The organism is Aquitalea magnusonii (genome assembly GCF_002217795.2).
Taxonomy (GTDB): Bacteria; Pseudomonadota; Gammaproteobacteria; order Burkholderiales; family Chromobacteriaceae; genus Aquitalea; species Aquitalea magnusonii_B.
In genome coordinates this window covers 228,874-342,344 of record NZ_AP018823.1, presented here as the reverse complement: position 1 = coordinate 342,344, position 113,471 = coordinate 228,874, and the positions used below count along the sequence as shown (strand labels likewise).

Sequence of the window (113,471 nt, the reverse complement as noted above, 5' to 3'; positions counted from 1 at the left end):
GTTTCCAGTGCGACCATCCGTGCGCCCCACCGGCTGGACAACCTAAAGCAGCTACATCGCTACCTGCGCCAACCATTGTCCATCGAACTCCTGCAGTTGCTGCGGCAGCTGAAGACTCAGTTTGGCTGCCAACAGCCAATTCCCCTACATCAGCTAAAGGCCGCCGCCGGTTCGTCTGAACCAGTTCTTCGGCTTCTGGCACATGGACAGGTGAGCTGCGGCCTCGACCGGCTCATTACCGCAGATGCGTTGATCACGCTGACTAAGCAGGAGATAAATTATGTCTTCGTCGATTCGCTTTAACAAAGGCAGCACCTTCATCCTGGATGGGCGCGAAGTCAGCGTTATCCTCGTGGTCAACGGCTCTCTCGTCAGGCTGGAAGATGTGGCTTCCCTTGAGATATCTCAGTACACGAAAGAGCAACTGCTTGAGCTATGGACGGCTGGACGGCTTGTTCCAAAACCCACCGCAAACCTACCCATCGAGGTCCGTCCCTCGACCCTAGCTACGCTTAGCAGCTACCCCAAGAAGCTAATTGATGCGGCTATGCGCCGACAAGCGTACGTGAACCTGCTCCTAGCCGAAGGAGAAAAGATCGTTTCTACCCCGGCAAGGTTAAGGCCACTGCTTGAACAAATCGCCAAACAACTCGGAGACGCCAAAGTACCAGGGCCATCAACCGTCTACAACTGGCTCCGGAAGATCAGGTATCACGACAACCACCCTCTAGCATTGCTGGAAAAAGCAAATGCGCGCGGATGGTTTGGCTGTCGTTTCCCGGCCGAAGTCCAAGATGCCCTTATCAAGCTGATCGAGGAGCGCTACTTGGAACCCCCTGGATGCAACATCGCCGATATCCATGATGCCCTGCGCGCCAAGCTTCATGAGCTGAATCTGCTGCGTGCTACCGATAAGGCTTTGCAGCTGCCGAGCTACGCTACCGTGCACCGCGCGGTTCTAGCTTACCCAGCCTACGAGCGAGCAGTCGCTAGATTTGGTAAGCGCGAAGCCTCTATCCGCTTCCGCACCAGTAAGGCAGCCCCCAAAGCCAAGTTCATTTTGGAGGCGGCGGAGATCGACCACACCCCGGTGGATCTTTTTGTCGTCGACGAGCGCACCGGGATGCCACTTGGCCGACCTTGGCTCACGGTGATCATCGACCGCATGAGCCGCATGATCTTGGGTATCTACGTGTCCTTTGGCGGGCCAAGCACCGAAGCCGTGTTTGGTTGTCTGCGGAACGCAATCCTGCCCAAGACCTACATTCGTGAGTGCTACCCACGTGTTGAAGGCGAGTGGCCATGTTATGGGCTCATGCAAACGCTGGTCTGCGACAATGGCCTGGAATTCCACAGCCGTGCACTTGAACAGGCCTGCTTTGATCTTGGGATCATCCTGCAATTTTGTCCGACGCGGAAACCGTACTTTAAAGGGATGGTAGAACGTGCCTTTGGCTCGATCTCCCGCAACTTCCTACACGCCCAGAAGGGTACAAGCCTAGCGAACTGGATGGATCGGCACGGCTACGACCCACTGATAACCGCTGTAGCTACCTTCGACGAGCTGATGCACGCACTGCACATCTGGATCGCCGATGTGTACTCCGTCCACTACCACCGTACCCTTAAGCGGCCACCCTTGGCCGTTTGGAAAGATGGTCTCCACGACAATCCACCGTCTCTACCCGACCTGACGGTGTTGGATATTGCCCTCACCGAGAACGAAGAACGAGTGCTTTGGCACTATGGTATCGAGCTGTTCAGCCTCCGCTACAATAGCCGAGATGTTTACCCGATCCGCTACCAGTACGGGGAAAAGGTCACGGTGCGGGTTCGCTACAACCGCGCCAATCTTGGCCATATCTACGTTGTCCACCCAGGCACCGGCGAAGCTATCAAGGTACCTGCTGTCGAGTTCGATTACGCCTCAGGCTTGCGGCTTGAAGTCCACCAGCTCATTTGCCAAGAGCTACGCGAAGCCGGCCTATCCGAAACCGATCCCCTGAAACGCGCGCAAGCCAAAGAACGGATTCGTCAGGTAATTGGCGAGCAGCTTGCCAGCAAGAAGCTCAAAAAACGGAAACAGTCGGCTAGGCTATCGGGCATTAACTCTCAGCAAACTCCTACAGCAAATCTAGATGCAAAGCCTGCATCTCCTACAGCCCTTCAGCAGGCCCAGTCACCCGTGATCCCACGGCAATTCAAGACGAGCACTCACCCTTTGGGAAAAGGAGGTCAGCCATGACCCCTCTCGCAACAGACATGATCACAGGCACTGCAGATGTATATGACGTGATCAAAGCCATCGAAAAGCAGCGCCTGCTCTTCCCTGCTTTTGAGGAAGCGTACCGTCGCATCATCAGGATTCACAAAATGGCACTCGCCGGCAATCGTCCTCGCCATTTGATGATCCTTGGTCCCTCTGGGGCCGGTAAAAGCTCAGTGCTAGAAGAGTACGTCCGCTACTTCCCAGTGATCGAGGAGACTGAGTTCCGGCGAACTCCTGTACTACGTGTCGAGATCAAATCCTCACCGACCGTGCGTAGCGTTGCCGAGGACATCCTAAAAGCCATGGGCATCCCGATGGCCTACCGCGGCACCGTCAACGAGAAGACGGATCGGGTAATTTCTTCGCTGCAGAAGCTCAAGGTCGAACTGTTAATGCTAGATGAGGTGCAGCACTTGCTCGGTTCTTCTAAACGCAGCTTCGGCTCGAATAACGAGACCGAATGGCTCAAAACGCTGCTCAACCAAATCGAGATTCCAGTCGTACTCGCTGGGCTACCGTACGCGCAGGCGTTGTTGAGCACAAACGAGCAGTTGCGAAGACGATTGGATGGGGTATGCAATCTCACGCCGTTCTCAGTTGAGGGTGAAGACGCCGCCGCTGATTTTGCCGGGGTCATCAGTTGGTTCGATAGTGAGATCCATGATGGACAACCTATCGGCCTACACGAGGGCGACATGCTGTACCGGTTGTTCTACGCCACCAACGGTCTGATCGGCTACCTAAGCAAGCTGCTGATCGGTGCGATGGAGATCCGGCTGGAGCATGGACAAAGAAGGATTGAACCCTGGATGCTCGAGCAGTCGTTTAGCCAGAACCTGTGGGCCGAGGGTGTGGGTACATTAAACCCGTTCCATAAGAAATTTGTTCAACGCCAGTTGAACAAGACGAACGAGCTCTTTGCCCCGACAGCCTTCTCTGCCATGGCCGCCTCCTCAACCTAACTACTAGAGCCCCCGCCGTTACAGGCGGGGGTATTTGTCATGACACCGCTTCTTCCTATTCACCCCTCGCCGCTTCCGCTTGAGAGTGAAATCGGCTATCTGCTGCGCCTTGGCGCGGCCAACGATTTCCACTCGCTAACCTGGCAGCAGAACTACCGCCGACACATGGGCCTGCCACCAACAAATTTCGATGACTTCGTAGAACTCACTACTGGGCATGGCCCTGATGTTCTCCGGAACCTCTGGGGACCGTCCTGCTCCGACCTGCCAATTCAGTCGTTCAAGAAGCTTGGCATCAAAACTACCTACTGGAGCCTGGATCACCGACGCTGGTGCCCAGACTGCCTTCGAGAACAAAGCTACTGGAAAGCAGAGTGGCTGATCACCCTGCAAGTGGCCTGCCCGCATCACCGACGACTGCTACAAGAATTGTGCCCAGCTTGCGGTCAACTTGTCGGTTGGTACAGCGGCGGTCTGACGCACTGTCGCTGCGGGCAAGACCTTACGGCGGCAGCACATATCCCAGCTTCAGCGAATTTGCTGCAGATTAGCCAGCGGATATGCGACAAGCTGTCCGAAGCTACCGAGATCAGTGTGCCTCCCAATAAGCTGCTTACGATCAACCATGGACTAACTCGCTTACTAGCAGCCGTACAATTGCCGCGACTGCTCGACCTCATCTGGGCACTAGGTTGCTATGGCCACTTTGGCTCGCTCAAAAAATCGCTTAAGGTACATGGCCATCATCGAATGGATGTCGCGTTACCGATACTCGAAAGCGCAGCCGAAATGCTGGTGCAGTGGCCTGATGCGTTTCACTCGTTTATGCAACAGGCCTCAGATCAATCACAGGCACACGCGCTACACCTACACCTATTCGCAGGCCCACATCTCCTAGCCTTAAATCGAGCGCTAAATCACCCTGAACTACACTTTGTACGGCACGAATTTGAACGCTTTGTTTCGGCTCATTGGAAAGGTGTCATCGCGGCTCGCCATCGGTTTGCCGCCGACACTTCGACCGAGCATTCCACCATTCTTGCCAAAGAAGCCATGGCAATGCTTGGCATCTCGCGTAGGAAGCTGGCAACGCTCATTAACGAGGGACACATACGCGGCTGGTATCAGCAGTCAAAGGGGAGTCTGCGCTTCTTTGTCGTCGATCGGGCATCGGTAAGACAGTTCCAGCAAAATTGTGCAGGCAAGCTGTTCACGCTTGCAGAAACTGCAGAATACCTAGCGACCACCATTCCGCGTGTCCGGCTTCTCGTCCAGGCAGAGCTCCTCAAGGCTGCTCACCGGCCAAATGGACACAACTTGCGGCGCAATCACTGGGTATTCGAAAAGTCTCAACTCGACATGCTGCTTGGCGGTCTGACGCTTGAAATCCACCCCACGCCAGAGTGCGATAGTGTGATGTCCCTAGAGAAAATCTGCCGAGCAAGAAGCCGGGACGGAGCGGATTTCGTCACCATCCTGCAGGCTATCCAAGCGGGCGAGCTCAAATGTATCGCCCGCGACCCGAGCCATCATGGCATAAGGGGACTATTACTCGACAGGCAGCAGTTCGAGGATTGGTTTACTGAGCGCTTACGCTTCAAAGAATTCTTCACAATGAGACCGGCAGCTCACTATCTTGGACTCAAAGAGCATGTACTGTATTGGTTACGAGATCGCCGGCTATTGTCTGGCTTCACATACCCCAACGAGGCAAGCCACCTGTCGCTTCCCAAGACTGCCCTTGATCAGCTCAAAGCACGCTATGCCTGGGGAAAATCGCTTGAGGAAATGACTGGGTACGGAAGAAAGTCAGCTTCACGAGCATTGATTAATCGTGGCATTGTCCCGGTCACAGGGCCGACAGTGGATGGCGGCACCACCTACCTCTTTTTACGGGAAGACATTCAACGCTTCATGGCAAGCCAGCATTCGGCGACAGAACACACGACACAGGGGGTCGAGCATGGGCAAAAGTGAAATCGAGAACCGTTACGCCTGGCAGTTCCGCGGTGGCCGAGGCATCGATAACTGTGTTCCACAGGAGTGGCTACCTGTCGTAGAGAATCTGTGCCAAGCGATCGACAAGATCACCCCACAGATGGAGAGGCCTGGTTTTTACTGGCGGGATATCAAGGAGAAAAGAGGGGGTCTTGCAGCTGACTACGTGGCTCCTACAGCTCTGGACGATGCCATCGAGAATCTTGTGGATGCAGCCACCGCCGAGGTAGCTCGCATGGCTGAGAGAGGAGACTCGTCGGTTTAAGCGCTCTGACCATTCTCTAGACTGCCGGGCTGAGATGCCATTTCCTGCTCGGCAGCTTCGATCAATTGGCTTGGGCGTATCTCAAGAGCCTTCGCCAGCTTGAAGATCACATTAACGCTGGCACTGTTCCTGCCAAGTTCCAAGAGCGAAACGTAATTACGCTCAACATCAGCCTCAAAGGCCAGCGCTTCTTGCGACATCTCCCTGTTTTTGCGCAGTTTTCTTAACGCTCTTCCGAACGCGACTTCCGGTTCCACTTGGCTCTCCTATAGGAGAGCAAAGCGTCATACCTAGCCACGCTGGAGTCTTCACAATATATTGGGCAAAATCGTCATGCATCATTTCCTCGCACGGCTTACGTAGACATTTAGGGCGAATCATGAGCATTCAAGACAAACTGCCAGAACATCTCTCCACCCTCCGCCTGAAAGGCAAAACACTCCAGTTCGTTGTATACCGGGGTACCGCGCTGGAAGATAAGACATGGTCCGAGACCCACGTCAACTCAACACGTAACGGTTACGGGCAGGTATCAAGCGTCCAAAGCCATAACATACTGAAGCGGGAATGCTGGGTCCGCCTGGAGAACGGCAAGGAGAGAGTGATCGCACTGCCAGACGACAGCTCATTTGCAGTCCGGGCCGGCCAGGCGATTACGCTGATCGGCGTGCATAGCAAGCACCTTGAAAAAGATACCGTCTACTACATCGCTTTAGCCAATCATGCATCAGAGAAGTGGGCACCGCTGAACCAGGTTGCCATGATCAGGCGCCTAGCAGGAACCAACAGTGCTGCAGCCCAGGGCTTGGCAAATCTGTTCGTACTGGCCACGTTAGGTATTGGTGCAATCGTGCTGATGCTCTTCAACAGGTCCTTGCATAGCAACTACGTCGTGCCGCTCAACCAGCGGGCGCAAGAGATCGCACAATGGGGTTTTCAACAATCCTAAGCACCTGTACCAGATCGTAAAGCGCAGTAAGATAAACCAGACCTTCATCAGCGATCTGCGCTTGGGATTCTCGACGCTAGAATTGGATTTTTCCGGCGTCGATGTTGGTTCCCGCATTGGTGACTATACAGAGGGTAAAATAGAAAACAGCCTAGTGACAAACTAGGCTGCTTCGAACTGTAAAATCTTAGCTAAACCAAAATATAGTCACTCACGAAGCCAACTTTTCAACGGAAGAAATTACACACAATTCATTTTCCAAAGCAGTAACAATTTTTTCGAATTGAGCCTTCACCGAATTGCGTCGGAGTTCCCTAGAAGAACGGGCTTCTACTGAATAGAAACGTTCAGCGAATCTAGCCTGAGCTTGGTCATCCCCTGCCACTAGCTGAAACCAGTCTCCATCGTAGAAAGGCATCGGCTCATGTTCACCCTCAATGTATGCACAAGCTTTTAAAGGATAAAGGTCTATTATCTCAACCAGCCTTTTATCAAACGTAAGCAATGCAGGAAAGAAGTAGCGTGCCTGCCGCGAAGGTTTCAATGTCATGGTCTCTTCTAATTGGCGAACATGCCACAAATCCCATGCCATACCGTCCAGGGTCTTGAACAAATCTGGCTTCTTTTTCTGCACCTTCCCAAAGAAGGTCAAGTTATGCCCAAGCTCGAAGTAGGCACGCGCAAGGGCTGTCTCCCGCCCACTGATAGTGGCAAGATCACAATCACAGAACTCAACAAATCGTTCGATCTTCTCAATAACGGATGCTTGCGGTGTTTGTAGCTGAATTGATGCCATTTTTAGCAAATGGCAATACATAAACTGCTGCCTGAAGTTCAAAGCGCGCATAAAGCCTTCATTGGCCCGGTCCATATACATGCGAGCTATAAGCTCTTGCGCACGCTTATCTAATTCTGACTCAGTAAGCGTCGAGCAAGCCTTTCCGGTAGTTTTTAGCCATTGAGAATCGAGAGTCCGCAATGTCTCGTATGCCTTGAGCTTCCCAAATACCCGGTCGGCGGCTTTCCTATCGTCCAAGTTGTGAAGGTTTTCGCAAAGATATGGAGTCGGGTCAACAAACACGTCATCCCTTGCGATGAAATCAAACACCTCTTTGAAGTCTTTCGGGATGCCAGATGAACGACCAGCCAAATATGGCTCTAGATAACTTAGCGCTTGTGTGTCGAGTGAGATGGAGTAATCTATTGGGTAAGTAGCCCCTCCGCTTTCCATCTCTTTCACGGTGTCTCTATCCAGAACAAGAACTTTATCAGTCTTGAACAATGACCTGACTACAGCTCCGGAAGAAAATTTGTGATTGACAGCAAAGCCAGGAGCCGCGCCATTTTCTGCTGCAAATACGAACTTACAGTTCGGCAACAATGGGGCTGCTAACCTATAAAGGTCGAAGGCCTCGCCCAATGAGTCGGATGTGCAGATTCTGGCCATGATGGCACGGGTAGGCATATCTTTATTCATATCATGTGTTTCCTATCAACAATTATTCGATGATTTCAATCACACCAGACAACCCGGCCATTTTTAAGCCAAAAATGTGAACAGCACTCCTTTTTCAACCATATTGATGGAGATAAGGTCGGTATTCCCCTCGCATCCACCTTAACATCCCAGCGAGGCTTTGCCTCGGGTATCACCAGCAGCTCGATTCTGCGACCGCAGCCACAAGGGCAATTCATCCCAACACACCAATCCTCACCATCCTCACGAGCGAGAATTAAATCTCGGCGCGGCAAATGCTGCGGCAAGCTATCCCCTTCGATAACATGAAGCCTGCGAATGGGTGCGATTTTTTCCCATGTATTCCGCCACCAGCGTTTTAAGCTCATTGCGCCACCTCATGCACCAATGCTTTTAAAGCAGGAAGGCCCAACAAAGGTTCCTTGGAGCCACGCCCCAGAACTGGGTTAGGCATTTTTGCGAAAACATCTTCCGCAATATATTCTTCCTCGCAAGCGGCAAGGCTGAACTGAGTTCGCGCATAAAACCGGTTAGCTTCTAGCCGAAATGGATAGGCACGGGCAATGAACTCCATCACGCAAGCAGACGCTGCACGCATGTTGAGGGCAATTACAGCCGGAGCTTCATCAACCATCCCCTGAAGATAGCCAGCCTTTTGTTCCTCGCGATGCGCCTCAGGCGCTGCGTTGCGCAGATACTCAGCCCGCAGTGAAACAGGCGAATAGACCCCACGGTCTTGCAATGTCGAACCTCCGGGCTGTACATAGTCGATACGCCCACAGACATCCCCAATTGCCCGTGTCATTCCAGCACTACGCGTTGGAATGACAACACCTACGTCAAACAACGGAAGCAAAAAAGCTGAACAAATAAGGTCAGCAATATGGCGAGCCTCCAAGGTGTCTACGCAGCAGAACAAAACGTCACATTGGCTTGCTGCTAGGACGGCCTCCCTTGTTACCACCGAAGCTGGAACTGCATAGGCCACACCCTCACCACGATAACTTGCTATCGCAGCGGCAAATGCGTTTACCTTCAATTGTTTGCGGTTTGCCCCTTCGATGGTCGAATTCAAGATGCGATTCAGATTCTTATGCTCTAAATGATCGAAATCAATCAGCGTCACATTCGCAAAACCAAGCCGGGCTAGCTGCTCTGCAACTATTGAACCTGTCCCTGACACCCCAATCACTCCCGCTGTCAGCCGGCCGACTTCGGCGGTCATATCGCTGGTAAAAGCGACAGGACGACGGCTGGGAGTCACGGACGTGAGATCACTCCACCAATATTGGATGTCATCCCCCGCGACCGACACCAAATCGACTAGCTGATTATCCATGCTGGGCGTATAAAGACGGGCTCGGATGGCCCCGCCGGGCACCATAATTGCAGAGCCGTGCAGTTCGCCGAATGCATGAAATAAGCTTGGTAATACTGCAGCGTCACTGGCATCGTCAGCATCGGAAAAATCAAACAGTCCACCAGGGTGCGAATGGATCAGGATAATCGCTAATCCATCCATTTCTGCTTGATCGATAGCATGTTCAACGAACTCACCAGGCCACGTGATAGCGTCTGGAGCTCTGTGTGAACAAGCATCATGCGGGACAAAAATGGCTTCCCTTGCAAGCAAACGAAGGCGCGGCCCAGGGACTCGAGAACAAAGCAGAATCGCAGCCGCCTCAAGCCCATCGCCCGGAAACAAGTGGTCCCGGACTTTGGCATACAATGAAGCTGGCAGTGTCAGCGTCGAAGTAGGTTTCACTCTCCAACCTCCTTTGCCAGCGCCGATTCGACAAGAGCGAGATGCGTAATGACATTATCGGTCGAGGGATTCCAAGGAGATTGAGCCCCCCGATGCCGGGACCATCCGTGATACTCAATACCAAAGATGGTGGCCCGAACTTGCGTGCAGTCAATTGGACGACCAGACTCCAAGGCAAGAGGCGGATTGGTATAAAACATATCAATCTGCGCCCCCGGATAGGACGGGGGGATTTCGAGTGCCAGGAGGGTCTGGCCCGCTGTGTAGCCTTGCGGGACAGTATAGGAGTGAATGAGCAGCCAACGTCTGCCCTCATCAACCACTGTTTCCCAACGCAAAGCAAGCTGCCCGAGGTGGGCTTCATCTACATCAAGAAGCGCGAAATCCCGGCGCGACGTCGGAGCCGCTTCACCATTGTTCACTTCTCGAGGTGTAAGCCTCAGCTTCTCAATGCCAGGTGTACGCAGATCAACTACTGTCGTCAACTCGACCGCTTGTTTTGGCTGCCCTGCAATCTTCAAGAAAATTTGCCAACCTTGATTAGGGTCAAAACCGGCACGGGTCAGAGCATCTCTGACGAGGATTGTGGGGGTTTCGACCTCAAGCAACACTCCTTGAACATTGAAAGACCACACAAGCTTTCGGCTATAGAAAGCTTCAACACCTAGCGCATCCAAGTCGATCAGATCGGAATCATTCACCAGGCGGTCTGCCTCGTCCTTGCGCTCGAAGTAGAGCCCCATTTCTACCGGCACTTTGCCCTGCTTGCGGAGAAGCTCGCCGGAAACCATTCGGCAGGGCCAGTCAAAACGCACACCGTCGATAGTAAAACGATACAAGCGATCGCTTTCTACGATGATGAAACGGCCATGCCCGCCGTGCAGATCAATGTTTTCATCCGGGCGGATATCCTCCAACTCACCATTAGGAAGGACATGCAGGACCGTTGGATTCTGAGTTGGCTTGAAGCCCGCTGCAGCAGCAAGTTGCTGGCCAGTTGGGGTTAAATCATTAATACGGATCGCGCGGTAGGTCAGACTCTCATCTGCTACCTCGATCAGATGATGATCTTTATGAAGGTTTACTACAGTCTCGGTCATGATGACGGTCTCCGTGACAGATTCAGGTGCTGTTGCACCCGGTTTCAGTTGATTGCCCATTGGAATTTCTCCTGTAAAAATGAGCACGACTAAAAACGGGGACGACCTCCAGCACAGACCTTTCTTGACGAAAGGCTCTGTCATCGCAGATACTCGCTGCTGTCTAACGGCAACGGTCTCTTCGGAGATCGTTTTCGCATGGGCAGTTGGCGCTGCCCATGCGACCCCCCTCTTATCTAGACCTACCCTTGGTAGATCCAGAACTTCCTTATAGGTCAAGTTTACTGACCTACTGAACTACCTCAAAACAACTGCTTTTGCCCATCCTTTGTTGTGAGTGCACCCAAGCATGCACCGCTATCATTAACTCTTTCCGTCGATCATACATGATCATTTTGATGATGTAAATAGCGCTTTTTTGTATTGTATGCTGCTCATTATGCATCTAAAATGGAGTTGTAATGTATCTACCTGTTCAAAGGAAAACGAATGAGCCAGGAGGCACGATTGGAGTCTTTAAGCCAAAGCCAGAAGGAACGCTTGGCTTACATAGAGTTCAAGCTGTACTTCATGGGGGAGGTCAAAAGAGCAGATCTGACTAACCGCTTCCAGACTGCGGGGGCAGCTGCGACACGTGATTTAGGGCTTTACAGAGACTTGGCGCCAGAGAACAGCATATTTGACGGGAGTAGCAAGAGCTACCGCATTAGCAACAAGTTTAAACCATTGTTTGAGCACTCCCTTGAACGGGTTATTTCAGCATTAACACAGGGATTTGGCGAAGGATTAGGAGGGCCGATGAAGTCGCTTCTCCCATGCGAAGTACCCTCTGTCTTAAACCGCCCCAACTTGGAAGTACTGGCGGCCATCACCCGAGCCATCAACCTGAACCGCCCTCTTTCATTAGAGTACCAATCTCTGAGCAGCGGAGTAACAGTTCGTGAGCTTGTACCGTTTGCCTTGGTAGACAGCGGACTGCGGTGGCATGTTCGAGCATATGACCGCAAAAGAAAAAGCTTCGGGGATTTTGTCTTGACACGCATGAAAAACCCCATCGTCCTTGAGACGGAGGTACCTCATGAGTATGAGACCGCTCAGCACGACATACAGTGGAACCGCATCGTAGAATTGGAGTTGGTCCCACATCCTAGCAAGGATCACCCGGAGATTATTGCCATGGATTTTGGCATGACTGACAACATACTCAGGGTTAAGGCTAGAGCGGCTGTTGTGGGCTATTTATTGCGTCGGTGGTTTGTAGATTGCTCCCAAACGCATGAAATCGACGATATCGCGTGTTATCTATGGCTAAAAGATCCTCTCGCACTATATGGGGTTGAAAGTGCAAAGTTGGCTCCGGGCTACACAAAACCAGGACAAGAGTAACGCAATACTGAAAAGTCAGGCTTCACGGACAAACCAGGCTAGTGCGCATCGCTGGCTATCTGGGCATACTGACTCCATCCGTGACCTGCAGTCCCTGACAATCCTATATCAACTATGACTAGGTCCTTAGCGTACGAGCGCGATAACGCGCTCAATGCCATCTGCCCTTACTTCACGATGTTCCCGCTGGAATACCCCCTGCGAGTGCTTGAGCATCACAAGAATGATGCACCGGTCGTGATGGACCCGTTTTGTGGCCGTGGAACCACCCTCTTTGCTGCCCGTAAGCTAGGTCTGGTCGCACGAGGTATCGACGCCTCACCCATCGCCGTTGCAATTGCACGGGCCAAACTGGCACTCGTCGACACCGAGGCGGTGCTCGAACTTGCGAAGACCTACATCGTCAGGCACCAGTCGGCCGAGACACCAAACTCCGAGTTCTTTCAGTACGCCTTCACCCCGAAGGTGCTTCAGCAAATCTGCGCTATCCGCAAGGGACTGATGGCTGTAAAAAGGGACAGCGACACCACCGTATTGCTCCGCGCCGCGATGCTTGGCTGCTTGCACGGCCCTTTGAATAAGAGCCCTGAGCGCCGATCCTACTTTTCTAATCAGATGCCGCGAACCTTCTCGGCTAAGCCAGCCTACTCTGTGCGCTACTGGAGGGAGCATGGGATTGAGCCACCGGAAGTCGATGTGCTTGCGGTCCTTCACCGCAAGCTAACGCGCCTGCACGACGACAAACTTCCGGCAGCTGGGACCATTGCAAACGCTCGCCATGGAGACTCGAGGCTGGCCAAGTCGCTGCCCACTGACGCTCGCGACTTCTCCGTTGTCGTGACCTCTCCACCGTATTACGGAATGCGCACCTACGTTCAAGACCAGTGGCTGCGTAACTGGTTCTTAGGCGGGCCTGACCACGTCGAATATGCCAATGATTTCCAACTTGAGCACACTGGCACGGCCGTATTTGCCAAGTCGCTTGGACAAGTTTGGAAAAATATGGCGCGCACCAATGCGGATGACTTGGACATGTACATCCGCTTTGGAATCATTCCGTCGGCCAAGGTCGATGCAAAGGCGGTGCTCCGTGCTTCTCTGGAAGAGTCCGGAGTGTTATGGCGGGAAGTCTCGGTGAGCGCGGCTGACACCGCGTCCTCGGGCAAGCGCCAGGCTGACCACATGGCTGCTGGCTCATCAGCCGCGATTGAGTACGACTTTCACATAAAGAGAATATAGGGGGCATTCATGGCAACAGCACCGGCGGCCATATCGCTAAAGGTATCGAAGAGCACGCTGTCGATGTTCCTGCGCACTAGGTGCGACAAGGAGCTGTTCCTGTCACTACATGACAAGACAACGATGGCAGCGGCAGGACTGCCGGAGCCCATCAAGCGCCCCGGGATCGGTCTTCTAGCGGTCGAAGGCAAAGAATTTGAGGTCGACCGCAACGACATGCTGGTTCGGCTTTTTCCCACCGTGGTGAAGTTCTCGAAACCAGGGGCTACCTACAATGATGTTGACTTGCATGCTGAACTAACCCGGCTGGCAGGTGCGCCGTCGCTCATCCTGCAAGGTCGTTTCTCGGTGGGTACCCAGCGAGCAACTGTACTTGCCAACATTGGGCTTTTGCCCTCCGACGCGGCGGTCGTACCCCCACTGGCGGATTTCATCCCCGACGTGGTTTATGTGCGCTCTCCGGTCGAAGGTGAAATGGAGGTTCGACCGGATGGCACGCGTGTGGCCATCAACCAACTAGCTGAAGATCGGCTTGCACTGAGCATCCTGGACATCAAGCACACAGCTGAGGCCAACCCAAGTTACTGCTCGGAAATCGCCATGTATGCGCTGATGCTAGCCAACTGGCTCGCGCTGCATCCAGAGCTCGCCCAACGCTACTACGTCAGCTCGCACGCATACCTTTGGACCCGGTACAAGCAGGGCGAAAGCGAACTCGAAGCACTTGAGCAGGCAGGAGGCGCGACGACTGCGCAGCTGCTCGACGCGCTCATGCTCGACTCGGAAGACGCGCAGTTGCGCTACTACCTGGCAGCCATTCGCGGATTCTTCGAGAACGTGGTTCGCGTCGTTCGTGTGGGCCAGGCCCGCCCGGACGGTTGGCAGGACCTCGACTGGCATGTGACCAACTCCTGTGGAAGCTGCGACTGGCTGGGCGACAAGCGTCACATGGGCCAGAACCAACGTGACATCGTCGATGCCAACCAAGGGCACTACTGCATGCCATTGGCCTCGGCCAGCGGACATCTTTGTCTGGTGCCTGGCGTCACGCGCGGCGCCAAGAAGGTTCTGCACCTGAACACCGTACCAGACACGCCTGCGCTGGCCGGTGCGGCAGGACACCCTGCATTGCAGCAGCACACGCTTCTCAAGCGGGAAGCCAAGACGCTTCCCGCGCGTTCGACGGCCATTACGACCGGAACCCTGTCGACTGACCCTGATGCGGTCATCGCCTCACTAGTTCCCAGCGCGAACTTGCTGCTGTATGCCAGCATCAACTTCGACTCCAGTTCCGGTCTGCTGACCGGCTTAGCTCTTTCCGGAACAGCTACAAACTTCACTGCGGGGCAAGCACCTCGCCGATTCCAGCCAGTGCCTTTCGTGGTCGACCAAAAGACGCTGGATGCAGAATGGGTCGCGCTGGAGGGCTTCCTCACCCAAATTGCCAACTGCATTGACGTGGCAGAGGGCATGGTCCCCGGCTCTGTGACTGCTCAGATTCACTTCTGGGAGCAACGTCAGTTCCTGGAGCTATGCAACGCCATGGGGCGACACCTCCCTCGCGTTATGGCTTTAACCGTTCGCAAAGCCAAGGCGCTGGCGTGGGTATTCCCTCCTGACGAGATGATTGCCCGGCCTGATTCTTTGGAGGCAGCCACGGTAGTCGCAGTGGACGAAATTGTTCGACGGATGGTGTTTGCACCGACAAGACATGTCATTACCTTGTTCGACACCGTTGAGCACTACCGCCTGGGGGCGTCGCCGGCCGTGCACGACTCGTACTACCGTGAGTACCTAAGTAATGGTATTCCTCGAGAGCGCATCTACGAAATCTGGTCGAACGCCCCCCAGGTCAAGCGGGGTGCAGGCAATCGTGTGCCTCGAAACACCATCATCTCGCAGTACTCGGATGCCCTGATTCGACAGTCACGAGCCCTGGAGACCGTGTGCGAGAAGCTCCGACAGGACTACCGAGGACAATTCCGCGCGAAGGCAACCCACATTCCGACCTCTATTCCTCGAGGTGCATCCAATGTCGCCTTCGATGGCAAGCTGTGGCTATGGTGGGACCACCTCGAGTTCAACGCCTCCCAGCTCGAAGCACACATCCGCCTGTCCATGGATGGTGAGAGGCTGGAGGCGAGCTATGAAGCCATTGTGTTGAAGAACGGCGTGCACGTGGGAGGCGACGTCTATGATTTCGACGTCGGCCCCGGATCCGCGGAGGCGAAGTTCAAAGAAGATTCGATGCTTACGCTCGGCAAGATCGGGCACCCAGGCATGCCGCTGCAGCATGCTGGGAGGCTGCTGCGGCCCGGATCTCCTGCATATACAGGCAATCCCGACCTGTTGACACGTCCACTGTGGTCGGTCCTGGAGGCGCGACTGCTGGACTTCGACCGTGTGCACCACCGTGCCCGCGTCCAGTTGCGCGTTAGGAACGATCCACTGTTCGTTCCTAACCTGATTGCCAACGCTGCGTTCCCAATTCTGGACGACGTTTTCCTGGTCGAGGGTAAGAAGCCAAAGCTATTCAACTGGGCCGAACACAGCGCGCCAATTCTGGAAGCCATCGCCAATCCACGGATTGCTGTGCCCGACAATAACGCTGCCGTGGCGATGGGCATCGCGCCTGCAGCCCGGCGCGGGGGCGCGTCGGCTGAGACGCCCGCAGCACGCGTACTGTGGAATCCGCCGGCGCTCGAGCAGAACGTCATCGTTCCCACAACGACGGCACAACCGCTTGCACGCTATGTGCGGGCTCTAGACGGCTTGAACGATTCCCAGGAAATCGCTGTGGCTCATGCTCTCGAGCGAGGACTCACGCTCATTTGGGGACCGCCAGGGACAGGTAAGACCAAGACACTCGCCGCTATGTTGCATGCGATGACGACGCATGCAGTAAGCGCCGGCCAACCGCTGCGAGTGCTTGTAACCGGGCCGACCTACAAAGCGGTAGAGGAGGTGATGCAACGCGCCGCTAAGGCCATGAGCGCTGACGCGACTGCTACCGGAACACTGTACATGGGCTACTCGCAAGGCCGTACCGTCGGAGCGGTCCCATCTGGCTTGGCAGCACATGTCAGCTATCAGACCATGGTATTCGACCGGTCAGACCCTGACATGCAAAACTGCCTAGACGCACTGACCAACGGCACAGGGATCACTATCGTGGGGTGCCAAGTTCGCCAGGGTCGGCAGTTTCCGAAATACATCGCAAGCAGCCCTCTACACCCTGTCTTCGATGTGGTGGTCATCGACGAGAGCTCCCAGGTGCCAGTACCGCATGCAGTGTCGGCCTTCTCCGGCTTGCGAGACGACTCGCGTCTCATCATTGCCGGTGACCACTTGCAGATGCCACCCATCTCCTCCATAGAAGCCCCAGCGGATGCCGCCTACTTAGTTGGTAGCATTCAGACCTACCTGACAAAGCGCTCGTTCAGGACTCCAGTACCGCGCTGCGTGCTCGAACGTAACTACCGGTCGGCCGAAGACATCGTGGCCTTCGCTCGAAGCATCGGTTATCCGTCGTCCTTGCAAGCGGAGTATGGGAATGCGCGGCTGCACCACATACAGCCTCTACCTAATCAGGTAGCTTATCCCTCCCACCTGCCTTGGTGCGCAGCGTTTGATGTACTGCTGCGACACGAGTCGGTGGTGGCTACGCTCTTACATGAGGACGACGTGTCCTCCCAGGGCAACCTATTCGAAGCCAAGGTGGTTGCCGGCATGGTGTGGATGCTGCGCCAATCGGTCAGTGCGGAACTGGATGGCTGGGGGCCAAATCCGCCCACCCATCGAGTGCCAACTGCTCAAGAGTTTTGGTCCGACTGCATTGGTATCGTAACACCGCACCGTGCCCAGCGAGCGCTGGTGGTACGCGAACTCGAACACCTATTCTCGGGTGAGGGTGACCTCATTGCCGACGCAGTCGACACTGTCGAACGCTTCCAAGGGGGCGAGCGCCACACCATCATCGTGACTTTTGGAGTGGCCGATGTTGATGTGATTGGCGGTGAAGAGGCGTTCCTTATGCAGCTAGAGCGTACAAACGTAGCGGTTTCTCGAGCGATGGCTAAATGCATCGTTGTGATGCCGGACGCTTTAGCCGCACACATTCCTGAGGACAAACGGGCGCTCCAGACTGCGTACGCGCTGAAGGGCTATGTCGAGGAGTTTTGTAACAGTCGCCTAGACACGGTGATCACTGAGGCCGGTGTGGTTCGTCAGGCTCAAGTGCGATACAGGGTGTAGGGTATATCGCGCATGGTGACTCACGAGGTAGTTCACGCCTGAAAACCAAACAATTGATTCAGCTTCAAAGGCTCGGCCCACTTGGTTGAGCTTTTTTTTGTCAGAGTACGCGCTGTCTTTATTGAGTGCAGCGAGAACAGCTTGAATCGCCCCGGCTTCTCTAGACACTCTTGAGCCGTTGGAAATATTGCTTCTCAAACTCTACCGGCGATAGCCCGTTTGCGGAACCATGCCGGCGTTTCGGGTTGTAGAACATTTCGATGTAATCGAAGATATCCCGCCGGGCCTCCTCCCTGTCGTGATAGGTTTTGCGCTTGATGCGCTCCCGCTTCAGCAACTGGAAGAAACTCTCTGCCACGGCATTGTCGTGGCAGTTCCCACGCCGACTCATGCTGGGTACCAAGCGATGAGCCTTCAAGAAGTCCTGCCAGTCGTAACTACTGAACTGGCTCCCCTGGTCGGAATGCACCAGCACTTCCTGCTTGGGCTGACGTCGCCATACCGCCATCAACAGGGCATTCAGCACCAGCTCTCTATCGATACGTGACTGCATCGACCAGCCAATCACCTGCCGCGAGAACAGGTCCAGCACCACCGCCAGGTACAACCACCCCTCATGCGTGCGGATATAAGTGATGTCGGTCACCCAGGTTGTATTCGGCTCATTCACGGAGAACTGGCGTTGTAGGTGGTTAGGTGCCACCACGGCCGGGCGGCCACTGTAATGCCCAGGACGCCGGTGGTAACCCGTCTGCGAACGTAAGCCCTCCTGCTTCATCAGCCGAGCCACACGATGTTTGCCACAGCGCTCTCCCTGAGCCTGCAAGTCGTCATGCACCTTGCGATAGCCATAGACACCGCCACTTTCGAGCCACGCCTGCTTGATGTGCTCCAGCAAGCGCTGGTCTTCACGCGCTCGTGGTGAATGCGGGGATGCTTTCCAGGCGTAGTAGCCACTGGGATGCACCGACATAACACGACACAGACGTCGAATAGGGAACTGCTGTGCATGGGCCCGGATGAAGGCATACCTTACCCGGACTCCTTGGCAAAGTATGCGGCGGCCTTTTTTAGGATGTCGCGCTCCTCGGTGACCCGTTTGAGCTCTGCCTTGAGACGTCGGATTTCGGCTTGCTGGTCTGCGGGTTCGGCCGGTTGGGCGCGCTTGGGGTCGAAGCGTTTCAGCCATTGATACAGGCTGTGGGCAGATACGCCGAGACGGCTGGCGACTTCGGCCACTGGGTAACCACGCTCGGTTACCTGTTTGACTGCTTCAATCTTGAACGCTTCGGGGAAACGCGGCTTGCTCATGACACCTCCTTGTGGGGCCTAGTGTGAGGCTCGCGAAGTGTCTAGGAAAGGAGGGGCGATTCAGGTAGCACCGCGGGCTCGCGCTTTATGCACCTATGGTCCAACTCTTTTAGAAGCCATAACGTGAAAGCAAACTCTCGGCCTCGCCAAAATCACGTTCAAGATTTTGGCTTTGGCCGGAGCCAATCCGATCCTCAAGATCTCGTGCAAGCCGTTGGTCATGACCAACGTTGTGCTGGGCTTCAAGATGGTTGTGTAACCTCATCAGACGATCAGCCATTTGCTTTGTCCTGGCCCCTTGCTGTTCAGACCTGCTCATTCTCGTCCTCTTCTCCCTCATTGACGCCCAATTCTTCATATATGTCGGTCATAACATCAGCATCTCCATCAATTACACGATGTAACTCATCAGCAACCGATGCCACCATCAAGACAGGGGCTCCATCCAGTGCGCTGGCGGCAACCATAGCTATCCCTCCGGATTCCGTTTCAAACATGATGATGCCTAAGTCATCTAGACAAAGACGCACCTGCTCTCGGAACGCTCCTCGGATATGCTTTCGCCCGGCTACTTTTAGGAACTTACCTTTCGAAACACGGCCCCGAGTCTTGCCGGAGCGGTGAAGCATGAGAGCCAGTAAGGCGGCTGTTTGTTCTTCGCTGTGACGCATATAAAAATCTCCATTCTGTTCCAATAAATCTTTATACAGATTTTTTTAGCAAATGTAAATTTTTTGCACCCCATGTGTCAAGTGCTTCTGGTACCCCACAAAGCTGAGGTTTCGAACCAAGCCCTTGCGACTGATCCGGAATTGGCATCCGGTTCAGTAAACATCCGTTTACTGGATGGTATCCTGTGACCAATCTGAACAACTGAGAGCAGCAATGGGCGAACTAGACGAGAGCGGGCAGAGGCTGTTAGCAATCCTGGTAGAGCACATGCCAAAGGTAAAACCAGGAGAACCCCAAACGTATATCACTTACAAGGGGGTCCACGACCGCCTTGAACTCCATCAAAACGGTGAGACCTGGGGAGAGAGCCTGCAAGCGCAAGGTCTAAACTCCCTCGCCGACTGGACAAAGAGAATGGGGTTTCCGGGGATTACCGGGATTATCACCAACGGGGGCAACGTCGAAGACAGGCCGTGGCAACCGGGTGTTGGCTATTTCGACCTCTTCAAGAGGCCGCGGGACGACTTCCGATGGTGGAGGGAGGAAGTTGACCGGGCCAAAGCGTTCGATTGGTTACGCTATCTTTCTCCCGCCGCAATTGACACTCCGCCAACCGCCAACATCGTACTGGCCGCCGTAGGACAGCGGATGCCATTGCCACCATCCCCTACGGAAAAGCATCCGGTGCGCGAGCTCGTAGCGCTGGCAGGAATTGATGTCAGCGACTGGGCCTACACCCAAGACGGTAAGCCAATCGGTAATCCAAACGACAACATTGGTCGCAACACCATGTGGTCGTTTGTTGGTCGGCCACCGGAGCCCATTGCGCTGTGTGTATGGTTCGAGCATGTGGACTGGAAAAGCGAACCGCCCACCTATCGTGGTAATGAATATCCATACCAACGAAGGCTCTCCGACATCGCGAACACTCGCAAAGGGAAAGACGGGCTAAGTCGCCTGAAATCCAAGCTGCGGCGCTCGCGTGCATTCCATGACGCAGTGTTCGTCGCATATCGTGACTCGCGGCCCATCCGAATGATCCTGGTTAATGGTGAGGAGATACCCATTGAGGAAGCTGCAGACGATGCCTCAAAGGTGACGGCGCGTGAGATCGATCCCGAGCGCTGGTATGTGCACTCGTTCGACGGCATCACTGGCGAGTATGTAATCGTCCGTGGCGTTGAGTGCCCCAAGAGCGTGGCCGAACCTCCGACGACGCAATATGACCCGCTCGATGACCCCGTTTTTAGCAGCTACCTTGCATCTATTGAGGACACAGAGCGCGATGCAGCTGTAAAAATACGAGTCTGCCAAGGAATATTCCGCGACGCGCTGATACAGCGCTGGGGCGGTTGCTCGGTTACAAAGTGCGGCTTGAAGGAAGTGCTCGTCGCAAGTCATATCAGACCGTGGAGTCGCTGCGAGACGGCAGAGCAGCGGCTCAGCCCGGCAAACGGGCTGTTGCTGACCCCAAACCTCGATAAGCTATTCGATACCGGACTTATCAGCTTTGATGACCGCTTCCGAATCGTTTTTAGTCCACTACTCAAAGAAGGTTGGGCCCTGATGCTTGGGATCAGGCGAGACATGCACCTGTCCAACCACGCTCGTGCAGACCTCCTGCCATACCTTCGGTGGCATCGTGAACACATTCTCAAGTGCTAGATAGCGCGTGTGACCATTAGATCATTTTCAACCCTTTGATTTTGCTGATCTTGCGACTTAATTTTCACAAAGAGCGCAAATTCTGTAGGAATTTTTCACGTAGTCTGCAAGTTGGTAGGCTCCCCGCATGTACACGTAAGTGAAAAATTCCTTACAAATCAAGTGTCACGTTTTTCACGAACTCTGCAAACCTACAAAACCGCAAGACCTTGGTCTTGCGGTTTTTTATTGCCCAGCCTGCCGGGCTGGTAATACTGCACAGGGCTTACTCACCCGGCAGCAGCGTTCCCTTGGCCAGCAAGCCGGCAAACTCCTCCGGCGGCATCGGTTTGGCCAGCAGATAACCCTGGATCAGGTCACAACCTTCCTGTTTCAGGAAGTGCCACTGATCTATGGTTTCCACCCCTTCCGCCACCACCTGCATGTTCAGGTTCTTGGCCATATTGATGATGGCACGGGCAATGGCTGAGTCGTCCAGATCATTCGGAATGTCGCGCACGAAGGAGCGGTCGATCTTCAGCTTGTCGGCCTTGAAACGCTTGAGGTAGGACAGGCTGGAATAGCCAGTACCAAAGTCGTCAATTGACAACTGCAGCCCCATCCCCTTGATGGTGTCGATGGCCTGCAAGGTGCTGGTAACGTCCTCCATGATCACGCTTTCGGTCACTTCCACATCCAGCATGTCAGCCGACAGGCCATGACTGCTGAGGGCTTTCTCCAGCACCTCGGCCAGATCCTGCTGGCGGAACTGCAAGGCCGACAGATTGATGGCTAGCGACATCTTGGGCAGGCCCTGATCATGCCAGAGCGCCAGTTGACGGCAGGCTTCGCGAATCACCCAGTTGCCGATTTGCACGATGAAGCCACGCTCTTCGGCCACCTCGATGAAACGTGCCGGACCGAGAATGCCCAGCGAGGGGTGATTCCAGCGTATCAGCGCCTCGGCACCGGTAATACGGCCATCCGCCATGGCTACCTGCGGCTGGTAATGCAGGATGAATTCGTTGCGTTCCAGCGCAAAGCGCAGCTGGCTTTCAATGGCCAGAATCTCGCGCGCGCGGGCATTGAGGTCGGCGGTGTAGAACTTGTAGCTGTTGCGACCGGAAGACTTGGCGTGATACATCGCCGCGTCGGCATTGCGCACCAGGGTTTCAAAGTCGCGGCCATCATCCGGGTAAACGCTGATGCCGATGGATGGGGTGATGGTAATGGTATGGTTATGCAGCTCGATGGAAGCGGTAAACGATTCCCGGATGCGTTCAGCAGCCAGCGCGGCTTCGCTGGGGTCGGAAATGGCCGGCAGCAGAATGATGAACTCATCTCCGCCCTGACGCGCCACCGTTTCCCCCGCAGCCAGCGAGGACTTGATGCGATCGGCGGCAACCTGCAGCAGTACATCGCCAGCCGAATGGCCCAGCGATTCGTTTACCGTCTTGAAGCGGTCCAGGTCCAGCAGCAGCAGGGCCATCTGTTCGTTGTCGCGGCAGGCATTGTGAATGGCCAGCTCCACCCGGTCGTGCATATGTGCGCGGTTTGGCAGGCTGGTGAGTACGTCAAAGTGCGCCAGGAACTGGATGCGCTCATCCGCCGCCTTGCGTTCGGTCAGATCGCTGAAAATGGCCACATAATGGGTGATTTCCGACAAGGGATTGCGCACGGCATTGATGGCCAGCCATTCCGGATAGATTTCACCATTCTTGCGGCGATTCCAGATCTCGCCTTGCCAGGAACCCTGATTATCAATGGCCTGCCACATGGCGCTGTAGAAGGATTCTTCATGGCGACCGGACGACAGAATGCTGGTTTTCTGACCCAGCACTTCCTGCTGCGAATAACCGGTAATTTCGGTAAAGGCCTTGTTGACGCTGCGAATGCGCTTTTCGCTGTCGGTAATCATGATGCCTTCCACGGTGTTCTCGAACACCTTGGCCGCCAGTTGCACCCGTTCTTCTGCCGCACGCTTTTCCGAAATGTCACGCACCATGCGCCATACCGCATTGATGCGGCCAAACGCATCGCGCATGGCAACGGTTTTGACGCTGACCGGCACATGATTGCCAAAGCGGTTCATGTACACCGCTTCGAACTCGTCACAATAGCCGAAACGCAATACCTTGTTATCCAGGTTGAAACGCTCCAGCGCCTCGCTCTCCTGCCCCACCAGCGACCAGAAATTCTGTTGCTTGAGCTGGTCCAGGTTGTAGCACATCAGGTTGAGGAAGGCCGGGTTGGCATCCATTACCTGACCATCCAGCGAACTGATGACGATGCCGTCCAGATTGGACCAGAACAGTTCGCGGTATTTGTTTTCCGAGCGGCGCAGCGCATCTTCCACTTCGCGGCGACGGGAAATGTCCGCCTCCAGCGCCAGCGTCTTGGCGCGCAGTTCGTCAATCAGGCGCTTGAGTTCGGAGCGCGTCCATTCCAGATGCTTGCCCAGCTTGCCGATTTCATCACGCCTTGCCCAATAGAACGGCGACTCCAACTTCAACTCGGCCAGTTGGGTGGCCTGCTCGGTCAGGCTGTGCATCGGGCGCAGGAAGCGCGAGTGCAGGATGCTCATGATCAGCAGGATGGACAGCACCAGCTGTGCCACCAGAATCAGCAGGATGTTCTTCACCTGGTTGTGCAAGGCATTGGCCAGATGTTCGGTATCAAATTCCAGCGTCACCTGGCCGATTTCTTCACCGCGGTAAATCACCGGCTTCTGCACAAAGGACACACCGCCCACACGACGTTCGCTGCGCAGCGCCGACAGGAATACCTGGTTGGACTGGGTATCGGTCACGCGGATGGACACCACCCGGGCATCTTCCATCACCGAGGAAATCAGCGGGCTGCCCGCCTGGCGGCTGAGGTTCCACAACGGCTCCTGCATCCCCAGCGCCACAATATCCAGCAGACGCTTCTCATCAGTTTCCAGTTGGGCGGTCAAATTGTCCCGCTGAATATTGATACTCAGATAACTGATGATGGAGGCAGGAATGAGCAAGCCAAGTACTACCGCGATCATGAAAACCGTGCGGAGCGAGAGGCTTGAGGTCACTGGGTTCTTTTCTTCTTGGGATGCCATCGGTAGTGGTGGTCAAAATACGTTAATGGCGCGGAACATCCGCAATCAAAATTCGCTTCTTCAATTATGGTGCAATGCAGGCTTGGCGGACTGTCCGCATGATAAGGCAGACATTACTCCGTTATAAGTGATTTTTTTATGCAAATGACAGTTTCTACAACGAAACAAACTGCGTCCAGGTCAATTTGCCTTGCCCATGGCAGCAGCCTACAATCCACCCCATTCAGAATTCTGCAGGATTGCCCCTGATGTCACACATGCATTATGACACCCTTATTTCAGCGCGCTGGATCATAACCGTTGAACAGGACGGCGAAGTACTGGAAAACCATGCCATTGCCATCAAGGATGGCAGGATAGCCCAGATCCTTCCGAGCGCCCAGTGCGCCAGTCTGCAGGCCGCAGAAAGAATCGATCTAGGCAGCCATGTGCTGATGCCGGGCCTGATCAACCTGCATGGCCACTCCGCCATGACGCTGCTGCGCGGCCTGGCCGACGACAAGGCACTGATGGACTGGCTGAACAACCACATCTGGCCGGCAGAAGGCAAACACGTGCGCGATGATTTCGTGTTCGATGGCGCCAGCCTGGCCATGGCGGAAATGATTCGCGGCGGCACCACCACCATCAATGACATGTACTTCTACCATGACGCCATGGCCCGCGCCGGCCTGGCTTCCGGCATGCGTACTTTTGTCGGCTGCTCCATCCTCGAGTTCCCCACCAATTACGGCAGCAACGCTGGCGAATACATCAGCAAGGGCATGGAAGAACGCAAGGCTTTCCTGGGCGAAGAGCTGATTACCTTTACCCTGGCTCCGCACGCGCCTTATACCGTATCCGACAGCACCTTCCGCCAGGTGGTGGAGCTGGCCGAACGCGAAGACATGCTGATTCACTGCCACATCCACGAAACCGCCGACGAAGTGGCCGGCAGCGTGACGGAACACCAGCAACGTCCGCTGGCCCGTCTGGCCAAACTGGGCCTGCTGTCGCCGCGACTGATTGCCGCACACATGGTGCATCTGGACAGCGCAGAAATTGAAGCTGCCGCCCGTCATGGCATTTCCATCGCGCACAACCCGGCGTCCAATATGAAGCTGGCCTCCGGCATTGCCCCGGTACCCGCCTTGCTGGCTGCTGGCGTGAATGTTGGTATCGGCACCGATGGCGCGGCCTCCAACAACAAGCTGGACATGCTGTCCGAAACCCGTCTGGCCGCCTTGCTGGCCAAGGTGGGCACGCTGGACCCGACCGCAGTGCCGGCAGCCACCGCCATCCGCATGGCCACCCTCAATGGTGCCAAGGCACTGGGCATTGCCGACAAGGTGGGTTCGGTCAAGGTGGGCAAGCAGGCCGACCTGATTGCCATCGACCTGTCGGCGCTGGAAACCGCCCCGGCCTTCGATCCGGTATCGCATGTGGTGTATGCCGCCGGCCGCGAACAGGTAAGCCATGTCTGGGTCAAGGGCCGTGCCTTGCTGGCCCAGCGTCAGTTGACCACCCTGGACGAAGCAGCTCTCAAGGCGCGCGGTGAAGACTGGCGCAACCGTATTCTGGCGAGGTAAGCAATGAGCAATGTAGACGATCTGGAAATCGACAAATTCAGTCAATTGGCCCACAAATGGTGGGACAAGGACAGCGAGTTCAAGCCGCTGCATGAAATCAACCCGCTGCGACTGGACTATATCGATGACTTTGCCGGCATCAAGGACCTGAAAGTGCTGGACGTGGGCTGTGGCGGCGGCATTCTGGCCGAGAGCATGGCGCTGCGCGGTGCGCAGGTGACGGGCATCGATCTGGCCAAGAAGTCTTTGAAAGTGGCCCAGCTACACAGCCTGGAGTCGGGCGTGGCCGTGGAATACCGCTGTGTTGCGGTGGAAGATCTGGCCGACGAAGCGCCCGGCAGTTTTGATGTGGTGACTTGCATGGAAATGCTGGAGCACGTGCCGGACCCGGAAAGCGTGGTGCGCAGTTGTGCCCGCCTGGTCAAGCCGGGCGGCTGGGTGTTCTTTTCCACCCTCAACCGCAATGCCAAGGCTTACCTGCTGGCGGTGGTCGGTGCCGAATACGTGCTCAACATGCTGCCGCGCGGCACCCACGAATATGCCCGCTTCCTCAAGCCGTCCGAGCTGTCACGCATGGCACGCAATGCCGGGCTGGAAATCAGCAACGTCAGCGGCATGAGCTACAACCCGCTCACCCGCATCTATGCGCTGGGGGATGACACCCAGGTGAACTACCTGATGGCCACGCGACGCGCCCTGCTGTAATTGGCTGCAACTGCTGACCACACCCCTGCCCTGCTTCATGCCGGCAGGGGTTTTCTTTTGCCTGCCGCACCGCACCAGCCAGCAGGCAATAAAAAAAGGCCTTCGCCGCAGCGAAGGCCCCAATCATCCCCCGGTCCAGGACCGGTAAACAACCCGCTAGATTGTGAGAACACCCACTGCCACGCACACGCGGCACTGCTTGTCTCGATGCGCGTTTGAAAGCCCCATTCCTCGTGTCAGCGATTTTCAAACAAGCGTTCGAATAATAAAACCAAAACAGAAAACTGTACAAGGGATTTCCCTAATCTGCCTCAGAATGATCCACAAAATGCAACAGTCATCTGCTCAAAATAGCATCGTGCATAACAGACCGACTGCCCGACAATTCCACATTCCAATTGCCGAATCAGCCAATATATATGAAAATAATAATATTCGATAATGGAGACACTGATGACGTTCAAGGCCAACGATTCGCTCACCGAGCAAATCGCCCAATACCTCGGTAAAAAAATCATCCAGGGTGAAATGGCACCGGGTGAACGGATTCAGGAGCTGCGCATTGCCGCCGAACTGGAGGTCAGCCGCGGTTCGGTACGGGAAGCCTTGCTGATTCTGCAACGCCGGCATCTGGTGGAAATCTACCCGCGCCGCGGAGCCATGGTCTCCAGTATTTCCAGCAGCGACGTGCGTGACTTTTTTGAACTGTGGTTCATGCTGCTGGACCGGGTGGTGACCAATCTGGCCAGCAACTGGAAAAACGACGATCTGGCCCGTTTCTTTGAACTGATGACCGCGCTGGATGAATGCCACCGCAAGGATGACATGCCGGCCTACTTTGACTACGGCGTGGAGTTTCTGCGTGCGCTGTACGACTTCTCCAGCAACCGCTACATGAGCGCCACCTTGCAGGACTTGCTGCCACTGACGCAACGCTGCCTGTACGCCATTTTGCGCGCCGGTCGTTCTCAGATGGATCGCACCCAGGCGTTTCTGGACGATCTGCTCAAGACCATCATCGCGCGCGACACCACCCGCCTGCGCATCATGGTGGCGGAGTTCGGCCAGGACTACAGCAAGCTGGCCCAGCAATCGGCAGAGGCGCTGGCTGGTAGCACTTCCTGAACACTGCTCAACTTATAAATAACAAAGGCCGCTCACCGAGCGGCCTTTTGCTTGGCATGACTACCATTCAGCCCGGCTTGCGCTGATAGTCGACAAAAGCATATTGCAGGCCCTTGTCGCTGGTGAAACTGCTACGCGCCACTTCCTGCCAGTCGGCCGTGCCCACCTCCGGGAAACAGGCGTCGCCAGCAAACTCGGCATCAATCTCGGTCAGCCGCAGTGCATCTGCCACCGCCATCGCCTGACGATACAAATCAGCACCACCAATCAGGCAGACTTCCGCCACACCATCAGCCATTGCCAGCGCCTGCTCCAGCGAATGCGCCACCTCAACCCCATCTGCCTGCCAGTCTGCCTGGCGGGTGATGACGATATTGCGCCGTCCCGGCAAGGGGCGTCCGATCGAATCGTAGGTTTTGCGGCCCATCAGCACCGGTTTGCCCAGGGTGACGGCCTTGAAGTGCTTGAGGTCTTCCGGCAAATGCCAGGGCAAGGTGTTGTTGATGCCGATCACGCCATTGCGGGCCTTGGCCGCCACCAGGGTCAGTACAGGCTTGCTCATACGGCCACCGCTCCCTTGATGTGCGGATGCGGGTCGTAACCTTCCAGCGTGAAATCATCGAAGGTGAAGGCAAACAGGTCGGTCACGGCCGGGTTGATCTTCATCTGCGGCAGCGGACGGGGTTCACGGCTCAGTTGCAGACGGGTCTGCTCCAGGTGGTTGCTGTACAGGTGGGCATCACCCAGCGTATGCACGAAATCACCAGGCTTGAGGCCGCACACTTGCGCCACCATCATGGTGAGCAAGGCATAAGAGGCGATATTGAACGGCACACCCAGGAAAATATCAGCCGAACGCTGATACAACTGGCAGGACAACTTGCCGTCCGCCACATAAAACTGGAACAGGCTGTGGCAAGGCGGCAGCGCCATTTCGTCCACCAGCGCCGGGTTCCAGGCCGACACGATCAAACGGCGCGAATCGGGATTGCGCTTGATCATCTCCACCACATTGCTGATCTGGTCGATATGGCGGCCATCGGGGGCTGGCCAGCTACGCCATTGGTAGCCGTACACCGGGCCCAGGTCGCCGTTTTCATCGGCCCATTCATCCCAGATGGAAACGCCGTTTTCCTTCAGATAGCGGATGTTGGTGTCGCCGGACAAAAACCACAGTAATTCGTGAATGATGGAGCGCAGATGGCATTTCTTGGTGGTGATCAGCGGAAAGCCCTGCTGCAGATCGAAACGCATCTGGTAGCCAAACACCGAGCGGGTGCCGGTGCCGGTGCGGTCGGACTTGTCATGGCCATGTTCCAGCACATGGCGCATCAGGTCGAGGTACTGTTGCATGCTGCCATCCATCAAGATTAATCGGCAGATTGTACCTTAGCCTGTCCCCCAGCACAGCCCTCCTCCATGGCAAAGCCAATAACCATAGGGCAAAAGGGGCTGGCCTGCCGCCCCCGGCATACGCTACCATCCGCTTTAAAATACAACGTCAGAAAACAGGGGCTCAATGGCAGAAGATTCCGATCTCGAACGGACCGAACCCGCGTCAGCCAAACGGCTGCAAACCGCGCGGGATGATGGCAATATTCCGCGCTCGCGCGAATTGTCCACCTTCGCCGTCACCATGACCGGAGTTGCCCTGCTGATGACCCTGGGTGGCAAGCTGGGCAGCAGCCTCATGGCCATGATGAAACAGTTGCTGATGTTTGATCAGCACACGGTGGCGCAGGCAGAGCCGGCCATCATCCGCTTCAAGGAAGCCATGTTCGGCATGCTGTGGCAATTGATGCCGATATTTGGCGGCCTGGCCATCGTGGCGGTGGCCACCCCCATCCTGATCGGTGGCTGGAATTTCACGCTGGCACCGCTGGAACCCAAGCTGACCAAGCTGAACCCGGCCAGCGGCATCAAGCGCATCTTCTCGCTCAACTCCGCCACCGAAGGCCTGAAGGCCATTCTCAAGAGCATGCTGATTGGCGGCGTGGCGGTGTGGATCATCTGGCGTGAGCGTACCGACATCCTGGGTTTGCTGACCATGCCGCTGGAAGCGGGCATCCTCAAGATGACCGACATGCTGATCACCACCTTTTTCATTGTCACCGCCGCCATGCTGATGCTGGTGGTGATCGACGTGCCCTTCCAGCTGTGGAACTACCACAAGCAACTGCGCATGACCAAGGAAGAGATCAAGCAGGAATACAAGGAAATGGAAGGCTCACCCGAGGTCAAGGGGCGGATTCGCCAATTGCAGCGCGAGGCGGCACGCAAGCGCATGATGCAGGAAATCCCCAAGGCCAACGTGATTGTGACCAACCCTACCCACTACGCGGTGGCGCTGAAATACGAAGAAGGCATGCAGGCACCGCAAATCGTGGCCATGGGCACCTTGAAGCTGGCGGAAAAGATCATCGCCACCGGCAAGGAGCACAAGGTGACGGTGATGCGCTCGCCCAGTTTTGCCCGTGCGCTCTATTTCCATGGCGAATTGGGACGGGAAATCCCCGCCAGGCTGTATACTGCGGCAGCGCAGATCCTGGCCTATGTCTACCAGTTGAAAGCCTACGAGTACAATGGCGGGCTGGCACCGGTTTACCCGGACCAGTTGGATGTCCCGGCTGACCTTGACCCGGAAAGCAAACGCCAGCAAGATGCGGCCCCGAAAGCGAGACCATAATTCCGGATGGATAATTTCCTCACCCAGTTGAAGCAGTTCAACGTCACCAAGCTGGCCGGCCCGATTCTCATCATCCTCATTCTGTCGATGATGGTATTGCCGTTGCCGCCGGTGCTGCTGGACATGTTCTTTACCTTCAATATTGCGGTGTCGGTAATTGTGCTGCTGGTGGGCATCAATGTGCGCAAGCCGCTGGACTTTTCCTCCTTCCCCTCGGTGCTGCTGGTCACCACCCTGCTGCGCCTGTCGCTGAACGTGGCATCCAGCCGGGTAATCCTGCTGGAAGGCCATAGCGGCCCGGATGCCGCCGGCAAGGTGATCGAATCCTTTGCCCACTTCCTGATCGGCGACAATGTTGCCATCGGTATCGTGGTGTTTGTCATCATCACCATCATCAACTTTGTGGTGATCACCAAGGGTGCCGGGCGGATTGCCGAAGTGTCGGCCCGCTTCACCCTGGACGCCATGCCCGGCAAACAGATGGCGATTGACGCCGACCTGAACGCCGGCCTGATCGGCGAAGACGAAGCACGCAAGCGCCGCTCCACCATTGCCGAGGAAGCCAACTTCTTCGGTTCCATGGACGGTGCTTCCAAATTCGTGCGCGGCGATGCCATGGCCGGCATCATGATCATCGTCATCAATATTGTCGGCGGCCTGATCGTCGGTGTGGTCCAGCACGATCTGGATGCTGGCACCGCCGCCAAGACCTACACCCTGCTCACCATCGGTGACGGCCTGGTGGCCCAGATTCCCGCGCTGATCATCTCCACCGCCGCCGGTATCGTGGTGTCGCGCGTGGGCACCGACAAGGACATGTCGGAGCAGTTCTTCGGCCAGTTGTTTGCCAAGCCGCAAGTGCTGTACATCACCGCGGCGGTCATTGGCATGATCGGCCTGATTCCCAATATGCCGCACTTCTCCTTCCTGCTGATTGCCAGTCTGCTGGGCTTTCTGGGCTGGACCATGGACAAGAAGGAAAAAGCCGCCGCCGTACAAGCCAGCCAGCAACAGGCACAGGCCGCCGCGCCGCCCGATCAGCCCATGGCCGAAGTCAGCTGGAACGACGTGCAACATGTGGATGCGCTGGGGCTGGAAGTAGGCTACCGCCTGATTCCACTGGTAGACCGCACACAAGACGGCGAATTGCTGCGCCGCATTCGCGGCATCCGCAAGAAAATTGCCCAGGAGCTGGGCTTTCTGGTACCTGCGGTACACATTCGCGACAATCTGGAAATCAAGCCCAATGCCTACCGCATCCTGCTCAAAGGGGTGGAAATCGGCGAGGGCGAGGCTTATATCGGCCAGTACCTGGCCATTAACCCGGGCCGGGTAAATGGCACCATGCCGGGAACAGCCACCACCGACCCGGCCTTCGGTCTGCCCGCAGTATGGATAGATGCCGCCCGGCGCGAGGAAGCCCAGCAAATGGGCTACACCGTGGTGGACTCCAGCACCGTCGTGGCCACCCATATTTCCAATCTGCTGCAAACCCACGCCGCCGAACTGCTGGGCCGCGAAGAAGTACAGGCACTGATCGACCATCAGGCCAAGGAATCGCCCAAGCTGGTGGAAGATCTGGTACCCAAGATTGTCCCCATCGGCATTTTGCAGAAGGTATTGCAGCAATTGCTGACCGACGGCATTCACATCCGCGACTTCCGCACCATTCTGGAAACCCTGGCCGACCATATCAGCACCACCCAGGATGTGGACGACCTCACCTCGGCAGTGCGTACCGCACTGGCGCGGGTGATCGTGCAGCAATTGTTCCCCGGCGAAACCGAACTGCCCCTGATGACGCTGGATCCGGCACTGGAAAACGTGCTATCACAGGCGGTCAATTCCAAGACCGGCGGCGGGCTGGAGCCTGGCTTGGCGGAAAACCTGCTATCCAGTGCAGCACAACAGGCAGAGCAGGTGGAAATTCAGGGTTACAATCCGGTTTTGCTGACACCACCGGGTTTAAGGCCGCTTCTGGCACGATTCTTGAGAAGAGCACTCCCACAACTGCGTGTGATCTCGCATAATGAAGTACCTGACAATAAATCCATTCGTATAATTGCGGTAATTGGGGGAAGCAAGGGCTGATAGCAAATGGTGGTAAAAAAATTCTTCGGAAAAACCACACGTGATGCACTCAGACAGGTCCGCGAGGAACTGGGTGCCGACGCCCTCATCTTGTCCAATCGCCCGACAATGGGGGGCGGCGTAGAGATCATGGCCGTGGCGGATGCAGATGTCGCCAACCTGGCCACCAATCTGTCCACCCCAGGCAGCAAGCACCCGGCCCGCAATGCGCCTGCGGTCAGCCGCCCGGCGCCGCCCACGCCGGCAAGTCCGGCGGCGGCCACCAACCGCGCCATTGCCCGCACCTATGCCATGCCGGTGGAACCGCTGGAAAGTCCGGCACCACCACGCATCGATACCCCACCGCCGCGTCCGCAACAACGCATCGAGCCCTCCTTGGCCGATGCTGCGCCGGTCAGCTTCAACGTCAGCCCGCAGACACCACCGCCACGTTCGGCCCCCGCCAGCATGGTGCCCGAATCGCTGGTCAAGATGCAGACCGTGGCCGCAGGCCCGGCCAGCAACGGTCAGGCTGCGCCAGCGCGCAGCAAACCGGCTGCGGCAGAGGAAGAACCGGAGGTGATGGCGCAGGAACTCAAGCAGATTGGCGATGAAATCAAGCTGCTGCGCAGCCTGCTGCAAAGTCAGTTGGCCAGCTTTGCCTGGGCCGACATGGAAGGCAAGACCCCCAACCGCATCGAGCTGTTCAAGCATCTGCTGGCCATGGGCTTCTCTGCCAACCTCATCCGCCAGCTGATTGAAAAAATGCCGGCCCAGTACGAAGGCGATATCGCCATCAAATGGGCGCGCTCGGCGCTGATGCACAATCTGAAATGCGCCGACGCCAACCACGACATCATGGACAAGGGTGGCGTGTACGCGCTGGTTGGCCCCACCGGCGTGGGCAAGACCACCACGGTGGCCAAGCTGGCCGCGCATGCCACCATGCGCTTTGGCGCACAGCATGTGGCACTGATCACCACTGACAGCTACCGGATTGGCGCGCAGGACCAATTGCGCATTTACGGCAAGATTCTTGGCATCCCGGTGTTTTCCATCCAGAACGAAGGCGACTTGCAGCTGACCCTGGCTGATCTGTCCAACCGCCACCTGGTGTTCATCGACACCGTCGGCATGAGCCAGCGCGATGCGCGCGTCACCGGCCAGATCGAAATGTTCCGTGGTGCCGGCCGTCAGGTGGAACGCCTGCTGCTGCTGGCTGCCAATGCCGACGGCCACACGCTGGAAGACGTGGTGCGCCACTACCGTGGCAACGGCCTGGCCGGTTGCATCCTGTCCAAGATCGACGAAGCCGTCAGCATGGGGCCCAGCATGGATGTCATCATCCGCAACCGCCTCAAGCTGTTTTACATCACCAATGGCCAGCGTGTACCGGAAGACCTGCACTCGGCCAATGCCGCCTTCCTGGTAGATCGCGCCCTGCGCGCCCCGCAACCGGGCTCGCCATTCAGCCTGCAGGGTGACGAGCTGTCCATCATGCATTCCGCACAGGCTAGCTGGCAATGAACGGAGCACTCCAGGATCAGGCCGCCAGCCTGCGACGTTTGACCGCCAAGGCCGGCAGGGCACCCAGCTTTGCCTTCATCGGCTCGGACAATGCCGGTGCCAGCACCCTGGTGACCGAACTGTCGCTGGGGCTGGCTTATGCCGGCCACCGCCCGCTGGTGGTGGATTGCAGTCTGGGTCAGGTGCAGGCCCGCCGCCTGGGCACCCCCACCACCGCCACGCTGGAAAGCCAGATGGTGAGTGTGGGTGGGCTGGATGAAATGATGACCACCTCACGCCAGGGCATTCAGTTAATCAATCTGTATGCCCGGCCAGAAGAACGCGCGCTGTTTTCCGCCCAGCTCTGGCTGCGCCTGGGCAGTGAGTTTGCCGCCCTGGAACGCGACAGCACGGTATTGATGATTGATGTGCCCGTTACCGCAACCGACCCGGTACCCGCCAGCGTGGCCGACAATCTGGTGCTGGTGATCAGCCCGGCGGCAGATTCCATGACCACGGCTTACGCCAACATCAAGCGTCTTTCCACCGGTTTTGGCCGCCAGCGCTTCAATGTGCTGGTCAACCGGGTGCGTCATCTGGAAGAAGCCCGCGATCTGTTCAACCGGCTGGCCGCCGTCACCAGCGAGTTCCTCAGCGTCTCGCTGCGCTGGGTCGGTTTTGTCCCGGCCGACAACGCCGTGCGCCGCAGCCAGGCCCTGCGCCGGCCACTGATGGAAGCCTTTCCCGACAGCGAGGCCGCCGCCGCCTTTGCCCAGCTTGCCGCCGTGCTGCCGCAATGGGACAGCCCGGAAACCGAACGTCACGATACCGGCTTCATGGACATGCTGATTGCCACCTCACGCGACTGGGCCGAGGCCGATGGAGCAAAACGACGATGACATTGCCGTCTCTACGCCGCAAAGGCTATGCCGGTGCAGCCTCGCAACCGGAAATCGACGTTCAGAAGCACCTGCCATTAGTGAAAAAACTGGCCGGCATGCTGATGGCACGCCTGCCGGCCTCGGTCGAAATGGACGATCTGGTGCAAGTTGGCATCATTGGCCTGATTGATGCCGCACGCCAGTTCGACCCATTGCAAGGCGTGCAGTTTGAAACCTTTGCCAGCCAACGCATTCGCGGTGCCATGCTGGACGAACTGCGCCGCGAAGACTGGCTGCCACGCCAGGCCCGCCGCCAGGCTCGGCAGATTGAAGACAGCATCAACAAGCTGGAACAACAACTGGGCCGCGCCCCGCTGGAATCGGAAATTGCCGCAGCGCTGGGCGTGGAACTGGATGACTACCAAAACATGCTGGGCGACTGCAAAGGCCTGAGCCTGGTGCATTTTGAAGACTTTTCCGATGGCGAAGGCGAAACCCTGAACGACGCCATTGCCAATATCGAAGACAGCAATGCGCCCAATCCGCTGCAAGTGCTGGCCGATGGCGATTTCCGCCAGGCACTGGTGGATGCCATCAAGACCCTGCCGGAACGCGACCAACTGGTGATGGCGCTGTATTACGAGCAGGAATTGAACCTCAAGGAAATCGGTGCCGTACTGGAAGTGTCGGAATCCCGCGTCTGCCAGCTACACACCCAGGCCATCGCCCGCATCAGGGCCAAGATGAAGGAATGGCTGTAAAGCCACCGGCCTGCCCGGATAACGATAACGGAATCAAGCGTGGACAAGATCAGCATCATCGCCATTGTCATGGGCCTGACAGCCATCATTGCAGGCCAGGCCATCGAAGGGGGCAATATTGGCTCCCTGCTGCAACTGACTGCCTTCATGATCGTGATAGGCGGCACCATGAGTGCGGTCATGTTGCAAAGCACACCCAAACAGTTTGTGGCCGGCATGCGCATGATCCGCTGGATTTTCCTGCCGCCGCCGCAGGATAACGAAAGGCTGATCCGCGAAGTGGTCAACTGGAGCCAGACCGCCCGCCGTGGCGGCCTGCTGTCACTGGAAGGCTATGTCACACAGCAAAAAGACCCGTTTACCAAAAAGGCGCTGCAGATGGTGGTGGATGGTGCCGAACCCGATGTGCTGCGCGGGGTGATGGAAGTGGAAATCGGCATGTTCGAACATGCGCGCAAGCAGGCGGCACGGGTGTGGGAATCCGCCGGTGGCTATGCGCCCACCATGGGTATTCTGGGAGCGGTACTGGGCCTTATCCACGTGATGGAAAACCTGTCCGATCCATCCAAGCTGGGTGCCGGCATTGCCGTGGCCTTTGTCGCCACCGTGTATGGCGTAGGCTCGGCCAACCTGTTTTTCCTGCCGGTGGCCAACAAGCTCAAGCACCTGGTTGCCGTTGAGATCGCGCAGAAGGAAATGGTGGTGGAAGGCCTGGTGGCCATCGCCAATGGCGAAAACCCGCGCATCATCGAAAGCCGCTTGCGCAGCTTCCAGGCCATGCACGAATAACAGCGCTCGCGTCTAGGACAACAAACGCAAGCTGCTGTTGGGATTGGGCTTTTTCAGATAGGCATCCAGCAGCTTGTAGGTGTCGATGTCAAAGCAAGGGCTACCCTGCAAACTACCCTCCCCTGCCGGACGCGAACCCAGATAGCACCATTGATCGAACACATGCTCAATGGCACTGCCGGTGACTTCATCGGTTTCCACTACCGCCAGCGGGCCTGGGAACTCCCACGCCTTGATCCGCAAGCGCGTCAAGGCCTGCAACAAGCGCATATTGTGCGATGGCGCAGCTTCGCGACCAACACAGGCACCACGGCAGCGCCCACCTTTCAGCGCCACACAACCCGCGCCCTTGCGCGTGGTCACCGTTTCCACTCCCAGTACCGCCTGGCACAGGCCATGACCATTGGCAATATCAGCCAGCGCCTTGCGCGCTTCTTTCGGGCTGCGGAACAAACCATACAAATCGGCGGTGCGACTGAAATCCAACTGCTCGGCCATGACTATCATCGGCCGCAAGAACTCGCCGTGGCCATGATCCAACTGGATGGAGCACACCTCGCTGACCAGCCGGCTGCGGTGATTGTAAAACGGCTTGAGCTGACGCAATAACTGCTGTTCCAGCAAGGCCGCGCCCAGATCCCCTATCGTCTCCTGGCAACTGATGCGCCTTACCGTGCGACCAATCACCGGCTGCTTGCCGTATTTACCATCCTGCGCCAGTTGCGACACCACCTTGGCGCGCACATTGCTGGCACGTCCCACATAAAGCGCCTGTTCATCCTCCCCCCAGACGGTGTACACCCCAGGCAGGTCGGGCAGATCATCCACCAATGCGGCATCCACACCGGGCGGCAGTTCGGGCTGTGCCAGTACATATCGGATGGCTTCTTTTACCGCCGCTTCACCCAGTTCGGCACAGGCGGCCTGCAAGAACAGCAACAAGGCTTCGGCATCGGCCATCGCCCGGTGCCGGTCCGGCAGTTGCAAGCCATGACGCTGGATGATGCTGTCCAGATTGTGCTTGAAATGTTGGGGGTACAAACGCCGCGACAACTTGACCGTACACAGCGTGGCGTTTTGCAAACGCAGCCCGACACGACGGAACTCGTTGCGCAAAAAGCCATAGTCAAAACGGACGTTATGCGCCAGCAGCAAACGCCCCTGCAGCATGGGCAGCAAATCGGCGGCAATGGTACTGAACGGCGCAGTAGTTTCCACCATGCTATTGCTGATGCCGGTCATGTTTTCGATGAAGGGCGGAATCGGCTGCAAGGGATTGACCAGCGTCTCGTAGCGCTGCTGCTCCTCACCATCCAGCAGAATCAGCCCGATTTCGGTAATGCGGTCGCGGCCGATGTGGCCACCGGTGGTTTCAAGGTCAACAATGGCCCAGGGAATATCAAACAGCATGCAATCTCGTCGGAAAAATCATCAATGATCAGCCGGCCCGGCAAGCGGGCGGGGTCTGGGCAGGTATGCGCGCATCTTAACACCGTAAAAACAGCTTTGCCGATGCAGCCATTGCCCTCTTGTTGTGCTCTCTGCAACATGGCTTATCTGCAAGCCAGCCAGGCATGGAAAAAAAATGCGGCACAGGTGTTGACACCCAAAATACGTATCGGTATAGTTCGCCCTCTCGAAAGACAAAACGTTTTTCGAGACAGTGCACCCGTAGCTCAGTTGGATAGAGTATTTGGCTACGAACCAAAGGGTCGGGCGTTCGAATCGCTCCGGGTGCACCACCCAGCGTCCCTATAGTTTAGCGGTTAGAACACCGCCCTTTCACGGCGGTAGCCGGGGTTCGATTCCCCGTGGGGACGCCAGCTTTGCACCCGTAGCTCAGTTGGATAGAGTATTTGGCTACGAACCAAAGGGTCGGGCGTTCGAATCGCTCCGGGTGCACCAAAGTCCCTATAGTTTAGCGGTTAGAACACCGCCCTTTCACGGCGGTAGCCGGGGTTCGATTCCCCGTGGGGACGCCAGGATTCAAGAAAAAGCCCAGTCGCAAGATTGGGCTTTTTCATTACATGCTGCCAAAACATTCAGCACACTTGCCCCGGCAAGAACAATGCCACCTGAAAGGTGGCATTCCTGTATCCGGCAATCCCATCCAATGACTCAGATGCGATAGCTGCTGACCGTCATCAGCTTGGCGGTCAATTTCATCAAACCCTTCACCGGCAGCGGCAGGCTGGCAGCACCATATTCATGCGCCATATCGGCATGGCGCAGTTCATCATCCCGCATCTGGCTGACAATGGCGCGGCTCTTGGCATCTGCCGCCGGCAAGGCCGTCAGGTGGCTGTCCAGATGCGCGCCGACCTGGTGTTCGGTTTCCTCCAGAAAACCCAGGTTCCATTTATCCCCCAGCAGGCCGGCTGTCACACCGATGGCCAGCGAACCGGTATACCACAAGGGGCCGAGCAGACTGGGCTGGCCACCCAGCTCGCGAATGCGCTGCTCGGTCCAGGCCAGGTGCTCCACTTCTTCGAATGCGGCATGTTGCAGCGCCTCACGCGCGGCCGGATTGCGTGCAGTCAGCGCCTGACCCTGATACAGCGCCTGAGCACATACCTCACCGCAGTGATTCACCCGCATCAGCCCGATGGCATGACGCTTTTCCGCAGCGCTGAGTTCCGCCTCTTCCAGCCCGGCATCTGGCCGTGGACGCTGGCTTTGTGCCGGCGCAAACAGGGTGCGCAAACCCTTGTCAAATTCGGTAATCAGCGTATCAAACATAGTGTTCCTGATTGGTGCACAAATCCGCCAAAGATTATACCCGCGCACCGCACAAGGCGGCAGCTACTGATATAATCCTGCAAGAATTTTCATGTAAACAACCACCATTAACAAAGGATTCTGCCTGATGAACCTGGAACTCATCGGCCCGGGCAAAGACATGCCGGGCGACTTCAACGTCGTGATCGAAATCTCCGCTAACGCTGCGCCGATCAAATACGAATTCGACAAAGAGTGGAACACCCTGGTGGTTGACCGTTTCATGGGCACCTCCATGATGTACCCGGCCAACTACGGCTTCGTGCCGCAAACCCTGGCCGGCGATGGCGACCCGGTTGATGTGCTGGTGGTTACCCCCTTCCCGCTGCCGCCGGGTGTGGTGATCCGCTGTCGCGCACTGGGTCTGATCAAGATGGAAGACGACGGCGGCGTGGATGCCAAGCTGGTGGCGGTGCCGGTGGAAAAACTGTGCCCGATGTACAAGTCCATCCAGAAGCTGGAAGATCTGCCGGAACTGCTGCGCGCACAGATGGTGCATTTCTTCGAGCACTACAAGGATCTGGAAAAGGGCAAGTGGGTCAAGATCCACGGCTGGGGCACGCTGGAAGATGCCAAGACCGAACTGGTGGAAGGCATTGCACGCTTCGGCAAGTAATTGCCTGCCACAGCCTGCACTGCAGGCTGTGTGCCATCACGGACAAGTAAAAACGCCAGTGCATGCACTGGCGTTTTTACTTGTCCGGCAGCCGGTCAGGCAGGGCCGCCAGTCTACCGGCTTAGTGATTGCGATAGTTTTCCGGGTTGGCGGCAATGGCCTTGCCGGCATGATCATCAGCCGCCTTGCGCTGGGCATCATTCAAGAATTGCTGCTCGTACTTTTTCACCGCATCCTTGTCCTGGCGACTGCGTACATCGCCATCAGCCATGGCAGCAGCCACAAGCGCATTGGAAACCACAACAGCCAGCATCAATTTTTTCAACATGACTCACTCCATTCGTTTAGCAGGGTGCAAGCTTGGCCACTTCTTCATCAAAATTCATTCAATTTTATTGATGACTTTTTTTGATCAGCAGGTAAAAATACTTGGCTATCAATGGCGTTAATGCTTGCACTGGGTTAGTGATGTGAATATTAAACGCGATTCATTCCTGCTGATAGCGAAATGATCTGAACAGTTCATTCAAGAAATTTGAACATGAAAATATCCCTGGATGCCCTGCTGGTACTGGATGCCATTGACCGCAATGGCAGCTTTGCCGCCGCCGCAGAAGAGCTGCATCGCGTCACCTCTGCCGTCAGTTATGTCATCCAGAAACTGGAGCAGGATCTTGATATCACCCTGTTCGACCGCAGCGGTCATCGCGCCCGGCTCACCCCGGCGGGTGAGCTGCTGCTGCGTGACGGGCGCTACCTGCTGGATGCCGCGCGCAGTGTAGAACACCGCCTGCAGCAGCAAGCAGCAGGCTGGGAGAGCGAATTGGTCATCACCATTGGAGACCTCATTCCATTTGAGCAGCTGATTCCGCTGATCCAGCGCTTCGATCAGCTAGGCAGTGGCACCCAATTACGCTTTAACCGCGAAGTATTCGGTGGCATCTGGGATGCGCTGTACGACGAACGGGCCGATCTGGTACTGGGTGCGCCCGGCCATCCGCCATCAGGCAATTACTTTTACCGAGAAATTGGCAGCATCGATTTCGCTTTTCTGGTGAGTCCACAGCATCCACTGGCGCAGGCGGCAGAACCACTGGCGGCGCATACGGTACGCCAGCACCGCATCATTTCGCTGGGAGACACCTCGCGCCGCCTCCCCACCCGCACTGCAGGCATACTGGATGGACAGGATGTGCTGACCGTACACACTCTGGACGCCAAGCTGGCATTGATGACGGCAGGACTGGGAATCGGTTATCTGCCACGTACACTTGCCACGCCGTATCTGCAAAATGGTCAACTTGTGGAAAAATCACTGAAGGAAAAACGCAGTTGCACCAAAATGTTCTATGCCTGGAAAGAAGAATCACCAGGCAAGGCTCTGGCGTGGTTTATTGAAAACCTCGGACTCTGCATCCAGCAAAAACAGCTGATCATTTAAGGCCATCCATGTTTCAGCCCTCCGGCACCGCCCCTCATCTGCACTGGCTCAGTCTACGACTGCGCCAGCGCGGGCTGCTGCTGGATGCGGGAAGCATTGCACCGGACTGGCTGCCAGATGACTGGCAAGGCTTTACGGCCAGTGACTGCTGGCTGGATGTGGCGAGCGATGACAGTGCCAAACTGGCGCTGCGCATGCAGCACTGCCAGCAGCAGCATCTGGCAGCGGTGGAAATATGCGGTCAATGGCAGCCACAGGGGGAACAACATGGCTTCCTGCTCTTGTGCGGAGGTGCGCTGCCACTGACGGCCAGCGCCATCCGCTGGCTGGACACGATAGCCCCCTTGCCAGGGGCTTGGCTGCACTGCGGCCCGGTTGGCAGTGCCCGCTATACCCTGCACGTGATGAATGCCCTGCAATATGCATGGCAACTGGCCTGGCAGCAATTGCCAAGCGGCAGCCGCCCCAGCGCCATCAACTGGGAACAAGCGATGCAGCAGCAATTTGCAATGGCGGACAAACTGCTGGCCTTGTCGCAGCAGTACCTGCAGCAACACGACATTCCACTGGCAGGACAAGATGCCGAAACTGTACGGACACGGTTTTCCCTGCCGCCAGGACAGCAGACGCACTTTGCCGCCAACCTGGCTCTGCTCATCGTCCTGGCCATGCAGCAGCGCGATATCCTGCATGCCACGCTGCACAAGGTGTTTCATACCCTGCAGCCACAGCCGGCCTGAAGACAAAAGCATGCTGGCCAACATCACCGATGGAATATCAAATGAAAAAACCCGCCAAATGGCGGGTTTTTCGTGCTCAAGGGGCTGAGCGCAGATCAGGCAGCAGCAGATGCAGCCGGCTTCTTGCGGCTTACTGCAGCAGCAGTCGCCTTGGCCTGGGTGCTGGCAGCTTCCACGCTGGCTTCAGCAATTTCTGCGCTTACCTTTTTGGCGGTCTTGGACACGCTTTCGAAAGCAGCATTGGAGCTGTTGACGAAGGTCTTCAATGCAGAAACTGCAATGTCAGAACCAGCCGGCGCATTCTTGGACAGACGGTCCAGATTGCTCAGCAACAGCTTGTTCTGTTCAGCCAGTTGCTCTTCCACAAAGGAAGTCAGTTCGCCCTGCGTGGTCACCGCAGCATCGTAAACTTCACGAGCCACGCTGAAAGCCTGGTCCAGGCCCGGCTGAGCCAGACTGGTTTGCAGTTCGGCAAATGCTTTCGGGTCCTTGATTTCAGCCAGCGCCTTGAAATGCTTGGCATTGCTGTCCAGCAGCTTGCGGGTCAGCTCAAGCTGCAGGTTGGCAAAACGTTCGGCACCAGCCAACACGATGGAGGACAGGCGAACGGCTTTGTCAAATTGCGCCTGGCCGAGAGCAGAGAATTCTTGGGTATTGGTAAACATGGCTACTCCTGGAAATGTCGATATACAACTCAGCTTTACAGTCACAACAACCGTTTCGCCGCCGATGCTGCACAGCAGCAAACGTAATTTAACCAAAGCGTGATGCGCGGTCAAGCAAATGTTGCAATGCACAAATACCTAAGCAACTATTTTGTATGTGTTTTTACAACAGCAACATTCCAAATGCATGACAAGAAGGTGACAGAAACAGCCTAACTCCGGTGCAACTGCCTTTTTGCAGTGCAATAGGAATAGATATGCGTTCATGCAGAATGGTTCAGCGCCATTGAAAGGGGCAGTGCAAGCCAGTACACTCGCTCCATAGAAGAAATCTATTCATATAAAGCCTACCCATGAGCTCTGCGGCCAACGCCTTTGACATCAAATCTGCCAGCCTGGATCTGCTGGCCCTGATTCTCCACACCGATAATCTGGAAGAACTTTCCAGTGCTCTGGAATCCCGTTTCGGCTCCGCCGGCGATGCGCCGGCAGAAGCCTTCATGCTGGATGTGGAAGCCCTGCCCCAGGCAGCGGAAACCGAGTATGGCCGCCTGCTGCCCATGCTCAGCCGCCACGGCATCCGCGCCGTGGCATTGCGCCATCCGGATTCGGCCATGGCCGAAGTGGCCAGCCGTTACGGCCTGGCTTATGTGCGCGGTGTGACCCAGCCTCGTTCCAGCCAGATCGTCAGCGAGCCGCAGGCCAAGCCAGTGGAAGCGCCCGTTGCCGCGGCCCCTGCCCCCGCAGCCATGATCGTGGACAGACCGGTGCGCGCCGGCCAGCAGATTTACGCACGCGGCTGCGACCTGGTGGTGCTGGCCATGGTCAGCGCCGGTGCCGAAGTGATTGCCGATGGCAATATCCATGTCTACGCCCCGCTGCGCGGCCGGGCACTGGCTGGTGCGCGCGGCAATACCGCGGCACGCATCTTTGTACGCAGCATGGAAGCCGAACTGGTTTCCATTGCCGGCGTCTATCGCACTATCGAACAGGCTTTGCCGGAGAGCATCAAGGGCAAGCCGACCCAGATTCAACTTGAGAACGAGCGCCTGGTCATGACCGCGCTTGGCGAATAATTCCATTATCAAAGGATTTACCGTGGCAAAAATCATCGTCGTGACTTCCGGCAAAGGTGGTGTCGGCAAAACCACCACCAGTGCCAGCTTTGCCTCCGGCCTGGCCTTGCGCGGCCACAAGACCGTGGTGATCGACTTTGACGTCGGCCTGCGCAATCTGGACCTGATCATGGGTTGCGAACGCCGCGTGGTGTACGACCTGATCAATGTCGTCAACGGGGAAGCTTCGCTGAACCAGGCGCTGATCAAGGACAAGAACTGCGACAACCTGTACATCATTCCGGCCTCGCAAACCCGCGACAAGGATGCCCTGTCGCAGGAAGGCGTGGAAAAAGTACTGAAGGATCTGGCCGACAGCGGCTTTGAGTACATTGTGTGCGACTCCCCGGCCGGTATCGAAAAGGGTGCCTTGATGGCGCTGTACTTTGCCGATGAAGCGCTGATCGTCACCAACCCGGAAGTCTCTTCGGTGCGCGACTCCGACCGTATCCTGGGCATTCTGGCCTCCAAATCGCGCCGCGCCGAGCAAGGTGGCGAGCCGGTGAAAGAGCACCTGCTAATTACCCGCTACTCCCCTGCCCGCGTGGACAAGGGCGAAATGCTGTCGGTGGATGACGTGAAGGAAATCCTGCGCGTGCCGCTGATCGGCGTGATTCCGGAATCGCAAACCGTACTGCAAGCCTCCAACTCCGGTACCCCTGCCATTCATTTGAAAGGCAGCGACGTAGCCGAAGCCTATTCCGACGTGATTGCACGTTTCCTGGGCGAAGATCGCCCCATGCGCTTCCTCGATGCCCCTAAAGTGGGTTTGCTCAAGCGCCTGTTCGGAGGTTAAACCATGTCCCTTATCGACATCCTGTTCGGCAAACGACAGAAAACCGCTGCCATTGCCAGAGAACGCCTGCAGATCATCCTGGCGCATGAGCGCAATGGCCGCAGTGCGCCGGACTATCTGCCCGCGCTGCAGCGCGAGCTGATGGAGGTGATTTCCAAGTACGTATCGGTCAATCTGGACGATATCAAGGTACAGGTGGAACGCCAGGACGACTTTGAAGTGCTGGAAGTGAATATCGTGCTGCCGGAGCATCAACGCTAAATCATGACGCTGACCGAACTCCGCTACATCGTGGCCGTGGCGCGTGAGCGCCATTTTGGCCGTGCAGCACAAAGCTGCTTTGTCAGCCAGCCCACTCTGTCCATCGCCATCAAGAAGCTGGAAGACGAACTGGGCATCACCTTGTTTGAGCGTGGTGGCCAGGAAGTGGCGGTGACGGAAATTGGTGAACGCATCATCGAGCAGTCGCAGCGCGTGCTGGAGGAAGCCGAAACCGTCAAGCGACTGGCCGGCGAACACCAGAACGAGCTGGTGGGTCCGCTCAAGCTGGGGGTGATCTTCACCATCAGCCCCTATTTGCTGCCACGGCTGATTCCGGCGCTGCGCATTCTGGCACCGGACATGCCGCTGATCCTGGAAGAGAACTATACCGCGCGACTGGCAGAAATGCTCAAGCGCGGTGAAGTGGACGCCATCATCGTGGCCGACCCGTTTGAAGAAGCCGGCACAGTAGCGTGGCCGCTGTACGACGAACCCTTTGTGGTGGCCACGCCCAAGGGCCATCCCTGGGAGAAGCAGGACTGTGTCAATGCCAGCCAGTTGACCGACGAAAGCGTGCTGCTGCTGACCCAGGGCAACTGCTTCCGCGACCAGGTATTGCAAGCATGCAGCGAACTGGCCAGCAAGCAGAACCACCACTCGGGTCTCGCCAGCACCTTGCAGGGCAGCTCGCTCAACACCATCCGCCACATGGTGGCCAGCGGCATGGGCGTAACCGTGATGCCGTCCACCTCCATCGGCCCCGGCGACGACAGCCTGTTGTCGGTTGTCCCCTTCGAGGCTCCGGCACCCGAGCGCCGGGTTCTGCTGGTAACCCGCAAGCAGTTCTTCCGCAAAAAGGCGGTGGAAACCCTGCAACAGGCCGTGTTCCGTTCCGGCCTTGCCGGCGTCACCATGCTGGAAGGTGAAGGGCCGATTGGCGGCTGAATGACTGCGTAAATCCACAAAAAAGCCGCTCGATTCGAGCGGCTTTTATTTTGACAACACGATACCGATCAGATGGCCGCCTGTCGCACCAACTGCGCCAGCCGCGCAATACCCTCATCAATGCGTTCCGGTGCGGCGTGGCTGAAATTGAGCCGCAAGTGACCAATGCCATCCTCCGGATCGGGGTAGAACGGCTCGCCCGGCATGAAGGCGACATTGCACTCTGCCAGCGCCACTTTCAGCAGCTCGCGGGTGTCTTGCGGCCGCTTTAGCGTCAGCCAGAAAAACAGCCCGCCCTTGGGTACCTGCCAGTCAGCCAGGTCGGAAAAGTGCTTTTCCAGCGCGGTCTGCATGGCATCGCGGCCCACGCGGTAGGTATCGCGCAGGGATTGCAGGTGGGCCGGGAAGTCCGGGCTGGCCAGTTGCTGGGCAATGAACCACTGACCGGGACGATTGCTGTGCAGGTCGGTGGATTGCTTGAGCTTGACCAGATGCGGATACAGCTCGGGCGAGGCAATCAGATAGCCTTCACGCAGGCCCGGTGCCAGGGTCTTGGAGAAGGAACCGGCATAAATCCACGGCGTGTTCTTCAGATGGCTGACCAGCGGTGCCGGTGCTTCGCCATCGTAGGACAGTGCGCGGTAGGGGTCATCCTCGAACACCGGCAGGCCATGGCTGTCGATCACCTCGGCCAGTGCGCGGCGGTTTTCCGCGCTGTAACAGGCACCGGAGGGGTTCTGGAAGCTGGGGATCAGATAAGTCAGCCGCGGCTTGGCGTTACGCAGCGCCTGATCCAGTTTCTCTGGCGAGAGCTGGCCGTTTTCCTGCGCCACGGCAGTGATGCTGGCACCAAACAGATTGAAGCTTTGCAAAGCCGCCAGATAGGTGGGGCCTTCAGTCACCAGCGGGGTACCCGGATCGATGAACAGCTTGGATGCCAGGTCGATGGCCTGTTGCGAGCCGGACAGCACCAGCACCTGCTGGGCAGTACAGTCCAGCCCCATCTTGCGCGCCTGGGCTGCAATCAGCTCACGCAGTTCCGGTTCACCCTCGGTGGTGCCGTATTGCGCCAGTGACTGCGGCATGCCGGTAAAATCCAGCTTGGGCAGGCAACTGGCTGCCGGCAGGCCACCAGCAAAGGAAATGACTTCAGGGCGCTGTGCCGCGGCCAGAATTTCGCGGATCAGCGAACCCATCAGTCGTTCGATACGTTCTGAAAACATGGTAATCTCCCTGATTGTCACACCAGTATGTCAACCATATTGCCGTGGCCGAGGGTGGCAAGCCTACGGAAGCGGGGCTCCTGTAGCAGTGTTGTTGTTGGGCTGCTACCGCCATATGGTTTACTGCTGTGCCAATCCAACGAACAATAAACGTCAATTTTTTTGACCTAATTTACCCCGAGGCGGGGAAGTCGTCAACATGCCTGACATCGATAGCTCGATTGACCTGCGCGCAGCCATGGAAGTGTTTTTCCATGCCTACAAGGCCTTTACCGCCAAGCCGGATGAAATCCTGGCTCGCCGCGGCCTGGCGCGTGTACACCACCGTATCCTGTTTTTCGTGGCCCGCTACCCCGGCCTGTCGGTCAAGGACCTGCTGGGCGCGCTGGATGTCACCAAGCAAGCCATCAACATGCCCTTGCGCCAGTTGGTGGAGATGGGCCTGATTGCCAGCGTGGCAGCCAGCCACGACAAGCGGGTGAAGCAACTGTCGCTCACCAGCGAAGGGCGCAAGCTGGAAGAAGCCCTGCACAAGGAACAAGCCCGCCTGCTCAGCCAGGCCTTCAGCCGCATTGGCGATACCGCCACCCGCGACTGGATGGCGGTCAACAGCCAACTGGCTGGCCGGCAGGAGTCAGACGACAGCAGCCACTAGCCGTATTGCGCCATGGCCCAGACGCAAAAAAGCCCGTGCATATTGCACGGGCTTTTGCTTGCTGCCAGCCGCAGCGGCTTCAGCTGATTTTCTCGTAGCGCACTTCCAGGATCTCGATATCCTCGTCACCGTCCGGGCCGCGAAACAGCACGGTATCGCCTTCGCGTGCCTTGATCAGGGTGCGGGCAATCGGTGAAATCCAACTGATATGCCCGCGCGACAGATCGATTTCATCCACTCCGACAATGCGCAGCAATTGCTCGCTGCCATCGCCACGCGCAATCAGCACGGTAGCGGAGAAAAACACCTGATCGGTTGCTTCACGGGCTTCCGGGTCCACCACTTCAGCCAGCTCCAGCCGCTTGGTCAAAAAGCGGATACGGCGGTCGATTTCGCGCAAGCGGCGCTTGCCGTACAGATAGTCGCCGTTTTCCGAGCGATCGCCATTGCTGGCAGCCCAGTTGACGATCTGCACCACTTCCGGCCTTTCCTTGTTGACCAGCTGGTACAGCTCGTCCTTCAGCCGCAACCAGCCACCGGGGGTGATGTAGTTCTTGCTGGACGCGGGCAGCCGCTGTTCGGCTGGCAGATCGTCTTCTGCTTCGTCGTTTTCTCGGGTAAATGCCTTGCTCATGCGAATCTTCCAGCCTTGGGTTGCAGTCCGCTTGCCTAAAAGCGGTACGGCGGGTTCATCAAGCCATTACGTGCGCGGTGGCAACAGCCATTCCTGGCAATACATCAACAGGTTCTTCGGCCGCAGTTTCAGTTGCTGCAACTGCTGATAGTCCAGCCACAGCAAATGATACTGGTTGTCCTCGCTCATGCGTGCCAGTTCCGGCCCGCCCAGCCGCAGCGTGCCACGAAACTTGCTGGCCAGGAAGACGTGCTCGATGCGCCCCTTGTGTTCCAGTATATCCAACTGCTCTGCCAGCCAGACATTCAGCCCGGTTTCCTCGCGGGTTTCACGCACAGCGGCCATGGCCGGGGTTTCGCCAGACTTGATGGTGCCGCCGGGCAGGACATAGTATTCCTTGCCATTCTTGATGCGCTGCATCATCAACAGCCGGCCATCCTGGATGATGACCACCGAGGCACGCGGCCCGCGCTTGCCAGCCAGCAAGCGGGCGGCGGCACCGGGTACGTCAGCCTGCTGCCTTCCATGCGGCGGCACGTCGTCAGAATGCAAAACGGGTGACCGCAAGGCAGCCACCCATTTGCCTGCGCGCGCCGCCAGTGCCGTCAGCGACGGCCAATGGCGGCGGCTCACTCGGCCTTGCTACCGCGGGTTTTCTTGCGGCCGGTCATGGTCAGGTCCGACCATTTCATCACCGCGGCCACTTCGGCTTCGTTCAGTTCGTAGAACTGACCGCGCTTGAGGCGCGGGGGCAGGCCCAGGTTGCCAAAGCGCACACGGATCAGGCGGCTGACGGTGAGGCCGAAGTGTTCGAACATGCGACGCACTTCGCGGTTACGCCCTTCCTTGATCACCACGTTGTACCACTGGTTGGCGCCTTCTTCGGCACCACCGCGCTGGAATACGCGCTGGAAGGCAGCCGGGCCGTCTTCCAGCTCGACACCGGCGGTCATTTCCTTGGCGATTTCCGGGGTCAGCTCGCCCAGCACGCGCACCGCGTATTCACGCTCCACTTCGAAGCTGGGGTGCATCATGCGGTTGGCCAGTTCACCGCTGGTGGTGATCAGCAGCAGGCCGGAGGTGTTGACGTCCAGACGGCCAATGGCCACCCAGCGGCTGCTCTTGGCCTGCGGCAGGCGGTCGAACACGCTGACACGGCCTTCCGGGTCGTCACGGGAAACGATTTCGCCTTCCTGCTTGTGGTACATGATGACGCGCGGCAGACGGTCGGCCCATTTGAGCTTGATCACATCGCCCTTGGCGGTGACGCGGTCTTCCGGGCCGACACGGTCGCCCAGATTGGCTTTTTTGCCATTGACCATCACCAGGCCGGCTTCAATCCATTCTTCCATTTCGCGGCGCGAGCCAACACCAGATGCCGACAGCGCCTTTTGCAGGCGTACCGGTTCAATCTGTTCCTTGTCGAGGCGTACCTCGCGCAGCCGCTTGGACTTTTCTTTCACGTCCTGACTCGGGCTGCGCAGACGCAACTTTTTTGCCTTGATCACCAGCGACTTGCCTTCTGCACGCGGTTTGCCCGCGGCGGGTGCGCGACGCTGTTCGCGCGGGCTTTGTTCACCATCGGCTACCGGCATGGCAGCGTTCTTGTTGCCAAAGCGACGCTCGTGCTGCAGGGCCTGGCCACCTTCAGCCTGCTGGCGTTCGGCTTTTTCCTGACGGCGTGCGGCTTGTTGCTGGCGATTGTTTTCCGACTGGTTGCGCTTGCCGGTGCCGGTCGGCTTGGCTTGCACTTCACCACGACGGTTGACGGTTTCCTTGCGGCGGTTGTTGGCCGGTTTTTTCGGCTCGGCCACATTACCGTTGGGTTCGCCGTTTTCATCACGCGGCAGGCCACGGGCCTGGCGTTGCAGCTCCAACTGTGCCAGTTCGGCACGGCTCATCTTGAACAGCGGCGCGCTTTCATGCGGCGCGGCACCTGCCTGGGATTGCAGCAGATTGCCATACACATCACGCGGTGCTGCCGGGCGGCGGCCTTGCGGTTTGCCACCGGCCTCTTGCGGGTTGCGCGCCTTGCCAAAGCCTCCCGGCTTGCCGCGGCCTTGCTGCTGCGGGGCGTTGCCACGTGCGGCGTCAGGCTGACGGCGCTGGCTGGTGCTTTCGCGTCCCTTTACACGCGCCACCGGCTGGCGGGCGTTGTTTTGTCCTTTGGTAGACATAAATCATGCTCTTTCAGTACGAGCGCACGGGCTACTCTGCCAGTGGCTCCAGATTGTCCGCCTCATCGTCGAGGGGGAGAGTGTCTTCGGCGTCTTCGCTGCCGATCTCTTGTGGCTGGGCATCGGGTATGACCAGTGTTCCCAAGTCTGCCAACGGTGGCAGATCTCTTAGCGAAACAAAGCCAAGATCATCCAGAAACTTGCGGGTGGTGGCATACAGCCCCGGCCGGCCGGGCACGTCCTTGTGCCCGATTACTTCAATCCAACCCCGCTCCAGCAGGGTTTGCATCACACTGGTGGATACCGACACGCCACGGATGGATTCGATATCACCACGGGTAACAGGTTGTTTGTAGGCGATAATCGCCAGGGTTTCCATCACGGCACGCGAATAACGCGGCGGTTTTTCCGGGTTCAGCCGTGACAGATAGGGGGTAAATTCGGCCCGGGCGCGAAAGCGCCAGCCACTGGCCAGTTTTACCAGTTCCACGCCGCGGCCACGCCAGTCAGCCTGGATGTCCTCCAGGATGTCGTTGAGCAAGGCCGCCTTGATGTCTTCGGTAAACAGCTTTTTGAGCTGGGAGACCGTCAAGGGTTCCGTCGCGGTCAACAATGCCGTTTCCAGCACGATCTTGAGATAGTTTAAGTCGGTGATGGTGGTCATCGGACCTGGTATTGCCCGGCCCGGCCATGGCGGGGCCCGGCTAACGAAAAACATTGCGCGGGGAAGGCGCGGATTTTACATGAATTCCCCGCTGGCGACACTGCCTATTCGTGCGCTGCTGTCATGCATGCAACAGTTGGCCGCATCAGCAGATGGCAATGCGCACATAGATGGGCTGGTAGGCTTCTTCCTGGCTGACCTTGATCAGCCCTTCCTTCACCAGTTCCAGCACGGCAATGAAGTTGACCACCAGATGGGCCACGCCCTTGTCCACCTCGAACAGCTCCTCGAACGGCACGTATTCGCGTTCATTCAGATAACGCAGAATCCAGCTCATCTGCTCGCGCACCGACAGCTCGTCCTTTTCCACCTTGTGGCTGCGCTTGTGCCTGGCGCGGGACAGGATGGCCAGCCAGGCCTGGCGCAGATCCACCGCGGCGACATCCGGCAGGCGCGCCTCCGCACCCTGCTCGATCAATACCGCCAGCCAGGCAAAGTCGCGGTCGGCCTGGGGCAGCTTGTCCAGCTCCAGCGCGGCCAGCTTCATCTGTTCGTAGTCCAGCAGGCGGCGCACCAGTTCGGCGCGCGGGTCGTCCGGTTCGCCTTCTTCATCCAGCGGCGGGCGCGGCAGCAGCAGGCGTGATTTGATTTCGATCAGCAGCGCCGCCATCAGCAGGTATTCGGCCGCCAGCTCCAGCCGTTCGGCACGCATGGCATCCACATAGCCCATGTACTGGCGGGTGATGTCGGCCATGGGGATATTCAGCACATCGAGGTTTTGCTTGCGGATCAGGTAGAGCAGCAAGTCCAGCGGGCCTTCGAAGCTTTCCAGAATCACCTGCAAGGCATCGGGTGGGATGAACAGGTCTTGCGGCACTTCCAGCACCGGCTGACCAAACACATGGGCGATGGGCAGGCCGGCCGGCAATTCCGGCGCAGTCAGGGCAAAGTTGTCGGGCGTGGTCGGGGTACTCATGCGGCAGAGTGTACGCCAAGCGGGTGGGTTTTGACCCATTCCAGAAACAGCCGCGCCGGACCGGACAGACTGATCTTGCGGTGATAGGCCAGCATGATGGTGCGCGAAGGCTCGTATTCTGCCAGCGGCAGACGGCACAGTGTGCTGCTGATCATCACTTCCGGCAGCGCAGTCCAGCCCAGCCCCGCTTCCACCAGCATGCGCAAGGCTTCCAGATAATTGGACGGCTCACGCACATCCAGCGGGGTGGCCTGTTGCTGGAACAGGTTTTCGATCAGCCGGCGGCAGCGGGTATTGCTGCCGGGCAACAGCGCGGGATAACGCGCCAGGTCCTGCAGGGTGAGCGCCTTCAACAAGGCCAACGGGTGCTGCCCGGCCACGGCAAAGCACAGTCTTTCTTCCAGCACCGCCACATAGTCCAGCGCCTGCTCGTGCAAGGGCGGTTCGGACATGAAGCCCAGTTCCAGCTCGCCCTGACACAGCAGCTTGTGGGTTTCGGCCGAGGTCTTGAAATCCACGGTGAGGTCGATGCCGGGATACTGGCGCACAAAATCGGCCAGCACGGGCTTGAGATAGTACAGACCGATATGCTGGGTAGTGGCCAGATGCAGCTTGCCCACCTGGGCCGGTTGCAGGCTGCGCAGCAGCTGGCTGGCCTGTTCGGCCTCGGCCAGAATGCGCAGCGCATGCGGCAGGAAGGCGCGTCCGGCTTCAGTCAGTACCGTGCGGCGGCCGATGCGGTCGAACAATTCCACGCGCAGGCCATCCTCCAGGCTGCGGATGCGCTTGGACAGACCCGGCTGGGTGAGGTGCAGGCAGTCGGCGGCGCGCGAAAACGAGGCTTCACGTGCGGCGGTGACAAAGGCCTTGAGGGCGGCGAGGTGAAAATCCATTCCAAAGCATTATGGAAATGTCAAACAAATCCAACTTTTTGTTTGATCTTGATCTGGCTACTATACCAGCACCCTCCACACTCCGCCCCGAATTCATACCATGGGAAATCAGAACCTGCCCTGGATTCAGCCGCTGTCGCTGAACCGCCCGGCGCAACCGCAACTGGCACGCGCCGTGGTCATGGTGCGCCCGGTCGACTTTGCCTTTAACGAACAGACCGGCGCCGACAATGTGTTCCAGCACCGGCTGAACCTGCCAGCCGCCGCAGTGACCGCCCAGGCCATGGCCGAGTTCGACACCATGACCCGACGCCTGTCTGAGCACGGCCTGCGGGTGATGGTGCTGGAAAAAAGCCCGGACGGCATTGCCACGCCCGATGCGGTGTTTCCCAACAACTGGTTTACCACCAGCGCCGATGGCAGCTTGCACATCTACCCCATGCACACGCCCAACCGCCGGCAGGAAAGGCGGGTGGAAGAACTGGCGCGGCTGTTGCTGCAACATGATTACCAGATCAACCAGATCAGCTGGGTGGGCCACCCGTGGGAAGAAGAGCTGATTCTGGAAGGCACCGGCGTGATGATTTTCGACCATGCCCGCCGCCGGGTGTATGCCGCCCGCTCACAGCGCTGCCATCCGCTGGCGCTGTACCGCTATGCCCGCTTGCGCGGTCTGGACGATGTGCAATTGTTCGACACCGCCGACAGCCACGGCGTCCCCATCTATCACAGCAATGTGATGATGTCGGTGGGACAGGATATTGCAGTGATCTGCGCCGACAGCCTGTATCAACCGGAACAACGCCAACAGGTGCTGGCCGCGCTGGAATCCACCCACGAGGTGATCCGCATCAGTCATGAGCAGGTGGAACAGCACTTTTGCGGCAATATCCTGCAACTGGCGGCACAGGACGGCACCCCGCTGCTGGCCATGTCGCAGCGCGCCTGGAATGGCTTCACCCCGCAACAGCAACGGGTGCTGGAGCGTCACGGCCAGCCGGTGGTCAACCCCATCCCCACCATCGAAGCAGTCGGTGGCGGCAGTTGCCGCTGCATGCTGGCGGAGGTGTTTTTGCCTCGACTGGAGCACTAAGCAGCCAGCAAAGCAAAATGCCACCTCCATGGCTCCTTGGCTCGCGCCGGACAAGGTGGTTGCATTGTATGGCAGGGCTGCCTCGCCAGCCCCCTTGCAAGCCCAGGCGACCTCGACGGCCCGCGTATTTCCGCCTGCCCGACCAAGGCCAAGGCGCCACCGAACTCGCGGCGTGCTATCGTCGCGCCGCTCAGACATGCGGTGGCTTAAAACCTTGCCCGTGGCCATTCAGTCGGCGCGTGCCAACGTGGGATCGGGCATACCGGTTCGAATCGCCACCTCCCTGCCACTCACCTCCATATACGCACTCTGCGCTCCCCCAAATTTCTGGTCGTGAAAAAGCCGCATGACACACAATATGGATATCAGTCTGGGGTAATCACCGCTCCCGGAAAATGAAAAAGCCGGAACTTCCGTTCCGGCCTTGTACTGCAAGCGCTGCCCAGGCTGAAGCTTTAGAAACCCAGCCCCATCGCAGCGCGCACGTCAGCCATGGTTTCCTTGGCGACCTTCTCGGCGCGGCGGCAGCCTTCGAACACGATTTCCTTCACCCGGTCCGGATGGGTCAGGTATTGCTCGGCACGTTCAAACATCGGTTGCTGTTCGCGCAGCACGCCGTCAATCACCGGCTGCTTGCATTCCAGACAGCCGATGCCGGCGCTGGTACAGCCTTTTTTCACCCATTCGCGGGTGTCGTTGTCGCTGTACACCTGATGCAGCTGCCATACCGGGCATTTTTCCGGATTACCAGCATCGGTGCGGCGCACGCGGGCCGGGTCGGTCGGCATGGCCTTCACTTTTTTGCTCACCAGCTCCGGCGATTCGCGCATGGTAATGGTGTTGCCGTAGGACTTGGACATCTTCTGGCCATCCAGGCCCGGCATGCGCGAGGCGGCGGTCAGCTTGGCTTCCGGCTCCGGCAGGATGGTCTTGCCCTTGTTTTCCAGCCAGCCGGCCAGACGTTCGCGGTCGGCCACGCCCAGGTTCTGGCTGGCGGCCAGAATCTCGCGCGCAGCTTGCAGGGCTTCGGCATTACCGTCTTGCAGATAGGCGGTGCGCTGCTGCATGAACTGCTTGCCCAGCTTGCCGATTTTCTTGGCAGCGGCCTGGGCCAGTTCGTCGAAATTGGGTTCGCGGCCAAACAGATTGTTGAAGCGGCGCGCCACTTCGCGGGTCAGTTCGATGTGCGGCACCTGGTCTTCGCCCACCGGCACCAGCCCGGCCTTGTACACCAGGATGTCGGCGGCCTGCAGCAGCGGATAGCCAAGGAAGCCGTAGGTGCCCAGGTCCTTGGTGGACAGTTTTTCGATCTGGTCCTTGTAGGTGGGTACGCGTTCCAGCCAGGACAGCGGAGTCACCATGGACAGTGCCAGGTGCAGTTCGGCATGTTGCGGCACCTTGGACTGGATGAACACCGTGGCCTTTTCCGGGTCGACACCAGCGGCCAGCCAGTCGATCACCATGTCCCAGATGCTCTTTTCGATGATGGCCACGTCGTCGTAATTGGTGGTGAGCGCGTGCCAGTCGGCCACCATGAAGTAACAGTCGTGGCTGGATTGCAGCTCTACCCAGTTCTTGATGACGCCGTGGTAGTGGCCCAGGTGCAGGCTGCCCGTGGGGCGCATGCCGGAAAGGATGCGGTTGGCAAACATGGAGCGGATTCCAGTTAGAAAAAGAGACTGAGCAGATGATACACCAGCTGGCGTAGCGGATTGAGCAGCGGCATGAGCACGCCGGTAAAGATCAGCGCGATCAATATCCACATGCCATAGGGTTCCAGCCGGGAATACTTGTAGGCCATGCCCGGCGGCAACAGGCTTTCCACGATGCGGCCGCCATCCAGCGGCAGCAGGGGCAGCAGGTTGAGCACCATCAGCGTGACGTTGATGTTGATGCCGGCCTTGCTCATCAGCGCCAGCGGCTCGGAATAGCTGTTGCTCATCACGATGGCGAGTTTCAGCAGCAAGACCCACATCACCGCCATGGCAAAGTTGGACAGCGGCCCGGCTGCCGCCACCCAGCGCATGCCGACGCGCGGATTGCGCAAGGCACCAAAATTCACCGGTACCGGCTTGGCCCAGCCAAACAGCACGCCGCCCATCATCAGCGACAACAGCGGCAGCAGCACCGTGCCCACCGGGTCGATGTGCTTGAGCGGGTTTAGCGTCATGCGGCCCAGCATGTAAGCGGTGGCATCGCCAAAGCGTTTGGCTGCATAAGCATGCGCGGCTTCGTGCAGGGTAATGGCCAGCAGGACTGGCAAGGCATAAATGCTGATCTGCTGGATCAGTTGTGAGGTATCGCCCATGGCTTCTTTTTCAAATGGAAAACGTTGATCCCCACTAGATGGGGGCAGGCATGGATGGTTCCAGTGCGGTGTTTACAGACCGAAGATGGCCGGATCGCCCTTGCCGCGGCGCAGCAGCTCCACGCCATCGGTCATGTCGATCACCGTGGTGGGTTCGGTACCGCACCAGCCGCCGTCAATCACCGCATCCACCGTGTGCTCCAGCCGCTCGCGGATTTCATACGGGTCGGTCAGCGCTTCCTCGTCGCCCGGCAACAGCAGGGTACAGGACAGGATGGGCTCGCCCAGTTCTTCCAGCAGCGCCAGTGCCACTTTGTGGTCCGGCACGCGCAGGCCGATGGTGGCGCGCTTGGGGTGCAGGGTACGGCGCGGCACTTCCTTGGTGGCCTGCAGGATGAAGGTGTAGCTTCCCGGTGTGGCGGCCTTGAGCTGGCGGAACTGGCTGTTGTCGACGCGGGCGTAGTTGGCCAGCTCGGACAGGTTGTGACACACCAGCGTCAGGTGGTGTTTGAGTTCGATCTGGCGGATGGCCAGAATGCGCTCCATCGCCTTCTTGTCGCCCAGCATGCAGCCTAGCGCGTAACAGGAGTCGGTGGGATACACCACCACCCCGCCATTACGCAGGATGTTGGCGGCTTCCCGGATCAGCCGCTGTTGCGGATTGTCCGGGTGAATCATGAAAAACTGTGCCATGTGTGTGCTTTAGTGTTGGTTTATGCCGCACGCGGAGCGCGGATGATGCGCTCCTGCAATGCCTGCCATACCGGCTGGCAGATGGGTGGCAAATCGTCGGTACGGCCCACGTCGCGGCCGCCCTCGCCCGGTGCATGGAAATCACTGCCGGCGCTGGACAGCAGGCCGTAACGCTGGGCAATCAGCGCATATTTGTGCATGTCGTCCAGGCTGTGGCTGCCGCTGGCCACCTCGATGCCCTGGCCGCCGGCATCCTTGAAATCCAGAATCAGGCGTTCGGTCAGGGTGCGGCCCATATCGTAACGGCCTGGGTGGGCAATCACCGCCATGCCGCCGGAAGCGACAATCCAGCCGACGGCATCGGCCAGCCGCGCCCATTCATGCGGCACATAGCCGGGCTTGCCCGGCGTCAGGTATTTGCGGAACACCGTGCGCACGTCCTTGACCTCGCCGCTGTTCACCAAAAAGCGGGCAAAGTGGGTACGGCCTATCATTTCCGGGTTTTCACACACCGCCATCGCGCCCTCGAAAGCGCCATGAATGCCGATGCGGGCCAGCGAGTCGGACATTTCCTGTGCGCGCTGCACCCGGCCATCGCGGATGGACTGCAAGCCTGCCATCAGCGCCGGATGTTCCGGGTCTATGCCCAAACCGACAATATGCACGGTGTGCTTGCCATTCCAGGTGACGGACACCTCCACGCCATTGAGGAAATCCACGCCGTGGGCGGCGGCGGCGGCACGGGCATCGGCCAGGCCGCGGGTGCAGTCGTGGTCGGTCAGCGCCACCAGCGTGGCTTCGCGCTCTGCCGCGCGGGCAATCACCTCGGCCGGCGGCAAGGCGCCGTCGGAGGCATGCGAATGAAAATGCAGATCGATACTGGCCATGGCTTATTGTCCGTCCTTGTTGTGCCGCGCCTGCCAGGCGGCCAGCCGGCTGCGGTAGTCGCGCAGCTCGGCGTAATAGGTGTCGAGGATGCAGGGGTCACAACCGCTGCCGCAGCACATGTCGTCGGTGACTTCAAACGGCGGCTGCGGCATCGGGTCCTCATCCGGCGGCAGTTCGGCCTCGCTCATCAGGCCGCCACCACCGTGATGGTAAAGCCGTCGCCGCTAACCACTTGTCCGGGGCGGATCTTGCAGGTCTTGCGCAGCTCCTGCACGCCATCCACCGCGACATTGCCCTCGGCAATGAAATGCTTGGCTTCGCCGCCGGAAGCACACACGCTGCAGGTTTTCAGCAAATCGCACAGCGCGATGTAGTCATTACGCAAGGCAAAGGTTTCCTTCATTTTTACACATCCATTCTGGACAGGCTTGTGTACCGCTTGTGGACAAGGCCTGCAACTGTTTGAGCGAAAAGCAAAATCCGTCACTGCCCGTTTTTTAGGCAGTGACCACCGGTTTTCCACCCGGCGGCGGGACAGGCCTGTGAGCGGCCTGTGGAAAAACAGGACAAGCCCTTGAATGCCAAGGACTTTGTGCTGACTGACTATTTTTTAGGCAAACCATCAAGCCATTGCGGCAGTTGCCGGATGACACGCCAAGCCTGCTGCAGCCGTTGTTGTTCACTGCCGTACAACAAGACCGGAACAATGCCCACCGCCGCCAGCTCGGCCTGATACAAGCCCAGCAGCCAGTCACGCTCTGCTGGATGGCTGCGCAGCGGATCGGGCTGCCAGGGAATGTCTGCCGCCGTCAGCAGGGTCAGCACATAGTCGTGCGGGCGGTAATGCTGCAACAAGGCGGGCGATGCCTGCCCGAATGCCACTTCCGCCCATATCTTGCAGGTCAGCACCGTGGTGTCACAGATCAGCCAGTCATGCTGCCGTGCCGCCGCCTGTTCGGCCTGCAACTGCCCGCGGGCAATGGCCTCGATGTCGGACATCGCCACCTGGTAGGGGCGATTGGCGTAGTAGTCACGCGCGTATTCCGTCACATGGCTGGCACGCACGCCTTGCGCCTGCATGCTGGCGGCCAACTGGGCCGACAAGGTGCTCTTGCCACAGGACTCCGGCCCGACCACGGCGATTCGGTGAATGATGCTCACGGCAAACCTGCTGCCAAAGAGTGTAATTATACGTCGGCTTGCCCCGCTGCCAGTAGTCTTGCCGACGTTTTGTGCCGGACAAAGCGCTTTTCTCACCATTGGCGGGGACAGCCCTGTGCGCGAGCTGTGGAAAACAGCGGCAAGTGGCTGATACCACAATGGCTTTTTGCCATTGCCTGTTTTTTAGGCAAATATCCGTTCACAAACGGCTGCCCGCTGCCAGCCTGCCATCCGGGCCGTTTTCCCGTCTGGCCGGTATTTTTGCACATCCGCCGGGGAAAGCCTTGTGTACCGTCTGTGGGCAAATGCGCTAAGTGCATGATCTGCCAATTTTTTTCAACACTGCCTGTTTTTTAGGCAATCATCACGCCTGCCGGCCCGCATCGCCCTCCCCCCGCCCTGTCATGGCCTCACAAGGGCCAAAATCCAGCGGAATGCAAGCCAGACAAGGGTTTTACACACCACGCGGGGACAGGCTTGTGCATCGCCTGTGGGCAAGTGGGGCAAGTGCATGAATCCGCGGTACTTTTTATTTACTGCTTATTTTTTGAGCAAAGCAGCTTCTGGTGGATGCGGCTGGCCCGGCGCACCAGCACAAGCAGCGTGGCTGCTGTTTTTACACAAGCAGCGGGGACAGGCTTGTGTGTGGTCTGTGGACAAGACAGCTAAGTCACTGAGATTGAAACGACTTTGCAACACTGCCTGTTTTTTGAGCAATTCCGGTAGTTTTCCACGCCAGCCGTGTACCGCCATGTGGAGGGGATGTGGATAAATGCGGCAAATCATTGAAGATACAGGAAAATTCAACACCGCTTATTTTTTAGTCAATTTCCACACTACTGAGCAATAAAAAAGGCGTGCCGCTGGCACGCCTTGCATGGCTGAGCACGATGCGCTGCTAGCTGCTCTCGCTCACCAGCACCGTAGACAATTGCTGGCGCAGCGCATCGCCACGCAGGCCTTGCGACAGCAATACCAGCAGCTTGGCCGTGGCCGCCTCCGGCGTGAGGTCGGCACCGGCAATGGCACCGGCACGGGCCAGCGGCTGGCTGGCGGCATAAGCACCCACTTCCACCGCGCCATGCACCACCTGGCTGATATTCAGGACTGCGCCACCACGGGCAGTGAGCGCCGCCACACCATCCAGCAGTACCGGGTCGGCCGGGGTGTTGCCATTGCCATAGCTCATCAGCACCGCGGCATCCAGTCCGCCCTCCTGCATGGCCTGTCCGGCCAGCGTGCTGGCATAGCCCGGCGTCAGGAAGAAGCTGGCCAGCTTGAGCGAAACATCCAGCGCCACCGGCTGGAAAGGCTGGCTGGCACGCAGCCAGTGCTGGCGCTGCCAGTGGGCCTGAATGCCAAAGCGGGCCAAGGCCGGGGCATTGGGGCTGTCAAAACCGGCAAAGCTGGCGGCATCCAGCTTGCGGGCGCGGCAGCCGCGCAGCAGCAGGCGGTTGAAGGCAATGCACACTTCGTGCAGGTCCGGCTGGCTGGCGGCTTCCAGCGCATCGGCCAGATTGCTCCAGCCATCCGAACGCGGGTGGACCAGCGGCAGTTGCGCACCGGTGACAATCACCGGCTTGGCCAGGCCTTGCAGGGCAAAGGCCAGCACGCTGGCGGTGTAGGCCATGGTGTCGGTGCCATGAATCACCACAAAGCCGTCATACGCGGCGTAGCGCGTGGCCAGATCGTCAATCAGTTGCTGCCACTGGGCCGGGACAATGGCTGAGGAGTCGATCAGTTGCGGGTATTCCACCACGTCAAAGTCCAGTGCCGGGGTACGGAAGCGCTCCAGCAGGCGCGGCAGCAGGCCGGGAACCGGGGCCAGGCCTTCCGGGGTGTGGTCCATGCCGATGGTGCCACCGGTATAGAGGATGAGCAGGCGGGTCATGGTTGCATCCTTGGTCAACATCAAACAGCCGGCATGGTAGCGCAAAACCCGCCGGTCTGCGGCATCGCGGCAATGACAAAACCCCCGCGACAGCATGGCTGTGACGGGGGCTGGCAGACGGCAAGCGGCTTAGCGCAATGCTTCGCCGATGGCCTCATTCACTGCATGCTGGGCGCTGCCGATCTGAGCGATGATGTAATGCTGCAGGCCGCGCAGATAGGGGTCGTCCTCTTCATGGCTGGCATCCTGCCGCGCCTTGTCCAGCAGGCGCAGGGCCTGGTGGAAACGGTCGTCCGGGCGATACTGGGCATCCGGCGGCAGGCGCTGGAAGGGGTTCTTGCCATCATCAATGGCCGCATCGTGCATGGCATGCAAGGCCTGGTTGATGGCGTCCACCGCGCGGTGTTCGCCCTGCTCCACCTGCGGTTGATCCGGGCGGGCCAGCAGATCACGCGCCAGGCGCAGGTCGGTCATGGCGTGCATGTAATAAGGATGCTCATCCGGGTGCCAGTGGTGCTGCTCAAAACGCCAGGGCATGCCTTCGTGCCAGTCCTGGCGCATGTCGGGGTGCCAGCCATTATCGTGCCAGTCGTCAGCCTGTGCTGCCGAAGCAGCCAGCAGGGCAGCACCAGCCAGCAGCAGGCCGGCTACGGATTTCTTCAGGGTCAACATGATCACTCTCCTTGCGTACAAGCGGTTTTTTTATTGTTACGGCAAAGCGCAATCCGCAGTTGGCTCAACGCAGTGCGTCGGCAATGGCCTGCTGGGTGGCACGGTGGGCGTCATCAATATGGCGCAGGATGCGGCCTTGCAGCTCGCGCACCCAGGGGTCGTCCTCGCGATGGCTGGCATCACGCCGCGCCTGTTCCAATAATTGCAGCGCCTGATGGAAGCGGTCGGTAGGACTTAGCCGGGCGTCGGGGCCGGGAATCTGCCAGGGGTTCTTGCCATCCTGAATGGAGGCCTGGGTCATTTCCTTCAGTGCGGCATCAATGGCACCGACAGCCCAGCGCTCATCATCCTGTACCGGCTGCACATCCGGCCGCGCCAGCAAGGCACGCGCCTGGCGCAGATCGCTCATCGCATGGCTGTAATACGGGTGCTCGGCCGGATTCCAGTGCGGGGCAAGCGCCACCGGCTTATACACCACCTGGGTGCGGGTGGGGGTGACAACACAGGCGCTCAGGCTGAGCGTGGCCATGGCCAGCAGCAGCCAGTGCGCGCTTTGGGACATGCGGGGTTTCATCGGGGTCTCTCCACAAATGGGAACGATGAGAAGCATGCCCCCGAGCTTGCGGCGAGTCTGTTGCCCGGCTGTATCGCTTGGTAAGCATTTGTAATGGAAATGTGTGCAATTGTTAATTCATGCCTTTTTCGCACTGAAAACCAGCCATTCAGGCCAATGGCATGATGATATGGCGCTGCACACGGCTCAGGCCTGCGGCTGGCTGTCCACCGTGACGCGGATGGCATCGTGCCGCCAGTATTCGATATCGCAGTCGATGATGCGCTGGTTCTGGTCGTAATTGACGCGGGCAATACGCAGGATGGGCGAGCCCTCGGCCAGCATCAGTGCCTGCGCCACCTCGCCACGGGCGGCGGTGGGGGTGATGTCGAAACGGGAGCGGCGGTACTGCAGGCCATAGCGCGTCTGGTACAGCTCGGTGAGTGACTGTGACAAATCCTCAGCCATGATGCCGGGAAAGCATTCCGGCTTCAGGTAGTGTTCGACATACAGCACCACCCGGCCATCCAGGCTGCGCAGGCGGCAAATCTGCAATACCCGCGCCAGCGCGGGCAGTTGCAGGCGCTGGCTGATTTCCGGTGCCGCCACCATGCTGCGCGATGCCAGTACGCGGGTGTCCACCCGCCGCTGTTGCTGTTGCACCATCTGCTGGAAATGCACGCGATATTGCGGGTTGTATTCCAGCCGCGGCGGGGCCACAAACCAGCCGCGGCGGTCTTCACGATAAATGCTGCCTTCGGCCTCCAGCGCCAGCAAGGCATCCTTCAGCGTGATGCGGGTGGTGTCGAACAGGTGCGACAGGGTGCGCTCCGAAGGCAGTTTGGCACCGGGCGGCAGCAGGCCACCGGCAATCTGCGCCAGCAAGGACTGTCGTATTTGGGCCACCTGGGTCTGATTATTTTCTGTCGCCATCATCTGGCCTAGTCCACAAGAAATTAACGTCAGCATCATGTTTAGCAGACCAGCATGACAGCCGCGCGACAGCATGTCGGTTTATGACCAGAACAGGTCGCTCCCAGGACTTCATGCAACTGACACGCAACTGAAACTTGCCGCACATCATCTCGTCATCTGCACTGCCTAAGATCGCCCTGCTCAATTGACCTAGTCCAAAGGATGGAACCAATGAACAAGAAGCTGATGGCCGCAGTTGTTTTGTCCGCACTGAGTATTGGTGCTTCCGCTGTGCATGCACAGGATCTGAACAGCCTGATCAAGGCAGCAAAGCAGGAAGGTGAACTCACCACCATCGCCCTGCCGCATGACTGGTGTGGTTACGGCGACCTGCTGGCCGGCTTCAAGGCCAAGTACGGCATCAAGGTAAACGAACTGAACCCGGATGCCGGTTCCGGTGACGAGGTCGAGGCCATCAAGGCCAACAAGGGCAACAAGGGGCCGCAGGCGCCGGACGTGATTGACGTTGGCCTGTCCTTTGGCCCGCAAGCCAAGGCTGCCGGTCTGATCCAGCCGTACAAGGTGTCCACCTGGAACAGCATTCCGGCCGAAGTGAAGGACAAGGACGGCTACTGGTACGGCGATTACTACGGTGTGCTGGCGTTCGAAGTGAACACCGACATCATCAAGAAGGTACCGGCTGACTGGGCCGACCTGCTGAAACCGGAATACAAGAATGCCGTGGCGCTGGCCGGTGACCCGCGCACTGCCAACCAGGCCATCATGGGCGTGTACGCTGCCGGCCTGTCGCAAGCAGGCGGCAACCCGGCCAAGGCTGCCGACGCTGGCCTGAAGTTCTTCTCGCAACTGAACAAGAACGGCAACTTCGTGCCGGTAATCGGCAAGGCTGCCTCGCTGGCCCAGGGCAGCACCCCCATCATCGTGCGCTGGGACTACAACGCCCTGGCCGACCGCGACACCCTGAAGGGCAACCCGAAAGTGGCCGTGGTGGTGCCGAAGTCCGGCGTGGTGGCTGGCGTATACGTACAGGCCATCAGCGCCTACGCCCCGCACCCGAATGCCGCCAAGCTGTGGATGGAATACCTGTACTCCGACGAAGGCCAACTGGGCTGGCTGAAGGGCTACTGCCACCCCAGCCGCTTCAACGACCTGGCTGCCCGCAAGAAAGTCCCGGCCGACCTGCTGTCCAAGCTGCCGGCCGCAGCCAACTACAAGAAGGCCGTGTTCCCCACGCTGGAACAGCAGGAGGTCTACAAGGCCACCATCACCAAGCAGTGGGACAGCGTAGTGGGCAGCAACGTCAAGTAAGCCTGCACTGCTGATCTGCCTTGCCGTCATGGCCGCTGCGGCGGCCATGACGTTTACCCCATCCTGTCACCGGGACAGACCCGACCTGCCCACCAGGCAGCACAACAGCACGGCAGCACCCCTGCCCATGCCGGGCTTCCCCATTTTTACGAGGCTGCACCACGGATGCCCACTTCACCCGATTCCGTCACACACTGCCCGCCCGAGACCGGCCCGGCTCGCCAGAGACTGGCACCATCTGCGCTGAACTGGCTGGGCGTGGTGCCGTTTTTCCTGTTTGCCCTGCTATTTCTCATCCTGCCCACCGCCACGCTGATGATAGGCGCGTTCCAGGATGCCAACGGCCATTTCACCCTGGGCAATATCGCCAAACTGTTTGACGACAGCATTCTGTCAGCCTACTGGATCAGCTTTGAAGTCAGCGCGGCGTCCGCACTGGGTGGCAGCCTGATCGGCCTGTTGCTGGCGCTGGCGGCGATTCAGGGCGGCCTGCCCGCCTGGATTCGCCCCACGCTGATGACCTTCTCCGGCGTGGCCTCCAATTTTGCCGGCATTCCGCTGTCGTTTGCCTTTTTGTCCACCCTGGGCCGCATGGGTCTGGTGACGGTACTGCTGCGCAACTATGCCGACTTCGACCTCTACAGCACCGGCTTTTCCATTCTCAGCTTCATCGGCCTGACGCTGACTTATCTGTACTTCCAGATTCCGCTGATGGTGCTGATTGTCACCCCGGCCATTGACGGCCTGCGTGCCGAATGGCGCGAAGCCTGCGAAAGCCTGGGCGGCAGCAGCGTCGCCTACTGGTGGCATATTGCCCTGCCCATTTTGTGGCCCAGCATTCTGGGCTCCACCCTGCTGCTGTTTGCCAATGCCTTTGGCGCGGTGGCCACTGCCTATGCGCTGACCGGCAGCTCGCTCAATATCGTGCCCATCCTGCTGTACGCGCAGATTCGTGGCGATGTGCTGCACGACCAGAACCTGGGCTATGCGCTGGCACTGGGCATGATTGTGGTGACCGGCCTGTCCAATGCCGGCTATATCTGGCTGCGCAGCCGCGCCGAAAGGGGGCGTGAATGAAATCGACATCGCGACTGGGCGCCTGGGTGGCCATTGCCATCGGCACCATTTACTTTTTGCTACCGCTGATTGCCACTTTCGAGTTCAGCCTGAAAATGAACCGCGACGGCTACAGCTTTGAAGCCTACAAGGTGGTGCTGTCCGACCCCGGTTTTCAGGCCACGTTCGGCTATTCCACGCTGATGGCGGTGCTTACCATCATCGTCGGCATTCTGCTGGTAGTGCCGACGGCCTACTGGATTCAGCTGAAACTGCCGCGCCTGCGTCCGCTGGTGGAATTCATCACCCTGCTGCCGCTGGTGATTCCGGCCATCGTCATCGTGTTCGGCTACCTCAAGCTGTACAACAGCAGCGCCTGGCTGCCCTTGACCGGCAATGACCGCGCCACCGACTTTCTGCTGATGTGCAGCTACGTCACGCTGGCGCTGCCCTATCTGTACCGCTCGATCGACGCCGGCCTGCGCGCCATTGATGTACGCACCCTGACCGAAGCAGCCGAGAGCCTGGGTGCCAGTTGGCCCAGCATCCTGCTGCAGGTGATTTTCCCGAATGTGAAGTCGGCCATCCTGTCCGGTGCCTTTCTTACCTTCGCGGTAGTGATTGGCGAATTCACCATGGCCAGCCTGCTGGGCCGCCCGGCCTTTGGCCCCTACCTGCAACTGATCGGTGCCAACCGCGCTTACGAGCCCTCGGCACTGGCCATCATCGCCTTCCTGGTGACCTGGGCCTCGATGGGGCTGATCCAGGTATTCGCCCGCAATGCCCGCCCGGCCCGCAAGACGGCCTGAGCCCAGACAGAATCCAAGGAAAACCACATGGCTTACCTCACCATCAATAATCTGCACAAACGCTTTGACGACCATGTCGTGGTTCACGACTTCAACATGAGCATCGAACAGGGCGAATTCGTCACCTTCCTCGGCCCGTCCGGCTGCGGCAAGACCACCGTGCTGCGCATGATTGCCGGCTTTGAAACCCCCACCTCCGGCCACATCCGCGTGGGTGGCGAGGACATCACCCACCAGTCGCCGCAAAAGCGCGGCATCGGCATGGTGTTCCAGAGCTATGCGCTGTTTCCCAACATGAACGTGACGCAGAACATCGGCTTCGGCCTGAAAATGCGCAAGTGCGATGGCGCGGAGATTGCCCGCAAGGTGGCGGAAGTCATCAAGCTGGTGGAGCTCTCCGGCAAGGAAAACCACTACCCGCACGAACTGTCCGGCGGCCAGCGTCAGCGGGTGGCGCTGGCGCGCGCACTGGTGGTGGAGCCGCGCATCCTGCTGCTGGACGAACCGCTGTCGGCACTGGATGCCCGCATCCGCAAGAACCTGCGCGAACAGATTCGCGACATCCAGCGTCGTCTGGGCCTGACCACCATTTTCGTCACCCACGATCAGGAAGAAGCGCTCACCATGTCCGACCGCATCTTCGTGATGAATCAGGGCAAGGTGGAACAGGAAGGCCGTGCCGAAATGGTATACACCCAGCCGGCCACCGAATTCGTGGCCCGCTTCATGGGCAATTACAATCTGCTGGGCGCAGCCGACAGTCAGCGCCTGCTGGGGCTGAACATCAACGGTCATCTGGCCATCCGCCCGGAATCCATCCACGTGCTGGATGCCCACAGCCAGCAGGCCGACACCCTGGCCGGCACCATCCGCCAGCACCAGTTGCTGGGCAATATCATCCGCTACCAGATTGAAAGCGCGGGCGTCACCCTGCAGGTGGACCGGCTGAACCGCACCGCCAGCGACCTGATGCCGGCCGGCACCGAGGTGCGCTTGCAAATCAGCCGTGACGACATGCGCGAGGTGCGTTGATGCTGGCCATTTTCGATCTGGACGACACCCTCACCGACGGCGACAGCTCCAGCCTGTGGCTGCAATTCATGGTGCAACATGGTCTGGCCGCCGCCGACATGCTGCCGCGCGAGGCCAAGCTGATGGCCGCCTACCGCCGTGGCGAACTGCGCATGGAGGACTACATGGACTTCACCCTGCAGCCGATGCAGGGGCGCAGCGTGGAGGAAGTGGCCGAGTGGGTGGAGCGTTTCATTGCCGACATCATCGCCCCCATCGTGTTCGATCAGGCACGCGACACACTGGCACGCTACAAGGCCGAGGGGCGCACCCTGCTGGTGATCTCCGCCACCGGCGAACATCTGGTGGGGCCGATCTCGCGCTTTCTGGGGGCGGATGATTTCCTGGCCATCCAGCTGGCCACCGAGGCCGGCTGCTATACCGGCAACACCAGCGGGGTGATGACCTACCAGCAAGGCAAGGTGATCCGCCTGCAACAATGGCTGCAACAGCATGGCCAGAGCCTGGCCGGCAGCCACGGTTACAGCGACTCCATCAACGATGTGCCGCTATTGCAGGCGGTGGAGGTAGCTTACACGGTGAATGCCGACCCCAAGCTGGCCGCCGTGGCGGCACAGCAGGGCTGGCAGCCCTTGTTCTGGTCCCGCCAGACGCAGCCCGCCACATGAAAAACGGCCCTGCAAAGGGCCGTTTTTGCTTGCACAGGCCACAGATCAGGGCCGGAAGCCACCGCGCTGCATGCACTTTTCGTAACGGCCATCCACCCGTCTGGCAAACCATTCTGTCGTCAACTGGTGGGTGAACTTGGGGCTGATCAGCACGATTTGCGGGATGATCTGGCGCGGTGCCGCCTTGCCGGACTGCTCGGCCAGTGCAAACACCCGCTTGTAGACTTCGGTCTGGCTGAACGCCGCCAGTTTTTCCTGGCGCAGATCGCGCGCCATCTCGTCCGGGCTCAGGCGCAAGCGCCCGGCCAGGCCGTTGAGGGCGCGCTGGGTGTCGCTGGTGGCACCGGACAACACGCGGTTCATCTTGTCGCTGTACAGCATGATGTCGCCATCCAGTGCCAGCTTTTGCCCGGACAGATGCTGCACCGCCAACTGGAAGGCGGCATTGCGGCTGGCGTAACGCCCGGCGTTGTAGTCGGCAAAGCGGTACACCATGTCCGGGTAGCTGATGGGGTATTGCAGCAGGATGGCGGTGCCGAAATACACGCTGCCGCGCAGGCTGAATACTTCGTCGCGCAAGCTGGTATAGCTATAGGGATAAGGCCAGGCACGCACCTGGGTTTCGGCAAAGGCCACGCTCACCTGCATCGGTCCGCCATCACGGATGGGGTTCTTGTGTTCGAAGATGGTCTGGCCGAACGGCAGTTCGCGGATCATGTCTTCAAACAGCGCATTCATCTGCTTCTTGGTGCGCAGGGCATTCACCCGTTCCTTGTAGGTCTGGCCATTGGGAGATTTCTTCAGCATGGCCGCATCCACCACCAGCGAGGGGATGAAATACTTCTGCCGCCGCTCCTCGATCTGCCCCCAGACAATCCTGGACAGGTTTGGCACCACCGGATCGGGGTTGAAGCCGGACTCCTGCTCCGCCACCGCCAGCACCGCGCAGAAGTATTGCGGCGCATACGGAATCTTCAGATGAGTGAAGGCGGTCATGATGTCGCCATGCCATTCGCGCCGCGCCGGAATGCCGCGCGGCAGCAACTTGTCCAGCAAGGCGCTGCCTTCCTGCTCATTGTTATAGGCCGGTTGCAGCGGCAGTGGCACCGGCTTGCTGACGGGAGCAACCAGCGGGGCCGGCGTCACCGGCTTGACGACCGGTGCGGGCAGCAGGCTTTGCGGGTCCGGCATCGGGGCCGGGCGCAACACAGGAGCGGGAGCGGGAACAGGCTGGACCAGCGGGGCCACATTGCTGGCACAGGCGCTCAGGCCCAGCACAGCGGCAACAGACAGATAACGATACATACGGATCATCCTTCAACAGACGTACGCCATGGCGGCGGACGCCGGACTCATGCTGCCAGCCTGCCCGGCAAGGTGGGCAAGGCCAAGCGCAATGGCCTGCCGCCCATGCCCAGGCAAGGGCGGCTCATCAGTGCTTCACTTTATGACTGGGCGTCGGCGTGGGCAAAAAGCCCTGGCTCAGCAAATGGAATACCAGCCAGCCCAGCGCGCAGACCCCCACCAGCGCGGCCAAGCCCAATAGCAGCTTCACCAGCAGTGCCATGCGGGGCGAGGTCTGCAGGCCGTCGCTGGCCGCTGTGGCGGGCGCAGACGGCAGCGCTGCCGCCACGGAGACGGCGGGGGGCAGCAGCGGCACGCGGTGGGTGCTGGCAGGCAGTGCCTGTTCCACGGCATTTTGCGCGGCAGCAGGGCGTGGCGGCACGGCAGCGCTGGCCTCAGTTGCCTCACCCATGCGGGCCAGCCGGGTGGTCAAGCCATCCAGCCAGCCCAGCGGCGGAGGTGGCGTCAGTCCGGGCGCACGTTCGCGGATGATGCGGCTTTCCAGCAGCACAAACACCACGCACAGCAGCGGCACCACCACTTGCAAGGCCGGGGCCTGGGTATTCACCCAGTCCAGCAGCAGCGGGTCGCTCACCGCCAATTGCCCGGCCACCCAGGCCAGCAGGCTGGCCCCCAGCGGCAGCAGCAGCGGGTAGCCATTCAGCAGCCGGGCAATCAGCAGGCTGCCGTACATCAGCAAAGGCACGCTGAACAGCAAGCCCAGAATCAGGTACAGCACACTGCCCTGCGCGGCGGCGGCCAGCGCCACCACATTGTCCATGCTCAGGGCCAGATCGGCCATCACCACCACCGATACCGCCGACCATAGCTGGCGGCTGTCCGCGGTATTGCCAGGCAGGCTGTCCGCGTCGTCATCGCCCAGCAACAGCTTGATGGCAATGCTGATCAGCAAGACCGCGCCCAGCAGCTTGAGCAAGGGCAGTTGCAACAGGAAACCCACCACCGTGGTAAGCAGCACCCGCAGCAAAATGGCAAAACCGGTACCCAGCATCACAGCCTTGCGCATCAGTTGCGGCGGCAGCGAACGGCAGGCCACCGCAATCACCAGCGCATTGTCGCCACTCAGAATCAGGTCCAGCATGAACACTTGCAGCGTCATGCCCAGCGCCTGCATCAAACCATCCAGCTCCATTACAGCCTTTCCATTGCAATATCGCCCGCGGCTTCAGGCCGTCAGGGCACCGGCAAGCCCGGCAAACAGGCCAAGGCCACCGGCCAGAATAAACAGGGCTGCCACCAGCACGGCATACGGCCCTTGCAGTCGCAAGCCGGCAGGCAGTTCACTGCGTGCCAGCCGATACAGGAAAACCAGCACCAGTGGCAGCAGCACGGCATTGAGCACCCCGGTGGCAATCGACAGCCGCACCAGGCTGGGGCTGATGGCCACCACCGCAGCGGCCAACAGCAGCAGCAGGGCAAATGCCGCATAAAACCAGGGGGCGGCGCGTGGATGTTCGGCCAGCGCATGATGCCGCCCGCCCAGCTCGCCCAGCGCCCAGGCGGCGGACAGGCACACCACGATGGTGGCCACCAGCGCGCCGCCGCTCAGGGCCAGCGCAAACAGCAGCCGCCCGGCCAGCGGCCCCAGCGCCTGCCCGAAGGCATTGGCCAGCTCCGGCACGGTATCCAGCAATACCGCGCCATGCCCGGCAAATACCGAGGCCGCGGCAATCAGCACGGCGGCGGTGATCAACTGGCACAACACCGCCCCCAGCAGGGTATCGATGCGCGCCGCCCGCAGATCGGCCAGACTCAAGCCTTTGTCGATCAGCGCGGACTGCTGGTAGAACACCGTCCACGGCATCACGCTGCTGCCCAGATTGGCGGCCAGCAGGTAGAGATAAGCATGGTCCTGCAAGGGCAGTTGCAATAGCTGCTGGCGGATATGCGACCACTGCGGCCAGGCATGCCAGGCCATCCACAGGAAAGCCAGCTCCGCCACGCCCAGCAGCATGGCCATGCGCTCCACCTGGCGGTAACTGCCGCTGGCCACCATCAGGAAAATCAACAGCGCCAGCACCGCGACGCTCTGCCATACCGGCATGCCGTACAACTGCGCCACGCCGGACAGGCCGCTCATTTCGGTAAGCAGCGCGCCAAAGCAACTGAGGATCAAGGCCGCGGTGGACAGCCGCGCCCAGCCACGGCCAAAGCGCTGCAGCACCAGTTCGCCATAGCCCTTGCCGCTGGACAGCGCCAGCCGCACCGTCAGCTCCTGCACCATGAACAGCAGCGGAATGATCAGGAATTGCAGCAGCAGCAAGCGATAGCCCCATTGCGCCCCGCTCTGGGCGGCGGTCAGCACGCTGCCGGCATCGGTATCAGCCAGCATCACCACCAGCCCCGGCCCCAAGGTGGCGGCCAGCCGCTGCAGCCAGCCCAGACGGCGCGGCGCGAGATGACGCAAGGCACTGGCCAACTGACTCATGGCTTGCCGCTGGCCGGGCCGTTGCGGAAGTCATGCAGCAAGGCGGAGTCCGGCGTCAGCAACAGTGTAGGGGCCGAATCCGACAGCGCCTGACGGTAAGTCTGCAAGGAGCGGTAGAACTTGTAGAACTTGGGGTCCTTGCTGAAGGCTGCCGCCAGGATGCGGTTGGCCTGGGCATCGCCCTCACCATGGATGATGGCGCTTTGGCGCTGCGCCTCGGACAGGATCACCGTGCGCTCAGCCTCGGCCTTGGCCTGGATTTCCTGCGCCCATTGCGCGCCCTGGGCGCGCAGCTCCTTGGCCTCCTGCTGGCGCGCCGACTTCATGCGGTCATAAATGGCCTGACTGGTTTCCAGCGGCAGGTCGGCACGGTGCAGGCGCACCTCGGTGACTTCAATGCCCAGCATGCGGGCGCGGCTGGCGGTTTCCTGCTGAATCTGCTGCACGATGCGGGTGCGCTCTTCGGACAGCAGCGCCTTGAGCGGCACCTTGCCCAGTTCGCGCCGCAAGGAGGTGCTCACCAACTGGGTCAGTTGCAGGCGCGCCTGATCCTCGGTACGCAATGCCTGATAAAAGCGCAGCGGGTTGGCAATGCGGTAACGGGTATAGGTTTCCGCTTCCACCCGTTTTTCATCACCCAGGATGATCTGCTCCGGCGGCGGGGCCAGGGTTTGCAGGCGCACATCGTAAAACTGCAGGCTGTCCACCAGCGGCAGCTTGAACTTGAGGCCGGGCTCGGCATCCACGTCTATCGGCGCGCCCAGGCGGATGATCAGGCCTTTTTGCCCCTCGCTGAGGGTATAGAAAGAAGACGACAGCAGCCACACGGCAGCCAGCGCGGCCACCAAGCCCGCACCCTTGTAGGAAGTAGCCATCAGCGGGTCTCCTTGGCGGCCTTGGCCTTGTCTTTGTCTTGCAGCTGCAACAGCGACAGCACGCCGCCATTGCCGCCCTTGCCAGAGGAATCCACCACCACCTTGCTGGCCTTCTTCAGCACTTCGTCCATGCTGTCCAGATAGAGCCGCCAGGCGGTGACATCCTTGGCCTGGGCATAGCTCTGGTACACCGAATCAAAGCGTTTGGCCTCGCCCTGCGCCAGATTCACCACCTGGCTCTGATAGGCCTGCGCTTCCTGCAGGATGCGGGCGGCATCGCCACGCGCTTTGGGCAGAATATCGTTGCTGTAAGCCTGGGCTTCGTTGCGGGCGCGTTCCTGGTCGGCACGGGCGCGCTGCACATCGTTGAAGGCGTCGATCACCGCGGCTGGCGGGTCCACCCGCTGCAACTGCACTTGCGTCACCAGAATGCCGCTTTCGGCTTCATCCAGCCGGCTTTGCAGCAGGCTGCGGGTTTCATCGGCCACCTGCTGGCGACGGTTGGACATCACCGCCTGGATGGGGGTGCGCGACACCACCTCGCGCATGGCGCTTTCGGCGGCAATGCGCAGCGAGGTTTCCGGATTATTCACCTTGAACAAAAACTGCCCGGCATCCTTGATGCGCCAGTACACCACGCCATCGGCCTCGACAATGTTTTCGTCACCAGTCAGCATCTGCTTGTCGCGCGGGTCGCTGGAGTCCCCGGTCACCCCGTCGTACAGATTGGACAGCTTCAATTGCTTGATCTGCGTAACCTTGGGCAGCAGCACGGTTTCAATCGGCCACGGCAGGTGGTAATGCAGCCCGGCCTGGGTGGTATCCACCCAGCGGCCCAGGCGCAATACCACGCCCTGCTCGTCCGGCTGCACCTTGTAAATGCCGGCCATCACCCAGCCGGTGGCCAGCAGGCCGCCCAGCAGCAGCAAACCCTTGCCGCGCATGCCCATCAAATCCAGATAATAATCCACCCGCTGCGCCCAACTGCTGCGCGGCCTGCCCTGTATTGCCGCTTGTCCGGCTTCGTCTTGTTGCACTGCATTGCCTTTCTTGTTGCGGGCCCGTCCCGCACTTGCCGACTGCCTTCATGATTTGTCTACAACGCAGCATGGTTATTGACGGATGACAGCCCCTGCATGCTTTAGCGCTATAGCCAGCTACTGATTGCCAGGCCGATGCCGCCCAGGGCCGAAACCAGCGACACAGCCAGCAGCCAGCGCCGCTGCGTCAGCACGGTGATGGATGCCATGGCAACGGCAATCTGGATCAGCGTCATCGCCAGCGCCATGCGCTCGTGCGGGCGCAAAACCTGCTCCGAGCGCTCACTCAGCTCGCGCGACTCTTGCTGCAAAGCCTGGGCTTTCTGCAATTGCTCGGCCTGCTGGGTTTGCTGCTTTTGCAAGTCCGCCTGGAAACGCGCTTTTTGCGCCGGATCGGTCAGCAGTACCAGCGCCAGTTGGTCCAGATGCGCCTTGGTGGATTTGGCCTGATAGTAGGCCCAGGCATCCGATGCCTCGGACTGCTTGAGAATGCTCTGGTTTTTCAGGAACAAGGCTTCATTCTGCTTGGCCCCGCTCTGATAGCTGAACACCGCGCCAATAGTGGCCAGAATCGCCGTCAGCAGCGCAATCCTCTGTGCCAGTTGGCCTTTTTCCGCCTCTTCTTCCAGCAGCTTTTCATGCAATCCGGCAACTTCGTATTCTTCTTCCGCCATAGCACCTCCCAGTAGAAAGCACTTGCGGCACCAAGCCGCTGAGCAGCTTTATTCCGCAAGCATGGCCGGCATGCTCACGCGCGCGCGCCCGTCAAACAAGCGGTTTTCTGTGCAGTTTTTGTATCAGGACTACCGCAGGGGCCAACACCGGCCCCTCGCGGCGCGCAGGCAAAATGCCCCCCGCCGCAGCCCGCCCATCGCAGCAAATCATTCAAGCAGCTACCCAGCCAGTAAAAAGCCGGTTACAATGCCACCCTTCGCGGGCGTCGTATAATGGTAATACCCAAGCTTCCCAAGCTTGTGCCGTGGGTTCGATTCCCATCGCCCGCTCCACACCGAATTCCGGCAGATCCCTGATCTGCCAAAGAAAAAGCCAACCGGCAGCGGTTGGCTTTTTTCATGTCTGATGGATATCTGCTTGCAGCCGGGGCAGTCCGCCAAGGGCTCAAGGGTGTCTAGACAAACCGGGGCGATGCAGTGTTATGCAGCGCAGCCGCACTCAGGCAACAACAAGGCGCGCGTTGTCGCCGGCCCACAGGATAGGAGATCTTGCTGACGCCGTGGCCGCGAGCGTGCTGACGCTATCCAGACGATTGAGTTGCTCGGTCGACAGCTCGACCGTCAGGGCGCCAAGGTTATCGTGCAGCTGGGACAGCGAGCGTGGCCCGATGATCGGAACGGAGCCGTGGGTTCCGGCCCAGGCAATGGCAAGCTGACTCGCGCTAACGCCAAGCTCGGATGCAATCTCCAGTACGGTATCGAGAATCTGCGTGCGCTGTGCTGAGTTTTCAGGCTGGAAGACCCGCCCACCGAATCCCTCGGCGCGCCCCTTTTCACCTTGTCGATACTTGCCGGTGAGCATGCCGCCACCCAGCGGCGACCAGGTGACGATGCCAAGGCCGAGTGCGAGCGATGCCGGGAATAGATCAGTCTCTGGCTCACGGTGCACCAAACTGTGCTCGAACTGTGCCGCTGCAATCGGTACCGCATGGGTCAGCTCGGCCAATGTAACAGCGCGGGCCAGACGCCAGGCGGCAAAATTTGACAAGCCTGCATAAAGAATCTTACCGGCGCGGGCCAGGTCTTCAAAACCACGCACAATCTCCTCTGTGGGCGTCAGGCCATCGGGATGATGTGCCCAATAGATGTCGATCCGGTCGGTTTTCAGCCGCTTGAGGCTGGCCTCCACAGAAGCAATCAGCGCCTTGCGACTATTTCCAGTAACTAGCCGGCTGGCATTGGGCGCGGCCCCATTCGTGAACTTGGTGGCGAGTACGAAGTCTTCCCGCCGCCCTTGCAGCAGCTTGCCGAGCAGTTCCTCGGACTGGCCGAACTGGTAGATATCCGCTGTATCGATGAAGTTGCCGCCTGCTTCCGCGTAGGCGTTGAAGATTGCTTCCGCCACATCGGGATCGGCTCCGTAGCCCCAACCCGTGCCAAAATTTCCCGTGCCCAGTGCCACTTGCGATACTTGCAGGCCGGTTTTACCAAAGACTGTGTATTTCATGCTTCGCTCCGTTGATAGGAATGCGTGCGACGGCTCAACTGAGCACATCCGCTAATCGGCAGTCAGCGCCAGGCTTCAAATGGCTTCCGGACGCAGGTTCACCCCGCGCGCTTCAGCTTGCGTATTGGGCAATGCCATTGCCGAACGACCAGTTCTCTTTTTTGACCTCGACCAGACTGATGAAGACATCTTCCAACCGAACGCCGACCTCTCGGTTAAGGTTCTCCGCAATTGTCTTGTAGAGCAGCTTTTTTTGTTCTGTTGTCCGTCCTTCGTTGAGCGTGATCTGGATAAACACCACGCCATCGGTTCGCTTGATCCCGAGATACGTCGGGTCATAGACGATGTGGTCGTCGTCGTGCTCTGTCAGGACCTGAAAGTTATCCTTGTCAGGCACATTAATCGCGGCCTTCATTGACTCGTAAACCACCTTCCCCAGCCTTTTGGCATAGGACGTGTCAGGGTTCTGCTTGATGTCGATACGCACCAGGGGCATCTGTTTCTCCTTTGAGTCTTCTTGTGAGTCTTCTTGAGTGTTGAACCGGCTGGCATGCGCCTGCCATCGGGGTATGACCCCATATAAAGGCAGGCCTCAACCGGCCGATGCGGCCATCAATAGTCGGTGTAGCCTTTTTCACCCGGCGTATAGAAGGTAGCGGGATCAGCGACAAGCAGCGCCTGGCCTGACTGCAGCTTGGTCACCAGATCCGGATTCGAGATGAACGGGCGACCAAATGAAACCAGATCGCCACGTTCAGCATTAAGGTCTGCGTTGGCTCGTGCCAGGTCATAACCACCGGAAAGAATGTATGCACCGTTGAAGGAGGAACGAATTTTTGCCTTCAAATCAGGGCTGACTTTGGGCGCGCCCATTGAGCTGTGATCCACCACATGGATGTAGAGCAGACCAAGCGCATTGAGCGCGTCGATCAGGCTCAGGTAGAGCGCATCCATTTCGGCATCCGGCAACATGGCATTGAATACGCCATAGGGAGAGATACGCATGCCAACGTGCTCGGCACCAATCGCGGCAACGGTTGCCTTGGCCACTTCGACAGCAAAGCGGATGCGGTTCTCGACTGAGCCGCCCCAGCGGTCATTGCGCTGATTGGACGCGGTATTGAGAAATTGGTCGATGAGATAGCCATTCGCGGCATGCAATTCCACGCCGTCAAACCCGGCCTGCATAGCCAGTTTGGCCGAGGCGGCATATTCGGCAATGCTCTGGGCGATGTCGGCCTCACTCATTTCCACCGGAACGGGATAAGGCTGCATTCCCGAGGCATCCGTCCATAACTCTCCCGCTACGGCAATTGCCGAAGGAGCCAGCACACGCGCGCCCGCCGGCAGGTTCGCAGGGTGGCTGGCCCGACCGGTATGCATCAGTTGCACAAAGATTTTGCCGCCATTCTGATGCACGCTATTGCTTACCCGTTGCCATCCCTGCATGTGCTCTTGGTTGAACAGCCCGGGAATGCGGGAATAGCCCAGACCGTTGGGAGATGGAGAGCAGCCTTCGGTAATAATCAATCCGGCCTGCGCACGTTGGCCGTAATACTGTTCCATTAACGCATTGGGTACATTGCCGATTGCACGGCTGCGGGTCAGTGGTGCCATCACAATGCGGTTCTTCAGCGGCAAGCTGCCAAGCTGGATGGCGGAGAACAGCGTACTGTCCATCACGAATACTCCTACAGGTTAAATCAAGGACGGCTTGCGCCCTTGATTGGTCACAGCGCAAGAAGCCGGGGGGTGCTCTGGCCGGTTTGCATCGCGCTAAAGAAATGGCTGTCTGCCGTGTCCTATGGCTGCCAAGGACTGATCTTCGCCAGGGAAGGCAGCTACGCCATCGGCGGTGAATCTGAGCCTTGCACATGCAGGGCAGTAGCGGCATTGCGCTTGTTCATGCATGAATGCCCCGTGTGGGGTGGATTGCTTGTTATCGGGGTGTTACTATCAAACCGATATGAACAATACCAATAGTCTGTAAAAAAGTCACTATCGAAATGATATGAACACGGAAAATATTTCTAGCAACCCCTGTCCGATCGCGCGCAGCGTGGCTTTCGCTGGCGACGCATGGTGTCTGTTGATTCTGCGCGATGCCCATTCCGGACTGACCCGCTTCGATCAATTCCGCAAAAGTCTTGCTATCGCGCCGACCATACTGACCCGGCGGCTAGCCATGCTGACTGAGGAAGGATTGCTGGAGAAACGGCGCTATTCGGAGCACCCGCCACGCGAGGAGTATCTGCTGACCGAGGCCGGACGTGATTTTCTGCCAGTGCTCTTTATCATCGGCGCATGGGGACGCAAATACCGAGGCGGCGGCAAACTGGTACAGTTTTTTGACGCCGAGACTGGAACAGAAATCAAGGCAGTGGCCATCGATGAAGTGACGGGGGCGAAGATTGGAACGCGCCCGATACGAAAGGTCGCGCCAGAGGCAGACTGAACAGTGATCTGGCGATGGCCCCGGCCAAGCCAAGTTTGCAGTCCGTTTGGGTAAAGTGCCGTACTTGCGTTGGGCTGCGTGGCACAGCGTGTCGAGGGCAAGACGCTCGATACTGCCGGCAGCCACCACGCGGCTGCTAGGTTTTTTTGTGCCGCAACATGCAAACAAATCGGCAGGAAATAATGGCGATGGCCCGCGGTTTACTCTGCAGATGCCAACAGCAGCAAAGAGACAGATGAGGCGCCATTCAGTCAAACAAGCGTATGTCCATCGGTGATAGAATATGCTCAAAGCATCATTACCCACCTACACCGTATTGGAATCGCAAACAATGGATGTGCTGCAAGTTGCACAAGGAGAGTTACAAGCTGCAATCCTCCTTGCCAAGGAAATTTCAGGACTGACATCAAGTGCCGCAGAAAAGCTGAGGCTGGAGCTACTGGAGACGCTGCTGCACGATGTGTACCAACAGCTTGATGATGCCCAGCACCAGATCAATGTAGTCGAGGGGCGTGATCAAACCAGCTTGATCTAAGCGGCCTCTCCCCACACCGACACCCAGGCCATGTGTCACCGCGGCGGCACGATCAATTCCGGCAGCGCGTTGCTCTGCCAAGGAAAAAGCCAACCGGCAACGGTTGGCTTTTGCTTGACTGCTGCGTTTGGGTGCCGCCAGCCGGCCCATGGCTGAGCAGCGCGCTTTAGCTGCCAAGCGGCGGAGTGCGCGGCGGAATCAGCCGCCGCTTGCCGGTGGCCTCGAAGGCGCTGGCAAAACGCAGCAGCGCGTTGTCGTCGTAAGCACGTCCGGCAAAGGTCAGGCCCACCGGCATGCCGATATCGGCCATCACGCCCATCGGCACGGTCACCGTCGGCACGCCCAGGTGGCGGATGGCGAGGTTGCCATTGGCCACCCACACCCCGTTGCTCCAGGCAATGTCGGCGGAAGCCGGGTTGACGTCGGCATCCGCCGGGCCAACGTCGGCCAAGGTGGGAAACAGCACGGCGTCCAGCTTGAGTTCGTCCATCCAGTCTTCCAGGTCCAGCTTGCGGATTTTCTCCAGGCCACGCAGGCCGTCGGGCACACTGGCAATCTGGTCGAAGGACTTCAGTCCGCGCTTGGCCATGTTGACATACTCTTCCATGCCGGCTGCCAGATCGCCCTCGCGGTTGGGCAGGGTGCCGGGGTCGTGCGGGAAGATTTGCGGGCCATCCACGTCTGCCAGCTTGTTGAGCCTGGGGTCGCCGTTGGCGCGCAGGAATTCATCGAAAGCCCAGCCGGACAATTCCCATAGTTCATCGTGCAGGAAGTCCGGCGGCAAGATGCCGCGATTGGCCACGGTGGGTGCGCCGGGACGGTCGCCTTCACAGTTGGATACCAGCGGGAAGTCCACTTCAATCACTTCTGCACCGGCCGCTTCCAGCGCCTGCCGCGCGGCTTCCCACAAGTCGATTACCGAGGCGCGGGTATGGATGCGCTGGCCGGTGGGGCCGCCGATGCCGGGCGCAGCGCTGGTGCCGGCCAGTTCGTCCTTGTTGATATACATGCGCGGCACGCCAAAGCGTTTGCCGTTGAGCGTTTCGGGCCGGGACAGCAGGGCCGGATAGGCTGCCGGTCGCACACTGGAGGCTTTGGGAATCGCCACCCAGGGTTGCAGGCGCCACAAGTCGCCACGGGTGACCGGGTCGTCTGCCACGATGATGTCCAGCACTTCCAGCAGGTCGGCCATGGTGCGGGCATAGGGCACGACAACATCCATGGTGGGGGTCAGCGGCCAGTTGCCACGTACCGAAATCACCCCGCGCGACGGGGTATAGGCGCACAGGCCGTTATTGGATGCCGGGCCGCGCCCGCTAGACCAGGTTTCTTCCGCCATGCCGAAGGCCGCGAAGCTGGCGGCGGTGGCAGTACCGGCCCCGTTGGACGAGCCGGAGGCAAACGGCGCAGTCAGGTAGTTGGCGTTATAGGGGCTTTCGGCTCGGCCATAACAGCCACGCTGCATACCGCCATTGGCCATTGGCGGCATATTGGTCTTGCCCAGGCAAATGGCACCGGCGGCGCGCAGGCGGGAAATGGTGAAGGCATCGTGCTGGGACAGCAGCTCCTTGAAAGCCGGGCTGCCGGAAGCGGCGGTCAGCCCCTTCACCAGATAGCTGTCCTTGGCGGTGTAGGGAATGCCATCCAGCGGGCCCAGTGTTTCGCCACGGGCACGGCGCGCATCGGAGGCTTCGGCCTCGCGGATGGCTTGCGGATTGGGCACCACCACAGCATTCAGCCTGGTCTCGGTAGCGGGGCCATCGTAGGCCGCTATCCGTGCCAGATAGGCCTGGACCAGTTCCACCGCAGTGGTACGCCCGGATTCGAGCGCGGCACGCAGCTCGGCAATGGATAGCTCGGTAACCTCGATCATGCTACTACCTCCACTTAAGAAGACGGGTTTCATTCCCATCACGCTGACAGCCTTGCACCAAGCGCAGGCATGGGCGATGACGCAATATGGCGGCTAATCTACAAGAGTCCCACTCATGCGGGAAAATGATTCATTTTGATACACCCATTCATGCGATGAATACCGGGCTGCCAGCTGCATGCAGCTAGTCGGTGGATTCGATCAGGCTGCGCATCAAGCCACGCAGCCACAGCAGCGCCGGGTTGCTGTCCTGCACCGGATGCCAGATGCAGTTGAGGTGATAGCCGGGCAACTCCTCCGGCAACGCCACCATCTTCAACGGCCAGTAGCCTGCCATCATCGCTGCCACTTTTTTGGGCAGGATGAACAGGTGGTCGGTATGGCTGACAATGGCCGCCGCCGCCATATAGCTCTGGCTGTGTACCGAAATCTTGCGCTGCAAGCCGCGCGCGGCCAGAAAGTCATCCATTGGCGAGCCCAGATTGCCCAGCGGCGCATGGAAGACATGCGGCAAGGCAATCAGGTCGGCCAGGGTCAGCCGGTCGCTGCAAAAAGGGTGGCCGGCACGCAAGATGCCGATCAAGGGCTCGTTCAGCCAGGTTTCCCGGCACAGATAGCCGGGAATCTTCATGTATTCGTCAAAACCCAGCAGAAAGTCGATTTCCCCGTCGGCCAGCGCCAGTTCCGGAATCTCCTCGCGCAGGATGGTGATGTCGATATGGACATTGGGCGCTTCCACCGCCAGCTTTTTCACCAGCGGCGGAATCAGCACGCACTCCACGTAATCCGTGGTACACAGGGTAAAGCGGCGCGTGGAAGTGGCCGGGTCAAACGCTTCTGGCTGGCTGAAGTGGCTTTGCAACAGGCTGAGCGCCTGATGCACACCCTGTTGCAGGTAGAGCGCCTTTTGCGTGGGCTGCATGCCGTGCGGCGAGCGCACCAATAATGGGTCGTTGAAGAATGCCCGCAAGCGGTTGAGCGAGTGACTCATCGCCGGCTGGCTGACAAACAGTTTCTCCGCTGCCCGCGTGACACTGCGCAGGCTGACCAGGGCATCCAGCGCCAGCAGCAGGTTCAGGTCCAGCTGATGCAATTTCACATCATTCACCGTATTTATGAAAGTATTCGTATTGTTCATTTGCTGAATAGTTTGCCTCTCCCTAGACTGCGTCTGTCAATCATTTCCTCGTGCATGGCAGACAAAACCGGCTGACTTGTCGCACCGCCGGACAGCGCTGCAGCTGCACGATGTCCTGAATACTTCCGATGGCATCAATCAATGCATGGTGATCTCAATGAACAGCACAACGCACACTAGCCTGCCTGCCGCCGACGGCTTTCACATGCCGGCCGAATGGGCTCCGCAACAAGCGGTATGGATGATCTGGCCGCAGCGCCCGGATAACTGGCGCCATGCTGGACGCGAAGCGCAACAAACCTTTGCTGCCATCGCCAAGGCCATTGCCGCAGCCACCCCGGTGTTCATGGCGGTGCCGCAAGAATGCATGGCCGCAGCCCGTGCCGTGATGCCCGCCGAAGTGACATTGGTGGAAATGAATAGCGATGACTGCTGGATGCGCGACAGCGGCCCCACCGTGGTCATCGACCAGGCTGGCCAGGTGCGCGGCGTGGACTGGCAGTTCAATGCCTGGGGCGGTTTTAACGGTGGCCTGTATCACCCGTGGGACCAGGACAGCGCAGTGGCCAGCCAGGTATTGGCCCACCATGGCTTTGACCGCTACGCCGCGCCGCTGGTACTGGAAGGCGGCTCGATCCATGTCGATGGTGAAGGCACGCTGATGACCACCGCCGAGTGCTTGCTCAACCCCAACCGCAATCCGCATTTGTCCAAACAGCAGATTGAAGCCTTGCTGTCCGAATACCTGAATGTCAGCCATTTCATCTGGCTGCCCGAAGGCGTGTTCATGGATGAAACCGACGGTCATATCGACAATATGTGCTGTTTTGCCCGTCCGGGTGAGGTGATCCTGCACTGGGTGGACGATGAAAACGACCCGCAATACCCGCGTTCGCAGGCCGCCTATGCAGTGCTGTCGCAAGCGCGCGATGCCAAGGGCCGCCAGTTGAAGATCCACAAGATGCTGTCGCCGGGCCCCTTGTACTACACCGCAGAAGAAACTGCCGGCGTGGTAGCCAGCGGTCAGGCCGTCCCGCGTGAAGTGGGCGAGCGCATGGCGGCTTCCTATGTGAATTTCCTGATCAGCAACAGCCAGATCATTTTCCCGCTGCTGGACGAGCGTACCGATGCCGCGGCCGCCAGCCGCCTGCAGGAAATCTTCCCGGAATACCGCATTGTCGGCGTACCGGCGCGTGAAGTGCTGCTCGGTGGCGGCAATATCCACTGCATCACCCAGCAGATTCCGGCAGGCAAGGCGAGCTAAGCGCTATTCTCCACGGAATCCGGCACCGCAAAAGCCAGGCCTTGCGCCTGGCTTTTTCATTTGCCAAGCCTTGCCCCTGCAGGCTCCAGCACAGAGGCATAGTCTGTTTGCATTATTGTCGCCATGCGGCACTGCTCATACCATCAGCATCATCTTCAGCGCAGTGGACAGGATGCCAGCCACATCGTTGCGTCCATTGCACCCGCCCCCGGCATTCCGCGACGCTCAGCCGCGCGGCAACAACGGCACAGACCGTCGGCACGGGTCGGCACATTCACTCAAGGCGTGGGACAGCAGAGATGAAAAGCTTCAACAGCATTGCCGCCGGCCTGATCACGGCCAGCATTGCCATATCGGTTAACGCCGCGTTTTCCGACCTGCTCAGCACGGCGCTGCACAGCGCGGCGGCACGCGCCCTGCTGTTTTCGCTCATGATGGCCGCCTGCTGCCTGGCCATGCTGCTGCTTAGCGCCAATAGCCGGTTGAAGCTGGCCATACCCGGCCTTGATGAGCCGGCACTAGTCATTCTTGCCGCACTTGCCGCCAGCAGCTTCTTGCATCTTTCCACCTTGCATGCCACACCCGCACGCATGCTCACCACCCTGCTGCTGAGCAATGCGCTGACGGCAGTGTTCGCAGGCGTGGCGTTCCTGCTGGCCGCCCGCTTCCGTGCCGGTCAACTGGCCCGTTGCCTGCCGTTTCCTGTACTGGCGGCTTTCATGGCCAGCAGCGGCCTGCTGCTGATTGTGTTCGGCCTGAGCATCTCGGCGGCGCACAATCTATCGATCAGCCAGCCGGCCAGTTGGCATCTGTCAGGCGCAGAGCGCATGCAACTGGGCTGGGGCCTGGGCTTCGGCCTGCTACTGCTGCTGTGCATGCGCAAGGTGGATCATCCGGCCATGCTCAGCGCCCTGTTAGCCCTGGCCTGCCTGCTTGGCCCCGCCGCCAGTCCGGCACAAGCTACCGCCGCCAGCCTGCCGCCGCTGGAACTGGCGCAGCCAGCGTGGTCGGCAATAATGGCGGCGCTGCCCAGCATGGCGGCGGCGGCGGTCATGGCCATGCTGGGCAGTACCAGCAACATCATGGCCTTGGATCAGGCCCAGCATGCTGGAGCCGACCTGAACCACGAATTGCGGATAAATGGCATTGCCTGCCTGGGTTCTGCGCTGCTGGCCGGCCCGCCAGTCAGCGTGATGCTGTCCGACAGCTTGCTGGCCGGCAGCATGGGGGCAAGACGCTGGCCGCTGGCCATCACCTTCGTCACTTGCGGCATGCTGGCCATCTGGCAGCAGCAGTTGATGCTCCGTCTGATCCAACCCTTTGTGCTGGGTGGCGTGCTGGTGTACTTCGGGCTGGAGCTGCTCAGCCAATGGCTGCGTCGCTGGGCGGCGCTGTGCCGGGCCGAGCGAGGCATCCTGCTGGCCAGCATGCTGGTGTTTCTCGTGGTGAATGTCATGGCCGGCATTGCCGTGGGCCTGATGCTATCAGCGCTGTTGTTCTGCTATCGCGCCAGCCAGGCCAGCCTGCTGCGCACCATCGCCTTGCTACCTGGCAATCCAATCACAGGCGAGCAGGGCCTGCTCAAGGTGGAACTGAGCGGCCAGCTTTATTTCGGCTCGGCCAGCCGTCTGTACGCGCAATTGCAGGCAGAAATCCACCAACATCTGCCAGCAGCGGGCAAGGTGGAGCTGTGCCTGCGTCATGCCAGCCTGGATAGTTCGGCCATGCAGGCACTGCACCGGCTGCGACTGTGGTGCGAACAGCAGGGCCATCTGCTGCAGCTAAGCTGCCACGAAGCCACCATGGCCGGCCAACTGCGCCGCTGGGGCATGACGGTGCAGACCGAGAGCCCGAGACTGCTGCCATCGCATGACGAAGCCGTGCATCAGCGCGCCAGGACGGCAAGCACGCCGCCGCGCTTCATGCACCTGCTGCAAACCGGCCGCAAATAAGCGGGCAACACCCCCTCCCTGGCGCAGCCACGATGTAAAAACCGGTAAGCCTGCTCCCGCCTTCTTTCCTTCCCAGCGCCCGCCAAACCGACGGTCCGCATCATCACACCGGACCGAATTGCAGCCCGCTAGATAAAGCATGCTAAAATTCGCACTTTACAAACGCGGGCTGCCCGGTAATATTTTTGCTTCGCCAAACTCGGGCAAGCGGCTGCCAAGCCCTGTCAGCCAACGCCATGCTTGCAAACGACACTACCCCGCTTAGCCCCCCGAAGATGCACTCATGAAATGGAACTCCGGCCGGCTATGGCTTCGAATCTCTGTGTATGGCACCACCTCGCTGCTGGCGCTGTTCATTCTCATCCAGGCGCTGATTTTCTGGCAATTCGATGAATCGGCCATTCGCAAGACGCTGACGTCCTCCCTCAGCGACACCCAGCGCCAGGTGTTGGTGGAAGGCAAGATCACCCCGACACTGTTTCCCTCACCAGGGCTGAGCATTCACCAACTGAGCATTAGCGAAGCTGGCGGCACACAACCGTTTGCCCGCGTGGAACAGTTGGATGTCTATCTATCCTGGCTGCCCTTGCTGACCGGCAACCGTGAAATCAAGGCCCTGGAACTGCATGGCGTCACGGCGAGCATCGTCCGCAGCGCAGACGGCCGGCTCTCCATCATGGACCTGCTGCAGCGCCGCATTCCTGGCACGGTCAGCATGAAGCTGGACCGGCTGGTCATCCGCGAAGGCAGCTTGCTGTACAGCGACAAAACCAACGGCACCGAGCAGAAGCTGGACACCATCAGTCTGGATGCCGACGATCTGCGCAGCGGGGCCAGCCTGAGTGCCGCCGCCATTCTTAGCAACGGCAAGCGCCCCATCCGCCTGGCCGTCAGCACCCCGCTCACCATTCAGGACGACCAGGTCAGCCTGGAAAAGCTGGATGCTGTCGCCCTGTCCGAACTACCAGGTCTGGGCGAAAGCAAGTTTGCCGCCACCGGCCAGTACAAGCTGAACTTCGCCACCCTGCAGACTTCCGGCAAGGACCTCAGCTTCCGTTTCAGCAGTGAACGTCCCAGCAGCCAACTGGAGCTGAAGGTGCCGGAACTGAATGCCAGCTTCAACGAAGTCACCATGCCCTCCGGCCACCTGAGCGGCAAACTCAGCTACGCCCACAGCCAATACCAACTGGACGCCGGGCTGGAAAACCTCAAACTGACCGAAGGCGGCCTGGCTGCCGACAAGGTGAAGGGGGACTTCAACTGGCAGGCTGGCGACACCCGGCTCAATTTCAAACTGGATGCCCCGCTGGCGCTGATGGGCATGAAACAACTGCGCATGCAGCCCCTGAACATGACCGCCACGCTCACCACGCCGCTGCTGCCGCGCGGCAAGCTGCTGTCCAGCATGGAAGGCGCGCTGGATGGCGATCTGGACGAACCACGGCTCAACCTGCGGGTTGCCGGCAAGCTGGATGGCTCGGACCTGTCGGTGACGGTCAGCCAGTTCGGCCTGATGAAGCCACGCCACGAAGTAACCCTATCAGTGGGCAAGCTGGACCTGAACCGCTATCTGCCGGAAACCAAGGGCGATCCGGTGGCCATCTTCCAGGACAGCAAGCCGATTCCGCTGGACTGGCTGGACTATTTCGACCTCACCGGCAAGGTGGCGGTGGGTGAGCTGGCCATGGGCCGCTTCCGCATGAACAACCTGAATGCCAGCGTGCGCATCAACCCGCGCGAACTGGAGCTGGATCAGATGTCCGCCGACATCTACCAGGGCCGACTGCAAGGCGACATGCTGCTGGCACGACGCGACACCCCGCACCTGGAAGTCAAGCAGACGCTGAAAGACATGAATATCCGCCCGCTCTTGGTGGATCTGTTCAATTTCAGCCGGCTGGATGGCAAGGGCAGCGGCCATATCGACATCAATGCCGATGGCAAATCCTTCCTTGAACTGCGCAACACCTTGACCGGCAATGTGGAAACCAGCCTGAACAAGGGCGCGTTGACCGGTATCGACCTGGTGGCCGCGCTGAAAAACCTGCCGGCAGAACTGAAGGAATGGAATACCCAGGCCCAGGCCGATCAGAAAACCACCTTCTCCACCCTGTCCACCAGCTTCCGCCTGGACAAGGGGGTGGCCCGCAGCCAGAACATGCAACTGGCCTCACAACTGGTGAATGTAAAGGGCTCCGGCAAGGTGGACCTGACGCAGAATATTGTCGACTACACCATGGATGTGCAGGCCAATCCGCAGGAGTTCAGTCGCCTGAAGGGGGTGAATGTGCCGCTGAAGATTACCGGGCCGCTAAACGCGCCGGTGTATGCGCTGGACTTCAACGCCATGGTCAAGGGCAAGAAGACCGAAGGTGAAAAGCAGCAGGCGCTGAAACAGGAACTGAAAAAGCAGATCACCACCATCCTGCCCTGACCATCCGGCCCCGGCATGCAACAGGCCGTGTCAATCACACGGCCTTGCAGGCTGCTCACCAATACATTGGCGGCATTTGAGCAGGCCCCGGCTCTGCCGACTGACGGATTGATTCCGCAGCCCTCCCATCCACCTCCCCAGCCTTGCCCTGCCCATTGCAGCAGGAAGTCTCGCTTTCTTGCCGGAAAGCGGAAGCAAGCTGTCCATCATCGGCAAGGCCGTGTCAGTGACACGGCCTTTGTCATGCTGCGAGCGGCAAATCAGCCAGGCAATGGTGGCGGTGATGTGTCAGCTCAGCCCTGCAGGATACGGTTTTCCGCCAGTGCCAGTTGCTCCGGCGTCCCCAGTACCACCAGCACATCATTGGCGGCAATTTCAAAATCGGCGTCAAAATCCAGACGGCGGATGCTGTTGCGACGCAAGGCCTTCACTTCCACGCCCAGTTGTTCCAGTTGTAAAGCACCCAGCGGATGGCCGATGGCATATGCGCCAGGGCAGGCCTGAATGCTGAGCAGACGAGGTACGAGCGCCTCGTCCAATCCCTCGGCGTCATCGCTGGTGCCACGGAAGAAGCCACGGAACAGGTTGTAGCGTTCTTCGCGCACCGAACGGATACGGCGCAGCACCCGGTTCAGCGGCACGCCCAGCACCATCAGCGCCTGCGAAGCCAGCATCAGGCTGCCTTCCATCACCTCGGCCACCACTTCATCCGCCCCGGCCTGGCGCAACTGGTCGATATCACTGTCATCCACGGTACGCACAATCACCGGCAAGTCTGGCCGTGCCGATTGCACCGTGTGCAGGATGCGCAGCGCACCGTGCGTATCGGCAAAGGTCACCACCACCACCTTGGCCCGCATCAGGCCACCGGCAATCAGCACCTCCTTCTTGCCGGCATCGCCAAACACCACCGGATCACCAGCCTCGCCCGCCTCGCGCACCCGTTCCGGGTCCATGTCCAGTGCAAAAAAGGGAATGTCTTCGGTTTCCAGCAGACGCGCCAGTGCCTGACCGCTGCGGCCATAGCCGCAGATCAGCACATGGTCGGACTTGCCCATGCTCTCCACCATCAGGTGGTGCAGGCTGAAGGCCTGCATCATCCAGTCCTGCTTCACCAGCCGGCGGGTGATGACCTCGCCATACATGATCATGAACGGTGCCACCAGCATGGACAGCAAAATGGCGGCAATCGCAGCCTGCTCGGTACTTTCGGCAATCAGCCCCAGATTGCCGGACAGGGCCAGCAGCACAAAGCCGAACTCGCCGCCTTGCGCCAGCGCCAGGCCGGCACGCATGGAATGGTTGGGCGGATGGCGCAGCAAACGGCCCAGCACAAAGACAATGCCCAGCTTGGCCAGCAGCAGCAGGCCCAGCATCAGCGCCACTTCGCCAAAGCGCTCAAACAACACCGACAACTGCAGGCGCATGCCGACGGTGACAAAGAAAAAGCCCAGCAGGATGTCACGGAAGGGCTTGATGTCCTCTTCCACCTGATAACGGTATTCGGTCTCGGAAATCAGCATGCCGCCCACAAACGCCCCCAGCGCCAGCGACAGGCCGGACAGCTCGGTCAGCCAGGCCACCCCTAGGGTGATCAACAACACATTGATCATGAACAGCTCACCGGAACGCTGGCGCGCCACCAGATGAAACCAGGGCCGTACCAGGCGCTGGCCAAAGAACAGCAACAGCGCCATCACCACCACCACCTTCAGCGCCGCCAGGCCCAGGTCCATCCACAAGGTCTCACTGCCACCGGCAAAGGCTGGCAGCAGGATCAGCAGCGGCACCACCGCAATGTCCTGGAACAGCAGCACGCCAATGGCCAACTGTCCGTGCTGCAAATTCAGCTCCAGTCGCTCGGTCAGCAATTTGCTGACAATGGCGGTCGATGACATGGCCAGCGCACCGCCCACGGCAAAGCCGGACAGCGCAGAACCGGTCAGCCAGCCCATCACCAGCGCAATCAGCAACAAGGTCACCACCACCTGCGCCAGCCCCAGGCCAAACACCAGATGGCGCATGGCACGTAACTTGGGCAGGGAGAACTCCAGCCCGATGGAAAACATCATGAACACGATGCCGATTTCACCCAGAAACTGCGTCTCCTCGCCTTCGGGAATCAGGCTGGCCACACCGGGGCCTGCCAGGAAGCCCACCACCAGATAACCCAGCATCGGCGGTACACGCAGGCTGCGGCACAAGGTAACGGACAACACGGCAGCCAGCAGAACCAGCACAATCGGGGCAAGCGAATGCATGAGCGCAACAATCTCCTGTGTAAACGCGGGAAAACCAGCAAGACGGTAACGATGGTTACCGGTAAAGATAAGCTGCCAGCAGCAGCCAGACAGCATAAATCATGCGCCGGATGCGGGCAAAATCCATCCGGAGATGGCACACCAAATCAGACTCCAAGCAAAAGATGCACCAGCTTCTGCCTCCAGCGATTATAACCTTTGATATACTTTCCCCCATGGAAAAAGCTCAAACAAGCTCCCGACTCGACCTGGCGCGTGAAGTGCTGCAGACCGAGGCGGATGCAATTCTGGCCCTGTCCCGTCGACTCAATGGTGATTTTCTGCGTGCCGTAGAAGCCATCCTGGCCTGCACCGGCCGTATCGTCGTCACCGGCATGGGCAAATCCGGCCATGTGGGCCGCAAGATCGCCGCCACCCTGGCCAGCACCGGCAGCCCGGCCTTTTTTGTACACCCGGCAGAAGCCGCCCACGGCGACCTGGGCATGATTACCGCACAAGACGTGGTCATCGCCCTGTCCAACTCCGGCGAATCCGGCGAAGTAGTCGCCCTGCTGCCCGCGCTCAAGCGCAAGGGCCTGGTACTGATCGCCATGACCGGCAACCCCGCCTCCTCGCTGGGACGTGAAGCCGACATCCTCTTGGACACCCAGGTGGAAAAAGAAGCCTGCCCGCTGGGCTTGGCCCCCACCACCAGCACCACGGTGCAGATTGCGCTGGGCGATGCCCTGGCCGTCACCTTGCTGGATGCACGCCAGTTCGGCCCGGAAGACTTCGCCCTGTCCCATCCCGGCGGCAGCCTGGGCCGCCGCCTGCTGGTTCACGTCAAGGATCTGATGCACAGCGGCGACGAGCTGCCGCGCGTGCTGCCCGGCACGCCGCTGAAGGATGCTCTGCTGGAAATGTCGCACCAGCGCCTGGGCATGGTAGCCATTGCCACCGCAGACAACACCATCAAGGGCATCTATACCGATGGTGACCTGCGCCGCACGCTGGAACGCTCGGGCAATATCTATGATCTGATTATCGATCAGGTGATGAGCCCCGCCCCGCAAACCATCCTGCACAGCAAGCTGGCCACCGAAGCGGTCCACCTGATGGAGCAACGCCGCATCACCAGCCTGCTGGTGATCGATGCCGACGGCAAGCTGGCCGGTGCCATCCACATGCACGACCTGCTCAAGGCCGGCGTCGTCTAGCCGCCAACAAGGAAGCCCATGCAAGCCATTACCGAACAAGCCCGCAAGATCAAGCTCTTGATCATGGACGTGGACGGCGTACTGACCGACGGACGCATTTACTACAACGCCCAGGGCGAAGAAAGCAAATCCTTCTATGTGCAGGATGGCCTTGGGCTCAAACTGCTGCAATCCACCGGCGTGCGCCTGGCCATCATTTCAGGCCGCGCCGACCGCTGCGTGGAACACCGCGCCCAGGCACTGGGCATCGACTTTTACTTCGGTGGCATCCACAACAAGCAAGAAGCCCTGCAGCAATTGCTGCAACAGGCAGATGTCACCCTGGAACAATGCGCCTTCATCGGTGACGACCTCATCGACCTGCCGGTATTGCGCCGGGTTGGCCTGGCGGTAGCCGTACCCGCTGCGCCCACACTGGTACGCCAGCACGCCCACTATGTCACCGGCTTCCCCGGCGGCCAGGGCGCGGTGCGGGAACTGGCCGAGCTCATCATGCAGGCACAGGGCAATTTTGACGCTATTCTGGCACGGTATCTGGCATGATCCGCTCGCACCGTCTGTTTCCCATTCTGCTGATTCTGATTACTGGCCTGCTTACCGTCTGGCTGGACGTGGTATCCCGCTGGCAACCCAACAAGCGCGACCTGGACCCCAATAAGCCCGAGGTGGTTGCCGATGGCGTGATGGCCACCCGCTTTGACCCCAAGGGCATGTTGCAGGAAAAGCTGATCGCCGGTCGCATGTGGCAATACCCGGATCGCACCGAATCCTATTTTGAAAGCCCGGACCTGCAAAGCTACAAAAACGGTGTTCTGGCCTATCACGCCATTGGCGAGAGCGGTCGCTATAACAGCAAGACCAAGCAGGCACTGTTCGACAAGAAAGTCACGCTGATCCAGCCCGCCACGGCCAATCAGCAGGAAACCCGCGTGATCAGCAGCAATATGCGTATCGATACCATACGCCATATTGCCCAGTCCGAAGCCCTCACCCACTTCTACTACGGCAAGTCCAGCGGCAGCGCCGTCGGCTTCATCTACCAACAGCAGGCCGGCCAGTTGCAACTGCTGTCCAATGCAAAGGTCACTTATGAAAAATAACTGCCGCCGCTTTATCCGGCTGGCCTGGCTGGCACTGAGCCTGGGCACCGTCCAGACTGCCCATGCCGAAAAGGCTGACCGTGACAAGCCCATCGAAATCAGCGCTGACCGCGGCAATCTCGATCAGCTCAAAGGCGTCACCGTATGGCAAGGCAATGTCATCATCATCCAGGGTACGCTCAAGCTCAATGCCGACCGCGCCACCGTCAGCCAGGACAAGCAGGGGAACCAGACCATGCAAGCCACTGGTCGCCAGGTAACGTTCCGCCAGAAAATGGATGGCAAGAACGACTGGATTGAAGGCCAGGCCAACCAGCTGGATTACAACACCGTCACCCATGTCGCCGTCCTCACCGGCAATGCCCGTGTCAAGCGCGGCAATGATCTGGTCATCGGCAACGTGATTACCTACAACACCGAAACCGAGATGTATGAGGTCAGCAGCGGAGCCAGCAGCAACGGTGGCCGCGTCACCGCCATCATCCAGCCCAAGCCCAGGGATAACAGCCCTGCCGCCAAGAAACCCGACGGAAACGCACCATGAGCGGCCCCAGCATTCTGAAAGTCGAGCGACTGAAAAAGCGCTTCAAGAAACGCACGGTGGTCAAGGATGTGGCCCTGCAGATTCATAGCGGAGAAGTCGTTGGCCTGCTCGGCCCCAACGGTGCCGGCAAAACCACCAGCTTTTACATGATTGTCGGCCTGATCGGCGCAGATGAAGGCGAAATCACACTGGATGGCAACAGCATCACCCACCTGCCGATTCACCAGCGCGCCCGCCTCGGCCTGGGCTACCTGCCGCAAGAAGCCTCGATTTTCCGCAAGATGACGGTGGAGGAAAACATCACCGCCGTACTGGAAATTGCCGGTTACAAAGGCGACAAGCTGGAACAGGAACTCAGCCTGCTGCTGGACGACCTCAACATCGCCCACCTGCGCGAAAGCAATGCGCTGGCGCTATCCGGCGGCGAAAGACGCCGGGTGGAGATTGCCCGTGTACTGGCCACCCGGCCACGCTTCATCCTGCTGGATGAACCTTTTGCCGGGGTGGATCCGATTGCCGTCATCGACATCCAGAAAATCATCACTTTCCTGCAACAGCGTGGCATCGGCGTACTGATTACCGACCACAACGTCCGGGAAACCCTGCGCATCTGCGACCGGGCCTACATCATCAGCGATGGCTCGGTGCTGGCATCCGGCAAGCCGGAAGAACTGGTCAACAACGAGAAAGTGCGCCAGGTTTACCTGGGTGAGCACTTCCACCTGTAAACCATGAAACAGTCACTACAGCTCCGGGTTTCACAGCAACTCACCCTCACTCCGCAACTGCAACAGTCGATCAAGCTGCTGCAGTTGTCCACGCTCGACCTGCAAACCGAGGTGGAGCGCTTCTTGCTGGACAATCCCATGCTGGAGCGCGGCGACGACCTGCCCGCAACAGACAGCCCCAGCAGCGAAACGGCCAGCAGCGGCGAAGAATCCACCACCCCGGCCTCCGACAGCAGTGATGGCGACAGCCACAGCGAGAGCAGCGGCGAACTGACCGACTGGGGTAGCGGCAGTCGCCGTAATGATGGCGACGATGAATTCGACCCCATGCTCAACGTCCCCTGCCCGGTCAGCCTGCGCGAACACCTGCTGGCGCAATTGGGAGAACTTACCCTCCCCACCCGCGATCAGGCCATCGTGCAGCTACTGATCGAAGAGCTGGACGACAACGGCTTTCTGAGCGTGGATCTGGAAGAGCTGGCCAGCAATCTGCCGCTGGAACTGGAACTGGAAAGCGACGAACTGATGGTCGGCTTGCGCCTGCTACAGCAATTCGACCCCGCCGGCATCGCTGCGCGCAGCCTTGCCGAATCGCTCAGCCTGCAACTGGACCGCCTGCCCCGGCAAGAGCCCGGCCATGCGCTGGCACGCAAGATTGTGGCCGAACACCTCACCTTGCTTGGCAACCGCGATTACACCCGCCTCAAGCGCATCCTGGGGGTGGATGACGACGCCATCCGCCAGGCCCAGCAACTGATTGCCAGACTCACCCCGCACCCTGCAGCCGGCTTTGGCGGCGAAGACGTACACTATGTCATTCCCGATGTCACCGTGCGCAAACGCCGTGGCCACTGGGTGGCAGAACTGAACAACGGGGCAGTGCCACGCCTGCGCGTCAATCAGCTATACGCACAGATGCTGTCGGAAAACCGCAGCGGCGCAGGAGAACTCACCGGTCGGCTGCAAGAAGCAAAATGGCTGGTCAAGAACATCCAGCAACGATTTGACACCATTCTGAAAGTGTCAGAAGCTATAGTCGAAAGACAGCAAGCGTTCTTTGAACACGGTGAAGTGGCCATGCGCCCGCTCATCCTGCGCGACATCGCAGACGAGCTGGGACTGCATGAATCCACGGTCTCACGCGTCACCACCCAGAAATACCTGCTCTGCCCGCGCGGCCTGTTTGAGCTGAAATACTTTTTTGGCAGCGCCCTGGAAACAGACAGCGGTGGCGAATGCTCGGCCACCGCCATCAAGGCCCACATCCGCCGCATGATTGATGGCGAGAACCCGGCCAAGCCACTTTCCGACAGCGCCATCGCCGATGAACTGGGCAAACAAGGCATACAGGTTGCAAGACGCACCGTTGCGAAGTATCGTGAAGCTATGCAGATACCGCCGGTCAATCTGCGCAAGGCACTGTGAAACACGCCTTGTAAGAATATCCGCTCGCCCGGCCGACCCGACCGGGCAGTCAACACAAGAAGGAGTTAGGGTATGAACCTCAAAGTAACCGGTCTCCACCTCGAAGTAACCCCGGCACTGCGTGAATTTCTGGAAAGCAAGCTGGAACGTATCACCCGCCATGTCGACCATGTGATCGACGTCACCGTCACGCTGTCGGTGGACAAGCTGGTGCAGAAAGCGGAAGTCAACGTTCACCTATCCGGCAAGGATATCCACGTAGAAGCCACCGACTCCGACATGTACGCTGCCATCGATGCGCTGATGGACAAGCTGGATCGACAGGTACTCAAGCACAAGGAAAAACAGAGCGAGCATCGCGCCACTCCGCAAGTTCAGCCGGAAGCATCCCTGTAATCACCTGACCGACGATGCGGGAACCCAACGGGTTCCCGTTTTTATTTGCACGGAGCCTTTTTCATTTTGATGAAGGCAACGTAGAATTGGCCAGTTTTTGTAGCCGCGTGCATACATTCCTATGAGCCTGATTGGCAAAATCCTGACACAGGATCACATCCTCCCGGACCTGGATGTCGCCAGCAAGAAGCGCGTCTTCGAGCAGGTGGGCCTCCTTATCGAAAACACCCACGGCATTGCCCGCAGTGAAATTTTCGACTGCCTGTTTGCGCGGGAAAAACTGGGCTCCACCGGCCTGGGCCAGGGCGTGGCCATTCCACATGGCCGTGCCAGAGGGCTCAAGGAAGCCGCAGGCGTATTCATCCGTCTGAAAAATCCCATTCCGTTCGATGCCCCGGATGGCAAGCCGGTACAAAGCCTGTTTGTGCTGCTGGTACCAGAGCAGGCAACCGATCTGCACCTGCAGGTACTATCGGAACTGGCCCAGCTTTTCTCCAGCAAACAGCTGCGTGAACAATTACTGACCGCCACCAACCGCTCCGAGCTCTACCAGCTGCTCACTGCATGGAATAGCAATAATGCCTAGTATCACCGTGCGTCGGCTGTATCAGGACAATCAGCAAAAGCTCAACCTGACGTGGGTGGCCGGCACCGGTGGTGCCGACAGCCCCATCGGCAATGACGAGCAGCGTCCTACCCTGGCCCTGGTTGGCCACCTCAACTTCATTCACCCCAACCGGGTACAAGTGTTGGGGCTGGCCGAAGTCGACTACCTGAACCGGCTGGAGCAATCCGCGGCCAAGACCGCGCTGGACCAACTGTTCCACAAGACCATGTCGGTGGTGATGGTGGCCAATGGGCAGCAGGTTCCCAAGCTGCTGCGTGATTACTGCCACACCCACAATGTGCCGCTGATGAGCACACCGCTGGAAAGCCCCTACCTGATGGATGTGCTACGCATCTATCTGGCACGTGCGCTGGCGGTTTCCACCGTGCTGCACGGGGTATTTCTGGATGTGCTGGAAATCGGCGTGCTGATCATGGGCGACTCGGCCATGGGCAAGAGCGAACTGGCATTGGAACTGATTTCCCGTGGCCACGGCATGGTGGCCGATGATGCGGTGGAGCTGTATCGCATCGGCCCGGAAACACTGGAAGGCCGCTGTCCGCCGCTGCTGCGCGATTTCCTGGAAGTACGCGGCCTTGGCATTCTGAACATCCGTACCATTTTTGGTGAAACCGCCGTACGCCCGAAAAAGGTGCTAAAACTGATTATTCACCTGGTCAAGGCCAACGATCAGGCCATGCAGGCACTGGACCGGCTGAACATCCAGTCGGAAACCCAGGACATCATCGGCGTCACTGTACGCAAGGTGGTGTTGCCGGTTGCCGCTGGCCGTAACCTGGCAGTGCTGGTTGAAGCCGCCGTGCGCAATTACATTTTGCAATTGCGCGGCATCGACAGTACCCGTGAATTCATCGAACGCCACACCAACTTCCTCAGAGATCAGGAAAATGCGCCTGATATTGATTAGCGGCCTGTCCGGCTCCGGCAAGTCCATCGCCCTGCGCGCCCTGGAAGACTCCGGGTTTTACTGTGTGGACAACCTGCCGGCCACCATGCTGCATGAGGCCATGTCGCTGTATGCCGATTATGGCTATCAGCAGATTGCCATCAGCGTGGATACCCGCTCCAGCCCATCGCTGGGGGCGTTGCCGGATGAAATGCACAAGCTGCGTCAGCAGGGTATGGATGTACGGCTGTTGTTTCTGGAAGCCAAGCCGGAAACCCTGGTCAAGCGTTTTTCCGAAACCCGCCGCCGCCATCCGCTGTCCGGCAGTGGTGCCACGGTGGAAGAGTGCATTCAACTGGAACAGGAACTGCTGGCCAGCATTCAGGAAATGGGTATCCGCATCGATACCAGCGAGCTGACTGCCAATGCGCTGAAAACGGCCATCAAGCAGTTAGTGGAAGCCGACTGCAGCAGGCTGACCATCATTTTCGAATCGTTCGGCTTCAAGCATGGCGTCCCGCTGAATGCCGACTTCGTATTTGATGTACGCTGTCTGCCCAACCCCTACTACGACCCGGAACTGCGCCGCTTCACCGGACGCGACCAGGCCATCATCGATTTCTTCGGGCAGCAGCCGCTGGTGGCAGAGATGACTGAAGACATCCGGTGCATGATTGCCAAATGGCTGCCCGAGTTCAGTCGCGAAAACCGCAGTTATCTGACTGTCGCCATCGGTTGTACCGGTGGCCAGCACCGCTCCGTCTTCATCGCCGAACAACTATCGCGGGCCTTTCCGGCCGAGCAGGTACTGATTCGCCATCGCCAGTTGTTCCGCGAGTCCTGACCCGCCAACGGCAAAGCGCGCAACTTTTCTGTGCTGCCCCCAGCGCGGGTAGCAGATGGAAATACTGATGCAAACGCCACAAACCGTTACCGTTGCCCTTACCGGCGCTTCCGGCCTGCCCTATGGTCTGCGCCTGATCGACACCCTTATCAGCGCCGGGGTGCGCGTCTGGGTGCTCTATTCACAAGCCGCCCAGGTGGTGGCCAAGCAGGAGATGGGCCTGCACCTGCCTTCGCGACCAAGTGAAGTACAACAATGGCTGCAGCAACGGACCGGTGCCAGCGCACAGCAATTGGCCGTCTTTGGTCGGGAAGAGTGGTTTGCCCCGGTGGCCTCAGGGTCAAATCCGGCAGATGCCATGGTGGTATGTCCCTGCTCCATGGGAACACTGGCAGCCATTGCACATGGCATGAGCGATAACCTGATTGAGCGGGCCGCGGACGTCAGCATCAAGGAAGGTCGCAAACTCATCCTGGTGCCACGCGAAACCCCGCTGTCGGTCATCCACCTGGAAAACATGCTCAGCCTGGCACGTCTCGGAGCTGTCATTCTGCCACCATCCCCCGGGTTTTATACCCATCCGGCCAGTGTCGACGACATGGTGGATTTCGTGGTGGCACGCATTCTGGACCAGTTGCGTGTCCCGCATACGCTGACACCACGCTGGGGAGAACCCGCCAAGGAGTAAAACATGCGGCAAGATGCACTATGGAGCCTGCCCGCCCTGCGCCGGCTGGAACTAGAGGCCGAATTACAGGGCCTGGATCTGATGCAGCGCGCCGCACGCGCCACTGCCAACTGGACCCGTCATCATCTGGCAGCGGGCAGCCGCATCCTGGTGGCCGCCGGCCCCGGCAATAACGGTGGTGATGCGCTGTATGCCGCCCTGCTGCTGATGCAAGACGGCTACAGCGTGGATATCCTGCTGCCACAGATGCCGGCCAGTCCGCCCGCCCAGCAAGCCTATCAGGCCCTGCGCCGTGCAGGCGGCATTCCGCTGCAGCACCTGGCGGATGATTATCCGCCCCCGGTCCTGCTGATCGATGGCCTGTTCGGCATCGGACTGAGCCGGGCGCTGGACGACAAATGGCTCAGCATCATTCACCAGCTTGATCAGCTTGCTTGCCAGAAACTGGCACTCGATTGCCCCAGCGGCCTGAATGCCTACACCGGCCAGGCACAAGCAGCCTGCATCCATGCCACACATACCCTGACTTTTCTGTGCCTGAAGCCCGGCCTGTTTTATGCCGCCGGCGCTGATCATGCCGGTCAGGTGGAACTGGCGGATCTGGACTGCCCCCCCAAGCTGCAGCCGGCAGCCGAAGGCTATCTTAACCGCCAGGATGGACGGACACTGCAGCGCCGCCGTGACAGCCATAAGGGCAGCCATGGCACGGTAGCCATCATTGGCGGCTGCGAAGGGATGCTGGGAGCCGCCCTGCTTGCCGGGCGGGCCGCACTGGCAGGCGGCGCCGGCAAAGTCCATGTGCTGACCCTGGATGGCCGCCTGCCAGTCGATGTCAGCTACCCGGAACTGATGCTGCATGATGCACGGCAAGCACGCAGTCAGCCGGACTGTGATGTACTGGCCACCGGGCCGGGATTGGGACAGAGCAAGCAGGCAAGGCAATGGTTGGAGCACGCCCTGGCATCCGCTTGCTCACTGGTACTGGATGCTGACGCCCTCAATATGCTCGCCAGCGATAGTCAACTGCAGGACATGCTGGCCATGCGCCAGCACGAAACCATCCTGACACCTCATCCGGCAGAAGCCGCACGCCTGCTGGGCTGCACCACCACCATGGTTCAGGCAGACCGCCTTGCCGCAGTACGCCAGTTAGCAGAACGGTTCGGCTGTGTCGTGGTACTCAAGGGTGCGGGGACGCTGATTGCCAGCGCCAAACAGCCATACCGGCTGAATACCAGCGGCGGTCCCGCTCTGGCCGTTGCCGGTCAGGGCGATGTCCTCAGCGGCCTGATTGCAGCCTTGCTGGCGCAAGGCATGCCGGCCATGGAGGCTAGCTGCCTGGCGGTACGGGTACACGGCATGGCTGGCGACGAATACCAGCAGGAAGCCGGCGGGCCGATCGGCTTGACCGCATCAGCCACCGCGCAGCGTTGCAGTCATATCCTCAACCGCTTGCTCAAGGAATGAACGCAACGGGCAAGAAACAACCATGCTCAGCCCGGCTCCCGGATCGACCATGCCCCACAGCAGCACCTTCTGCCCTTTTAGGCAAGGAAATACTTCTCCGGCGCACATGCTGGCTAGGTAAAATAGCCGCCTCTTCCGGAGGAAACATCTCTTGCAGCAGCAGAAGAAAGCCTATGCCTATGGCCTCTGTGCCGTCCTTGCCTGGTCCACCGTTGCCACGGCCTTCAAAATCAGCCTGGCGCATCTGACGCCAGCACAGCTGGTGCTCTATGCCAGCCTTGCCTCAAGCGCCAGCCTGCTCGGCATCCTGCTCTACCAGGGACGCATAGCCAGTCTGTTGCCAGCCCTGCGCCAGCACTGGCAACGCTCCTTGCTGCTGGGCGCGGTCAATCCGCTGCTGTATTACCTGATCCTGTTCAAGGCCTACGCACTGCTTCCGGCACAGGAAGCGCAAGCCATCAACTACACCTGGGCCCTGACCATGACCTTATTGTCGGTGCCCTTGCTCAAGCACAAGTTGCGTCTGAACGATAGCGCAGCGGCCGTCGTCTGCTATCTGGGCGTACTGATCATCGGCACCCATGGCCAGTTGCTCAGCCTGCACTTTTCCAGTGTTGCCGGTGTCGGTTACGCCCTGGCCTCCACCCTGCTGTGGGCTGCCTACTGGATTTTCAATGCGCGGGACCAGCGTGAACCGGTACTGGGACTGACGCTGAATTTCTTGCTGTCACTACCGCTCAGTCTCCTGTTCTGCGCCGCCACCGGAGAACTGCATGCGGTGGCATGGCAGGGACTGGCCGGAGCCGCCTACGTCGGAGCCCTGGAAATGGGCTTCACCTTTGTCCTGTGGCTCAGCGCAATGAAACTCACCAACAGCACCGCACGCATTGCCAACCTGATCTTCCTCTCCCCCTTGCTTTCGCTGGTCTTGATTCATTTCGTCGTGGGTGAACCAATCCTCCCCTCCACCCTGCTGGGCTTGGCACTGATCCTGGGCGGGCTATTGCTGCAGAAGCTGCCGCTCCCCAACCTTGGCCGCTTGCGCGGCAGCGCCGCATCCGCAGACCACCGGGAAATATCTTCACCAAGTGGCAGACAAAACCAGTGAATTTGTATCCACAGGCCACAGAATGTGGTGCCATTTACAACCATAAGCCGGTAAATTCAGTACTTGGCACTGGATTGCCGTGACAGCCTCAACGGTGCGATGCCACCATGCACCACAAGCAAAAGTGGCATTTCGCGGGAAGACTTCCTAGGATGAAGCAGGGCAAAAGGGATAATAAAAGCAATGAACAGCATCAAATCCAAGCTTAGGCTCTGGCTGATGATAGGGGTAACGGTGGTCGTGGCAATCACCGGGCTATTGTCGTACAAGCAAAACCGCAATCAGGATGAAGAAGACTACCAGGCCCAGCGTGCATCGCTGCAGGCCCGCCTGTCACTGTCATTGCCCCATGGCGTATGGCAGATGGACGACTCCTACACTCGCCTTACCCTGGATGCGGAACTGGGCTGGGCCTCAGTCGTGGCCATCCGCATTACCGGAGATGCCGGCCTGAACATCGGCCGCAGCCGCAGCGCCGACAATGCCACGCTACGCGACATGGCACCGGCGGAAAAGCCCAGCAGTGACGATGTCCTGCTCATTCCCATCATTTATCAGAACCGGGAAAAACTCGGCACGGCTACGGTCTACCTGTCACGTAGCCAGCTAGAACATCGCCAGCACATGCATTTGCTGGAAATCCTGCTGGAAATCCTGCTACTGGATGGTCTGATTTTCATCGTGATGACCTACAACCTCAACCGCTTTGTATTTGCCCCGCTCAAGCGGCTGCAAGAAGCACTGAATCTGGCCGCCAGCAGTGACGATGCAAGCGCACTGCGCCTGGAACAGCAAGGCCAGGATGAGTTCGGCGCGGTCACTCACAGCTTCAACCGCATCGTCGATCGCATTTCCGCCGATCTGGCAATGCGCACCAGTGCCGAAGCACAGGCACGCCAGGAAAGAGACAATGCCAAGCTGGCCCTGCGTCAACTGGTGCAAACACAGCAAACGCTGGTGGAAACCGAAAAGCTGGCCTCGCTGGGCAGTCTGGTTGCGGGTGTCGCCCATGAAATCAATACCCCGGTGGGCATTACCCTGACCACCGCCTCCCATCTGGCAACGACAACACTGCACATCACTGAAAAACTGGACAACGGTGGCGTCAAGAAGAGTGATTTCCAGGCCTATCTAGACACGGCCAAAGAATGCTGCGAACTGATTCTGTCCAACGCCGAGCGGGCAGCCAACCTGATTCACAGCTTCAAGCAAGTCGCCGTGGACCAGACCAGTGAACAACGGCGCGACTTCCAGCTCAACGACTACCTCAATGAAATCGTCACCAGCCTCAAGCCGCGCTTCAAGCGTTCGCAAACCAGCATCGCCATCGATTGTGAAGATGACCTGCTGCTGGACAGCTATCCCGGAGCGGTATCACAGGTCGTCACCAACCTGCTGGTCAATGCGCTGGTACACGGCTTTGACGAAAAACCCGGCGGCACCATCCAGATACACGCCGAACGCTGCAGTAACAGCGAGATTCGACTCAGCGTCAAAGATGATGGCAAGGGCATTCCCGCCGAAAACCTCAATCGCGTGTTCGACCCCTTCTTTACCACCCGCCGTGGCAGTGGTGGCAGCGGGCTGGGCCTGCACATCGTGTACAACATCATCCGGCAACGACTGGGTGGCACCATCGAAGTGCATAGTGAGCCGGGCAAAGGCAGCACCTTTACCATCACCATGCCATGCATCGCGCCGGAAATTACGCACAGGGAGGCAAGGGAATGAGCCAGCAACAGGATAACGATGATAACTGGCTGCTGGAGGATGACCCTGCCGAGCAGGCAAACCAGCAAGCACAATACAAGCGCCCCTGGAAAATCCTGATCGTGGATGACGAGCCGGACGTGCATACCGCCACTGCGCTGGCCATCCGCAACATCCGCTATAAAGATCGCGGACTGGAACTGCTCAATGCCTATTCGGCAGCAGAAGCCATGCAGGTGCTGGAACAACATGACGATTTCGCACTGATTCTGCTGGATGTGGTCATGGAAACCGACGACGCCGGGCTGCGGCTGGTTCAACACATCCGGGAAGCACGGCAGATCAGTACCACCCGAATCGTATTGCGTACCGGCCAGCCCGGCCAGGCACCCGAGCAGGAAGTCATCCTCAATTACGATATCAACGACTACAAAACCAAGACCGAGCTGACGGTACAAAAACTATTTACCACCGTCATCGCTTCGCTACGGGCCTATGAAAACCTGATCACCATCGAAAAAAACCGTCAGGGTCTGGCCAAGATTCTGGAAGGCGCGGCAGATCTGTATCAGATGGTCTCGCTCAAGGAGTTCGCTTCCGGCGTGCTCAAGCAGATCAGCGCCATCCTGGATGTCGGCACCGATGGCATACTCTGCGTGGAAAGTACGCCAGACAAGATGGGCAGGCCACAACTGGAGATTCTGGCCGCGGCCGGTGCCTATGAAAAGCTGCTGGAAAGCGGCAGCCTGGAGAACTACCCGCAACTTGCCAATGCGATTTGTCGTGCCTTGCAGGAAAAGCGCAATATCTATCAGCACCCCTACGACGTGCTATGCATTACCGCCCAGAACGGCAGGGAATTTGCCGTCCACTTTACCCCGCCATGGCCCCTGGATGATGTAGAACGCAATCTGCTGGAAGTGTTCTGCCAGCGCATTTCATCCGCCTATGACAATCTTTACCTCTACAACCAGCTACGCCACTCTCAGGAAGCCACCGTGGTGGCATTGGCAGCCCTGGCCGAATTCCGCGACACCGATACCGGCGACCATGTGCAAAGAGTACAAAAACTGACCCATGCCATCGCTGCAGAAATCCGCAACAACGGCCAATATCTGGAACTGCTGACACCGGAATTCATGGACATGGTGGGCATGGCCAGCATTCTGCATGATGTCGGCAAGGTTGGCACACCGGACCATATCCTGTTCAAACCCGGCAAACTGGACCCGGATGAGCGCTGCATCATGGAGCAACATGCCAGCATCGGTGCCCATATCCTGGCAAAATCGGCACAGATGGTGGAAGGGCAAAGCTATCTTTCACTCGGCTCGGAAATTGCCGGGGGACATCACGAACACTTCGATGGCAATGGCTATCCGCAAAAGTTGAGCGGCCAGGCCATTCCCTTGTCCGCACGGATTGTTGCCGTGGTTGACGTCTTCGATGCCCTGCTCAACAAGCGCCCCTACAAGGAGCCATGGGCACTGTCCGACACCCTGGACTATATCCGCAGCCGCGCCGGCAGCCAGTTTGACCCGGTTGTGGTGACGGCCCTGTGTACGCTGGTGGAAGAAGGTCGCTTGCCAATCGAAGTGTAAATGGCCACCAGGACAAAAAAAGCCGCCAGTAACTGCTGGCGGCTTTTGCTTTCTGCCAAGGGCAATCAGGCTACGTAGAACATTACGCTGACAAACTGGCAAATGCTGCCACCCATCACAAACAGGTGCCAGATGCCATGGCCGTGACGGATCTTTTCATCATTGATGAACCAATAAATGCCAACGCTGTAAATCACGCCACCGAGCGCCAGCCAGAACAGGCCGCCCCAGGACATGGCGGCAATCAAGGGCTGCATGGCAATCACCACCAGCCAGCCCATCACCACGTAGAGAATCATCGACAGCAAGCGGGTACGTCGGCCCAGCGTCAGTTCCTGGACGATGCCGAAGATGGCCAGGCCCCAACTCAGGCCGAACAAGGTCCACCCCCAGGCTCCACGCAAGGTCACCAGACAGTACGGCGTGTAGCTCCCGGCTATCAGCAGATAGATGGCCGAGTGATCGCACTTTTGCAAAATCGCCTTGGCACGGCCTTTGGCGCTGTGATACAGGGTGGAAATCAGATACAGCAATACCAGGGTAGAGCCGTACAAACTGAAACTGACGATCTTCCATGGATCGCCCTGCTCGGCTGCCACATACACCAGACTCACCAGTCCGGTAATGGCCAGCACGGTACCAATCAGGTGGGAAATGCCGTTGAAGCGCTCTCCGTAATACATGTATTTCTCTCTTCTCACTGCGACCATATAAGCCGGCACACAGCCACAGAGCCGTGCCAGACAGCTGCTTGGGCAGCCAATCGGTGCAGGCGGTTCCTGCAGAGTCATTAGAATAGTTGGCGGCAAAACCCGGCAAAACAAGTTCTTGCCACCTCAACCGCAACAAGAAGCAGTATACAAAAACAAAGCGGGCCATAGCCCGCTTTGTCACATCGGCAATAAAAACTGTCGCTCAGGCACCCAGTGCCTTCAGGACATTCGCACGCACCACATCCACCGGCTGCGTGCCATCAATCTTCACATACTTCGGTGCCTTGGCATCGCCGCTGGCCGCGCGCTGGCCATAGAAACCAACCAGGACTTCGGTTTGCTCGTGATACACCGCCAGGCGCTTTTTCACGGTTTCTTCGTGGTCATCATCACGCTGGATCAGGTCTTCACCGGTTTCGTCATCCTTGCCGGCCACTTTGGGCGGGTTGAAGGTGATGTGGTAAGTACGACCGGAAGCCACGTGTACACGGCGGCCCGCCATGCGCTCGACAATGGCGGCATCCGGTACGTCGATTTCCACTACGTAGTCGATGTCCACACCAGCCGCAATCATGGCTTCTGCCTGCGGAATGGTGCGCGGGAAACCATCAAACAGGAAACCCTTGGCACAGTCGTCCTGGGCAATACGCTCCTTGACCAGACCGATAATGATGTCGTCACGCACCAGGCCGCCGGCATCCATGATGGCCTTGGCTTCCAGACCCAGCGGTGTACCTGCCTTAACCGCTGCGCGCAGCATGTCACCGGTGGAAATCTGCGGAATGCCGAACTGTTCACGAATATAGTTGGCCTGGGTACCCTTGCCTGCGCCCGGAGCGCCCAACAGAATCAATCGCATAATTACTCCCGTCAGTTTGTATGTCGTTTATTGTGTTTGGTATTCATCGGCCGTCTTGCATTGCGGCCTTGCCCGACGCTCAGCGCCCGGCCAGTACGGCACGCACCCGTTCCAGATCGGCCGGCGTATCCACGCCGGCTGCGGGTGCTTCGCTCACGGTAGCCACCATGATGGGGTAGCCGTGCCACAACACCCGCAGTTGTTCCAATGCTTCAAACTGCTCCAGCGGGGAGGGGCTCAATGAGCTGTAGGTCTGCAAAAAACCTGCCTGGTAGGCATACATGCCGATGTGCCGCAGGACCGGTAGGTCGGCGGGCAACACGCTTGTATCGTGTGCAAACGCGTCACGGGCATAGGGAATGGGCGCCCGGCTGAAATACAGGGCCCGCCCAGCGTGATCCAGTACCACCTTGACCACATTGGGATTGAACATGTCTGGTGCTGCCTGAAACGGGTGTGCCACCGTCGCCATCGGCACCTGGGTTTCGGCCATCAGCGCCGCCAGCCTGTCGATCAGCGCCGGGTCGATCAGCGGCTCGTCGCCCTGCACGTTGACCACGATCTGCTCTGCGGGCCATTGCATGCACAAGGCAACTTCAGCCAGACGATCGGTACCGCTGGCATGATCTTGCCGCGTCATCACCGCTTCGATGCCATGTACGGCACAGGCCTGCAGGATGTCATGGTGATCTGTAGCCACCACCACCTGGCTGGCATGACTGCGTGCAGCCTGCTCGGCCACCCGCACCACCATGGGCTTGCCGGCCAGATCGGCCAGCGGCTTGCCCGGCAAACGACTGGATGCCATGCGCGCCGGGATGACGACGGAAAAACCGCTCATTTCACTTCTTCTTCCGCAGCCAGCTCACGCGCTTCGGTCTCCAGCATCATCGGGATGCCGTCCTTGATCGGGAAAGCCAGACGGTCGCCCTTGCAGATCAGCTCCTGCCGGGTCTTGTCGAGTACCAGCGGGCCCTTGCACAGCGGGCACACCAGGATATCCAGAAATTTAGCGTCCATGTCTTATCTTCAATCGGGAAAGTAGCCAGCCGGCAAGATCCGGCGTCAGCTGAGCCGTCACCGGCAAGACCCATAGTCTAGCACGCTGCGCCGCATCATGAATCACTCCCCGCAATTTCACCGCATCTTTGCTGGTGACGATGACCGGCATGTCTCCAGGCGGCAAATCATCCGGGGTGAAAGCATGGTGATCGGGGAAAGTCAGGCACTGCTGCAAGGTGAAGCCCAGTGACTGCAAGGTAGCGAAAAAACGCTCGGGATGGCCTATACCCGCCAGTGCCAGTACCGGTTGACCGGCCAAGTCCTGCACCGCGCAAGTCTGTTGCGGCAACGCCAGAGACTGTAGCTGCTGGGCTGCCAGCCGCATGGCAAAACAGGGGATGTTGCGCGGCAAATGCAGTGCGTTACCAACGCCATTGACCACGATGGCATCGACAGCGGCCAGCCGCGCAGCAGGTTCGCGCAACGGGCCGCCAGGCAACAAGCGACCGTTGCCCAGGCCACGCTGCCCATCCAGTACCACGACTTCAAGCGTACGCGCCAGACGATAATGTTGCAGGCCATCATCGGTAAGAATCAGTTGCAAATCAGGCTGCAGTTTCAGCAGATGCCGACCAGCCGCCACCCGGTCGCGCCCCACCACCACCGGTGCTCCGCTTGCCGCCAGCAGTAAGGGCTCGTCCCCAACCAGTCCGGCCGGGCTGTCCACCGCCACCAGTGTTGCTTGCCGGTGGCTGCCGCCATAACCCCGGCTGATCACCCCCACACGCACGCCACGGGCTTGCAGATCGGCCAACAAGCTCAGTGTCAGCGGTGTCTTGCCGACGCCACCGACATTGATGTTACCGATGACCACAAGAGGAACAGGCAAGCGATAACTGCGCCACACACCAAGGCGATAGCCGGCACGGCGCAGCGCAGAAACCAGTGCAAACAGCCCTTCCAGCGGAGCCAGAAGGGCTGTCAGCCACCATGTCGGTTGATACCAGTGGCGTTCGATCAATTGACTGAGTCGACTCACGGCGTGGTGTTCTGCGTCGCGAATGTCAGCTGCAACAAACCGGCGGCACGGGCAGCCTCCATGACGCTGACCACCGCCTGGTGCGTCGCCTTGGCATCGGCATTCACCACGACAACCGGATCTTTCTTGCCGGCTGCCGCATCACGCAACTGCGTTTGCAAGCCAGCCTTGTCCCCTGCCGCCAGCTTGCGCCCGGCCACTTCCATTTCACCGCTGGCAGCCACCGCCACGGTAATCGGCGTGGCCACTTGCTGGCTGGTATCCCCCTGCGCACTGGGCAGATTGATTTTCATCTCGGCAAACTTGGAATACGTGGTGGTAACCATCAGGAAGATCAGGATGACCAGCAGCAGGTCAATCATCGGGATGAAGTTGATTTCCGGCTCCTCCCGTTGCCGGCCGCGGCGGAAATTCATGGCTGGCTACCATTCTGGCGTTCGCCGTGTACAACTTCCACCAGCTTGACTGCCTGGGCCTCCATCTCCACCAGCAGGCCATCCACACGGGCACGGAAGTGACGGTAGAACATCATGCTGGGAATGGCCACGATCAAGCCAAATGCGGTGTTGTAAAGCGCGATGGAAATGCCATGCGCCAGTTGCTGCGGGTTGCTGGAGCCACCGGGGGCCTGGGAGCCGAAGATTTCGATCATCCCGATTACCGTTCCCAGCAGGCCCAGCAAGGGTGCCATGGCCGCAATCGTGCCCAGTGTATTGAGGAAACGCTCCAGGTGATGCGCCACCACCCGGCCTTCGTCTTCAATGGCGTCTTTCATCACTTCTCGGCTGACACTCACATTGCGCAAGCCGGCAGCAAACAATTTGCCAAGTGGTGAATGATTTTGCAGCAGTTGCAGCAATTCGGACGAGGCACCGGCGCGGCGGAATTCGGCTACGGTCTGCGCCAGCAAGCCCTCCGGAACAATCAGCGAGGCGCGCAAACTGAACAGACGCTCGAAGATGATGGCCAGCGAAATGACCGAGGCCAGTATGATGGTCCAGATCGGCCAGCCGGCCGCTTCAACAATTGACCACACGAAACATTCTCCAAAGCTGTAGCTAAACGCTAAACTTTAGCGGTTGCCAGACTTCTCGGCAACCATGGCCCATGATCAGGCGGCGGCAAAAAAAGCTTTTTCGCAAGCACCTGCAAGAAAATTCGCTAAGCTTCGATTTTCTAAGGAAAATTTGCCGACATCCACAGATGCTGTGGATAACTTTGTTGATAAGCTTGTGTACAGACAAGCCGAATGCAGCGCCAACGCCTGTTCCACACCATTGCCCGCATTTTGCACAAATAACGCAGGCCATTGTTTTTAAAAGAATTTTATTAAACCGGAAAATACCATTCTTCTACCTTGTCGGACAATTTACAGACGACAAAAAACGGTATTTTCTGCTGTGGATGACTTGACAAGCATGAATTTCAATAGCACGGCAAATGACGTAATCAGTGTTTCTTCGCTTAACCGCATGGTAAGAGACCTGCTGGAATCCGGTTTGCCACCGATGTGGATTGGCGGAGAAATATCCAATCTGACCTTGGCAGCATCAGGCCACGCATACTTCTCACTCAAAGATGCCGGCGCACAGATTCGCTGCGTGATGTTCCGCCACAAACTATCCCTGCTGCCCTTCAGGTTGGCAGAAGGCATGCAGGTGGAACTCAAGGGACTGGTGACACTGTATGAAGCGCGCGGTGATTACCAGATCAATGTCGACACCATGCGCTCCGCCGGCCTTGGGCGCCTGTACGAAGCCTTCGAGAAATTGAAAAACCGGCTAAATGCAGAAGGTTTGTTTGATGCGGCACGCAAGCGGCCACTGCCTGTTCATCCCGCAGCCATCGGCATTGTTACCTCGCCTGCCGCCGCTGCATTACGCGACGTGGTCACCACGCTGCGTCGGCGCATGCCTACCATCCCGGTCATTCTTTACCCCGCCCCGGTGCAAGGAGAAAGCGCAGCCCGCCAGATTGCCAGCGCCATTGAACAAGCATCACAAAGGCAGGAGGTTGATGTGCTGATCGTCTGCCGTGGCGGTGGCAGCATTGAAGACCTATGGTCATTCAATGAAGAAATCGTTGCCCGCGCAGTGGCCGCATGCCGGATTCCCATCGTCAGCGGTGTTGGCCACGAAACCGACTTCACCATCTGCGATTTTGTTGCCGACCGCCGCGCTCCCACGCCCACTGCGGCAGCAGAACTGGTTTCTCCCAACCAGGAGCAACTACGCCAACAACTGGAACAAGGCAAGCGTGGTCTGGAACGCGCACTTGGGCGCTTGCTGGTCGACAAATCCCAGCGCCTGGACTATCTGGCACGCCGCCTGAGCCACCCTGGCGACACCATGCGCCGACAAAGCCTAAGCCTGCAACAGGCGCAGTCCCGGCTACAACGCGGACTGGACAATCTGTTTGCCCGCCGTCGCTTCAGTCTGCAACTGGCCAACAGCCGTCTGCAGCGACACCAGCCGCAGTTGACGCAGCAGCAAGATCAGCTCAAGCAACTGGGCAGACAGTTGCAACGCAATATCCGCCAGCTTTTGCAGCACAGGCAACAAAACTTGCAGCAACTGGCGGTAACGCTGGAAGCGATGAATCCCGAAGCGGTGCTAAGCCGGGGGTATGCCATTGTGCAAAAGCGCGATGGCCAGGCGGTAAAATCGCCACAGGAGTTGCTGAATCAGGAAAGAGTCCTGCTGCGCCTGGCAGAGGGTGTGACCGAAGCAGTGATCGACCATCCGCAGGGTGCGCAGCCAGAGCTGCCATTCTAAGCGAGCGCCAACGCCTGCCTGGCTTGACAGGGCCGGGCATTTTGTTGAGCATAGAAATCAAACAACCGTTTGAAATTTCTATATGAAACCATCACCGCGCCTGCTCAAGACCCTGATTAACCTGTGGCCTCCCTTCCTTGGTGCCGGCATCAAGGTTCGCCACATCGCAGCGGACTGGAAACAGATTAACGTACAGCTGCGTCTGGGATTGACCAATCGCAACTATGTGGGCGTGCATTTTGGTGGCAGCCTGTACGCCATGACCGATCCGTTTTTCATGCTGATGCTGATGCAATCACTGGGACGTGACTACGTGGTATGGGATAAGGCAGGAGCCATTGAGTATCACAAGCCGGGCAAGGGCGTGGTGACGGCCTGTTTCACTCTGCAGGACAGCCAATTGCAGGACATCCGCCACCGCACCGCCGGGGGCGAGAAGTATCTGCCAGAGCTGACAGTGGATATCCGTGATGAAGCCGGTGATATCGTGGCTACCGTCAACAAAATCTTGTATGTAAGACGCAAAAAAGGCCGCTAAGCGACCTTTAAGCGACCTTTTTTCATGAGCAAACACTGACAGGAAGATCAGTCGACAAAGCCACAGAATACTTCACGCATCATCTTCAACACTTCCAGCGTACGAATATCACCAACCCGGTAATAAACCCGGTTGGCATCCTTGCGCGTGCGCAGCACACCTTTGTCGCGCATGATGGCCAGATGCTGGGAAATGTTGCTCTGTGAGGTTCCCACCTGCTCCACAATATCCTGCACACTGACTTCCTGGTCGCCCAGTACCGAGATGATCTTCAACCGCAAGGGATGTGACATCGCCTTCATTGCCCGCGAGGACTGTTCGATCTGGTCATCATTGAACAGCAAGCTCTGCTCCTAAGTAGTTTGCAATGCGTATTTATATTGGTTTGACTACGGTACAATACTAACTAAAAAAATCAATACCATCAAGAATTTCTAATATTCTGATTGTGGACATCATGACAGCTATCACACCCGTTTTACTCCTCATTCTCGACGGCTTCGGACACCGGCTGGAAGGTGACGACAACGCCATCCTGCATGCCAACACCCCCACCTGGGATGCGCTCAAACAGCAGTATCCCTACGGCGTGATTGATGCCTCGGAAGGCTTTGTCGGCCTGCCCAAAGGACAGTTCGGCAACTCCGAAGTGGGCCACCTCAACATCGGTGCCGGGCGGATTGTTCAACAGGACATCAGCCGAATCGATTGCGATATCGAAGAGAACCGCTTCGAGCAGAATCCGGTCCTGCAGCAGGCCATTCAACAAGCCAAGGGTTCGGCACTGCATGTGATGGGCCTGTTGTCCGATGGCGGTGTTCACAGCCATGAAAATCACATTTTCGCGCTGATCCGTGCCGCCCAGGCTGCCGGCGTTCCGCATATTTACGTGCATGCCTTCCTGGATGGCCGCGACACCCCGCCGCGCAGTGCCGAAACCTATCTCAAGCGTCTGGATGAAGTGCTGGCCAGTTGCCCGGCTGCCCGCCTGGTTTCCGTCACCGGCCGCTACTGGGCCATGGACCGCGACAAGCGCTGGGAACGCGTGGAACCCGCCTATCGCCTGCTGGTGGAAGGCGAAGGCCTGCACCATGCGGACAGCGGTCTGCAAGCGCTGGCAGCCGCCTATGCCCGTGATGAAAACGACGAATTCGTTGCGGCAAGCGGCATTGGCGCTCCGGTCAAGATGCAGGATGGCGATGTCGCCATCTTCATGAACTTCCGCGCCGACCGTGCGCGCCAGCTCACCACAGCCCTCACCGACCCGGCCTTCAATGGTTTCAGTGCGCGGCAGCCCAAGCTGGGACAGTTTGTCACGCTGACGTCCTACGGCGAGGCCTACAGCAACCCGGTGGCCTATGCCCCGCAAAAGATCAGCAACGGCTTTGGTGAATATCTCGCCGGGCAGGGCCTGAAACAGCTACGCATTGCCGAGACCGAGAAGTATCCGCACGTTACCTACTTCTTCAACGGTGGCGAAGAGCAGGTTTACCCCGGTGAGGACCGCATTCTGGTGCCTTCCCCCAAGGTGGCAACCTATGACTTGCAGCCGGAAATGAATGCTCCGCAAGTCACCGATCACATTGTTGAAGCCATTGCCTCCGGCAAGTACCAGGCCATCATTTGCAACTACGCCAATGGCGACATGGTGGGGCATACCGGCAAGTTCGATGCCGCGGTCAAGGCAGTGGAAACGCTGGACGCCTGCGTCAAACGCTGCGTGGAAGCCATGCAGGCGGCAGGCGGCGAGGTGCTGATTACCGCCGACCATGGCAACTGCGAACAGATGTACGATGCCGCCCACCATCAGCCGCATACCCAGCACACCCTGGACAAGGTGCCCTTCCTGTATGTAGGCCGCCCGGCACACATCAAGGAAGGCGGCGCGCTGCGCGATATTGCGCCTTCTTTGTTGGCGATCATGGGCCTGCCCCAGCCGGCGGAAATGACCGGCCGCTCGCTGATCGACTTCGCGTAAGACCTTCAGGCCGGCCTGCCACGCAGGCCGGCAATGAAGCTGCCCGGCATGCCGTGGCCTGTTATCATGCAGGCAACAGGTGTAATCCGAAGCGAAAATGGAATGAAACCGATATTGCTGCTAGCCCTGCTGGCTGGCGCGGCCCAGGCCGCCCCCTCCCCTGCCTCCCATCCCTTGTCCACAGCCCCACAGCAACAGAACCTGCAATCGGTGCGCAAGGAAATCGATAATCTGAAGAAGGATCTGGCGCAGAAACAGGCGGTGCAACAGGAAGCCAAATCCGCCATTCAAGAATCGGAGCAGGCAATTGCCCAAACCAATCA

The 113,471-nt window shown here is 58.8% G+C and carries 110 protein-coding genes and 5 tRNA genes (2 of these 115 only partly in view); 62 read left to right on the top strand and 53 right to left on the bottom strand.

The window, feature by feature from the left end:
• The 5 genes in view from DLM_RS01720 to DLM_RS01700 are tightly spaced (at most 39 nt apart) and all read left to right on the top strand, a layout consistent with a single transcriptional unit that may run on beyond the window.
• Positions 1–303, top strand: the 3' end of a protein-coding gene (locus tag DLM_RS01720) for a TnsA endonuclease N-terminal domain-containing protein (RefSeq protein WP_089085074.1). The gene continues 408 nt to the left of window position 1, outside the view; the window shows 303 of its 711 coding nt (coding positions 409–711); its start codon lies beyond the left edge, outside the window; it ends in the stop codon at positions 301–303.
• Positions 281–2,245 carry a DDE-type integrase/transposase/recombinase gene (locus tag DLM_RS01715; RefSeq protein ID WP_089085075.1) on the top strand — a complete coding sequence of 655 codons (1,965 nt, stop codon included), beginning with the start codon at positions 281–283 and terminating at the stop codon, positions 2,243–2,245. Before DLM_RS01720 ends, DLM_RS01715 begins: the two co-directional genes overlap by 23 nt.
• On the top strand, positions 2,242–3,231 hold the full coding sequence (locus DLM_RS01710; RefSeq protein WP_089085076.1) for a TniB family NTP-binding protein: 990 nt from the start codon (positions 2,242–2,244) through the stop codon (positions 3,229–3,231). The genes DLM_RS01715 and DLM_RS01710 overlap by 4 nt, the downstream gene beginning before the upstream one ends.
• A 39-nt stretch (positions 3,232–3,270) precedes the next feature.
• A complete protein-coding gene (locus DLM_RS01705; protein WP_089085077.1) occupies positions 3,271–5,208 on the top strand; it encodes a TniQ family protein in 1,938 nt (645 codons plus the stop codon).
• The gene (locus tag DLM_RS01700; RefSeq protein WP_089085078.1) at positions 5,195–5,494 is read left to right on the top strand and encodes a hypothetical protein; all 300 of its coding nucleotides are present in this window, start codon (positions 5,195–5,197) and stop codon (positions 5,492–5,494) included. The genes DLM_RS01705 and DLM_RS01700 overlap by 14 nt, the downstream gene beginning before the upstream one ends.
• Here DLM_RS01700 and DLM_RS01695 read toward each other — a convergent pair.
• Positions 5,491–5,751 (bottom strand): helix-turn-helix domain-containing protein, encoded by a 261-nt coding sequence (locus DLM_RS01695; protein ID WP_089085079.1) that lies wholly within the window; start codon positions 5,749–5,751, stop codon positions 5,491–5,493. The two genes, DLM_RS01700 and DLM_RS01695, sit on opposite strands and share 4 nt — an antisense overlap.
• 122 nt (positions 5,752–5,873) lie before the next feature.
• Here DLM_RS01695 and DLM_RS01690 point away from each other — a divergent pair, with 122 nt between their 5' ends.
• Positions 5,874–6,443: a hypothetical protein gene (locus DLM_RS01690; protein WP_089085080.1), complete on the top strand. Its 570-nt coding sequence runs from the start codon at positions 5,874–5,876 to the stop codon at positions 6,441–6,443.
• Between the two features lie 211 nt (positions 6,444–6,654).
• Here the strand turns inward: DLM_RS01690 and DLM_RS01685 are convergent, their stop codons facing one another.
• The 4 genes from DLM_RS01685 to DLM_RS01670 are packed head-to-tail and all read right to left on the bottom strand — an operon-like array spanning position 6,655 to position 10,845.
• Positions 6,655–7,920, bottom strand: a complete 1,266-nt coding sequence (locus DLM_RS01685; RefSeq protein ID WP_089085081.1) for a hypothetical protein — start codon at positions 7,918–7,920, stop codon at positions 6,655–6,657.
• Positions 7,921–7,955: 35 nt separating this feature from the next.
• On the bottom strand, positions 7,956–8,288 hold the full coding sequence (locus tag DLM_RS01680; RefSeq protein ID WP_089085082.1) for a DUF6527 family protein: 333 nt from the start codon (positions 8,286–8,288) through the stop codon (positions 7,956–7,958).
• Positions 8,285–9,685, bottom strand: coding sequence for a ThiF family adenylyltransferase (locus DLM_RS01675; protein WP_089085083.1), 1,401 nt, complete (start codon positions 9,683–9,685; stop codon positions 8,285–8,287). Before DLM_RS01675 ends, DLM_RS01680 begins: the two co-directional genes overlap by 4 nt.
• A complete protein-coding gene (locus tag DLM_RS01670) occupies positions 9,682–10,845 on the bottom strand; it encodes a multiubiquitin domain-containing protein (protein WP_197715484.1) in 1,164 nt (387 codons plus the stop codon). The genes DLM_RS01675 and DLM_RS01670 overlap by 4 nt, the downstream gene beginning before the upstream one ends.
• Before the next feature lie 429 nt (positions 10,846–11,274).
• Here DLM_RS01670 and DLM_RS01665 point away from each other — a divergent pair, with 429 nt between their 5' ends.
• From DLM_RS01665 to DLM_RS01655, 3 genes are all read left to right on the top strand, one after another.
• Complete coding sequence (locus DLM_RS01665) at positions 11,275–12,171, top strand: WYL domain-containing protein (protein WP_089085084.1); 897 nt, start codon at positions 11,275–11,277, stop codon at positions 12,169–12,171.
• A 204-nt stretch (positions 12,172–12,375) separates the two neighbouring features.
• On the top strand, positions 12,376–13,410 hold the full coding sequence (locus tag DLM_RS01660; protein ID WP_231959995.1) for a site-specific DNA-methyltransferase: 1,035 nt from the start codon (positions 12,376–12,378) through the stop codon (positions 13,408–13,410).
• A gap of 9 nt (positions 13,411–13,419) precedes the next feature.
• The gene (locus tag DLM_RS01655; RefSeq protein WP_089085086.1) at positions 13,420–17,664 is read left to right on the top strand and encodes a DEAD/DEAH box helicase; all 4,245 of its coding nucleotides are present in this window, start codon (positions 13,420–13,422) and stop codon (positions 17,662–17,664) included.
• 160 nt (positions 17,665–17,824) lie between these two features.
• Here the strand turns inward: DLM_RS01655 and DLM_RS01650 are convergent.
• The 3 genes from DLM_RS01650 to DLM_RS01645 all read right to left on the bottom strand — a co-directional run bounded on the left by DLM_RS01650 (position 17,825) and on the right by DLM_RS01645 (position 19,646).
• Positions 17,825–18,975, bottom strand: a protein-coding gene (locus DLM_RS01650) for an IS3 family transposase (protein WP_119313181.1) whose coding sequence is annotated in 2 segments (ribosomal slippage) — positions 17,825–18,738 and positions 18,738–18,975 — 1,152 coding nt in all. Because the reading frame shifts where the segments join, the coding sequence is not laid out codon by codon here.
• 109 nt (positions 18,976–19,084) lie between these two features.
• The gene (locus DLM_RS23260) at positions 19,085–19,255 is read right to left on the bottom strand and encodes a hypothetical protein (RefSeq protein ID WP_167467020.1); all 171 of its coding nucleotides are present in this window, start codon (positions 19,253–19,255) and stop codon (positions 19,085–19,087) included.
• Positions 19,256–19,280: 25 nt separating this feature from the next.
• Positions 19,281–19,646 (bottom strand): hypothetical protein, encoded by a 366-nt coding sequence (locus tag DLM_RS01645; protein ID WP_089084080.1) that lies wholly within the window; start codon positions 19,644–19,646, stop codon positions 19,281–19,283.
• 214 nt (positions 19,647–19,860) lie between these two features.
• Between DLM_RS01645 and DLM_RS23480 the strand changes: the two genes are divergently transcribed.
• Entirely contained in the window at positions 19,861–21,312 is a 1,452-nt protein-coding gene (locus DLM_RS23480; RefSeq protein WP_197715482.1) for an HNH endonuclease, read from the top strand.
• A 265-nt stretch (positions 21,313–21,577) separates the two neighbouring features.
• Here the strand turns inward: DLM_RS23480 and DLM_RS01635 are convergent, their stop codons facing one another.
• Positions 21,578–24,325 (bottom strand): bifunctional diguanylate cyclase/phosphodiesterase, encoded by a 2,748-nt coding sequence (locus tag DLM_RS01635; protein WP_231959994.1) that lies wholly within the window; start codon positions 24,323–24,325, stop codon positions 21,578–21,580.
• Positions 24,326–24,642: 317 nt separating this feature from the next.
• On the opposite strand from DLM_RS01635, the gene DLM_RS01630 reads away from it, so the two are divergent.
• The 3 genes from DLM_RS01630 to DLM_RS01620 all read left to right on the top strand — a co-directional run bounded on the left by DLM_RS01630 (position 24,643) and on the right by DLM_RS01620 (position 27,783).
• On the top strand, positions 24,643–25,953 hold the full coding sequence (locus DLM_RS01630) for a TRZ/ATZ family hydrolase (protein ID WP_420000729.1): 1,311 nt from the start codon (positions 24,643–24,645) through the stop codon (positions 25,951–25,953).
• Between the two features lie 3 nt (positions 25,954–25,956).
• Positions 25,957–26,658 (top strand): bifunctional 2-polyprenyl-6-hydroxyphenol methylase/3-demethylubiquinol 3-O-methyltransferase UbiG, encoded by a 702-nt coding sequence (gene ubiG, locus DLM_RS01625; RefSeq protein ID WP_089084076.1) that lies wholly within the window; start codon positions 25,957–25,959, stop codon positions 26,656–26,658.
• Positions 26,659–27,111: 453 nt separating this feature from the next.
• Positions 27,112–27,783: a GntR family transcriptional regulator gene (locus tag DLM_RS01620; RefSeq protein WP_089084075.1), complete on the top strand. Its 672-nt coding sequence runs from the start codon at positions 27,112–27,114 to the stop codon at positions 27,781–27,783.
• Positions 27,784–27,850: 67 nt separating this feature from the next.
• Here DLM_RS01620 and DLM_RS01615 read toward each other — a convergent pair whose 3' ends face one another.
• The gene (locus DLM_RS01615) at positions 27,851–28,345 is read right to left on the bottom strand and encodes a dihydrofolate reductase (RefSeq protein WP_089084074.1); all 495 of its coding nucleotides are present in this window, start codon (positions 28,343–28,345) and stop codon (positions 27,851–27,853) included.
• Positions 28,342–29,136 (bottom strand): thymidylate synthase, encoded by a 795-nt coding sequence (locus tag DLM_RS01610; protein WP_089084099.1) that lies wholly within the window; start codon positions 29,134–29,136, stop codon positions 28,342–28,344. The genes DLM_RS01615 and DLM_RS01610 overlap by 4 nt, the downstream gene beginning before the upstream one ends.
• A gap of 166 nt (positions 29,137–29,302) precedes the next feature.
• On the opposite strand from DLM_RS01610, the gene flhB reads away from it, so the two are divergent.
• Genes flhB through DLM_RS01580 form a run of 6 tightly spaced genes read left to right on the top strand, consistent with a single transcriptional unit; the run spans position 29,303 to position 36,476 of the window.
• Entirely contained in the window at positions 29,303–30,469 is a 1,167-nt protein-coding gene (flhB, locus tag DLM_RS01605; RefSeq protein WP_089084073.1) for a flagellar biosynthesis protein FlhB, read from the top strand.
• A 6-nt stretch (positions 30,470–30,475) separates the two neighbouring features.
• Positions 30,476–32,560 carry a flagellar biosynthesis protein FlhA gene (flhA, locus tag DLM_RS01600; RefSeq protein ID WP_089084072.1) on the top strand — a complete coding sequence of 695 codons (2,085 nt, stop codon included), beginning with the start codon at positions 30,476–30,478 and terminating at the stop codon, positions 32,558–32,560.
• A 6-nt stretch (positions 32,561–32,566) separates the two neighbouring features.
• Positions 32,567–34,066, top strand: coding sequence for a flagellar biosynthesis protein FlhF (flhF, locus tag DLM_RS01595; RefSeq protein ID WP_089084071.1), 1,500 nt, complete (start codon positions 32,567–32,569; stop codon positions 34,064–34,066).
• Positions 34,063–34,944 (top strand): MinD/ParA family ATP-binding protein, encoded by an 882-nt coding sequence (locus DLM_RS01590; protein ID WP_089084070.1) that lies wholly within the window; start codon positions 34,063–34,065, stop codon positions 34,942–34,944. Before flhF ends, DLM_RS01590 begins: the two co-directional genes overlap by 4 nt.
• On the top strand, positions 34,941–35,687 hold the full coding sequence (locus DLM_RS01585; RefSeq protein ID WP_089084069.1) for an RNA polymerase sigma factor FliA: 747 nt from the start codon (positions 34,941–34,943) through the stop codon (positions 35,685–35,687). Before DLM_RS01590 ends, DLM_RS01585 begins: the two co-directional genes overlap by 4 nt.
• A 39-nt stretch (positions 35,688–35,726) precedes the next feature.
• Positions 35,727–36,476, top strand: coding sequence for a flagellar motor protein (locus tag DLM_RS01580; RefSeq protein WP_089084068.1), 750 nt, complete (start codon positions 35,727–35,729; stop codon positions 36,474–36,476).
• Between the two features lie 12 nt (positions 36,477–36,488).
• On the opposite strand, the gene DLM_RS01575 is transcribed toward DLM_RS01580, so the two are convergent.
• Positions 36,489–37,886: an exonuclease domain-containing protein gene (locus tag DLM_RS01575; protein WP_089084067.1), complete on the bottom strand. Its 1,398-nt coding sequence runs from the start codon at positions 37,884–37,886 to the stop codon at positions 36,489–36,491.
• Positions 37,887–38,141: 255 nt separating this feature from the next.
• Between DLM_RS01575 and DLM_RS01570 the strand changes: the two genes are divergently transcribed.
• The 4 genes from DLM_RS01570 to DLM_RS01555 all read left to right on the top strand — a co-directional run bounded on the left by DLM_RS01570 (position 38,142) and on the right by DLM_RS01555 (position 38,458).
• Positions 38,142–38,218 (top strand) — tRNA-Arg (locus DLM_RS01570).
• Positions 38,219–38,224: 6 nt separating this feature from the next.
• A tRNA-Glu gene (locus DLM_RS01565) sits at positions 38,225–38,299 on the top strand.
• 5 nt (positions 38,300–38,304) lie between these two features.
• Positions 38,305–38,381 (top strand) — tRNA-Arg (locus tag DLM_RS01560).
• 2 nt (positions 38,382–38,383) lie between these two features.
• Positions 38,384–38,458: transfer RNA gene (locus DLM_RS01555), tRNA-Glu, on the top strand.
• Positions 38,459–38,594: 136 nt separating this feature from the next.
• Here DLM_RS01555 and coq7 read toward each other — a convergent pair.
• The gene (gene coq7 / locus DLM_RS01550) at positions 38,595–39,215 is read right to left on the bottom strand and encodes a 2-polyprenyl-3-methyl-6-methoxy-1,4-benzoquinone monooxygenase (protein WP_089084066.1); all 621 of its coding nucleotides are present in this window, start codon (positions 39,213–39,215) and stop codon (positions 38,595–38,597) included.
• A 127-nt stretch (positions 39,216–39,342) separates the two neighbouring features.
• Here coq7 and ppa point away from each other — a divergent pair, with 127 nt between their 5' ends.
• On the top strand, positions 39,343–39,870 hold the full coding sequence (ppa, locus tag DLM_RS01545) for an inorganic diphosphatase (RefSeq protein WP_089084065.1): 528 nt from the start codon (positions 39,343–39,345) through the stop codon (positions 39,868–39,870).
• A 121-nt stretch (positions 39,871–39,991) separates the two neighbouring features.
• Here ppa and DLM_RS01540 read toward each other — a convergent pair whose 3' ends face one another.
• The gene (locus tag DLM_RS01540) at positions 39,992–40,198 is read right to left on the bottom strand and encodes a hypothetical protein (protein WP_089084064.1); all 207 of its coding nucleotides are present in this window, start codon (positions 40,196–40,198) and stop codon (positions 39,992–39,994) included.
• Positions 40,199–40,411: 213 nt separating this feature from the next.
• Between DLM_RS01540 and DLM_RS01535 the strand changes: the two genes are divergently transcribed.
• Entirely contained in the window at positions 40,412–41,311 is a 900-nt protein-coding gene (locus DLM_RS01535) for a LysR family transcriptional regulator (protein WP_089084063.1), read from the top strand.
• 8 nt (positions 41,312–41,319) lie between these two features.
• Positions 41,320–42,051 carry a hypothetical protein gene (locus DLM_RS01530; RefSeq protein WP_089084062.1) on the top strand — a complete coding sequence of 244 codons (732 nt, stop codon included), beginning with the start codon at positions 41,320–41,322 and terminating at the stop codon, positions 42,049–42,051.
• Positions 42,052–42,146: 95 nt separating this feature from the next.
• Here DLM_RS01530 and DLM_RS01525 read toward each other — a convergent pair whose 3' ends face one another.
• On the bottom strand, positions 42,147–42,716 hold the full coding sequence (locus DLM_RS01525) for a phasin family protein (RefSeq protein ID WP_089084061.1): 570 nt from the start codon (positions 42,714–42,716) through the stop codon (positions 42,147–42,149).
• 353 nt (positions 42,717–43,069) lie between these two features.
• On the opposite strand from DLM_RS01525, the gene minC reads away from it, so the two are divergent.
• Genes minC through DLM_RS01505 form a run of 4 tightly spaced genes read left to right on the top strand, consistent with a single transcriptional unit; the run spans position 43,070 to position 45,833 of the window.
• The gene (minC, locus tag DLM_RS01520; protein WP_089084060.1) at positions 43,070–43,792 is read left to right on the top strand and encodes a septum site-determining protein MinC; all 723 of its coding nucleotides are present in this window, start codon (positions 43,070–43,072) and stop codon (positions 43,790–43,792) included.
• A 22-nt stretch (positions 43,793–43,814) separates the two neighbouring features.
• Positions 43,815–44,627 carry a septum site-determining protein MinD gene (gene minD / locus DLM_RS01515; RefSeq protein ID WP_045845586.1) on the top strand — a complete coding sequence of 271 codons (813 nt, stop codon included), beginning with the start codon at positions 43,815–43,817 and terminating at the stop codon, positions 44,625–44,627.
• Between the two features lie 3 nt (positions 44,628–44,630).
• Complete coding sequence (minE, locus tag DLM_RS01510) at positions 44,631–44,888, top strand: cell division topological specificity factor MinE (RefSeq protein ID WP_045845585.1); 258 nt, start codon at positions 44,631–44,633, stop codon at positions 44,886–44,888.
• A 3-nt stretch (positions 44,889–44,891) separates the two neighbouring features.
• Complete coding sequence (locus DLM_RS01505) at positions 44,892–45,833, top strand: LysR substrate-binding domain-containing protein (RefSeq protein WP_089084059.1); 942 nt, start codon at positions 44,892–44,894, stop codon at positions 45,831–45,833.
• A 68-nt stretch (positions 45,834–45,901) separates the two neighbouring features.
• Here the strand turns inward: DLM_RS01505 and DLM_RS01500 are convergent, their stop codons facing one another.
• Positions 45,902–47,056 carry a PLP-dependent aminotransferase family protein gene (locus DLM_RS01500; RefSeq protein WP_089084058.1) on the bottom strand — a complete coding sequence of 385 codons (1,155 nt, stop codon included), beginning with the start codon at positions 47,054–47,056 and terminating at the stop codon, positions 45,902–45,904.
• A gap of 199 nt (positions 47,057–47,255) precedes the next feature.
• On the opposite strand from DLM_RS01500, the gene DLM_RS01495 reads away from it, so the two are divergent.
• Positions 47,256–47,711, top strand: coding sequence for a MarR family winged helix-turn-helix transcriptional regulator (locus DLM_RS01495; protein ID WP_089084057.1), 456 nt, complete (start codon positions 47,256–47,258; stop codon positions 47,709–47,711).
• Between the two features lie 79 nt (positions 47,712–47,790).
• Here the strand turns inward: DLM_RS01495 and greB are convergent, their stop codons facing one another.
• The 6 genes from greB to DLM_RS01465 all read right to left on the bottom strand — a co-directional run bounded on the left by greB (position 47,791) and on the right by DLM_RS01465 (position 53,055).
• On the bottom strand, positions 47,791–48,345 hold the full coding sequence (gene greB, locus DLM_RS01490; RefSeq protein ID WP_089084056.1) for a transcription elongation factor GreB: 555 nt from the start codon (positions 48,343–48,345) through the stop codon (positions 47,791–47,793).
• Positions 48,346–48,411: 66 nt separating this feature from the next.
• A complete protein-coding gene (locus DLM_RS01485) occupies positions 48,412–48,978 on the bottom strand; it encodes an NUDIX domain-containing protein (protein ID WP_089084055.1) in 567 nt (188 codons plus the stop codon).
• The gene (gene rluB / locus DLM_RS23590; RefSeq protein ID WP_420000728.1) at positions 48,975–50,096 is read right to left on the bottom strand and encodes a 23S rRNA pseudouridine(2605) synthase RluB; all 1,122 of its coding nucleotides are present in this window, start codon (positions 50,094–50,096) and stop codon (positions 48,975–48,977) included. Before rluB ends, DLM_RS01485 begins: the two co-directional genes overlap by 4 nt.
• A gap of 457 nt (positions 50,097–50,553) precedes the next feature.
• On the bottom strand, positions 50,554–51,186 hold the full coding sequence (gene scpB, locus DLM_RS01475) for an SMC-Scp complex subunit ScpB (RefSeq protein ID WP_089084054.1): 633 nt from the start codon (positions 51,184–51,186) through the stop codon (positions 50,554–50,556).
• A 145-nt stretch (positions 51,187–51,331) separates the two neighbouring features.
• Positions 51,332–52,162 carry a segregation and condensation protein A gene (locus tag DLM_RS01470; protein ID WP_089084053.1) on the bottom strand — a complete coding sequence of 277 codons (831 nt, stop codon included), beginning with the start codon at positions 52,160–52,162 and terminating at the stop codon, positions 51,332–51,334.
• Entirely contained in the window at positions 52,159–53,055 is an 897-nt protein-coding gene (locus DLM_RS01465; protein ID WP_089084052.1) for a LysR family transcriptional regulator, read from the bottom strand. The genes DLM_RS01470 and DLM_RS01465 overlap by 4 nt, the downstream gene beginning before the upstream one ends.
• 100 nt (positions 53,056–53,155) lie before the next feature.
• Between DLM_RS01465 and DLM_RS01460 the strand changes: the two genes are divergently transcribed.
• On the top strand, positions 53,156–54,148 hold the full coding sequence (locus tag DLM_RS01460; protein ID WP_089084051.1) for an arginine deiminase-related protein: 993 nt from the start codon (positions 53,156–53,158) through the stop codon (positions 54,146–54,148).
• Positions 54,149–54,603: 455 nt separating this feature from the next.
• Here DLM_RS01460 and DLM_RS01455 read toward each other — a convergent pair whose 3' ends face one another.
• The 11 genes from DLM_RS01455 to DLM_RS01405 form a co-directional block, all read right to left on the bottom strand.
• Complete coding sequence (locus tag DLM_RS01455) at positions 54,604–55,800, bottom strand: tryptophan--tRNA ligase (protein ID WP_089084050.1); 1,197 nt, start codon at positions 55,798–55,800, stop codon at positions 54,604–54,606.
• A gap of 14 nt (positions 55,801–55,814) precedes the next feature.
• Positions 55,815–56,456 (bottom strand): site-2 protease family protein, encoded by a 642-nt coding sequence (locus DLM_RS01450; RefSeq protein ID WP_089084049.1) that lies wholly within the window; start codon positions 56,454–56,456, stop codon positions 55,815–55,817.
• Between the two features lie 72 nt (positions 56,457–56,528).
• Positions 56,529–57,149, bottom strand: coding sequence for an L-threonylcarbamoyladenylate synthase (locus DLM_RS01445; RefSeq protein ID WP_089084048.1), 621 nt, complete (start codon positions 57,147–57,149; stop codon positions 56,529–56,531).
• A 20-nt stretch (positions 57,150–57,169) separates the two neighbouring features.
• On the bottom strand, positions 57,170–58,036 hold the full coding sequence (locus DLM_RS01440; protein WP_089084047.1) for a 3',5'-nucleoside bisphosphate phosphatase: 867 nt from the start codon (positions 58,034–58,036) through the stop codon (positions 57,170–57,172).
• 3 nt (positions 58,037–58,039) lie between these two features.
• Positions 58,040–58,225, bottom strand: a complete 186-nt coding sequence (locus DLM_RS01435; RefSeq protein ID WP_231959992.1) for an oxidoreductase-like domain-containing protein — start codon at positions 58,223–58,225, stop codon at positions 58,040–58,042.
• Positions 58,225–58,440, bottom strand: coding sequence for an RNA-binding S4 domain-containing protein (locus tag DLM_RS01430; protein ID WP_089084046.1), 216 nt, complete (start codon positions 58,438–58,440; stop codon positions 58,225–58,227). The genes DLM_RS01435 and DLM_RS01430 overlap by 1 nt, the downstream gene beginning before the upstream one ends.
• A 200-nt stretch (positions 58,441–58,640) precedes the next feature.
• Positions 58,641–59,198 carry an AAA family ATPase gene (locus DLM_RS01425; RefSeq protein WP_231959991.1) on the bottom strand — a complete coding sequence of 186 codons (558 nt, stop codon included), beginning with the start codon at positions 59,196–59,198 and terminating at the stop codon, positions 58,641–58,643.
• Between the two features lie 898 nt (positions 59,199–60,096).
• Positions 60,097–61,089 (bottom strand): asparaginase, encoded by a 993-nt coding sequence (locus tag DLM_RS01420; protein WP_089084096.1) that lies wholly within the window; start codon positions 61,087–61,089, stop codon positions 60,097–60,099.
• Positions 61,090–61,218: 129 nt separating this feature from the next.
• Positions 61,219–61,761 carry a hypothetical protein gene (locus DLM_RS01415; RefSeq protein WP_089084044.1) on the bottom strand — a complete coding sequence of 181 codons (543 nt, stop codon included), beginning with the start codon at positions 61,759–61,761 and terminating at the stop codon, positions 61,219–61,221.
• A gap of 64 nt (positions 61,762–61,825) precedes the next feature.
• The gene (locus tag DLM_RS01410; RefSeq protein WP_145985747.1) at positions 61,826–62,323 is read right to left on the bottom strand and encodes a hypothetical protein; all 498 of its coding nucleotides are present in this window, start codon (positions 62,321–62,323) and stop codon (positions 61,826–61,828) included.
• Positions 62,324–62,521: 198 nt separating this feature from the next.
• Positions 62,522–63,250 carry a UTRA domain-containing protein gene (locus DLM_RS01405; protein WP_089084042.1) on the bottom strand — a complete coding sequence of 243 codons (729 nt, stop codon included), beginning with the start codon at positions 63,248–63,250 and terminating at the stop codon, positions 62,522–62,524.
• 210 nt (positions 63,251–63,460) lie between these two features.
• Here DLM_RS01405 and DLM_RS01400 point away from each other — a divergent pair, with 210 nt between their 5' ends.
• From DLM_RS01400 to DLM_RS01380, 5 genes are all read left to right on the top strand, one after another.
• Positions 63,461–64,558, top strand: coding sequence for an ABC transporter substrate-binding protein (locus tag DLM_RS01400; protein ID WP_089084041.1), 1,098 nt, complete (start codon positions 63,461–63,463; stop codon positions 64,556–64,558).
• 165 nt (positions 64,559–64,723) lie between these two features.
• Positions 64,724–65,635, top strand: coding sequence for an ABC transporter permease (locus tag DLM_RS01395; RefSeq protein WP_089084040.1), 912 nt, complete (start codon positions 64,724–64,726; stop codon positions 65,633–65,635).
• A complete protein-coding gene (locus DLM_RS01390) occupies positions 65,632–66,423 on the top strand; it encodes an ABC transporter permease (protein ID WP_045845566.1) in 792 nt (263 codons plus the stop codon). Before DLM_RS01395 ends, DLM_RS01390 begins: the two co-directional genes overlap by 4 nt.
• A 27-nt stretch (positions 66,424–66,450) precedes the next feature.
• On the top strand, positions 66,451–67,455 hold the full coding sequence (locus DLM_RS01385) for an ABC transporter ATP-binding protein (RefSeq protein WP_089084039.1): 1,005 nt from the start codon (positions 66,451–66,453) through the stop codon (positions 67,453–67,455).
• Positions 67,455–68,123 (top strand): HAD family hydrolase, encoded by a 669-nt coding sequence (locus DLM_RS01380; RefSeq protein ID WP_231959990.1) that lies wholly within the window; start codon positions 67,455–67,457, stop codon positions 68,121–68,123. The genes DLM_RS01385 and DLM_RS01380 overlap by 1 nt, the downstream gene beginning before the upstream one ends.
• A 45-nt stretch (positions 68,124–68,168) precedes the next feature.
• Here DLM_RS01380 and DLM_RS01375 read toward each other — a convergent pair whose 3' ends face one another.
• The 6 genes from DLM_RS01375 to DLM_RS01350 all read right to left on the bottom strand — a co-directional run bounded on the left by DLM_RS01375 (position 68,169) and on the right by DLM_RS01350 (position 74,505).
• Positions 68,169–69,428 (bottom strand): DUF1615 family protein, encoded by a 1,260-nt coding sequence (locus DLM_RS01375; RefSeq protein ID WP_089084037.1) that lies wholly within the window; start codon positions 69,426–69,428, stop codon positions 68,169–68,171.
• 127 nt (positions 69,429–69,555) lie between these two features.
• Positions 69,556–70,620, bottom strand: a complete 1,065-nt coding sequence (locus DLM_RS01370) for a YjbE family putative metal transport protein (RefSeq protein ID WP_089084036.1) — start codon at positions 70,618–70,620, stop codon at positions 69,556–69,558.
• A 33-nt stretch (positions 70,621–70,653) separates the two neighbouring features.
• Complete coding sequence (locus DLM_RS01365) at positions 70,654–71,916, bottom strand: NRAMP family divalent metal transporter (protein ID WP_197715481.1); 1,263 nt, start codon at positions 71,914–71,916, stop codon at positions 70,654–70,656.
• A complete protein-coding gene (gene hflC, locus DLM_RS01360; protein ID WP_089084035.1) occupies positions 71,913–72,791 on the bottom strand; it encodes a protease modulator HflC in 879 nt (292 codons plus the stop codon). The genes DLM_RS01365 and hflC overlap by 4 nt, the downstream gene beginning before the upstream one ends.
• Entirely contained in the window at positions 72,791–73,828 is a 1,038-nt protein-coding gene (gene hflK, locus DLM_RS01355; protein ID WP_231959988.1) for an FtsH protease activity modulator HflK, read from the bottom strand. The genes hflC and hflK overlap by 1 nt, the downstream gene beginning before the upstream one ends.
• Before the next feature lie 110 nt (positions 73,829–73,938).
• Positions 73,939–74,505, bottom strand: a complete 567-nt coding sequence (locus DLM_RS01350; RefSeq protein WP_089084034.1) for a DUF4337 domain-containing protein — start codon at positions 74,503–74,505, stop codon at positions 73,939–73,941.
• 259 nt (positions 74,506–74,764) lie between these two features.
• Here DLM_RS01350 and DLM_RS01345 point away from each other — a divergent pair.
• A tRNA-Gly gene (locus DLM_RS01345) sits at positions 74,765–74,838 on the top strand.
• Positions 74,839–75,004: 166 nt separating this feature from the next.
• On the opposite strand, the gene DLM_RS01340 is transcribed toward DLM_RS01345, so the two are convergent.
• The 3 genes from DLM_RS01340 to DLM_RS01330 form a co-directional block, all read right to left on the bottom strand.
• Positions 75,005–76,012 (bottom strand): aldo/keto reductase, encoded by a 1,008-nt coding sequence (locus DLM_RS01340; protein ID WP_089084033.1) that lies wholly within the window; start codon positions 76,010–76,012, stop codon positions 75,005–75,007.
• 112 nt (positions 76,013–76,124) lie between these two features.
• A complete protein-coding gene (locus DLM_RS01335) occupies positions 76,125–76,508 on the bottom strand; it encodes a tautomerase family protein (RefSeq protein ID WP_089084032.1) in 384 nt (127 codons plus the stop codon).
• A gap of 116 nt (positions 76,509–76,624) precedes the next feature.
• Positions 76,625–77,692, bottom strand: coding sequence for an alkene reductase (locus DLM_RS01330; RefSeq protein ID WP_089084031.1), 1,068 nt, complete (start codon positions 77,690–77,692; stop codon positions 76,625–76,627).
• A 331-nt stretch (positions 77,693–78,023) separates the two neighbouring features.
• On the opposite strand from DLM_RS01330, the gene DLM_RS01325 reads away from it, so the two are divergent.
• Entirely contained in the window at positions 78,024–78,467 is a 444-nt protein-coding gene (locus DLM_RS01325) for a winged helix-turn-helix transcriptional regulator (RefSeq protein ID WP_089084030.1), read from the top strand.
• Positions 78,468–78,750: 283 nt separating this feature from the next.
• The gene (locus DLM_RS22890; protein ID WP_145985746.1) at positions 78,751–79,002 is read left to right on the top strand and encodes a hypothetical protein; all 252 of its coding nucleotides are present in this window, start codon (positions 78,751–78,753) and stop codon (positions 79,000–79,002) included.
• A gap of 166 nt (positions 79,003–79,168) precedes the next feature.
• On the opposite strand, the gene DLM_RS01315 is transcribed toward DLM_RS22890, so the two are convergent.
• Both DLM_RS01315 and DLM_RS01310 read right to left on the bottom strand, forming a co-directional pair.
• Positions 79,169–80,875 carry an amidase gene (locus DLM_RS01315; RefSeq protein ID WP_089084028.1) on the bottom strand — a complete coding sequence of 569 codons (1,707 nt, stop codon included), beginning with the start codon at positions 80,873–80,875 and terminating at the stop codon, positions 79,169–79,171.
• Between the two features lie 184 nt (positions 80,876–81,059).
• Positions 81,060–81,974, bottom strand: a complete 915-nt coding sequence (locus DLM_RS01310; RefSeq protein WP_045845725.1) for a LysR family transcriptional regulator — start codon at positions 81,972–81,974, stop codon at positions 81,060–81,062.
• 196 nt (positions 81,975–82,170) lie between these two features.
• Here DLM_RS01310 and aguA point away from each other — a divergent pair, with 196 nt between their 5' ends.
• The 3 genes from aguA (at position 82,171) to DLM_RS01295 (ending at position 87,663) form a co-directional block, all read left to right on the top strand.
• Positions 82,171–83,277: an agmatine deiminase gene (aguA, locus tag DLM_RS01305; RefSeq protein WP_089084093.1), complete on the top strand. Its 1,107-nt coding sequence runs from the start codon at positions 82,171–82,173 to the stop codon at positions 83,275–83,277.
• A 299-nt stretch (positions 83,278–83,576) separates the two neighbouring features.
• Positions 83,577–85,229: a SulP family inorganic anion transporter gene (locus tag DLM_RS01300; RefSeq protein ID WP_089084027.1), complete on the top strand. Its 1,653-nt coding sequence runs from the start codon at positions 83,577–83,579 to the stop codon at positions 85,227–85,229.
• A gap of 283 nt (positions 85,230–85,512) precedes the next feature.
• Positions 85,513–87,663 (top strand): AsmA family protein, encoded by a 2,151-nt coding sequence (locus DLM_RS01295; RefSeq protein WP_089084026.1) that lies wholly within the window; start codon positions 85,513–85,515, stop codon positions 87,661–87,663.
• A 293-nt stretch (positions 87,664–87,956) separates the two neighbouring features.
• Here the strand turns inward: DLM_RS01295 and DLM_RS01290 are convergent, their stop codons facing one another.
• Complete coding sequence (locus DLM_RS01290; RefSeq protein WP_089084025.1) at positions 87,957–89,924, bottom strand: monovalent cation:proton antiporter family protein; 1,968 nt, start codon at positions 89,922–89,924, stop codon at positions 87,957–87,959.
• Positions 89,925–90,139: 215 nt separating this feature from the next.
• Between DLM_RS01290 and DLM_RS01285 the strand changes: the two genes are divergently transcribed.
• The 15 genes from DLM_RS01285 (at position 90,140) to DLM_RS01215 (ending at position 104,245) form a co-directional block, all read left to right on the top strand.
• Positions 90,140–91,120: a KpsF/GutQ family sugar-phosphate isomerase gene (locus DLM_RS01285; RefSeq protein ID WP_089084024.1), complete on the top strand. Its 981-nt coding sequence runs from the start codon at positions 90,140–90,142 to the stop codon at positions 91,118–91,120.
• Positions 91,121–91,138: 18 nt separating this feature from the next.
• Positions 91,139–91,663: a KdsC family phosphatase gene (locus DLM_RS01280; RefSeq protein WP_089084023.1), complete on the top strand. Its 525-nt coding sequence runs from the start codon at positions 91,139–91,141 to the stop codon at positions 91,661–91,663.
• A complete protein-coding gene (lptC, locus tag DLM_RS01275; RefSeq protein ID WP_089084022.1) occupies positions 91,660–92,220 on the top strand; it encodes an LPS export ABC transporter periplasmic protein LptC in 561 nt (186 codons plus the stop codon). Before DLM_RS01280 ends, lptC begins: the two co-directional genes overlap by 4 nt.
• Complete coding sequence (gene lptA, locus DLM_RS01270) at positions 92,210–92,764, top strand: lipopolysaccharide transport periplasmic protein LptA (protein WP_089084021.1); 555 nt, start codon at positions 92,210–92,212, stop codon at positions 92,762–92,764. The genes lptC and lptA overlap by 11 nt, the downstream gene beginning before the upstream one ends.
• Positions 92,761–93,492 (top strand): LPS export ABC transporter ATP-binding protein, encoded by a 732-nt coding sequence (gene lptB / locus DLM_RS01265; RefSeq protein ID WP_089084020.1) that lies wholly within the window; start codon positions 92,761–92,763, stop codon positions 93,490–93,492. Before lptA ends, lptB begins: the two co-directional genes overlap by 4 nt.
• 3 nt (positions 93,493–93,495) lie before the next feature.
• Positions 93,496–94,917, top strand: coding sequence for an RNA polymerase factor sigma-54 (locus DLM_RS01260; RefSeq protein WP_089084019.1), 1,422 nt, complete (start codon positions 93,496–93,498; stop codon positions 94,915–94,917).
• 72 nt (positions 94,918–94,989) lie between these two features.
• On the top strand, positions 94,990–95,313 hold the full coding sequence (gene hpf / locus DLM_RS01255) for a ribosome hibernation-promoting factor, HPF/YfiA family (protein WP_089084018.1): 324 nt from the start codon (positions 94,990–94,992) through the stop codon (positions 95,311–95,313).
• A 121-nt stretch (positions 95,314–95,434) separates the two neighbouring features.
• The gene (ptsN, locus tag DLM_RS01250; protein WP_089084017.1) at positions 95,435–95,899 is read left to right on the top strand and encodes a PTS IIA-like nitrogen regulatory protein PtsN; all 465 of its coding nucleotides are present in this window, start codon (positions 95,435–95,437) and stop codon (positions 95,897–95,899) included.
• Complete coding sequence (gene hprK / locus DLM_RS01245) at positions 95,892–96,848, top strand: HPr(Ser) kinase/phosphatase (protein WP_089084016.1); 957 nt, start codon at positions 95,892–95,894, stop codon at positions 96,846–96,848. The genes ptsN and hprK overlap by 8 nt, the downstream gene beginning before the upstream one ends.
• Entirely contained in the window at positions 96,829–97,671 is an 843-nt protein-coding gene (gene rapZ / locus DLM_RS01240) for an RNase adapter RapZ (protein ID WP_089084015.1), read from the top strand. Before hprK ends, rapZ begins: the two co-directional genes overlap by 20 nt.
• Before the next feature lie 67 nt (positions 97,672–97,738).
• Positions 97,739–98,359: a flavin prenyltransferase UbiX gene (locus DLM_RS01235; RefSeq protein WP_089084014.1), complete on the top strand. Its 621-nt coding sequence runs from the start codon at positions 97,739–97,741 to the stop codon at positions 98,357–98,359.
• A gap of 3 nt (positions 98,360–98,362) precedes the next feature.
• The gene (locus tag DLM_RS01230; protein WP_089084013.1) at positions 98,363–99,826 is read left to right on the top strand and encodes an NAD(P)H-hydrate dehydratase; all 1,464 of its coding nucleotides are present in this window, start codon (positions 98,363–98,365) and stop codon (positions 99,824–99,826) included.
• A 151-nt stretch (positions 99,827–99,977) separates the two neighbouring features.
• Positions 99,978–100,934: a DMT family transporter gene (locus DLM_RS01225; protein WP_089084012.1), complete on the top strand. Its 957-nt coding sequence runs from the start codon at positions 99,978–99,980 to the stop codon at positions 100,932–100,934.
• 183 nt (positions 100,935–101,117) lie between these two features.
• Entirely contained in the window at positions 101,118–102,665 is a 1,548-nt protein-coding gene (locus DLM_RS01220) for a sensor histidine kinase (RefSeq protein ID WP_089084011.1), read from the top strand.
• On the top strand, positions 102,662–104,245 hold the full coding sequence (locus DLM_RS01215; protein ID WP_089084010.1) for a DUF3369 domain-containing protein: 1,584 nt from the start codon (positions 102,662–102,664) through the stop codon (positions 104,243–104,245). The genes DLM_RS01220 and DLM_RS01215 overlap by 4 nt, the downstream gene beginning before the upstream one ends.
• A gap of 65 nt (positions 104,246–104,310) precedes the next feature.
• On the opposite strand, the gene trhA is transcribed toward DLM_RS01215, so the two are convergent.
• The 7 genes from trhA to DLM_RS01180 form a co-directional block, all read right to left on the bottom strand.
• Positions 104,311–104,928 (bottom strand): PAQR family membrane homeostasis protein TrhA, encoded by a 618-nt coding sequence (trhA, locus tag DLM_RS01210; RefSeq protein ID WP_089084009.1) that lies wholly within the window; start codon positions 104,926–104,928, stop codon positions 104,311–104,313.
• Positions 104,929–105,160: 232 nt separating this feature from the next.
• Positions 105,161–105,817, bottom strand: coding sequence for an adenylate kinase (gene adk, locus DLM_RS01205; RefSeq protein WP_089084008.1), 657 nt, complete (start codon positions 105,815–105,817; stop codon positions 105,161–105,163).
• 79 nt (positions 105,818–105,896) lie between these two features.
• Positions 105,897–106,658, bottom strand: coding sequence for a 3-deoxy-manno-octulosonate cytidylyltransferase (gene kdsB, locus DLM_RS01200; RefSeq protein ID WP_089084007.1), 762 nt, complete (start codon positions 106,656–106,658; stop codon positions 105,897–105,899).
• Entirely contained in the window at positions 106,655–106,837 is a 183-nt protein-coding gene (locus tag DLM_RS01195) for a Trm112 family protein (RefSeq protein WP_089084006.1), read from the bottom strand. Before DLM_RS01195 ends, kdsB begins: the two co-directional genes overlap by 4 nt.
• Positions 106,827–107,858 carry a tetraacyldisaccharide 4'-kinase gene (lpxK, locus tag DLM_RS01190; protein WP_089084005.1) on the bottom strand — a complete coding sequence of 344 codons (1,032 nt, stop codon included), beginning with the start codon at positions 107,856–107,858 and terminating at the stop codon, positions 106,827–106,829. The genes DLM_RS01195 and lpxK overlap by 11 nt, the downstream gene beginning before the upstream one ends.
• Positions 107,855–108,274 carry an ExbD/TolR family protein gene (locus DLM_RS01185; protein WP_089084004.1) on the bottom strand — a complete coding sequence of 140 codons (420 nt, stop codon included), beginning with the start codon at positions 108,272–108,274 and terminating at the stop codon, positions 107,855–107,857. Before DLM_RS01185 ends, lpxK begins: the two co-directional genes overlap by 4 nt.
• Positions 108,271–108,894: a MotA/TolQ/ExbB proton channel family protein gene (locus DLM_RS01180; protein ID WP_089084003.1), complete on the bottom strand. Its 624-nt coding sequence runs from the start codon at positions 108,892–108,894 to the stop codon at positions 108,271–108,273. Before DLM_RS01180 ends, DLM_RS01185 begins: the two co-directional genes overlap by 4 nt.
• 382 nt (positions 108,895–109,276) lie before the next feature.
• Here DLM_RS01180 and xseA point away from each other — a divergent pair, with 382 nt between their 5' ends.
• Entirely contained in the window at positions 109,277–110,632 is a 1,356-nt protein-coding gene (gene xseA, locus DLM_RS01175; RefSeq protein ID WP_089084002.1) for an exodeoxyribonuclease VII large subunit, read from the top strand.
• Between the two features lie 82 nt (positions 110,633–110,714).
• Positions 110,715–111,170, top strand: a complete 456-nt coding sequence (locus tag DLM_RS01170; RefSeq protein ID WP_089084001.1) for a DUF4442 domain-containing protein — start codon at positions 110,715–110,717, stop codon at positions 111,168–111,170.
• A 47-nt stretch (positions 111,171–111,217) separates the two neighbouring features.
• Here the strand turns inward: DLM_RS01170 and DLM_RS01165 are convergent, their stop codons facing one another.
• Positions 111,218–111,514: an ArsR/SmtB family transcription factor gene (locus DLM_RS01165; RefSeq protein WP_045845528.1), complete on the bottom strand. Its 297-nt coding sequence runs from the start codon at positions 111,512–111,514 to the stop codon at positions 111,218–111,220.
• Positions 111,515–111,627: 113 nt separating this feature from the next.
• Here DLM_RS01165 and gpmI point away from each other — a divergent pair, with 113 nt between their 5' ends.
• Positions 111,628–113,148, top strand: a complete 1,521-nt coding sequence (gene gpmI, locus DLM_RS01160; RefSeq protein WP_089084000.1) for a 2,3-bisphosphoglycerate-independent phosphoglycerate mutase — start codon at positions 111,628–111,630, stop codon at positions 113,146–113,148.
• A 102-nt stretch (positions 113,149–113,250) separates the two neighbouring features.
• Positions 113,251–113,471: the 5' end (the start) of a murein hydrolase activator EnvC family protein gene (locus DLM_RS01155; RefSeq protein WP_089083999.1), read on the top strand. 1,108 nt of this gene lie beyond the right edge of the window; only the first 221 of its 1,329 coding nucleotides appear in the window; the start codon lies at positions 113,251–113,253; the stop codon falls past the right edge of the window.

What these genes read in the sequence shown, in the direction of transcription:
- ppa (WP_089084065.1), top strand. Translation starts at nt 39,343, where the DNA reads ATGAACCTGGAACTCATCGGCCCGGGCAAAGACATGCCGGGCGACTTC.
- DLM_RS01655 (WP_089085086.1), top strand. Translation starts at nt 13,420, where the DNA reads ATGGCAACAGCACCGGCGGCCATATCGCTAAAGGTATCGAAGAGCACG.
- ubiG (WP_089084076.1), top strand. Translation starts at nt 25,957, where the DNA reads ATGAGCAATGTAGACGATCTGGAAATCGACAAATTCAGTCAATTGGCC.
- DLM_RS01585 (WP_089084069.1), top strand. Translation starts at nt 34,941, where the DNA reads ATGACATTGCCGTCTCTACGCCGCAAAGGCTATGCCGGTGCAGCCTCG.
- xseA (WP_089084002.1), top strand. Translation starts at nt 109,277, where the DNA reads ATGAATTTCAATAGCACGGCAAATGACGTAATCAGTGTTTCTTCGCTT.
- DLM_RS01215 (WP_089084010.1), top strand. Translation starts at nt 102,662, where the DNA reads ATGAGCCAGCAACAGGATAACGATGATAACTGGCTGCTGGAGGATGAC.
- adk (WP_089084008.1), bottom strand. Translation starts at nt 105,817, where the DNA reads ATGCGATTGATTCTGTTGGGCGCTCCGGGCGCAGGCAAGGGTACCCAG.
- DLM_RS01285 (WP_089084024.1), top strand. Translation starts at nt 90,140, where the DNA reads ATGGAAAAAGCTCAAACAAGCTCCCGACTCGACCTGGCGCGTGAAGTG.
- hflC (WP_089084035.1), bottom strand. Translation starts at nt 72,791, where the DNA reads ATGGCTACTTCCTACAAGGGTGCGGGCTTGGTGGCCGCGCTGGCTGCC.
- DLM_RS01220 (WP_089084011.1), top strand. Translation starts at nt 101,118, where the DNA reads ATGAACAGCATCAAATCCAAGCTTAGGCTCTGGCTGATGATAGGGGTA.
- DLM_RS01280 (WP_089084023.1), top strand. Translation starts at nt 91,139, where the DNA reads ATGCAAGCCATTACCGAACAAGCCCGCAAGATCAAGCTCTTGATCATG.
- DLM_RS01440 (WP_089084047.1), bottom strand. Translation starts at nt 58,036, where the DNA reads ATGGCCAGTATCGATCTGCATTTTCATTCGCATGCCTCCGACGGCGCC.
- DLM_RS01505 (WP_089084059.1), top strand. Translation starts at nt 44,892, where the DNA reads ATGACGCTGACCGAACTCCGCTACATCGTGGCCGTGGCGCGTGAGCGC.
- DLM_RS23480 (WP_197715482.1), top strand. Translation starts at nt 19,861, where the DNA reads ATGGGCGAACTAGACGAGAGCGGGCAGAGGCTGTTAGCAATCCTGGTA.
- kdsB (WP_089084007.1), bottom strand. Translation starts at nt 106,658, where the DNA reads ATGAGCGGTTTTTCCGTCGTCATCCCGGCGCGCATGGCATCCAGTCGT.
- coq7 (WP_089084066.1), bottom strand. Translation starts at nt 39,215, where the DNA reads ATGTTTGATACGCTGATTACCGAATTTGACAAGGGTTTGCGCACCCTG.
- DLM_RS01315 (WP_089084028.1), bottom strand. Translation starts at nt 80,875, where the DNA reads ATGATCGAGGTTACCGAGCTATCCATTGCCGAGCTGCGTGCCGCGCTC.
- scpB (WP_089084054.1), bottom strand. Translation starts at nt 51,186, where the DNA reads ATGACCACCATCACCGACTTAAACTATCTCAAGATCGTGCTGGAAACG.
- DLM_RS01530 (WP_089084062.1), top strand. Translation starts at nt 41,320, where the DNA reads ATGTTTCAGCCCTCCGGCACCGCCCCTCATCTGCACTGGCTCAGTCTA.
- minE (WP_045845585.1), top strand. Translation starts at nt 44,631, where the DNA reads ATGTCCCTTATCGACATCCTGTTCGGCAAACGACAGAAAACCGCTGCC.
- DLM_RS01330 (WP_089084031.1), bottom strand. Translation starts at nt 77,692, where the DNA reads ATGGACAGTACGCTGTTCTCCGCCATCCAGCTTGGCAGCTTGCCGCTG.
- lptB (WP_089084020.1), top strand. Translation starts at nt 92,761, where the DNA reads ATGAGCGGCCCCAGCATTCTGAAAGTCGAGCGACTGAAAAAGCGCTTC.
- DLM_RS01380 (WP_231959990.1), top strand. Translation starts at nt 67,455, where the DNA reads ATGCTGGCCATTTTCGATCTGGACGACACCCTCACCGACGGCGACAGC.
- DLM_RS01620 (WP_089084075.1), top strand. Translation starts at nt 27,112, where the DNA reads ATGACGTTCAAGGCCAACGATTCGCTCACCGAGCAAATCGCCCAATAC.
- DLM_RS01400 (WP_089084041.1), top strand. Translation starts at nt 63,461, where the DNA reads ATGAACAAGAAGCTGATGGCCGCAGTTGTTTTGTCCGCACTGAGTATT.
- DLM_RS01370 (WP_089084036.1), bottom strand. Translation starts at nt 70,620, where the DNA reads ATGGAGCTGGATGGTTTGATGCAGGCGCTGGGCATGACGCTGCAAGTG.
- DLM_RS01445 (WP_089084048.1), bottom strand. Translation starts at nt 57,149, where the DNA reads ATGGCACAGTTTTTCATGATTCACCCGGACAATCCGCAACAGCGGCTG.
- ptsN (WP_089084017.1), top strand. Translation starts at nt 95,435, where the DNA reads ATGAGCCTGATTGGCAAAATCCTGACACAGGATCACATCCTCCCGGAC.
- DLM_RS01415 (WP_089084044.1), bottom strand. Translation starts at nt 61,761, where the DNA reads ATGTTGACCCTGAAGAAATCCGTAGCCGGCCTGCTGCTGGCTGGTGCT.
- DLM_RS01645 (WP_089084080.1), bottom strand. Translation starts at nt 19,646, where the DNA reads ATGCGTCACAGCGAAGAACAAACAGCCGCCTTACTGGCTCTCATGCTT.
- DLM_RS01630 (WP_420000729.1), top strand. Translation starts at nt 24,643, where the DNA reads ATGCATTATGACACCCTTATTTCAGCGCGCTGGATCATAACCGTTGAA.
- trhA (WP_089084009.1), bottom strand. Translation starts at nt 104,928, where the DNA reads ATGTATTACGGAGAGCGCTTCAACGGCATTTCCCACCTGATTGGTACC.
- DLM_RS01705 (WP_089085077.1), top strand. Translation starts at nt 3,271, where the DNA reads ATGACACCGCTTCTTCCTATTCACCCCTCGCCGCTTCCGCTTGAGAGT.
- DLM_RS01260 (WP_089084019.1), top strand. Translation starts at nt 93,496, where the DNA reads ATGAAACAGTCACTACAGCTCCGGGTTTCACAGCAACTCACCCTCACT.
- DLM_RS01350 (WP_089084034.1), bottom strand. Translation starts at nt 74,505, where the DNA reads ATGGCGGAAGAAGAATACGAAGTTGCCGGATTGCATGAAAAGCTGCTG.
- DLM_RS01665 (WP_089085084.1), top strand. Translation starts at nt 11,275, where the DNA reads ATGAGCCAGGAGGCACGATTGGAGTCTTTAAGCCAAAGCCAGAAGGAA.
- DLM_RS01170 (WP_089084001.1), top strand. Translation starts at nt 110,715, where the DNA reads ATGAAACCATCACCGCGCCTGCTCAAGACCCTGATTAACCTGTGGCCT.
- DLM_RS01460 (WP_089084051.1), top strand. Translation starts at nt 53,156, where the DNA reads ATGGGAAATCAGAACCTGCCCTGGATTCAGCCGCTGTCGCTGAACCGC.
- DLM_RS01590 (WP_089084070.1), top strand. Translation starts at nt 34,063, where the DNA reads ATGAACGGAGCACTCCAGGATCAGGCCGCCAGCCTGCGACGTTTGACC.
- DLM_RS01500 (WP_089084058.1), bottom strand. Translation starts at nt 47,056, where the DNA reads ATGTTTTCAGAACGTATCGAACGACTGATGGGTTCGCTGATCCGCGAA.
- lptC (WP_089084022.1), top strand. Translation starts at nt 91,660, where the DNA reads ATGATCCGCTCGCACCGTCTGTTTCCCATTCTGCTGATTCTGATTACT.
- DLM_RS01395 (WP_089084040.1), top strand. Translation starts at nt 64,724, where the DNA reads ATGCCCACTTCACCCGATTCCGTCACACACTGCCCGCCCGAGACCGGC.
- DLM_RS01375 (WP_089084037.1), bottom strand. Translation starts at nt 69,428, where the DNA reads ATGTATCGTTATCTGTCTGTTGCCGCTGTGCTGGGCCTGAGCGCCTGT.
- DLM_RS01230 (WP_089084013.1), top strand. Translation starts at nt 98,363, where the DNA reads ATGCGGCAAGATGCACTATGGAGCCTGCCCGCCCTGCGCCGGCTGGAA.
- DLM_RS01195 (WP_089084006.1), bottom strand. Translation starts at nt 106,837, where the DNA reads ATGGACGCTAAATTTCTGGATATCCTGGTGTGCCCGCTGTGCAAGGGC.
- DLM_RS01525 (WP_089084061.1), bottom strand. Translation starts at nt 42,716, where the DNA reads ATGTTTACCAATACCCAAGAATTCTCTGCTCTCGGCCAGGCGCAATTT.
- DLM_RS01715 (WP_089085075.1), top strand. Translation starts at nt 281, where the DNA reads ATGTCTTCGTCGATTCGCTTTAACAAAGGCAGCACCTTCATCCTGGAT.
- DLM_RS01615 (WP_089084074.1), bottom strand. Translation starts at nt 28,345, where the DNA reads ATGAGCAAGCCTGTACTGACCCTGGTGGCGGCCAAGGCCCGCAATGGC.
- DLM_RS01465 (WP_089084052.1), bottom strand. Translation starts at nt 53,055, where the DNA reads ATGGATTTTCACCTCGCCGCCCTCAAGGCCTTTGTCACCGCCGCACGT.
- flhB (WP_089084073.1), top strand. Translation starts at nt 29,303, where the DNA reads ATGGCAGAAGATTCCGATCTCGAACGGACCGAACCCGCGTCAGCCAAA.
- hpf (WP_089084018.1), top strand. Translation starts at nt 94,990, where the DNA reads ATGAACCTCAAAGTAACCGGTCTCCACCTCGAAGTAACCCCGGCACTG.
- aguA (WP_089084093.1), top strand. Translation starts at nt 82,171, where the DNA reads ATGAACAGCACAACGCACACTAGCCTGCCTGCCGCCGACGGCTTTCAC.
- minC (WP_089084060.1), top strand. Translation starts at nt 43,070, where the DNA reads ATGAGCTCTGCGGCCAACGCCTTTGACATCAAATCTGCCAGCCTGGAT.
- DLM_RS01575 (WP_089084067.1), bottom strand. Translation starts at nt 37,886, where the DNA reads ATGCTGTTTGATATTCCCTGGGCCATTGTTGACCTTGAAACCACCGGT.
- DLM_RS01290 (WP_089084025.1), bottom strand. Translation starts at nt 89,924, where the DNA reads ATGCATTCGCTTGCCCCGATTGTGCTGGTTCTGCTGGCTGCCGTGTTG.
- DLM_RS01365 (WP_197715481.1), bottom strand. Translation starts at nt 71,916, where the DNA reads ATGAGTCAGTTGGCCAGTGCCTTGCGTCATCTCGCGCCGCGCCGTCTG.
- DLM_RS01300 (WP_089084027.1), top strand. Translation starts at nt 83,577, where the DNA reads ATGAAAAGCTTCAACAGCATTGCCGCCGGCCTGATCACGGCCAGCATT.
- DLM_RS01340 (WP_089084033.1), bottom strand. Translation starts at nt 76,012, where the DNA reads ATGAAATACACAGTCTTTGGTAAAACCGGCCTGCAAGTATCGCAAGTG.
- DLM_RS01390 (WP_045845566.1), top strand. Translation starts at nt 65,632, where the DNA reads ATGAAATCGACATCGCGACTGGGCGCCTGGGTGGCCATTGCCATCGGC.
- DLM_RS23260 (WP_167467020.1), bottom strand. Translation starts at nt 19,255, where the DNA reads ATGGCTGATCGTCTGATGAGGTTACACAACCATCTTGAAGCCCAGCAC.
- DLM_RS01610 (WP_089084099.1), bottom strand. Translation starts at nt 29,136, where the DNA reads ATGCAACAGTACCTCGACCTGATGCGCCATGTGCTGGAACATGGCCAT.
- DLM_RS01185 (WP_089084004.1), bottom strand. Translation starts at nt 108,274, where the DNA reads ATGAATTTCCGCCGCGGCCGGCAACGGGAGGAGCCGGAAATCAACTTC.
- DLM_RS01335 (WP_089084032.1), bottom strand. Translation starts at nt 76,508, where the DNA reads ATGCCCCTGGTGCGTATCGACATCAAGCAGAACCCTGACACGTCCTAT.
- DLM_RS01700 (WP_089085078.1), top strand. Translation starts at nt 5,195, where the DNA reads ATGGGCAAAAGTGAAATCGAGAACCGTTACGCCTGGCAGTTCCGCGGT.
- DLM_RS01435 (WP_231959992.1), bottom strand. Translation starts at nt 58,225, where the DNA reads ATGAGCGAGGCCGAACTGCCGCCGGATGAGGACCCGATGCCGCAGCCG.
- DLM_RS01410 (WP_145985747.1), bottom strand. Translation starts at nt 62,323, where the DNA reads ATGTCCCAAAGCGCGCACTGGCTGCTGCTGGCCATGGCCACGCTCAGC.
- DLM_RS22890 (WP_145985746.1), top strand. Translation starts at nt 78,751, where the DNA reads ATGCTCAAAGCATCATTACCCACCTACACCGTATTGGAATCGCAAACA.
- DLM_RS01235 (WP_089084014.1), top strand. Translation starts at nt 97,739, where the DNA reads ATGCAAACGCCACAAACCGTTACCGTTGCCCTTACCGGCGCTTCCGGC.
- DLM_RS01680 (WP_089085082.1), bottom strand. Translation starts at nt 8,288, where the DNA reads ATGAGCTTAAAACGCTGGTGGCGGAATACATGGGAAAAAATCGCACCC.
- DLM_RS01535 (WP_089084063.1), top strand. Translation starts at nt 40,412, where the DNA reads ATGAAAATATCCCTGGATGCCCTGCTGGTACTGGATGCCATTGACCGC.
- hprK (WP_089084016.1), top strand. Translation starts at nt 95,892, where the DNA reads ATGCCTAGTATCACCGTGCGTCGGCTGTATCAGGACAATCAGCAAAAG.
- gpmI (WP_089084000.1), top strand. Translation starts at nt 111,628, where the DNA reads ATGACAGCTATCACACCCGTTTTACTCCTCATTCTCGACGGCTTCGGA.
- greB (WP_089084056.1), bottom strand. Translation starts at nt 48,345, where the DNA reads ATGAGCAAGGCATTTACCCGAGAAAACGACGAAGCAGAAGACGATCTG.
- DLM_RS01470 (WP_089084053.1), bottom strand. Translation starts at nt 52,162, where the DNA reads ATGAGTACCCCGACCACGCCCGACAACTTTGCCCTGACTGCGCCGGAA.
- DLM_RS01325 (WP_089084030.1), top strand. Translation starts at nt 78,024, where the DNA reads ATGAACACGGAAAATATTTCTAGCAACCCCTGTCCGATCGCGCGCAGC.
- DLM_RS01685 (WP_089085081.1), bottom strand. Translation starts at nt 7,920, where the DNA reads ATGAATAAAGATATGCCTACCCGTGCCATCATGGCCAGAATCTGCACA.
- flhF (WP_089084071.1), top strand. Translation starts at nt 32,567, where the DNA reads ATGGTGGTAAAAAAATTCTTCGGAAAAACCACACGTGATGCACTCAGA.
- DLM_RS01405 (WP_089084042.1), bottom strand. Translation starts at nt 63,250, where the DNA reads ATGATGGCGACAGAAAATAATCAGACCCAGGTGGCCCAAATACGACAG.
- flhA (WP_089084072.1), top strand. Translation starts at nt 30,476, where the DNA reads ATGGATAATTTCCTCACCCAGTTGAAGCAGTTCAACGTCACCAAGCTG.
- DLM_RS01430 (WP_089084046.1), bottom strand. Translation starts at nt 58,440, where the DNA reads ATGAAGGAAACCTTTGCCTTGCGTAATGACTACATCGCGCTGTGCGAT.
- DLM_RS01420 (WP_089084096.1), bottom strand. Translation starts at nt 61,089, where the DNA reads ATGACCCGCCTGCTCATCCTCTATACCGGTGGCACCATCGGCATGGAC.
- DLM_RS01670 (WP_197715484.1), bottom strand. Translation starts at nt 10,845, where the DNA reads ATGGGCAATCAACTGAAACCGGGTGCAACAGCACCTGAATCTGTCACG.
- DLM_RS01295 (WP_089084026.1), top strand. Translation starts at nt 85,513, where the DNA reads ATGAAATGGAACTCCGGCCGGCTATGGCTTCGAATCTCTGTGTATGGC.
- DLM_RS01710 (WP_089085076.1), top strand. Translation starts at nt 2,242, where the DNA reads ATGACCCCTCTCGCAACAGACATGATCACAGGCACTGCAGATGTATAT.
- lptA (WP_089084021.1), top strand. Translation starts at nt 92,210, where the DNA reads ATGAAAAATAACTGCCGCCGCTTTATCCGGCTGGCCTGGCTGGCACTG.
- rapZ (WP_089084015.1), top strand. Translation starts at nt 96,829, where the DNA reads ATGCGCCTGATATTGATTAGCGGCCTGTCCGGCTCCGGCAAGTCCATC.
- DLM_RS01540 (WP_089084064.1), bottom strand. Translation starts at nt 40,198, where the DNA reads ATGTTGAAAAAATTGATGCTGGCTGTTGTGGTTTCCAATGCGCTTGTG.
- DLM_RS01690 (WP_089085080.1), top strand. Translation starts at nt 5,874, where the DNA reads ATGAGCATTCAAGACAAACTGCCAGAACATCTCTCCACCCTCCGCCTG.
- DLM_RS01385 (WP_089084039.1), top strand. Translation starts at nt 66,451, where the DNA reads ATGGCTTACCTCACCATCAATAATCTGCACAAACGCTTTGACGACCAT.
- DLM_RS01455 (WP_089084050.1), bottom strand. Translation starts at nt 55,800, where the DNA reads ATGTTTGCCAACCGCATCCTTTCCGGCATGCGCCCCACGGGCAGCCTG.
- DLM_RS01635 (WP_231959994.1), bottom strand. Translation starts at nt 24,325, where the DNA reads ATGATCGCGGTAGTACTTGGCTTGCTCATTCCTGCCTCCATCATCAGT.
- DLM_RS01495 (WP_089084057.1), top strand. Translation starts at nt 47,256, where the DNA reads ATGCCTGACATCGATAGCTCGATTGACCTGCGCGCAGCCATGGAAGTG.
- DLM_RS01450 (WP_089084049.1), bottom strand. Translation starts at nt 56,456, where the DNA reads ATGGGCGATACCTCACAACTGATCCAGCAGATCAGCATTTATGCCTTG.